A 113,899-nucleotide genomic window follows, 5' to 3' on the forward strand; every position below is an offset into this window, starting at 1 on the left:
CCGGCAACATCTGGGTCGCCGCCGCCAAGCGCTACTTCACCGGCAAGATCGGCATCGACGCCGAGGCCGGCCCGACCGAGATCGCGATCCTCGCGGATGCCACGGCCGACCCGGTGCACGTCGCCGCCGACCTGATCAGCCAGGCCGAACACGACCCGCTGGCCGCCGCCGTCCTGGTCACCGACTCCCTGGAGCTCGCGGAGGCGGTGGAGCGGGAGCTGGAGCCGCAGGTCGCCGCGACCAAGCACATCGACGACCGGATCGTCCCGGCCCTGAAGGGCAGGCAGTCCGCGATCGTCCTGGTGGACGGCGTCGAGGAGGGTCTCAGGGTCGTCGACGCCTACGGCGCCGAGCACCTGGAGATCCAGACCGCCGACGCCGCCGCCGTGGCCGACCGGGTCCGCAACGCGGGCGCGATCTTCATCGGCCCCTGGGCGCCCGTCTCCCTCGGCGACTACGCCGCCGGCTCCAACCACGTCCTGCCCACCGGCGGCTGCGCCTGCCACTCCTCGGGCCTGTCCGTCCAGTCCTTCCTGCGCGGCATCCACATCGTCGACTACACCGAGGACGCGCTGGCCGAGGTCGCGCACCACGTGGTGACGCTGGCGGAGGCGGAGGATCTGCCGGCGCACGGCGCGGCGATCAAGGCACGGTTCGGCTGGAAGGTTCCTGAAGGCAAGTGACTGGCATCGACGATCTCCCCGTACGGGACGAGCTGCGCGGCAAGTCCCCCTACGGCGCGCCCCAGCTGGACGTGCCGGTACGGCTGAACACCAACGAGAACCCCTACCCGCTGCCCGAGCCGCTGGTCGAGCGGATCGCCGAGCGGGTGCGTGAGGCGGCCCGTCACCTCAACCGCTACCCGGACCGGGACGCGGTCGAGCTGCGCACCCGGCTCGCCGAGTACCTGACGAAGACCTCCGGTCACCCGGTGGGCCTGGCCAACGTGTGGGCGGCCAACGGCTCCAACGAGGTCATCCAGCAGCTGCTGCAGACCTTCGGCGGCCCCGGCCGCACCGCCATCGGCTTCGAGCCGTCGTACTCGATGCACGCGCTCATCGCCCGCGGCACCGGCACGGGCTGGATCTCCGGGCCGCGCAACGAGGACTTCACGATCGACCTCGCCGCCGCCGAGAAGGCCATCGCCGAGAACCGGCCGGACGTCGTCTTCATCACCACCCCCAACAACCCGACGGGCAACGCGGTCCCGCCCGGGACGGTCCTCGCGCTGTACGAGGCCGCGCAGGCCGCGAAGCCGTCGATGGTGGTGGTGGACGAGGCGTACATCGAGTTCAGCCACGGCGACTCGCTGCTGCCGCTGCTCGACGGACGACCCAACCTGGTCATCTCCCGCACCATGTCGAAGGCGTTCGGCGCCGCGGGCCTGCGCCTGGGCTACCTCGCCGCCGACCCGGCCGTGGTCGACGCCGTCCAGCTGGTCCGGCTGCCGTACCACCTCTCCGCCGTCACCCAGGCGACCGCGCTGGCCGCCCTGGAACACACCGACACCCTGCTCGGCTACGTGGAGCAGCTGAAGGCGGAACGGGACCGGCTGGTCACCGAACTGCGGGCGCTGGGCTACGAGGTCACCGCCTCGGACGCCAACTTCGTGCAGTTCGGGCGGTTCGCCGACGCCCACGCCGTCTGGCAGCAGATCCTCGACCGGGGCGTCCTGGTCCGGGACAACGGCGTCCCCGGCTGGCTGCGGGTGACCGCCGGGACCCCCGAAGAGAACGACGCGTTCCTCGACGCGGTCCGTGAGTTGAAGAAGGAGCAGAGCGCATGAACCGCGTAGGACGCATAGAGCGGGTGACCAAGGAGACCTCGGTCCTCGTCGAGATCGACCTCGACGGGTCCGGCAAGGTCGACGTGTCGACCGGGGTCGGCTTCTACGACCACATGCTCGACCAGCTCGGCCGGCACGGCCTGTTCGACCTCACCGTCAAGACCGAGGGCGACCTGCACATCGACTCCCACCACACCATCGAGGACACCGCCCTCGCGCTGGGCGCCGCCTTCAAGCAGGCCCTCGGCGACAAGGTGGGCATCTACCGCTTCGGCAACTGCACGGTCCCCCTCGACGAGTCCCTCGCCCAGGTGACGGTGGACCTCAGCGGCCGGCCGTACCTCGTGCACACCGAGCCCGAGAACATGGCGCCGATGATCGGCGAGTACGACACCACCATGACCCGGCACATCCTGGAGTCCTTCGTGGCCCAGGCGCAGATCGCGCTCCACGTCCACGTGCCGTACGGCCGCAACGCCCACCACATCGTGGAGTGCCAGTTCAAGGCCCTCGCCCGCGCCCTGCGCTACGCCTCCGAGCGCGACCCCCGCGCGGCCGGCATCCTCCCGTCCACGAAGGGTGCCCTGTGAGCGACGCACGCGCGGCCGCCGGGCCGCAGACGGCGACGATGGCCGCACCTCTGCGCCGCGCGGGCGGAGAAGCGAACGGAGGGACACAGTGAACGGCCTGTCGACCGTCTTCATCGTGGTCGGCCTGTTCCTGGTCGGCGGCATCATCTCCTTCGTCAAGCAGGGAATGCCCAGGAGCCTGGTCGTGCTGCTCTCCATCGGCGCCGCGATGTGCCTGGCCGCCGGTGTCCTCAGGCTGGAGGTGTGGAATTGAGCGCGTCGTCCGCGTCTTCCAAGAAGGTCGTCGTCTTCGACTACGGCTTCGGCAATGTCCGGTCCGCCGAGCGCGCCCTCGCCCGTACGGGCGCCCAGGTCGAGATAACGCGTGACTTCGACAAGGCGATGAACGCCGACGGACTCCTCGTCCCCGGCGTCGGCGCCTTCGCCGCCTGTATGACCGGGCTGCGCGAGGCCCGCGGCGACTGGATCATCGACCGCCGGCTCTCCGGCGGCCGCCCCGTGATGGGCATCTGCGTCGGGATGCAGATCCTGTTCGCGCGCGGCATCGAGCACGGCGTGGAGACCGAGGGCATGGCCGAATGGCCCGGCTCCGTCGAACCGCTCCAGGCCGACATCGTGCCCCACATGGGCTGGAACACCGTCGACGCCCCGGCCGACAGCCAGCTGTTCGCCGGTCTCGACGCCGACGCCCGCTTCTACTTCGTGCACTCCTACGCCGTCCACGACTGGACCCTGGAGACGCACAACGCCGCGATGACCGCGCCGAAGGTCACCTGGGCGACCCACGGCAAGCCCTTCGTGGCCGCCGTGGAGAACGGCGCCCTGTGGGCCACCCAGTTCCACCCCGAGAAGTCCGGCGACGCCGGAGCCCAGCTGCTGAACAACTGGATCGGAACCCTCTGATGGCTTCGAAGCTCGAACTCCTCCCGGCCGTTGACGTCCGCGACGGCCAGGCGGTCCGCCTGGTGCACGGCGAGTCCGGCACGGAGACCTCCTACGGCTCACCCCTGGAGGCCGCCCTCGCCTGGCAGCGGTCCGGCGCCGAGTGGCTGCACCTGGTCGACCTCGACGCCGCCTTCGGCACCGGCGACAACCGGGACCTGATCGCCGAGGTGACCCGGGCCATGGACATCAAGGTCGAGCTGTCCGGCGGCATCCGCGACGACGACACCCTCGCCGCCGCCCTCGCCACCGGCTGCACCCGGGTGAACCTGGGCACCGCCGCCCTGGAGACCCCGGAGTGGGTCGCCAAGGTCATCGCCGAGCACGGCGACAAGATCGCCGTCGGCCTCGACGTACGCGGCACCACGCTGCGCGGGCGCGGCTGGACCCGCGACGGCGGCGACCTCTACGAGACGCTGGAGCGCCTCAACAAGGAAGGCTGCGCCCGCTACGTGGTCACCGACATCGCCAAGGACGGCACCCTCCAGGGCCCCAACCTGGAGCTGCTGAAGAACGTCTGCGCCGCCACCGACCGCCCGGTCGTGGCCTCCGGCGGCGTGTCCTCCCTGGACGACCTGCGCGCCATCGCCGAGCTGGTACCCCTCGGTGTCGAGGGCTCCATCGTCGGGAAGGCCCTGTACGCGAAGGCGTTCACCCTGGAAGAGGCCCTGGAGGCTGTGTCGTCATGACGTCCGAAGCCGTGCGGCGCGTGCAGAGCGGAAGCCCCTGGGAAGAGAGTTTCGGTTTCGCACGCGCCGTCGCGGCGGGCGACCGCGTCCTGGTGGCGGGCACCACGTCCTTCCGGGGCGAGGTGCTGTACGGCGAGGGCGACCCGTACGAACAGGCCAAGGTGGCCTTCACCAGCGCGATCGAGGCGCTCGGCGAGTTCGGGCTCGGCGTGGAGTCCGTGATCCGCACCCGGATGTTCCTCACCCATCTGCGGGACGTGGACGAGGCGGGCCGGGCCCACAAGGAGATCTTCGACGCGGTGCGCCCGGTCTCGACCCTCCTGGTCGTGGAGGGCTTCGTCGACCCGCGCATCCTGGTCGAAGTAGAAGTAGAAGCATTCAGAGGAGCCGAGCAGTCATGACCCTGGCGGTCCGAGTCATCCCCTGCCTGGACGTGGACAACGGCCGGGTCGTCAAGGGCGTCAACTTCCAGAACCTGCGCGACGCGGGCGACCCCGTCGAGATGGCGAAGGTCTACGACGCCGAGGGCGCCGACGAACTGACCTTCCTGGACATCACCGCGTCCTCCGGCAACCGCGAGACCACCTACGACGTGGTGCGCCGCACCGCCGAGCAGGTCTTCATCCCGCTCACCGTCGGCGGCGGCGTCCGCACCGCCGAGGACGTCGACAAGCTGCTGCGCGCGGGCGCGGACAAGGTCGGCGTCAACACCGCCGCCATCGCCCGCCCCGACCTCATCCGTGAGATCGCCGAGCGCTTCGGCCGCCAGGTCCTGGTCCTGTCGGTGGACGCCCGCCGCACCGAGTCCGGCGGCTTCGAGGTCACCACCCACGGCGGCCGCAAGGGCACCGGCATCGACGCGGTCGAATGGGCCCACCGGGCCGCGGAGCTGGGCGCGGGCGAGATCCTGCTCAACTCCATGGACGCGGACGGCACCAAGGACGGCTACGACATCGAGATGATCCAGGCGGTCCGCAAGCACGTCACGATCCCGGTCATCGCGAGCGGCGGCGCCGGAAAGCTCGCCGACTTCGCCCCCGCCATCGAAGCGGGCGCCGACGCGGTCCTGGCCGCCTCCGTCTTCCACTTCGGGGACCTGCGCATCGGCGAGGTGAAGCGGGCCCTGAGCGAGGCGGGGCACCCGGTGCGCTGAATGGCCCAGTGAAGCCCCGGTCGCCGTCGGCGGCCGGGGCTTTCGCTCAGATGCCGAGCTGCTTCGCCTCGTGGAGCTTGGTGATGGCCTCCTTGTCGCCGTCCAGCTCCACCTCGGCGGCGCTCTGCCGGCCGTAGAGGAACAGCAGCAGCTCCGAGGGCTCGCCGGTGACCGTGACCACCGGGGTGCCCCGGTGGGCGACCGCCGTCTGGCCGTCCGGGCGGCGCAGGACCAGGCCCGTGGGTGCCGTGCGGCCCATCAGGCGGGCGGTGCGCTCCAGACGGGACCACAGGGCGTCCTGGAAGACCGGGTCGAGCTCGCGGGGCGTCCAGCCGGGCCGGGCGCGGCGGACGTCCTCGGTGTGGACGTAGAACTCCACCGTGTTCGACATCTCCTCCACCTGCTTCAGCGCGAAGGGCGAGAAGCGCGGCGGGCCGGTGCGGATGAGCTGGATCAGTTCCTCGTACGGCTTGTCCGTGAACTCCGCCATCACCCGCTCCAGACGGGCAGCGAGCGGCTTGATCAGGATGCCGCCGGCCGCGTCGGGCCGACGCTCGCGCACCACGACGTGGGCCGCGAGATCACGGGTGGTCCACCCCTCGCACAGGGTGGGGGCGTCGGGGCCCTCGGCCTCAAGGAGGTCGGCCAGCAGAAGTCGTTCACGCTTGGCGAAAGTCGACATGCCGCCAGCCTACGGCCGCCCCCGGGGTCCGCACAGTGGACATACGGCCGGGACGGGTGGGCCGGCGCGGCACAATTGGTCCATGACCAGCACCCCCCGTCAGCCCAGCCAGCTGGACCCGGAGATCGCCGCGCGCCTCAAGCGCAGCGCCGACGGGCTCCTCCCCGCCATCGCCCAGCAGTACGACACCGGAGAGGTGCTCATGCTCGGCTGGATGGACGACGAGGCCCTGCACCGCACCCTGACCACCGGCCGCTGCACCTACTGGTCGCGCAGCCGCCAGGAGTACTGGGTCAAGGGCGACACCTCCGGCCACTTCCAGTGGGTCAAGTCCGTCGCCCTCGACTGCGACGCCGACACCGTCCTCGTCCAGGTCGACCAGGTCGGCGCCGCCTGCCACACCGGCGCGCGCACCTGCTTCGACAACGACGTCCTCCTCAAGGATTCCGGCGCGCCCGCCGGAGATCAGTAAGGTCACCGGCCATGGACCTTGAGACCTTCCGCAAGCTGGCCACCGACCGGCGCGTCATCCCGGTCACGCGCAAGCTCCTCGCCGACGGCGACACCCCGGTCGCGCTCTACCGCAAGCTCGCCGCCGAGCGGCCCGGCACCTTCCTGCTGGAGTCAGCGGAGAACGGCCGCTCCTGGTCCCGCTACTCCTTCGTCGGCGTGCGCTCCGCGGCCACCCTCACCGCACGCGACGGCCAGGCGCACTGGCTCGGCGCGCCGCCCGTGGGCGTGCCCACCGACGGCGACCCGCTCGCCGCCCTGCGCGCCACCATCGAGGCCCTGCACACCCCCCACCAGGACGGCCTGCCCCCGTTCACCGGCGGCATGGTCGGCTACCTCGGCTACGACATCGTCCGCCGCCTGGAGAAGATCGGCCCCGGTGAGCGCGACGACCTGGGACTGCCCGAGCTGACCATGCTCCTGACCAGCGACCTCGCCGTCATGGACCACTGGGAGGGCTCGGTCCTGCTGATCGCCAACGCGATCAACCACAACGACCTCGACACCGGCGTCGACGAGGCCTACGCCGACGCGGTCGCCCGACTCGACGCCATGGAGGCCGACCTCTCCCGCGCCGTCGCCCAGCCCCCGGCCGTCCTGCCGCCCTCCGAACTGCCCGAGTACACCGCCCTGTGGGGCGGCGAGGACTTCCAGCGGGCCGTCGAGGACATCAAGGAGCGCATCCGGGCCGGCGAGGCCTTCCAGGTCGTCCCCTCCCAGCGCTTCGAAACGCCGTGCACGGCCAGCGCGTTGGACGTCTACCGGGTACTGCGGGCGACCAACCCCTCGCCGTACATGTACCTCTTCCGCTTCGACGGCTTCGACGTCGTCGGCTCCTCCCCGGAGGCCCTGGTCAAGGTCGAGGACGGCCGCGCCATGGTCCACCCCATCGCCGGCACCCGCTGGCGCGGCGCCACCCCGCAGGAGGACCAGGCGCTCGCCGATGACCTGCTCGCCGACCCCAAGGAGCGCGCCGAGCACCTGATGCTCGTCGACCTCGGGCGCAACGACCTCGGCCGGGTCTGCGAGCCCGGCTCCGTCGAGGTCGTCGACTTCATGTCCATCGAGCGCTACTCGCACGTGATGCACATCGTCTCCACGGTCACCGGCAAGGTCGCCGAGGGCCGTACCGCCTTCGACGTGCTCACCGCCTGCTTCCCGGCCGGCACCCTCTCCGGCGCGCCCAAGCCCCGCGCGATGCAGATCATCGACGAACTGGAGCCCTCCCGGCGTGGGTTGTACGGCGGCTGCGTCGGCTACCTCGACTTCGCCGGCGACTCCGACACCGCCATCGCCATCCGCACCGCCCTGCTGCGCGACGGCACCGCCTACGTCCAGGCGGGCGCCGGAATCGTCGCCGACTCCGACCCGGTCGCCGAGGACACCGAGTGCCGCAACAAGGCCGCCGCCGTCCTGCGCGCCGTGCACACCGCGAACCGCCTGAAGAAATCCTGAAGAAACAGGGCCGCGCGGAAAATGGGGCGCTTCTCATACGAACCCCGGGTGCCGGTTCGCCCGGGGTTCAGGCGATAGTGGAGTACGTGACTGCTGTACCTCACCCCCGTTCCGAAGCCGCAGGACCCGCCCGGGCCGGCCGCGTCAGCCTCGCCGCGGCCCTGCTGTCCGGCGCGCTCGGCGCGGCCGTGGCGCTGCTGGCCACCCGCCAGCAGTGGTCGGAGGGCACCGCCACCGTGGCCGGCGGCGACTTCCCGCTGACCGCCAACGGCAGCGACGTCACGGGCGTGCCCGCGGCGCTCGCCATAGTGGGCCTCGCCGCGCTGGTCGCCGTCTTCGCCGTACGCCGCCTCGGCCGCACCTTCGTCGCCGGGCTGCTCGCCCTCTCCGGCGCCGGCACCATCGCCGCCTCCCTGATCGGCGCGAGCGACAGCGGCGCCCTCGACGAGAAGGCGGCCCGCGCCACGGGTGACACCGGCGCCACCGTCGCCGCGCTCAGCCACACCGCGTGGCCGTACGTCACCGCCGTCGGCGGACTGCTGATACTGCTCGCCGGGCTGCTCGCCCTGCGCTACGCCTCCGCCTGGCCCGCGATGTCCAGCCGCTACGAGCGCTCCGGTGCCCCCCGCCCGCGCCGCGCCCCCGCCGTCGACCCGGACCGCCCCGAGGACCTCTGGAAGGCCCTCGACCGCGGCGAGGACCCGACGGGCGCGTAGCGGCACGGTTCCTCCGCAGACGGATCGGTTCGTCCGACGCGCGAGGGTGACCCCCGATCACCTCGCGTGTGCGCATGCGCGACAATGTCGTTGAGCGTCCGGCTCGGAGACTTACACACAGCAACGAGGAGCAAGTCATGGCGGGCAGCAGCCACGGTCACACCCCGGCCGCCTGGACCGGTGTCATCATCGCCTTCATCGGTTTCTGCGCCGCGGGCGCCTTCATGGTGCTGGCCAACCCGGCGGGTTTCTGGGCCGGCATGGGCGTCGTACTGCTCGGCGGTGTCGTCGGCTGGGTCATGAAGGGCATGGGCCTCGGCCAGTCCAAGGACGCCGGCAAGCCCCTGCGTACCGCTGACACAGCGCGCGCCGAGAGCTGACGCGCACGCGCGAACTACCCCGAGGGGCGGCCCCACAGCCGCCCCTCGGGCGTTTGAGGGGGAGAATGCCAGGCGTGAACACCGACAGCCGCAGCGTGACCCGGCGCGGGGCCACGGCCGCCCTCGGACGGCTCGCCGTACCCGCCGGGGTGCTCGCGGCCGTGGCCGGCGCCTTCACGTACGTCGCCCGCGTGGACCCCAACGAGCCCGGCCACTACCCGGCCTGCCCCCTGCTCCAGGTGACCGGCCTGTACTGCCCCGGCTGCGGGGGACTGCGCAGCGCGCACGCCTTCGTCCACGGCGACCTCGCCGCCGCGCTGCAGAACAACGCGGCGGCCGTACTGGGCTATCTGGCCTTCGCCGTGCTGTGGACCGTCTGGGTGGTACGCGCGGCCCGCGGACGGCCCCTGCGGCTGGAACTCGGCCCGGTGCACCTGTGGACGCTGGGCACGTTGCTGCTGGTCTTCACCGTTGTCCGGAACCTGCCGTTCGGTGGCTGGCTCCATCCTTGATCATCAGGTGAATGTCCAGGTAGTGGGACCGCCGTCAACCGGATGCGAGGCCTACGCCCTCCTGCGGATACCATCGCAGTGACCACCCGTTTTCGTATTCGCACCGGGAAGGGGGCCGCTCGCGTGAGTGTGCTCGACGAGATCATCGACGGTGTCCGTGCCGACCTCGCGGAGCGGCAGGCGCGCGTCAGCCTCGACGAGCTCAAGGAACGCGCGGCCAAGGCTCCCGCCGCCAAGGACGGCGTCGCCGCCCTGAAGGGCGAGGGCGTCAAGGTGATCTGCGAGGTCAAGCGCTCCAGCCCGTCCAAGGGCGCGCTGGCCGCCATCGCCGACCCGGCCGGGCTCGCCGCCGACTACGAGGCGGGCGGCGCGGCCGTCATCTCCGTCCTCACCGAGCAGCGCCGCTTCGGCGGCTCGCTGGCCGACCTGGAGGCCGTCCGCGCCCGCGTGGACATCCCCGTCCTGCGCAAGGACTTCATCGTCACCTCGTACCAGCTGTGGGAGGCCCGCGCGTACGGCGCCGACCTCGCGCTGCTGATCGTCGCCGCCCTCGACCAGCCGGCCCTGGAGTCGCTGATCGAGCGCGCCGTCTCCATCGGCCTCACCCCGCTGGTCGAGGTGCACGACGAGGACGAGGTCGAGCGCGCGGTGGACGCGGGCGCCAAGATCATCGGCGTCAACGCCCGCAACCTCAAGACCCTCGAAGTCGACCGGGGCACCTTCGAGCGGGTCGCCCCCGAGATCCCGGACCACCTGGTCAAGGTCGCCGAGTCCGGCGTCCGCGGCCCGCACGACCTCATCGCCTACGCCAACGCCGGCGCCGACGCGGTCCTGGTCGGCGAGTCCCTGGTCACCGGCCGCGACCCGAAGTCCGCGGTGGCGGACCTGGTGGCGGCGGGCGAGCACCCGGCACTGCGGCATGGGCGCGGCTGAACTTCGCTAGGCTGACCCCCGATGACTCTCACCATGACGACCGTGGACCGCCACGCCCGCCTCGCGCGCGGCTGCCGCCCCCGGGGCTGCCGCGCCCCGGCGAGGCGTGTCCACGGCCGCCGGGTGCGGTACGTCATCGGGGACGAACCGGGGCAGGTCAACGGCCGTCGATGGCAGCGCGCCCCATAGGGGCGCGGGGCCCTGTTCGACGTGCGGCTACCGCCGCGCGAGCGCGAAGAACCACGGACGGCCCGAAGCCGCCGATCGACCCCGCCCCCACGGCGATTAGTGCACTCAAAACACACTCACCGTGAGGTACACGCATGCCCAGCGACTTCTTCATCCCCGACCCTGAGGGTCAAGTCCCGAGCCCCGAGGGCTACTTCGGCGCCTTCGGCGGCAAGTTCATCCCGGAGGCTCTCGTCGCCGCCGTCGACGAGGTGGCCGTCGAGTACGACAAGGCCAAGCACGACCCCGAGTTCGCCCGCGAACTGGACGACCTGCTGGTCAACTACACCGGCCGCCCCAGCTCCCTCACCGAGGTGCCCCGGTTCGCCGAACACGCCGGTGGCGCACGGGTCTTCCTCAAGCGGGAGGACCTCAACCACACCGGCTCGCACAAGATCAACAACGTGCTCGGGCAGGCCCTGCTCACCAAGCGCATGGGCAAGACCCGGGTCATCGCCGAGACCGGCGCCGGCCAGCACGGCGTCGCCACGGCCACCGCCTGCGCCCTGTTCGGCCTCGACTGCACCATCTACATGGGCGAAATCGACACCCAGCGCCAGGCCCTGAACGTGGCCCGTATGCGCATGCTCGGTGCCGAGGTCATCGCCGTGAAGTCCGGCAGCCGCACGCTGAAGGACGCGATCAACGAGGCGTTCCGCGACTGGGTCGCCAACGTCGACCACACGCACTACCTCTTCGGCACCGTCGCGGGCCCGCACCCCTTCCCGGCGATGGTCCGCGACTTCCACCGGGTCATCGGCGTCGAGGCCCGCCGCCAGATCCTGGAGCGCGCCGGACGCCTCCCCGACGCGGCCGTCGCCTGCGTCGGCGGCGGTTCCAACGCCATCGGCCTCTTCCACGCCTTCATCCCCGACGAGGGCGTCCGCCTCATCGGCTGCGAGCCCGCCGGACACGGCATCGAGACCGGAGAGCACGCGGCCACCCTGACCGCGGGCGAGCCGGGCATCCTGCACGGCTCCCGCTCCTACGTGCTCCAGGACGAGGAGGGCCAGATCACCGAGCCCTACTCGATCTCGGCCGGTCTGGACTACCCCGGCATCGGCCCGGAGCACTCCTACCTCAAGGACTCCGGCCGCGGCGAGTACCGCGCCGTCACCGACGACGCGGCGATGCAGGCCCTCAGGCTGCTCTCGCGCACCGAGGGCATCATCCCGGCGATCGAGAGCGCCCACGCGCTGGCCGGCGCCCTGGAGGTCGGCAAGGAGCTGGGCAAGGACGGGCTGATCGTCGTCAACCTCTCCGGCCGCGGCGACAAGGACATGGACACCGCCGCCCGCTACTTCGGGCTGTACGACCAGGGCACCGACGCCGAGGTCCCGGCCAACGCCGCCGACACCGCCGAGATCGAGGGGGACGCCCAGTGAGCGGGAACATCCAACTGCTGTCCGACACCCTCGCCGCCGCCAAGGCCGAGGGCCGCGCCGCGCTCATCGCCTACCTCCCGGCCGGGTTCCCGACCGTGGACGGCGGCATCGAGGCGATCAAGGCCGTCTTCGACGGCGGCGCGGACGTCGTGGAGGTCGGTCTGCCGCACAGCGACCCCGTCCTCGACGGCCCCGTCATCCAGACCGCCGACGACATCGCCCTGCGCGGCGGCGTGAAGATCGCCGACGTGATGCGCACGGTCCGCGAGGCCCACACCGCCACCGGCAAGCCGGTGCTGGTCATGACGTACTGGAACCCGATCGACCGCTACGGCGTCGAGCGGTTCACCGCCGAGCTGGCCGAGGCCGGTGGCGCCGGGTGCATCCTGCCCGACCTGCCGGTGCAGGAGTCGGCGCTGTGGCGCGAGCACGCCGAGAAGCACGGTCTCGCGACCGTCTTCGTGGTGGCGCCGAGCAGCAAGGACGAGCGGCTCGCCCAGATCACCGCGGCGGGCAGCGGCTTCGTCTACGCCGCCTCGCTGATGGGCGTCACCGGCACCCGCGAGTCGGTCGGCGCACAGGCCCAGGACCTGGTGGAACGGACCCGGGCCACCGGCACCGACCTGCCCGTCTGCGTCGGGCTCGGCGTCTCCAACGCCGCGCAGGCCGCCGAGGTCGCCACCTTCGCCGACGGCGTCATCGTCGGCTCGGCCTTCGTCAAGCGGATGCTGGACGCGCCCGACCACGCCGCCGGGATCGCGGCCGTGCGCACCCTCGCAGGGGAACTCGCCAAGGGTGTGCGAGGCACCGCGTAACTCGAACGGGTGGACCTGGGACCGGGGAGGCGCTGCGCGCCTCCCCGGTTCGTTTCCGGGGTGTGAGCGAGAAGAACCGTGAGGGAAAGCGCACCGCCCGGGAGCGGCTGGCGATCGAGCGTGAGAAGCAGAAGGCCGCGGAGAGGCGACGGCGCGCGCTGATCGTCGGCGCCAGCGTCGTCTGCGTGCTGGGGCTCGCCGCGGTGATCGGCGTGATCGCCGCCAACACCGGCAAGGACGACGGCAGCGACTCCGCCGGACCGGTCGTGGCGCCCTCGGGCGCGCAGGGCGAGGACAGCCTGGCCATCCCGGTCGGCAAGGACGAGGCCCCCTCGACCCTCGTGGTCTGGGAGGACTTCCGCTGCCCGGCCTGCAAGGCCTTCGAGGACGCCTACCGCTCGACCATCCACGAGCTGACGGACGCCGGGCAGCTCCGGGTCGAGTACCGCCTCGCGACGATCATCGACGGCAATCTGGGCGGCACCGGCTCCCGCAACGCCGCGAACGCGGCGGCCTGCGCCCAGGACGTAGGGAAGTTCGTCCCGTACCACGACGTGCTCTACCAGAACCAGCCGCCCGAGACCGACGACGCCTTCTCCCAGAACAGCAAGCTGTTCGAGCTGGCCGCCAAGGTCGACGGCCTGGACACCCCCGCCTTCCGCACGTGCGTCGAGGACGGCACGCACAACTCCTGGGTGGCCAAGTCCAACGACGCCTTCCGCAGCGGCGGCTTCTCCGGCACCCCGACCGTCCTGCTCAACGGCAAGAACATCTACCAGGACCAGTCGATGACGCCCCAGAAGCTGAAGCAGCAGGTGCAGGAGGCCGCCAAGAGCTAGTTTTCGGGGCCGCCTGTTATGGAGCCGTAGCCGGGCTGCCCGTCGCGTGCGGGGCCCGGCAGGGTAGCGTCGACCTTGCCATGGAACTTGCCTACATTCCCAGCCCGTCGCGCGGAGTGATCCACCTCGGACCCGTCCCGCTGCGCGGCTACGCGTTCTGCATCATCATCGGCGTCTTCGTCGCCGTCTGGCTCGGCAACAAGCGGTGGATCGCCCGCGGCGGCCGGGCCGGCACGGTCGCCGACATCGCGGTGTGGGCCGTCCCCTTCGGCCTGATCGGCGGGCGTCTGTACCACGTGATCACGGACTACCAGCTGTACTTCAGCGAGGGCCGTGACTGGGTGGACGCCTTCAAGATCTGGGAGGGCGGTCTCGGCATCTGGGGCGCGATCGCGTTCGGCGCGCTGGGCGCGTGGATCGGCTGCCGCCGCCGTGGCATCCCGCTGCCCGCCTACGCCGACGCCGTCGCCCCCGGTATCGCCTTCGCCCAGGCCATCGGCCGCTGGGGCAACTGGTTCAACCAGGAGCTGTACGGCAAGGCCACCGACCTGCCCTGGGCGCTGGAGATCACCTCCTCCACGGACGGCCGGGAGCCGGGCACCTACCACCCGACGTTTCTGTACGAGTCGCTGTGGTGCGTGGGTGTGGCGCTGCTCGTCATCTGGGCCGACCGGCGCTTCAAGCTGGGCCACGGGCGGGCGTTCGCGCTGTACGTCGCGTCCTACTGCGTGGGCCGGTTCTGGATCGAGTACATGCGCGTCGACGAGGCGCACCACGTCCTGGGTCTGCGGCTGAACAACTGGACCGCGGTGATCGTCTTCCTGCTCGCGGTGGCCTACATCGTGGTCTCCGCCAAGAAGCGGCCCGGCCGGGAAGAGGTCGTGGAGCCGGGCGCGGCCCCGGCGGTGGAGTCCTCGGACTCCGGTGACGCGGAGAAGGACGGGGCCGCCGAGGCGTCGGACCCCGTGGAGCTGACCAAGTCCTCCGAGGACGCCGATTCCTCCGAGGCGGCTGAGTCCGGGGCCAAGAACGAGGCCGGGTCGGCCAACAAGGGCTGACCGACGGTCGTACGACGGCGAAGGGCGCCCGGAGCACTCCGGGCGCCCTTCGCCGCGTTCAGCCGCGGCGGGCGGCGAGGGAGAGCATGCGGTGGGCGGCCGCCACCACCGCCGCGTCGATGAACGTGCCGTCGCGCAGCGCCTGCGCACCCTCGTGCGCCGCGGCCGCCTTCACGATCGCCTCCGCCCGCGCCAGCTCCTCCTCCGTGGGCAGGTAGGCCCGCTCGATGACCGGGAGCTGGCGGGGGTGGACGGCCGCCCGGCCCAGGAAGCCCAGGGCGCGGCCGTGGGCGCAGCTCGCCGCGAGGCCCGCCAGGTCCCGGGTGTCGGGGTACACGGACTGGGGCGGCGGCGGCAGACCCGCCGCTCGGGCGGCGACGATCACCCGGGAGCGCGGCCAGTCCAGGCCCGCGTCGTCCCGTACCCCGAGATCGGCCCTGAGATCCGCCTCGCCCAGGGCGATGCCGTGGACGGCGGGATGGGCCCCGGCGATGGCGAAGGCGTGCTCGACGCCCAGGGCGGACTCCAGCAGGGCGTACAGCGGGTGGGGGGTGCACCGCGCGACCCTGAGGATCTGTTCGGGGGAGGTGACCTTGGGCAGCCGCAGCCCGGCCACGCCGACGAGGTGCGCCAGGGCCTTCAGATCGGCTGCCGCCAGGGGACCGTCCAGGGCGTTCACCCGGACGTGGACCGGCAGGGGCAGGGGCTGGGGGTCGGAGAGGAGTTCGGCCGTGGCGTCGCGGGCGTACTCCTTGCGGTCGGGGGCGACCGCGTCCTCCAGGTCGACCACCACGACATCGGCGCCGGTCCGCAGCGCCTTGGCCACCGTGTCCGGCCGGTCGCCGGGTACGTACAGCCAGGTCAGGGGGATCGTCATACGGCGCCCTCCGCGCGCAGGGCCGTCACCTCGGCCGGGGTCAGGCCGAGTTCGGTGAGCACCTCGTCGGTGTCGGCGCCGTGCGGGCGGCCGGTCCAGCGGATCGCGCCGGGGGTCGCGGAGAGCCGGAAGAGGACGTTCTGCATGCGCAGCGGGCCGAGCTCCGGGTCGTCGACGGTGGTGATGGTGTCGAGCGCCTGGTACTGCGGGTCCGTCATCACGTCGCGCACGTCCTGGATGGGGGCGACGGCCGCCTCCGCCTTCTCGAAGGCCGCGAGCACCTCGTCGCGGGTGCGCTCGGCGATCCAGCCGCCGACCGCTTCGTCGAGTTCGTCGGCGTGCCGGGCCCGCTCCACGCCCGTCGCGAACCAGGGCTCCTCCACCAGATCGGGGCGGCCCACCAGGCGCATCACGCGCTCCGCGACCGACTGCGCCGAGGTGGAGACCGCGACCCAGCTGCCGTCCGCCGTGCGGTAGGTGTTGCGCGGGGAGTTGTTCGCGGAGCGGTTGCCGGTGCGCTGCTGGACGTAGCCGAGCTGGTCGTACCAGGTGGGCTGGGGGCCGAGGACCGAGAGCATCGGCTCGATCAGGGCGAGGTCGACGACCTGCCCCTCGCCGGTGCGGTCGCGGGCGGCGAGCGCGGTGAGAACGGCGTACGCCGTGGCCAGGCCGGCGATCGAGTCCGCGAGGCCGAACGGCGGCAGCGTCGGCGGCGCGTCCGGCTCGCCGGTGAGGGCGGCGAATCCGCTCATCGCCTCGGCGAGGGTGCCGAAGCCGGGGCGGTGGGCGTACGGGCCGAACTGGCCGAAGCCGGTGACGCGGGTGAGCACCAGCCGGGGGTTGACCGCCGACAGCTCGGGCCAGCCGAGGTCCCATTTCTCCAGGGTGCCGGGGCGGAAGTTCTCGATGATCACGTCGGCGGTCGCGGCGAGCCGCAGCAGGGTGTCCCGGCCGCCGGGGGTGGACAGGTTCAGCGTGATGGCGCGCTTGTTGCGGCCCAGGTGCTTCCACCACAGCCCGATGCCGTCCTTGGCCGGGCCGTGGCCGCGGGACGGGTCGGGCCGGTCCGGGTGCTCGACCTTGATGACCTCCGCGCCGAAGTCGCCGAGCGCCGTGGCGGCGAGCGGTCCGGCGAACAGGGTGGCGAGGTCCAGGACGCGCAGTCCGGTCAGCGGGGCTTGGTTCATGGGCGGACCGTCTCCCGGTGGGTGAGCTGGGCCAGGGTGTCGAAGCCGGTGCCGTTGAAGTCGCCGACGGAGGTGGCCAGCCGGTTCTTCAGCGGGGCCGTCCAGTGGTCGGGGAGCGCGCCGGGGTGCCCGGCGAGAAGGGCGGCGACGCTGCCCGCGGTGGCGCCGCCCGAGTCGGTGTCCCAGCCGCCGGACACGGCACGGGAGACGGAGCCGGTGAAGTCGCCGTCCGCGTGGGTGAGGGCGGCGGCGACGAGCGCGGTGTTCGGGATCGCGTGGACCCAGTGGTGGCCGGCTCCGTAGGTGGCGTGGAGGTGGTCCACGACCGTGTCGAAGTCCGCGTGCTCGTGGGCGAGTTCCAGGGCGTGGCGGACCGCCCGGTACAGCCGGGAGGCCGGGGGGATCACCCGCAGGCCGGTGGCGAGGCAGTCGTGGACGTCGTGGGCGCCGGTCGCGGCCCGGGCGATGACGGCGGCGACGAACATGGCCGCGTAGACGCCGTTGGCGGTGTGGGTGAGGGTGGCGTCCCGGTGCGCCTGCTCGGCGGCGGAGCCCGGGTCGCCGGGGTTGGTCCAACCGTGCACGTCGGCGCGGATGAGGGCGCCGATCCACTCCCGGAAGGGGTTGCGGTGGCGGGCCGTGTGCGGGGGTTCCAGGCCGGTGAGCAGGTTGCGGTAGGCGATGCGCTCGGCGGTGAAGGTGCGGCCCGCGGGGAGTTCGTCCAGCCAGAGGCGGGCGACGTCGGCGGTGGTGAAGTCCCGGCCGTGGCGCCGCAGGAGGAGCAGGTTGAGCAGGGGGTAGTTGAGGTCGTCGTCCTCGGGCATGCCGTCGATGTTCTCGGCGAGGGAGGTGCCGGCCGAGCGACGGTTCCAGGGGTGGGCGAGCAGCAGGTCCTCGGGGACGCCCCTGGCGGTGAAGAACGTGGTGGGCGGCCAGTTGCCGGTGGGGCGGGCGAGCCCGCGGATGGCGTCGAGGGGGAGCTTCTCGACGGGTTTGCCGAGCAGGCAGCCGGCGGCGCGGCCGAGCCAGGCCGCCTCGTAGCGGTCCGGGGTGACTTCGGGGGTGGCCCGGGGGGTGCTTTCGGGGGTGGTCTGGGGGGTGGCCTTGGGCGTCGGCCAGTCCCGGCAGGCGGCCCTGATGGCGGCGAGGTCGGTCGGCTCGTGGTCCGCCAGGCTGCTCGGCAGGTCGGCGAGTTCGTCGAGCAGGTCCTCGGCGAGGAGGCGGAGGTAGCGGGAGGAGCGGTCGGGGGACGCGCCCGAGCGCGCGGGTGCGTCGAGGCCGCCCGCCGCCCTCCAGCGGTTGGCGATCCGGGAGGGCTCGCGGCCGTCCAGGGCCGCCTGGCGCAGTTCGTGACCGATCAGGTCCTCGGGCTGGACCCAGGTCAGTCGGAGCATTCGGGACCTCCGAGAGCGGTGAAGGCGCGCTCGTGGGCGCGGCGGCGCTGTACGTCACGGTCGAAGATCTCGCGCGCCACGGCGGCGAGGGTGCGGGCGGGTTCCCACAGGTCGAGGCGGCTGGCGTCGGCCACCTGCTTCGCCCAGTCCTCGGGCACGGGCCGGCCCAGCGCGCCGGACAGGGCGCCGGACATGGTGGCGATGGAGTCGCAGTCCCGGCCGTAGTTCACCGAGCCGAGCACGGTCTGCCGGTAGTCGCCGGATGCCACCAGCAACATGCCGAGCGCGACGGGCAGTTCCTCGATGGCGTGCAGCCGGGAGGGGCGGCGGGCGCCGAGGGAGGGGGAGCGGTAGTCGGGGCCGACCGTGTCGTACGGCGCCACCGCCTGCCGGAGCGGGGTCAGCGCCGACTCGAAGTCGCCGTGCCGGGCGGCGACTTCGCAGACCTTCTCGATGGCCTCGCGGGTGCCGTCCTTGGCGAGGGCGAGGCAGGTGTCGACGACGGACTCCGGGGTCGCGCCCGGCGCGCAGGCCGCCGCGACCGCCGCCGCGAAGACGCCGGCCGCCTCACGGCCGTACGAGGACTGGTGGGCGCCCGCGATGTCGAGGGCCTCGGCGTAGGCGGCGTGCGGGTTGGCCGCGTTGACCAGGCCGACCGGGGCCATGTACATCGCCGCCCCGCAGTTGACGATGTTTCCGGTGCCGGCCTCGCGGGGGTCGACGTGGCCGTAGTGGAGACGGGCCACCAGCCACTTCTCCGCGAGGAAGACGCGGTGCAGGGGGAGTGCCTCCGCCTCCAACTCCGGGATCCAGCGGGGGTTGTCCATCAGGTCCGGGACCAGGTGGTCGGCGATCGCGTACGCGTCGAGGTGGTCGCGGACCTCGGTGTAGACCCGGATCAGGGCGTGGGTCAGCAAAGTGTCGTCGGTGACGTGGCCGTCGCCCTTGTGGTACGGGGCGAGGGGGCGGGCGGTGCGCCAGGCGTCGCCGTTCCAGGGGCCGACGATGCCGTGGATCCGGCCGCCGTGGCGTTCCAGGATCTGGTCGGGGGAGTAGCCCTCCACCGGGCCGCCGAGGGCGTCGCCGACTGCGGCGCCGACGAGGGCGGAGGTGATGCGGTCGTCGAGGGTGGGTGTGGGGGGTAGTGAGTGATTTGGTGGGGTTCTTCCGGTTTTCATGGGGCGCATCATCCTCCTGTCGTGGCCGGTTGTGCGGCTTCCAGGAGTTCGGCGAGTTCCACGAGGTCCGTACCGGTGAGGCGGGGCAGTGCGCAGCCGGACAGGACGCGGCAGGCGTCGCGCCAGGACGCGGGGATCCGCGCGCCGCCGCACAGGGCGCCGGTGAGGGCGCCGACCAGGGCGGGGGCGGAGTCGGCCACGCGGGAGAGGCATGCGGCGGCCGGGACCGCTTCGGCGATACGGCCCCGGGCGGCCGTTGTCAGGGCGAGGGCCACGGGGACGGTTTCCGCGGCCGCGATGCCGTAGCTGTAGACGTGGTCGACGATCTGGTGTTCCAGGTGCGGGATCAGGGCGAAGGTGCTCTCGGCGGCGTCGGCGAGGGCGAGGGCGTGGCGGGCGTTGCGGCCGATCTCCGTCGCCGGTGGGAGTTCCGCCAGGGCCGCGGTGACACAGGCGTCCGGGGCTGCGCCGGTCAGGGCGAGGGAGAGGGCGGCGGCCATGGCGCGGGCGCCGTGGACTCCGTCGCCGTCCTGGGTGTAGCGGGCGTCGAACTCGGCGAGGTCGGCGGCGAGTTCGGGGTCGCCGGGGTGGGCCACGGCGAGGACGCAGGCTCTTACGCAGGCGGCGTCGTCGAAGTAGTGGGGGTTGTCGTGGCCGGTGGCGGGTGGACGCAGGCCGGTGGCGAGGTTGCCGAGTCCTGCTCGGACGGAGATGCGGGCGCGGAGGGGGAGGACGGCGGATTCGATCTCGGGGGCGCGGTTCGCTGCGGCGGCGACCTCGCTGGCGATGGCGTTCCAGGTGAGGTCGATGGCCGCGCGCATGCGGCGGTGTCTGCTGAGGTCGCCCAGGGCGGTGTCGTCGCCGGCGCGGAGTACTGCTTCGGCGGCGAAGGTTGCCCATTCGGCGTCGTCGGAGGGGCCCAGGCGGAGGGGTTCGGGGGGCTGGTTGAGGGCGATGGGGACGGGGAGGGTGGTGGTGGCGTTCTGTTCGGCGAAGGTGTCCAGTTCGCGGGTGAGGCGGCGGGTCCATTCCGGCATGCGGGCGGCGCGGTGGCGGGCTGCCGGCCAGCCGGCGGCGTCGCCTGCGGCGAGGCCGAGGAGGAGGCCTTCGATGCGGCGGGTGCGTGTTCCGGCGGGTTTCGCCCCCGCCGCCCCTACCCGTCCCACCTCCAGGGGCTTCGCCCCTTCGACCCCACCAGGGGGCTCCGCCCCCTGGACCCCCGTCGGCCCTGAACGGGCCTCGTCCTCAAGCGCCGGACGGGCTGGGGGTGCCTGGGGTGGGTGGGTGGTGTTTCTGTGGGTGGGTGGGGGATCGGCCCGGACGGCCTCGTCCTCAAGCGCCGGACGGGCTGGATCGGGCTGGGGGGTGATGTCCAGCGCTGTGAGGTCTTCGAACGGCGGGTCGTCCGGGGCCGTTGCTAGGGGCTCGGGGGGCATTTAGGGGTCTCCCTCGGAGTGGGGGGTGGGGTCAGGAGGTCTGCTACCGAGAGGACGTGGTGGCCGCGCATCGCGGGGAGGCAGGTGCCCCTCGCCGGGCCGATGGGGGCCGACCAGGCCGGGGGGATCCCCGACTCGCCCTGGGTCGCTCCGGCCAGCGCGCCTGCCACCGCCGCCGTCGTGTCGGCGTCCCTGCCCATGTTCACGGCGGTCAGGACCGACTGGACGAAGTCGCCGTCGGCCGCCGCGTACGCGCCGAAGGCCAGGGCCACCGCCTCGGGGGCCAGGTCGGTCCAGGGGTAGCCGCCGATCACCACCGCGGAGCGGACGGCCCGTTCGCCGCGGTGGGCGACCGCTGCCGCTCGGCGCAGGGAGCGGGCTGTCCAGGAGTCCTCGGGGATGACGGCCAGGGCCGAGGCCACCACCGCCACCGTCGGTGCCCCGGCCATCGCCGCCGCCACGCCCGCCGCCACCGCCTGGCCGCCGTAGATGCCCTCCCCGTCGTGGCTCACCGAGCCGTCGATGGCCACCAGGCGGGCCGCTTCGGCGGGGCGGCCGGCCGCGTAGACGCCGAACGGGGCCGCGCGCATGGCCAGGCCGTCGCTCCAGGCGTGCCGGTGCTGGGCCGAGATGGGCGCCGCCAGGCCCCGGCGGAGGTTCTCCAGCGTGCCGCGTTCGCTGAAGCCCGCGCCGCGGAACGGGCCCTCCTCCCGGTCCGCGATCCACTCGTGCCACGCCGCCTCCACGTGCGCCGGGGTGAGCGCGGAGCCGTGGCGGGCCAGCAGCAGGCCGGAGAAGATCGCGTACTCCGTGTCGTCCGTACCCGACGGGCGGTCCGTGACGTAGCCGGTGATGCGGCCCCAGCGGGCCCGGATCTCCGAGGGCTTCATGTTCTCCGCGGGGGCGCCCAGCGCGTCGCCCACCGCAAGTCCCAGGAGCGCGCCGCGCCCCCGGTCGCGGAGCCCGGCGGCGTCCCCCGGCGCCGGGACCGAGGGGATGCAGGCGATCGATGCCATACGCGGCCTCTCCTTGGGGGCTCCCGGGGCAGCGGAGCCCTTTGCGGATCTGTGCCACGGGAGGGGGGGAGGGATGGCCTGGGCGGGGTCAGCGTCACCCGGTCGACATCTGTGCGGCTTATCTATCGGATGAGCGGAATCCTGCAAAACCGCAGGTTAGCCCAGCCTTTCCTTGCTGGCGGAGGGGGAATCGGGAGAGTAGCTTTGGGGTTGTAAAAGGTTGGACTCCGTCCAAAGTTAGCCTTTCCTAAGCTCCATTCCGTAGGGGGAACCGCACCCAATGGCCATCATCGAGACCGAGGCCGCGCTCCACGTGGCCCATCGGGACAACCACACCCACCGCGACGTCAACGGCGGCTGGCTGCGCCCCGCCGTCTTCGGTGCCATGGACGGTCTCGTCTCCAACCTCGCCCTGATGACCGGCGTCGCCGGCGGGCAGGTCAGTCACCAGACCGTCGTGCTGACCGGTCTCGCCGGGCTCGCCGCCGGTGCCTTCTCGATGGCCGCGGGGGAGTACACGTCCGTCGCCTCCCAGCGGGAGCTGGTCGAGGCCGAGCTGGATGTCGAGCGGCGCGAGCTGCGCAAGCACCCGCAGGACGAGCAGGCCGAGTTGGCGGCCCTGTACCGGTCCCGGGGAGTGGATGCCGAGTTGGCGGACGAGGTCGCGCGGCAGCTGTCGCGGGATCCCGAGCAGGCTCTGGAGATACACGCCCGCGAGGAGCTCGGGATCGACCCGGGCGACCTGCCCTCGCCCGCCGTCGCCGCCGTGTCGTCCTTCGGCTCCTTCGCGCTGGGCGCCCTGCTGCCCGTACTGCCCTATCTGTTCGGCGCCACCGTGCTGTGGCCCGCCGTACTGCTCGCCCTCGTCGGGCTCTTCGCCTGCGGTGCCGTCGTGGCCAAGGTGACCGCGCGGAGCTGGTGGTACAGCGGTTTGCGGCAGCTTGCCCTGGGTGGTGCGGCGGCCGGTGTGACGTACGCCCTGGGAAGCTTCTTCGGAACGGCCGTAGGATAGGCAGGCTGGAACTTATGCGATGGGCCGCATAAGTAGCCGTTACTCGCTGGTTTCGAATGCTTAACCACCGGGCATGAGCCGTAAGCGCTGTGGGCAATGGTGCCTGCCGCGCACCTGTGCGAGGTGGGCGACGACGCCCCCCTCGCCACTGCCGACTGGCCACCGATCTGATCGATCTTGTCCTAGTCGGTCCCCATACTTTTCGGCCGCTGCGTGCGGCCTCGCCGCCACCCGCGGTGTCCGCATGTTGGAACGGTATATCCGGTTCCCGAGAATCGCTCCATCATGTAACCTGCACGAAATTTTGATCTCAGCTGATCTCAGCGCAGATCACACGCAGAGGGCCAACGTCGTCCCTCGGCACCAGCTAAATGCCACTGACGACGACGGGAGAGCCGATGCGTACGCCGCGCCAGCCGTCCCAGCATTCCGCGAATGGCCAGAACTGGTCGTTCATGGATGCTCGCCCTGCTGCGCAGGGTATGTACGACCCCCGCAACGAGCACGACGCCTGTGGCGTCGGCTTCGTGGCCACCCTCACCGGCGAGGCGAGCCACGCGCTGGTCGAGCAGGCGCTCACGGTTCTGCGCAACCTGGAGCACCGCGGTGCCACCGGCTCCGAGCCCGACTCGGGTGACGGCGCGGGCATCCTGTCCCAGGTCCCGGACACCTTCTTCCGTGAGGTCGCCGGCTTCGAGCTGCCCGCGGCCGGTGCCTACGCCGTCGGTATCGCCTTCCTGCCGGAGGACGGGGCCGAGGCCGCCGTCTCGCAGATCGAGACCATCGCCGCCGAAGAGGGCCTGACCGTCCTCGGCTGGCGCGAGGTCCCCGTCGCCCCCGAGCTGCTCGGTGCCACCGCCCGCTCGACGATGCCGGTCTTCCGCCAGATCTTCGTCAGCGACGGCGTCTCGACGGGTATCGACCTGGACCGCAGGGCGTTCGTGCTGCGCAAGCGCGCCGAGCGCGAGGCCGGGGTCTACTTCCCCTCGCTGTCGGCCCGCACCATCGTCTACAAGGGCATGCTGACCACCGGCCAGCTGGAGCCCTTCTTCCCGGACCTCTCCGACCGCCGGTTCGCCTCCGCGATCGCGCTCGTGCACTCCCGGTTCTCCACGAACACCTTCCCGTCGTGGCCGCTCGCGCACCCCTACCGCTTCGTCGCGCACAACGGTGAGATCAACACCGTCAAGGGCAACCGCAACTGGATGCGCGCCCGTGAGTCGCAGCTGTTCTCCGACCTGTTCGGCACCGACGGCAAGGCCCTGGAGCGCGTCTTCCCGGTCTGCACCCCGGACGCCTCCGACTCCGCCTCCTTCGACGAGGTCCTGGAGCTGCTGCACCTCGGCGGCCGTTCGCTGCCGCACTCCGTGCTGATGATGATCCCGGAGGCGTGGGAGAACCACGACTCCATGGACCCGGCCCGGCGCGCCTTCTACCAGTACCACTCCACGATGATGGAGCCCTGGGACGGCCCGGCCTGTGTCACCTTCACCGACGGCACCCAGGTCGGCGCCGTGCTCGACCGCAACGGTCTGCGCCCCGGCCGCTACTGGGTCACCGACGACGGCCTCGTCGTCCTCGGCTCCGAGGTCGGCGTCCTGGACATCGACCCCGCCAAGGTCGTCCGCAAGGGCCGCCTGCAGCCCGGCAAGATGTTCCTCGTCGACACCGTCGAGCACCGCATCATCGAGGACGACGAGATCAAGGCCGAGCTCGCCGCCGCGGCCCCCTACCAGGAGTGGCTGGAGGCCGGCGAGATCGAGCTGTCGGACCTGCCCGAGCGTGAGCACATCGTGCACACCCACGCCTCGGTCACCCGCCGCCAGCAGACCTTCGGCTACACCGAGGAAGAGCTGCGGATCATCCTGGCGCCGATGGCCAAGGCCGGCGCCGAGCCGATCGGCTCGATGGGCACCGACTCGCCCATCGCCGCGCTCAGCGAGCGCCCGCGGCTGCTCTTCGACTACTTCACCCAGCTGTTCGCGCAGGTCACCAACCCGCCGCTGGACGCCATCCGCGAGGAGCTCGTCACCTCGCTGCGCTCCTCCCTCGGCCCGCAGGGCAACCTGCTGGAGCCGACGGCCGCGTCCTGCCGCAGCGTCACCCTGCCGTTCCCGGTGATCGACAACGACGAGCTGGCCAAGCTCATCCACATCAACGCCGACGGCGACATGCCCGGCTTCAAGGCCGCGACCCTGTCCGGCCTGTACCGGGTCTCCGGCGGCGGCGACGCCCTCGCCGCCCGCATCGAGGAGATCTGCGCCGAGGCCGACGCCGCCATCGAGAACGGCGCCCGCCTGATCGTCCTGTCGGACCGCCACTCCGACGCCGAGCACGCGCCGATCCCCTCGCTGCTGCTCACCGCGGCCGTCCACCACCACCTCATCCGCACCAAGCAGCGCACGCACGTGGGCCTGCTGGTCGAGGCCGGTGACGTCCGCGAGGTCCACCACGTCGCCCTGCTCATCGGCTACGGCGCCGCCGCGGTCAACCCGTACCTGGCGATGGAGTCCGTCGAGGACCTGGTCCGGGCCGGCACCTTCCTGCCCGGCATCGAGCCCGAGCAGGCCATCCGCAACCTGATCTACGCCCTCGGCAAGGGCGTGCTGAAGGTCATGTCGAAGATGGGCATCTCCACCGTCGCTTCCTACCGCGGCGCCCAGGTCTTCGAGGCCGTCGGTCTCGACGAGTCCTTCGTGGAGAAGTACTTCAACGGCACCGCCACCAAGATCGGCGGCGTCGGCATCGACGTCATCGCCAAGGAGGTCGCCGCCCGCCACGCCAAGGCGTACCCGGCCTCCGGCATCGCCCCGGCGCACCGCGCGCTGGAGATCGGCGGCGAGTACCAGTGGCGCCGCGAGGGCGAGCCGCACCTGTTCGACCCGGAGACGGTCTTCCGCCTCCAGCACTCGACGCGCTCCGGCCGCTACGACATCTTCAAGAAGTACACGGACCGCGTGAACGAGCAGTCCGAGCGCCTGATGACGCTGCGCGGTCTGTTCGGCTTCAAGTCCGACCGCCCCTCGATCCCCATCGAGGAGGTCGAGCCGGTCTCCGAGATCGTCAAGCGCTTCTCCACCGGCGCCATGTCGTACGGCTCCATCTCCAAGGAGGCGCACGAGACCCTCGCCATCGCCATGAACCAGCTGGGCGGCAAGTCCAACACGGGTGAGGGCGGCGAGGACCCGGAGCGCCTGTACGACCCGGCGCGCCGGTCCAGCATCAAGCAGGTCGCCTCCGGCCGCTTCGGTGTGACCTCCGAGTACCTGGTCAACGCGGACGACATCCAGATCAAGATGGCCCAGGGCGCCAAGCCCGGCGAGGGTGGCCAGCTGCCCGGCCACAAGGTCTACCCGTGGGTCGCCAAGACGCGTCACTCGACGCCGGGCGTGGGCCTGATCTCCCCGCCGCCGCACCACGACATCTACTCCATCGAGGACCTGGCCCAGCTGATCCACGACCTGAAGAACGCGAACCCGCAGGCGCGGATTCACGTGAAGCTGGTCTCCGAGGTCGGCGTCGGCACGGTCGCCGCGGGTGTCTCCAAGGCGCACGCGGACGTGGTGCTGATCTCCGGCCACGACGGCGGCACCGGCGCCTCCCCGCTGACCTCACTCAAGCACGCGGGCGGCCCCTGGGAGCTGGGCCTGGCCGAGACCCAGCAGACCCTGCTGCTCAACGGCCTGCGCGACCGCATCGTCGTGCAGACCGACGGCCAGCTCAAGACCGGCCGTGACGTGGTCATCGCCGCGCTGCTGGGTGCCGAGGAGTTCGGTTTCGCGACCGCGCCGCTCGTCGTCTCCGGCTGCGTCATGATGCGCGTCTGTCACCTGGACACCTGCCCGGTCGGCATCGCCACCCAGAACCCGGTGCTGCGCGACCGGTTCGCCGGCAAGGCCGAGTACGTGGTGAACTTCTTCCGGTTCATCGCGCAGGAGGTCCGCGAGATCCTCGCCGAGCTGGGCTTCCGCTCCATCGAGGAGGCCGTCGGTCACGCCGAGGCGCTCGACGTGACCCGCGCGGTCGACCACTGGAAGGCGCAGGGCCTGGACCTGGCCCCGCTGTTCCATGTGCCCGAGCTGCCCGACGGCGCCGTGCGCCACCAGCTCATCGAGCAGGACCACGGCCTGGAGAAGGCGCTCGACAACGAGCTGATCAAGCTCGCCGCCGACGCGCTCGCCGCGGACTCCGCCACCGACGCCCAGCCGGTGCGCGCCCAGGTCGCCATCCGCAACATCAACCGCACGGTCGGCACCATGCTCGGCCACGAGGTGACCAAGAAGTTCGGTGGCGCGGGCCTGCCCGACGACACCATCGACATCACCTTCACCGGCTCCGCCGGCCAGTCCTTCGGCGCCTTCCTCCCGCGCGGTGTCACGCTGCGCCTGGAGGGCGACGCCAACGACTACGTCGGCAAGGGCCTGTCGGGCGGCCGGGTGATCGTCCGCCCGGACCGGGGCGCCGACCACCTCGCCGAGTACTCGACGATCGCGGGCAACACCATCGCCTACGGCGCCACCGGCGGAGAGCTGTTCCTGCGCGGCCGGACCGGTGAGCGGTTCTGCGTGCGCAACTCCGGTGCCCTGGTGGTCTCCGAGGGTGTGGGCGACCACGGCTGCGAGTACATGACCGGCGGTCACGCCGTCGTCCTCGGCGAGACGGGCCGCAACTTCGCGGCCGGCATGTCCGGCGGTATCGCCTACGTCATCGACCTCGACCGGGACAACGTCAACGCCGGCAACCTGGACGCCGTAGAGGCGCTCTCCGAGGACGACAAGCAGTGGCTGCACGACGTGGTGCGCCGCCACGCCGAGGAGACCGGCTCCACGGTCGCCGAGAAGCTGCTCGCCGACTGGGACGCCGCCGCCGAGCGCTTCAGCAAGATCATCCCCAGCACGTACAAGGCAGTGCTCGCCGCCAAGGACGCCGCCGAGCGAGCCGGTCTCTCCGAGACCGAGATCACCGAGAAGATGATGGAGGCGGCGACCAATGGCTGATCCCAAGGGCTTTCTCAACCACGGGCGCGAGGTCGCCAAGTCCCGCCCCGTCGAGGTCCGGCTCAAGGACTGGAACGAGGTCTACGTCCCCGGCTCGCTGCTGCCGATCATCAGCAAGCAGGCCAGCCGGTGCATGGACTGCGGTATCCCGTTCTGCCACAACGGCTGTCCGCTCGGGAACCTGATCCCGGAGTGGAACGACTACGCCTACCGCGAGGACTGGGCCGCCGCCTCCGAGCGGCTGCACGCGACCAACAACTTCCCGGAGTTCACCGGTCGCCTCTGCCCGGCCCCCTGCGAGTCGGCGTGTGTGCTCGGCATCAACCAGCCGCCGGTCACCATCAAGAACGTCGAGGTCTCGATCATCGACAAGGCGTGGGAGACCGGTGACGTCTCCCCGCAGGCGCCCGAGCGGCTGTCCGGCAAGACCGTCGCGGTCGTCGGCTCAGGACCCGCCGGACTCGCCGCCGCCCAGCAGCTGACCCGGGCCGGTCACACCGTCGCCGTCTACGAGCGCGCGGACCGCATCGGAGGTCTCCTCCGCTACGGCATCCCCGAGTTCAAGATGGAGAAGCGGCACATCAACCGCCGTATCGAGCAGATGCGCGCGGAGGGCACCAAGTTCCGCACCGGCGTCGAGATCGGCCGGGACATGCCGGCCACCGCGCTGCGCAAGCGGTACGACGCCGTGGTCCTCGCCGTCGGTGCCACCACCGCCCGTGACCTCCCCGTCCCCGGGCGGGAGCTGAAGGGCATCTACCAGGCGATGGAGTACCTGCCCCTGGCCAACAAGGTCCAGGAGGGCGACTACGTCACCGCCCCGATCTCCGCCGAGGGCAAGCACGTCGTCGTCATCGGCGGCGGCGACACCGGCGCCGACTGCGTGGGCACCGCCCACCGCCAGGGCGCGGCCTCGGTGACGCAGCTGGAGATCATGCCCCGCCCGAACGACGAGCGGAACCCGGTCACCCAGCCGTGGCCGACCTTCCCGATGCTGTACAAGGTCACCTCCGCGCACGAGGAGGGCGGCGAGCGGGTGTACTCCGTCTCCACCACCCACTTCGAGGGCGACGAGGACGGCAACGTCCAGTGGCTGCACCTGACCGAGGTGGAGTTCGTCGACGGCAAGCTGACCCCGAAGCCGGGCACCGAGCGCAAGATCCCCGCCCAGCTGGTCACCCTCGCCATGGGCTTCACCGGCACCGACCGGGAGAACGGCCTGGTCGAGCAGTTCGGCCTGGACCTCGACGAGCGCGGTAACATCGCCCGCGACGCCGACTTCCAGACCAACGTGCCGGGCGTGTTCGTCGCCGGTGACGCGGGCCGCGGCCAGTCGCTGATCGTGTGGGCCATCGCCGAGGGCCGCTCGGCCGCCCGTGGCGTGGACCGCTTCCTGACCGGTGCCAGCGACCTGCCGGCCCCGATCCGCCCGACCGACCGCGCGCTGATGGTCTGACGGCACAACCGAAAACGTCCCGTACAAAGGCGTACGGAACACAGATGGCGTCTGCCCCACTGTCCCCGACCGGACGACTGGGCAGGCGCCGTCGCCTTTACGGACCCACCTCCAGCCCCTCGAACTCCACGGTGGCGTCCTCCGTGTACGCCCCCACCTTCCCGCTCGTATAGGGGCGTTCGGGGTCGGTGAACCGCACCAGCCGCTCCCCGTCCACCGTGACGGTGACCGTCGCCCCGCGCTGCTCCACCAGCACCCCGTACCAGTCGCCCACCGCGTACTCCTGGTGCCCCGTGGCCAGGAACCGCTGCCCGCCCGGGTAGGCGGGGTCCCGTTTGCCCAGCTCCCAGCCGTTGGGCTTGAGCGCGATGTAGTAGAAGTGCTCCGGGTCGGTGTACGCCCACACCAGCCACGGCACCTCCCAGGGGTTCGGGTCGGGCTCGCGCAACTGCTCGACCGTACGCATCCGGGCCGCGAACCGGACGTCCGCGTACGACGCCGTGCTCACCACCAGCCCCGCGTGCGTGGTCCCCGGGTCCTCCGCGGGCATCGGCGACAGCGTCAGCGAGTCGTCGTCGCCCGAGTTGGTGCCGTGCCCGTTGAACACCGACTGCCAGCGGCCGTGCACGGAACCGTCGGCCCACGGCGTCGACGGCGGTGGCGGGTCGTCGGAGCCGCACTGGGTCAGGGCGACGGCCAGGACGCCGACGAGCGCCACCGCCGGGAGCAGACGGCGCAGCAGGGGGCGGGTCATGCCGACGAGTATGGGCTCAGACCGCCGCGTCCAGCGGGACTTCGGCCGCGAAGTCCTCGGCGAGCTGGGCCAGTACGCGCTCCGCCGCCCGCCCGTCGCCGAACGGATTGCCCGCCCCCGCCATCCGTCCGTACGCCACCGGGTCGTCGAGGAGTTCCCCGGCATGCCGTACGAGGGCCTCGGGGTCGGTGCCGATCAGCCGGGCCGCGCCCGCCTCCACCGCCTCCGGGCGCTCGGTGGTGGTGCGCAGCACCAGCGCGGGCTTGCCGAGGCTCGGCGCCTCCTCCTGGATACCGCCGGAGTCGGTGAGGACCAGGTCGCTGTCGGCGAGGGTGGCCGCGAAGTCCAGGTAGTCCAGCGGCTCCACCAGCGCGATCCCGTCGTGGCCGTCGAGTTCGGGCAGCAGCACCTCCCGTACGGCCGGGCTCTTGTGCAGCGGCAGCACGATCTCCACGTCCCCGCGCTCCGCCAGCAGGCGCAGCGCCCGGCCCATGCCGCGCATCCGCTCGCCCTGGTTCTCCCGCCGGTGCAGGGTGACCAGGATCTTCCGGGCCCGGGTGCGGAAGGCGGAGGTGCCGGTGGACCGGTCCAGTACCCACAGCAGGTTGTCGATGACGGTGTTGCCGGTGACGAACACCTGCTCCTTGGGCACGCCCTCGTCGGTGAGGTGGCGGGCGGCGCGCTCGGTCGGGGCGAAGTGCCAGCGGGCGATACGGCCGATCAGGCTGCGGTTGAGCTCCTCCGGGAAGGGGTTGTCGATGACGCCGGTGCGCAGTCCGGCCTCCACATGGGCGACCGGCACCTTCTCGTAGAACGCGGCGAGCGCGCCGGCCAGCGCGGTCGTGGTGTCCCCTTGCACCACGACCAGGTCGGGCCGCCGCTCCCGCATCACCTCGCCGAGTTCGGCGACCAGCCGGGCGGTCAGGTCGGAGAGCTGCTGGCGGCTGCGCATCACGTCGAGCGCGATCCGGCTGGTGACACCGAGCAGTCCGAGCATCTGGTGGAGCATCTCGCGGTGCTGTCCGGTGGTGACGACCACCGGGTCGAAGTCGGCGGAGCCGGCCATGGAGCGGGCGATGGGCGCCAGTTTGATGGCCTCGGGCCGGGTGCCGAGCACCAGCATGGCGCGTACGGGCAGGACGGACTGAGGTGCGGACATGGGTGAGCCCCCCTTGGGCGCGCGCGGTCGCGGGGCCGCGCGTGGATGAGAGAAGAAGTCGGCGGGGTGGGCGGTCAGGTCAGGTGCGCGCGGTCTTCAGCCAGGTCCGTTTGCCGGTGAGCATCCGCCAGAAGCCCCACCAGCCGGCGGCGAACCAGATGTAGCCGTAGAAGACGAAGACATGGGCGAGGAGCACCGAGCGGACCAGCCCGAGGTCGCGCTCACGCCGGGAGTAGACGAAGCCGTAGGCGTAGGCGGCGGTGAAGGACAGCAGGTACGGGCCGAGCAGCCACATCGGCGACACCAGCGGCTCGCCCGCCTGCACCGAGGCCACGGCGGTCGCGCCGAGGGCCACGAGGAAGGACAGCGGGAGCAGCGAGGTGAGCAGGATCAGCACCGGGCTGGACAGGTGGTAGAGGAGATCCAGCGCGGGGCGGGTGGGCACGTCCCGCAGGATGAGCGGGACGAGGTTGGCCGACTGCAGATGGCCCTGGAACCAGCGCGAGCGCTGCCGGATCAGGCGGCGCAGGCTGAGCACGGCCTGCTGGGAGACCGAGGCGGTGGTGCAGTGCTGGTTGGTCCAGCCCTTGGCGATCAGCCGGACCCCGAGGTCGAGGTCCTCGGTGAGGCTGTCGCTCCACGGGCCGTCCCCGTCCAGGGTGTCGAGCGCGGACAGCCGCATGAACTGACCGTTGCCGCCCATGCCGACACTGCCGATGAAGCGACGGGCGCTCTGGAAGACATCGCCGTAGACGACGAACTCCATGTCCTGCATCCGGGCGAGCAGCCCCTGGCCGCGGTTGTACATCCGGACGCAGACCTGCACGGCCCCCGTGTCCGGGTCGTCGAAGTAGGGGTCGACCGACTGCACGATGTGCGGATCGAGGCGCCCGTCGGCGTCCACCACACACAGGACGATGTCGGCGGGGTCGCGGCCGGCCAGCAGCCCCGACTCCCTGAGATGGCGCACTCCGTCGTTGAGCGCGGCGCCCTTGCCCCGGCGCGCGTTCGGGGGAGTGCGCCGGTGCAGCCGGACCCGGTCGGGGTCGGCGGCCAGCGCGATCTCGGCGGTGCGGTCGTCGGAGCCGTCGTCGATGACCAGCGCCATGAAATTCCCGGCGGGCAGCGAGGTGATACGCGCCAGGCTTTCGGAAAGGACTCGCTCCTCGTTCAGACAGGCGAGCAGGAATACATAGAAACGCTCTCTCCGCTCGGTGCGGATCCGGCGAATTCTGCGCCGGGAGAGCAGGAAAAGGCTTGTGTTGTAGCAGCCGGCCAGCACGATCAGGCTGACCGAGGACCACAGCAACAGCTCAGTGATCATGTTTACTCCCGGCGCTGACCTGCGCTTTTGTGGTCTGTCTGCGCAGGTGCGTCCGGGCTGTGAGTATCAGACAGGCGGTCAGGCAGTAGAGCAGGAATCCGGCTCCCGCCGTCGCCTGAAGAGCTTTGGCCAATGGCAGGCCCGGAATCGCCTCCGGCGCGGCCATGGCTCCGGCCAAGGGCAGCAGTGCCCCCAGAGCTGGTCGTCCGTACATTTTCCCCCCACATTTCACAGCGCGTCCCCATCGCGCGAAGAGGAAGGTAGCAGAACCGCGGGGCACCCCAGAAGAGGATTTGACAAACGGACGGTGCCCATTGACACCCTTCTCGATCGCCGAGAACAATCGGTGACTTCCTGCCGGAAAATCTCTTTGCCAAAAGCTTGGCAAAGTGGGGGGAACGAACGTGCAACTACACATCCGGCCTCGGAGACGGAGATTCTCCAGGCTTTCCGTCGTCTTCTTACTCCTCGCCGCACTGTTCAGCGGCACATTCCTGGCCGCCGGAGCCCAGGCGGCCGGCAAACCGGAGCGCGGGCACGGCGAGTCGCCCGGCCCGAGGTCCGGGGTCAACCGGGTCGACCTCAAGGGCTGGGCGAAGCAGCAGCTCAAGGCCGACCGGGCGCGCCACGACCGGGCGCGCGGCAAGGGCAAGGGCAAAGCCGCCGACAGGGCCGGGGCCAGGGGGGTCGTCACCCCGGCGACCGCCACCACCACCGCCTCCGCGCTCGCCACGGCGGTACGGCGCCAGGCGGCACTCGCGGCCCCGGCCGCCGTCGGCCCCGCCGCCGAGCCGTCCACCCTCGTCCTCTACGACACCGCGGGCCCCTACGGCCACCTCGGCGAGCTGTACGCCATGGCCACGGCCAACCTGGCGGGCCACTTCGGCAGCGTGACCGCCAAGCCGGTCTGGCAGTACACCGCCGGGATGGTCGACGCCCACACGGCCACCGTCTACATCGGGTCCACCTACTACTGCTGCGACGTCCCGGACGCGGTCCCGGCCGCCTTCTACCAGGACGCGTTCACCACCACCAAGCCCGTGACCTGGATGGGCGCCAACATCTGGAACATGGCGAACGCCGTGGGTGTGGCCCCGTTCGGCCAGAAGTACGGCTGGGACCCGACGTCGTCCTACTACGAGGACGGCGGCTCCGTCGGCACCGTCACCCAGGTGACGTACAAGGGGCAGACGCTCACCCGGAAGGTGCCGGCCGGGCAGGACGGCGGGGTGCTGCGCCCCAATGTGCTGACCGGCGCCGGGTATCCGCAGGTCACCCGGGTCGCCGAGGGCCTGGACTCGTCCAACGGGCACACCTTCGGCTGGGCGGTCCGCTCGTCCAACCTCACCTACATCGGGGAGATCCCCTTCTCCTACGTCTCCGAGAGCGACCGGGTCATCGTCTTCGAGGACCTGCTCTTCGACGCGCTCGCCCCGGACACCGCCGAACGGCACCGGGCGATCGTGCGGCTGGAGGACATCAGCCCCAACTCCGAACCGTCCGAGCTGCGGGACATCGCGGACTACCTGTACGAGGAGCAGATCCCGTACGGCATCAACGTGATCCCCGTCTACAGCGACCCCAACGGCACCTACAACAACGGCGTTCCGGAGACGGTGAAGCTCACCGACCGGCCCGAGCTGGTCGAGACGCTGGAGTACATGCTGGACCGGGGCGCGGTGCTGATGAACCACGGCTACACGCACCAGTTCGGCAACGCGGCCAACCCCTACAACGGGGTCAGCGGCGACGACTTCGAGTTCTACACCGCCCATGTGGACGCCGCGGACAGCGTGATCTACGACGGGCCGGTGCCCGGCGACTCCGCGGCCTTCGCGCAGGGACGGGTGGACAGCGCGCTCGCCGAGTTCGCGGCGGCGGGGCTGGAGCGGCCGGATCTGTGGACCACTCCGCACTACGCGGGGTCCGCCACGGATTACCAGGTATTCAGTTCGAACTATTCCGCCCGGCTCGAACGGTCGCTTTATTTTGCCGGAACCCTGAGCGGGGCGGCGTCGGATCCGAACCGTTTCATCGGGCAGTTCTTCCCGTACGTGGTGCGTGATGTGTACGGGACGAAGGTGATTCCCGAAAACATCGGGAATTACGAGCCGGAGGCGTACAACAATCATCCCCCGCGGCTGCCGGCCGATCTGATCGCCTCGGCCCGCGCCAACCTGGCGGTACGGGACGGGTTCGCCAGCTTCTTCTACCACCCGTACTTCCCGGTCGAGCCGCTGCGCGAGACGGTCGAGGGCATCAAGGCGCTCGGCTACACCTTCGTCAGCCCCGCGAGTGTGTGAGGAGGCACTGAGCCTGTGAGGAGGCAGTGAGGAGGGGGGCCGTCGCCGTGCTGGCGGCGGCCCTCCTCGCCGTCGGCGGCTGTACGCCGCAGCGCGAGGAGGCGCCAGTGAACCGGGGGATCACCCTGCCCTCGTGGTACCGCACCGACTACGACAGCCCGAGCGCCGACCGCTTCCTGCGGGACATCAGGGCCACGGGCGCGCGCTGGGTCACCTTCACCCCGACCTGGTACCAGCGGCGCCCGGGGGACACGGAGATACGGCGCACGCGGGAGACGGCGAGCGACGCGGGGCTGAGACGGATCGTGCGGCGCGCGCACGCCCACGGGCTGAAAGTGATGATCAAGCCGCATGTGGACCTGCCGGGCGACATCGACCGCGCCCGGATCCGCCCCCGCGACCGGGACGCCTGGTTCGCCTCGTACCGCCGTTTCATCACCCACTACGCGGGCCTGGCCGCGGCGACGGGGGCGGAGCAGTTCGCCGTCGGCACGGAACTCGCGGGGGTCTGCGGGGACCGCGCCGCCTGGACGGAGGTCATCGAGGCGGTCCGCGCCCGCTACGACGGGACCCTCACCTACGCCGCCAACTACGACGAGTACCGGCGCATCGGTTTCTGGCGCGAGCTGGACCTCATCGGCATCGACGCCTACTGGCCGCTGTCCGAGCGCCCCACGCACTCCGCCGAAGCCCTGCGCCGGGCGTGGCAGCCGATCAGCGCCCGCCTGGCCGCGTACTCCCGCGAGCAGGGCCGCCGCATCCTGTTCACCGAGGCCGGTTACGTCAGCCAGCGCGGCACGACGACGGCCCCCTACGACTGGACGGTGAGCCGCCGTCCGGACCCCGCCGAACAGTCCGCCGCCTACCGCGCCCTGCTGACCACCTTCACCGGCCAGGACTGGTGGGCCGGCGTCCACTGGTGGATGTGGGACGACTGGCCGGACAGCGCGGAGACACCGAGCCACCTGGCGTACACCCCGCACGGCAAACCGGCGGAGAAGGTGCTGAGGGAGGAGTGGGGCGCCGACTAGTTCCTCCCGGACGGCAGACCCTAGGGCACGTGGTACTGCTCGCCGTACATGCGCCAGTTCAAGGGGGTCTTCAGGGCGAAGTTGCCGTCGTAGAGCCACTGGCGCTGGGCCGTGGTGATGCGGCTGGTGTCGGCGGTGGACTTCTTGCGTTTCATCGCCTGTTCGCGGATGTCCAGGAAGATGTCGAGGTACAGCTTCTCCGAGCCGCCCCGGGAGGGCAGCTCGGCCTCGTGCAGGGCGCGTTCGCGCAGGCCGTAGAAGCCGTTCGGGCCGAGGTCGGGGCCGTGCAGGATCATCGCGTCGTAGTAGATGAACTGCCCCAGCGTGCCGAGGCCGTCCAGCTTGGCGAGGCGGACCGCGGGGTTGAAGTAGACGCGGTCGCGCTCCTTGTCCTGCGTCTCGCGGAACTCGGGCTTCTCGGCCTCCGCCTTCCAGGCGGCCGGGAAGCCGTCCAGGCCCTCGTGCGAGTCCGTGCCGTTGACCTCCCGCAGCGCGGGCAGGTAGCGGGCCAGGCCGTTGTCCGGGTACTCCTCGGTGTACCGCTCGACCAGGTCGAGCAGATCGTTGGTGGCGGTGCAGAACCCGGCCACGCCGGCCGTGTAGCCGCAGCCGTCGTCGTTGTCCTCGACGCTGGCGTACCCCACCTTCCAGTCGAGGCTGGAGAACTCGGCCGAGGACGTGATCTTGAGGGCCAGGCCCTTCATCCCGGGGTCGGCCAGACCCGGCGGCAGGTTCTTGATCGTCTTCTCGTCCGCGGCCCGCTCCGACTCGGCCCGCTCCTTGGCGTCCTCGCGGGCCTGCTGCGCGGCTGAGACGGGCGGCGCCGCCGGGCTCTGCGCGGAGTCGGACGGGGACATGAAGTACGCCCCGGCCGTGATGACGACCGGCAGCGCGGCGAACGCCAGGATGTTGCGCCTTCTCACTTCAGACCTCCGACCCGAGCCACCGCCAGGACCACCAGCACCGCCAGAACCGCCGCGCACACCGCCGCCTGGATCGCCGTCCGGCGCGGCCCCCGGGGCACGTACGCGTACGCCAGCGCCACCGCGCCGCCGGTCAGCAGCCCGCCCAGGTGCCCCTGCCAGGAGGTCAGCCCCGCGGACAGCAGCAGCCACAGCAGCAGGAACCCCATGAACCGGTTGACGCCCCGCATGTCGGCGCCCACCCGCCGGGCCACGACGTAGTACGCGGCACCCAGGCCGAAGATCGCGCCGGACGCGCCCAGCGTGATGGCGCCGGGGTCGTCCAGCAGCAGCACGAGGACCGAGCCGCCGAGCGCCGCGAGCAGGTACAGGGCGAGGAAGCGGGCCCGCCCGAGCATCGGCTCCACGGCCCGGCCGAGCATCAGCAGCGAGAGCATGTTCATCACGATGTGCGCCAGGCCGAACGTTCCTTCTGTCGGCTCCAGGTGCAGGAACGCGCTCGTGAGCAACCGCTCCCACTCCCCGGCGACCAGCCCCTCCGCCTCGAAGCCGAGCGGTACCGGCGACTGGTACACGTAGTGCAGTCCGTCCGGACCCACCATCCCCGCCGGGACCAGGGCGAACCGGTCCACGATCGACGGCCGTGCGATCTCCGCCAGATACGCCAGCGCGTTCACCGCGATCAGCGCGTACGTCACCACGGGCGTGCGCGAGATCCGGCCGCCCACCACCGTGCGCGCCTGCCGGACGGACTTCGCGCCCTCCCGTACGCACTCCACGCACTGGTGGCCCACGGCCGCCTCGCGCATGCAGTCGGGGCAGATGAACCGCTCGCAGCGCACACAGCTGACGTACGTCTCCACCTTGGGGTGGCGGTAGCAGGTGGTGACGTGGGACTCGGGTTCCACGCGGCTCCTCGAAAACGCTTGCGGACAATCGCTCAGCCGGGTGGGGCGGCGGCGGTCAAAACTATCGAACACCTGTGAGAGTCGGGAGAGGCGGGTCGGGTGTGACGTAATCTCGTCAGCCAGACGAACGAGTCCAGGGGGATCGCGGATGTCGGCCATCAGTCTGCGCAAGGTGGAGGAGACCGCGCCCGCGCTGGTCAGCCTCTACAAGAGCGCCGGGGTGTCACTCACCAAGCACGGTCTGGACGGGCTGCGCGCCGCGGTCTACCTGGTGATCGACTACTCCGGCTCCATGAAGCCGTACTACCAGGACGGCAGTGTGCAGGCGCTCGCCGACCGGGTGCTCGGCCTGTCCGCGCATCTCGACGACGACGGCCGGGTGCCGGTGGTGTTCTTCTCCACCGACGTCGACGCCGAGACCGAGATCGCCCTCGCCGATCACCAGGGACGAATCGAACGGATCGTGGCCGGGCTCGGGCACATGGGCAAGACCAGCTACCACCTGGCCATGGACGCGGTCATCGACCACTACCTCGACAGCGGCTCCCGGGCACCCGCCCTGGTGATCTTCCAGACCGACGGCGGCCCGATCAACAAGCTCGCCGCCGAGCGGTACCTGTGCAAGGCGTCCCGGCTCCCGCTGTTCTGGCAGTTCATCGGCTTCGGGGACCCGCACAGCAAACAGTTCGACTACTTGCGCAAGCTGGACGAGTTGGCGGTGCCGCAGAAGCGGTGCGTGGACAACGCGGGCTTCTTCCACGCGGGGAAGGATCCGCGCAAGGTGTCCGACCGCGACCTGTACGACCGCATGGTCGGGGAGTTCCCGAAGTGGCTGGCGGCGGCGCGGGCGCAGGGCATCATCCCGGCCGGCGCCTAACCCGCTCCTCGCAGCACGGCCTCCCGGCACTCGCGCGGGCTGCCCCACGCGGTGCGCAGGACGCGGGCCTTCGTTAGCAGCGGCGACACCTCGCACTCGGCCGTGTACCCGATCGCGCCGTGCAACTGCAGCGCCGCGCGCCCGGCGCCGTACGCCGCCTCGCAGGCCGTGACCTTGGCGGCGGCGATGTCGGCGGGGGAGAGGGTGAGCGCGGCGCCGAGGACGAGGGGACGGGCGAACTCCAGGGCGGTCTTCGCGTCCGCCAGCCGGTGCTTGACGGCCTGGAACGAGCCGACGGGCACACCGAACTGGGTGCGCCGCCCGACATGGGCGACCGTCCGCTCCAGCAGCGCCAACCCGGTGCCCAGCGCCTGGGCCGCGGTGGTGAGCCGGGCCAGGGCCAGGGCCCGCGCGGCAGGCGGACGGGGGTCGAGCAGCTCGCCCCGCTCCAGCGCGGTCAGCCGGCGCGCCGGGTCCAGCGAGGCCCGTACCGGCCCGTGCCCCGCGGAGCGGAACAGTCCGTCGTCGGCGAGCACGAGCCGTATCTCCGCCGCGTCCCCGTCCAGCGCGTACGGCACCCCGTGCGCGACCGTCGCCATGGCCTCCCCGGACACCAGCCGCTTGACCGTCCCGGACCCGGCGAGCAGCACGGCGGCCGTGACTGTCTCCACCAGCGGGCCGGGGACGGCGTGCCGCCCCAACGCCACGAAGGCGAGGGCGAGTTCGACCGGCCGCAGCCCGAACCCGCCGTCCTCCTCCCGCGCCGCGAGCCCGAACACCCCGCCCGCGGCGATCCGGCCCCACAGCGCACGCCCGCGCGCATGCTCGCCCCGGCTCCACTCCCGTACGGCCGCCGGGGTGTCGGCGGCGGAGAGCATCGCGTCCAGGGAGGAGACGAACGCCCGCTGTTCGGCGTCGGGCAGGAACCGCATCACCGGCGTCCCTTCGGCAGGCCCAGCAGGCGCTCGGCGATGATGTCGCGCTGGATCTCGTTCGTCCCGGCGTAGATCGGTCCCGCGAGCGAGAAGACATACCGCTCGGCCCACTCGGTGTCCGCCAACTCGCCCTCCTCGCCCAGCAGATCGAGCGCCGTCTCGTGCAGCGCGATGTCGTACTCCGACCAGAAGACCTTGTTCAGGCTGGACTCGGGGCCGATCCGCTCGCCGTCGAGGAAGCGGGAGGCGGCGGCGAAGGTGAACAACTGGTAGGCGCGGGCGCCGATCAGGGCGTCCGCCACCCGGTCCTGGGCCCACTGCGGACTGCCGCGCGCCCGCCACAGCGCGGCCAGCCGGTCGGCGGCGGCCAGGAAGCGGCCCGGGGAGCGCAGCATCAGCCCGCGTTCGTTGCCCGCCGTGGACATCGCGATCCGCCAGCCCCGGCCCGGCTCACCGATCACGTCCTCGTCCGGCACGAACACCTCGTCCAGGAACAGCTCCGCGAAGGCCGGACGGCCGTCCATACGCCGGATCGGGCGGACCGTGACACCGGGGGCGCGCAGGTCGAACATCAGGTACGTCAGGCCCTGATGGGGCGCCTCCGCGTCCATGTCGCTGCGGAACAGGCCGAAGGCGCGGTCCGCGAAGGCGGCGCGCGAGGACCACGTCTTCTGCCCGGACAGCAGCCAGCCGCCCTCCGTACGGACCGCCCGCGAGCGCAGCGACGCGAGATCCGAGCCCGCCTCCGGCTCCGACCACGCCTGCGCCCACACCACCTCGCCGCGGGCCATCGGCGGCAGGACCCGGGCCCGCTGTTCGGCCGTGCCGAAGTCGAACAGGGTCGGTGCCAGCAGATGGATGCCGTTCTGGCTCACCCGCCCCGGCGCGCCGGCCGCGTAGTACTCCTCCTCGAACAGCAGCCAGCCGACCAGCGAGGCGTCCCGGCCGCCGTACTCGGCGGGCCAGTTGACCACCGACCAGTCGTCGGCGGCCAGTTCGGCCTCCCACGCGCGGTGCGCGGCGAAGCCCTCCCCGGTCTCCAGGGACGGCAGCGGCTCGGCCGGCACGTGCGCGCGCAGCCAGGCGCGGGCCTCGTCGCGCAGGGCCGACTCGGCGCCGGAGAACGACAGATCCATCGGCCACCGCTCCTTCCCCTCGGCTTCCCTAACAAGTGTTTGGTAGGTTAGCGTGCCCCTATGACAGGCGTCGAGAGCCCGGCCTACGTCCCCGGGCACGGGCTGCTCAAGGGCCGCACCGCCGTCATCACGGCGGCCGCGGGCGCGGGCATCGGCGGGGCCACCGCGCGCCGCTTCCTGGAGGAGGGCGCCCGCGTCCTGATCAGCGACGCCCACACCCGGCGCCTGAAGGAGCACGAGGCCGCACTCGGCCGCGAGTTCCCCGGCGCCGTCACCGCCGTCCCCTGCGACGTCACCGACGAGACCCAGGTCACCGCCCTCTTCGACACCGCCCTGCGCGAGCACGGCCGCCTCGACGTCGTCGTCAACAACGCCGGGCTCGGCGGGACCTCACCCCTCGTCGACATGACCGACGACCAGTGGACCCGCGTCCTCGACGTCACCCTGGGCGGCACCTTCCGCTGCACCCGCGCCGCCCTGCGCCGCATGCGCGAGAGCGGCGGAGTCATCGTCAACAACGCCTCCGTCCTCGGCTGGCGCGCCCAGGCCGGACAGGCCCACTACGCCGCCGCCAAAGCCGGTGTCATGGCCCTCACCCGCTGCGCCGCCCTGGAAGCCGCCGAGTACGGGGTCCGCGTCAACGCCGTCGCCCCCAGCCTCGCCATGCACCCCCACCTCGCCAAGGTCACCTCGCCCGAACTCCTCGCCGAACTCACCGCGCGGGAGGCCTTCGGGCGGTACGCCGAACCCTGGGAGGTGGCCAACGTGATCGTGTTCCTGGCGTCCGGATACTCCTCGTACCTCACCGGCGAGGTCGTCTCCGTCAGCGGCCAGCATCCGTAGGACGAGAATGGGACCGTGCCGACCAAGAAGAAGCCCCAGGTGACCGCCGCGCCCGAGCGCCGCCGTGAACTCCTCGGCACCGCCGCCGAGGTCTTCGCCGAGCAGGGCTACAACGCCACCACCGTACGCACCATCGCGGACCACGCGGGGATGCTCGCGGGCAGCCTCTACTACCACTTCGACTCCAAGGAGTCGATGCTGGAGGAGATCCTGCGCACCTTCCTCGACGAGCTGTGGGACGGCTACGACACCGTCCTCAGCGCCGGTCTCGGCCCGCGCGAAACCCTCGAAGCACTGGTCACCGAGTCGTTCCGGGAGATCGACCGGCACCGCGCCGCCGTCGCGATCTACCAGAAGGAGAGCAAGCAGCTCGTGGCGCAGGAGCGGTTCGCGTTCCTCGCCGAGTCACAGCAGCGGTTCGAGAAGGCGTGGCTGTCCACGCTGGAGCGCGGTGTCGCGGACCGGGTGTTCCGCGCCGACCTCGACGTCCGGCTCACCTACCGGTTCGTGCGGGACACGGTGTGGGTCGCCGCGTCCTGGTACCGGCCCGGCGGACAGCACAGCCCCGAGGAGATCGCCCGGCAGTACCTGTCGATGGTGCTGGACGGGATCGCCGTACGCGAATAACCCAGTCGAGCTTGGGAGTTGTCATGGCCGAGGCCTACATCGTCGAAGCGGTCCGCACGCCCGTGGGGCGGCGCGGGGGAGGGCTCGGCCAGGTGCACCCGGCCGACCTCGGCGCGCGCGTGCTCACCGAACTGGTGGCGCGCACCGGTATCGACCCGGCGGCCGTCGAGGACGTCGTCCTCGGCTGCCTGGACGCGGTCGGACCGCAGGCCGGGGACATCGCGCGGACCTGCTGGCTGGCCGCCGGACTCCCCGAGGAGGTCCCCGGCGTGACCGTCGACCGCCAATGCGGCTCCTCCCAGCAGGCCGTGCACTTCGCGGCACAGGGCGTGCTCTCCGGCACCCAGGACCTGGTCGTGGCCGGCGGCGTGCAGAACATGACGATGATCCCGATCGCCTACGCCACCCGCCAGGCCGCCGAACCCCTCGGCCTCACCCAGGGTCCCTTCGCGGGCAGCGAGGGCTGGCGGGCCCGGTACGGCACCAAGCCGGTGAACCAGTTCGTCGGCGCCGAGATGATCGCCGCCAAGTGGGGCATCAGCAGGCGCGACCAGGAGGAGTTCGCCCTGCGCTCCCACTGGCGGGCGGTACGGGCCATCGACGAGGGCCGCTTCGACCGCGAACTGGTGCCCTACGGCGACGTGACGGCCGACGAGGGCCCGCGCCGGGACACCTCGCTGGAGAAGATGGCCGCGCTCAAGCCGGTCGTGGAGGGCGGCACCATCACCGCCGCCTGCTCCTCCCAGGTCTCCGACGGCGCGGCGGCCATGCTCCTCGCCTCCGAACGTGCGGTGCGCGAGCACCACCTCACCCCCCGCGCGCGCGTGCACCATCTCTCGGTGCGCGGCGAGGACCCCATCCGCATGCTCACCGCGCCCATACCGGCCACCGCGCACGCCCTGAAGAAGACCGGCCTGTCCATCGACGACATCGACCTCGTCGAGATCAACGAGGCCTTCGCCCCGGTCGTCCTGGCCTGGCTGAAGGAGACCGGCGCCGACCCCGACAAGGTCAACGTCAACGGCGGCGCCATCGCCCTGGGCCACCCCCTCGGCGCCACCGGCGTCCGCCTGATGACCACCCTCCTGCACGAACTGGAGCGCACCGGCGGCCGGTACGGGCTCCAGACGATGTGCGAGGGCGGGGGACAGGCCAATGTGACGATCATCGAGCGGGTGTGAGGGCGGCGGCCGGATGACCGGATGACCGGAGGAGCGGCGGCCGGGTGACGGCGGGGAGCGGCGGCTGGGTGACGGCGGGGAGCGGCGGCTGGGTGACGGCGGGGAGCGGCGGCCGGTGACCGGAAGTGCGGCGGCTGGATGACCGGAGGAGCGGTGGCCGGGTGACGGCGGGGAGCGGCGGCTGGGTGACCGGGGGAGCGGCGGCCGGTGACCGGAAGTCGCCGGGGGAGTCAGACCGCCCCGTACACCGGCAGCGGTTCCCCCGCCTCCCCCAGCAGCTTCCGTGCCGTCTCCCCGGCCTCCTCCGGGGTCCGGCGTGCGCCCTTGTCCGCGCTCGGGCCCCGGCGCCAGCCGTCCATCACCGTGATCCGGCCGCCCTCCGTCTCGAAGACCCGCCCCGTCACCCCCGCGCTCTCCGCCGAGCCGAGCCACACCACCAGCGGGGACACGTTCTCCGGGGCCATCGCGTCGAAGCCCGCCTTTGGGGGCGCCATCGTGGCGGCGAAGGTCTGTTCCGTCATGCGGGTACGGGCGGCGGGGGCGATGGCGTTGACCTGGACGCCGTAGCGGGCGAGTTCCGCCGCCGCGACCAGGGTCAGCGCCACGATGCCCGCTTTTGCGGCGCTGTAGTTGCCCTGACCCACCGCGCCCAACAGGCCCGCCCCGCTGCCGGTGTTGACGATCCGCGCCGCCGGGACACGCCCCGCCTTCGCCTCCGCCCGCCAGTGCGCCGCCGCGTGCTTCAGGGGCAGGAAGTGGCCCTTGAGGTGGACGCGCACCACGGCGTCCCACTCCTCCTCGTCCAGGTTGACCAGCATCCGGTCCCGCAGGAACCCGGCGTTGTTGACCAGGGTGTCGAACCGGCCGTACGCCTCCAGCGCCGTACGGATCAAGGACGCCGCGCCCTCGCCCGTCGCGATGTCACCGCCGTGTGCCACGGCCTCGCCGCCCAGCGCACGGATCTCCTCGACCACCTGCGCGGCCGGGCTGTCGGGGGCCGGGGAGCCGTCCAGGCCGACACCCAGGTCGTTCACCACCACCCGCGCGCCCTCCGCCGCGAACGCCAGCGCGTGCGCGCGCCCCAGACCCCGGCCCGCCCCGGTGACGGCGACCACGCGGCCCTCGCAGATTCCGGTCATGCCGAATCCCCTTCCCTGCCACTGCCGTTCACCGTCGCCGCGTCCAGAAAGGCCGGCCGTTCCCCGCCGCCGTGGAGCTGGAGGCTCGCCCCCGTCACGTACGCCGCCGCGTCCGAGGACAGGAACACCGCCGCCGCGCCGACATCGGAGGGTTCCGCCAGGCGGCCGAGCGGCACCGTGCGGGCCACTGCCGACACGCCCTCCGCACCGCCGTAGTGCAGGTGGGACAGTTCCGTGCGGACCATGCCGACGACCAGCGTGTTCACCCGCACCTCCGGCGCCCACTCCACGGCCATCGAGCGGGCCAGGTTCTCCAGGCCCGCCTTGGCGGCGCCGTAGGCGGCGGAGCCCGGGGAGGGTCGGGTGCCGCTGACGCTGCCGATCATCAGGACGCTGCCCCGGGAGCCGCGCAGCAGCCCGTACGCGGCGAGCGAGACCGTCAGCGGTGCGACGAGGTTCAGCTCCAGCACGTGCGCGTGCCGTTCGGCGTCCGCGTCCGCCAGGAGCCGGTACGGGGTGCCGCCCGCGTTGTTCACCAGCACGTCCAGGCGCGGGAGTTCGAGGAACAGTCGGGCCACGGAGGAGGCGTCCCGTACGTCCACCTGTCTGAACTCGGCCCCCTTCAAGGGGACTTCCGGTGGTCGTCGCGCGCACACCACCACTTCCGCCCCGGCGTCGGCCAGCGCGCGGGCGATGCCGGCGCCCACGCCGCGCGTGCCGCCGGTGACGACGGCGAGCTTCCCGGTGAGCTCCATCCGCTGCTACCTTCCACCTAACAAACGTTAGGTGGAAGGTAGCTGATGCGCCCATGAGTGTCTCCACCTCGTCCCCGGAAAAGGGGATCCGCGTGGTCACGGTCGACCACCCGCCCGTCAACGCCCTTCCGGTGAAGGGCTGGTACGCACTGGCCGACGCGGTGCGCGGCGCCGGCGAGGACCCCGGGACGCGGTGCGTGGTGCTGGCCGCCGCGGGCCGGGGGTTCAACGCGGGCGTGGACGTCAAGGAGATCCAGCGCGACGGCCGGGCCGCGCTGCTCGGCGCCAACCGCGGCTGCTTCGCGGCCTTCTCGGCGGTGTACGACTGCGAGGTGCCCGTGGTCGCGGCGGTGCAGGGCTTCTGCCTGGGCGGGGGAGTGGGGCTGGCCGGCAACGCGGACGCGGTCGTGGCGAGCGAGGACGCCGTCTTCGGGCTGCCCGAACTGGACCGGGGCGCCCTGGGCGCGGCCACCCATCTCGCCCGGCTGGTGCCCCAGCACCTCATGCGCACCCTGTACTTCACCTCCCGCACCGTGACCGCCGCCGAACTGCACCGGCACGGCTCGGTGTGGCGGGTGGTGCCGCGCGACGAACTCGCGGAGGCCGCTTTGGAGTTGGCGCGGGAGATCGCCGCGAAGGACGGGGAGCTGTTACGCCTGGCCAAGTCGGCCATCAACGGCATCGACCCGGTGGACGTGCGCCGCTCCTACCGCTTCGAGCAGGGCTTCACCTACGAGGCCGATGTGAGCGGGGTCGGCGACCGGGTGCGGGACACCTTCGGGGCCGGGAGGGCGGGGCGATGACCGGTGCGACGACCGGTGCGGCCGACAAGACGATGACCGCCGAGGACGTGGTGGCGCGGCTGGTGAGCGGTATGACGCTCGGCATCGGCGGCTGGGGTTCGCGCCGCAAGCCCATGGCCCTGGTGAGAGCACTGCTCCGCAGCGAGATCACCGATCTCACCGTCGTCTCCTGCGGCGGCCCCGACGTCGGCATGCTCGCCGCCGCCGGACGCATCAGGCGCCTGATCGCACCCTTCGTCACCCTCGACTCCATCCCCCTGGAACCGCATTACCGCGCCGCACGCGAACAGGGCCGCCTCCAGCTCACCGAGTACGACGAGGCGATGCTCCTGTGGGGCCTGCGCGCCGCCGCCAGCCGCCTCCCCTTCCTCCCGCTCCGCGCCGGACTCGGCTCCGACGTCATGCGCGTCAACCCCCATCTGCGCACCGTCACTTCGCCCTACGACGACGGCGAGACCTTCGTCGCGGTACCCGCCCTGCGCCTGGACGCGGCTTTGGTGCACGTCAACCGCGCCGACCGCCGCGGCAACGGCCAGTACCTGGGCCCCGACCCGTACTTCGACGACCTCTTCTGCGAGGCTGCGGAGACCGCGTACGTCTCCTGCGAGCGGATCGTCGACACCGCCGAACTGACCAAGGACGCCCCGCTCCAGACCCTGCTGATCAAACGGCACTACGTGACCGGCGTGATCGAGGCCCCGCACGGCGCCCACTTCACCTCCTGCGCCCCCGACTACGGCCGGGACGAGGACGTACAGCGCGCGTACGCCACCACGCCCTGGCCGCAGTTCGCCGCGCACTACCTCGCGGACGGGAGGACACCGTGACCGGCATCCGCGACACGACCGTCACCCGCGCTGAGTACTGCGTCATCGCCTGCGCCGAGACCTGGCGCGGCGCCGGGGAGATCCTGGCCAGCCCCATGGGCCTGATCCCCTCCATCGGCGCCCGGCTGGCCCGGCTGACCTTCTCCCCGGACCTGCTGCTCACCGACGGCGAGGCCCTGCTGGTCGGCCCGGACGGCACCGTCGAGGGCTGGCTGCCCTACCGCCAGCACCTCACCCTCGTCACGGGCGGCCGCCGGCACGTGATGATGGGCGCGAGCCAGCTCGACCGCTACGGCAACCAGAACATCGCCTGCGTCGGGGACTGGGCCCAGCCGAAGCGACAGCTGCTCGGCGTGCGCGGCGCCCCGGTCAACACCCTGAACAACCCCACCAGTTACTGGATCCCCCGGCACTCCCGCCGGGTCTTCGTACCCCGAGTCGACATGGTCTGCGGAGTGGGCAACGACCGCGCCGAAGACGCCCCCTTCCACCATCTCGCCCGGGTCGTCTCCGACCTCGGCGTCCTCGACTTCGCCACCCCCGACCGCTCGCTGCGCCTGGCCTGTCTGCACCCGGGGGTGAGCGTCGAGGAGATCCGGGAGGCGACCGGATTCCCCCTGACCGTCCCGGACGAGGTGCCGTACACCCGCGAACCGTCGCCCGAGGAACTGCGCCTGATCCGCGAGGAGATCGACCCGGGCAACACCCGCGCACGGGAGGTGGACCACTGATGCAGACCGCGCTCACCCGGCTCACCGGGGTCCGGTATCCGCTGGTGCAGACCGGCATGGGCTGGGTGGCCGGTCCCCGGCTGGTCTCGGCGACGGCGAACGCGGGCGCCCTCGGCATCCTGGCCTCCGCCACCATGACCGTGGACCAACTGCGCGACGCCGTCCGCGAGGTCGGGTCCCGCACGGACGCGCCGTTCGGGGTCAATCTGCGCGCGGACGCCTCGGACGCCGGGGACAGGGTCCGCGTGATCATCGACGAGGGCGTCCGGGTGGCCTCCTTCGCCCTCGCGCCCTCCCGCGAGCTGATCGCCGAGCTGAAGGCGGCGGGCGTGGTGGTGATCCCCACCGTGGGCGCCCGGCGGCACGCCGAGAAGGTGGCGGGCTGGGGCGCGGACGCGGTGATCGTGCAGGGCGGCGAGGGCGGCGGGCACACCGGCGACGTGGCCACGACGGTCCTGCTGCCGCAGGTCGTGGACGCGGTACGGATCCCCGTCGTGGCCGCGGGCGGCTTCTTCGACGGACGGGGCCTGGTCGCCGCGCTCGCCTACGGGGCGGCCGGCGTCGCCATGGGCACCCGCTTCCTGCTGACCTCCGACTCCACCGTCCCGGACGCGGTCAAGGCCCGCTATCTGGCGGCCACGGTCCAGGACGTCACCGTGACCCGGGCGGTCGACGGCCTCCCGCACCGCATGCTGCGCACGGACCTGGTGGCCGCGCTGGAACACTCGGGCCGCACGACGACCCTACTGCGGGCGGTACGGCACGCGGCAGCCTTCCGACGCCTGTCGGGCCTGACCTGGCACCGCATGCTCCGCGACGGCCGCGCACTGCGCCACGGCAAGGACCTCACCTGGAGCCAGGTCCTGCTCGCCGCGAACACGCCGATGCTGCTCAGGGCGGCGATGGTGGACGGCCGCACCGACCTCGGGGTGATGGCCTGCGGACAGGTCGCCGGGGTGATCGACGATCTGCCGTCGTGCGCGGAACTGGTCGAACGGATCATGGCGGAAGCCGCCGAAACCCTTGGCGCGCTGCGAGCCGGGGCTGCTTCAATGCGCCCATGACAGAGATGATCAAGGGGCCCTGGGGGATCAGCGTCTTCGGCGCGGGCGATGTGCGGGCGGAGCCTCAACTGGTCCGCGTGAAGCTCGGGGTGTCCGTGCTGGAACCCACGCCGGAGAAGGCGTTCCGTGAGGCCGACGCGGCGGTGACCAGGCTGCGTGAGGTACTGCGCGAGCACCGGATACCGGACGCCTCGGTGTCGGGTTCCCGGCTCAGGCTCAACTCGGAGCACGACTTCGAGCGCGGCACCCGCAAGCACCTTGGTTACGGCTGCAGCGCCCAGTACGTCATCGAGACCGAGGCGCTGGACAACCTGCGGCAGCTCATGGTCGACGTCGTGTCCGCCGGTGTGCGCAGCATCGACAGCGTCGAGTTCGACGTGCACGACAAGCCGGCCCTGCGGGACGAGGCGCGCCGCAGGGCGGTGGCCGCGGCCCGCCGCAAGGCCGAGGTCTACGCGGACGCGGCGGGCGTCCACCTGGGCCCCGTCGTGCACATCCAGGACGTGGACGCGGAATCGTACGAGTTCCGCCAGTACCGAGGCCACAGCACAGGCGGCGCCGCCTCCGCCAACGACCTGGCCCCGGGAATGGTCCAGGTGGCCGCAGCGGTACTGCTGGGCTTCTCACTGACCCACTGACAGCGTCCTTCAGCCCGTCCGGCGTTTGAGGACGAGGCCCGCGTTCAGGGCGACCCCACCCACCCGCAGGGGACGGCGCAGGCCCGGCATTTCAGCCCGTCCGGCGGTTCGAGGACGAGGCCGTTCAGGGCCGACCCCACCCACCCGCAGAGGACGGCGCAGGCCCGGCATTTCAGCCCGTCCGGCGTTTGAGGACGAGGCCGTTGAGGCCGACGGGGGTCCAGGGGGCGCAAGCCCCCTGGTGGGGTCGAAGGGGCGAAGCCCCTGGGGACGGGACGGGAAGGGGCGGCGGGGGCGAAATCCCCCTACGTGTCACACTCCAGCACCGTCCGGCACAACCCACACCGCGCCCGCACCCTCCCCTTCACCGGCACCCGAACCCGCTGATGACACGTAGGACAGGGAAACGACACCCGCAACCCCCCACCATCCGGCCCGGCGGCGAACGCGTACGGCACCCCCGCCCCCGCCTCCGCCCCACCCCCATGCCGCCGATCCCGCGCATACCGCCGCCGCCCCGCCCACCCAGCAGCCGTCAGCGGAGGCTGCTGCGCATCCCGCCGAGCCACCGCCAGCCCTTTCCCGTACGCCGTATACGCCTGCGCACTGGTGAACCACACCGACGGATCCTCACCGAACACCAGCGCCCGCTTCCCCAGCACGTACCCGAACTCCTCCGGCGTGAGGTACCCCAGCTTCTGCGACGACGCCCCGTCCTCCCGGTACGCGTCCAGCAGCAGCCACCCCGCCCCCAGATACGTCGTCGCCGTGTCCGTGAGGATCTCGTTCTCCCGCGTCCCCGGGAACGCGAGATCCAGCCGGTGCAGATACACATGCATGATCTCGTGCGCCAGCGCCGCCCCGATGTCCCGCCGATGCGTGCGGAACCGGTCGTTCAGCTCCACGAAGTACTCGGGCCCCGCGGTGAGTTCGACATTCGCCGCATGCGTCATCTCACGGAAGCTGACAATGATCCGCGCGTCCGGAAGCCGGTAGTGCCGGACCAGTTCCCGGGCCACCCGCTGCGCCCCCAGATGCAGGTCGTCGCTGTCGCAGAAGGCGACATCGGCGGGAACCACGCTGGTCGAGAACGTCTGGATCGTGTCGTAGGACAGCCGCCTGTACAGCGCGGTGATCGCCGCCCGCACCGTCTGAAGGTGAGGGTAGCCGTGCTCGACCGGTCCGCCGTTCGCCACGTCCGAACCCCCAAGACGCCTGAACCCGATTCCACTCTACGGGGATGTGAGGGATATTTCCGCGCTCGGGTTCCCTCTCCGGCACGTGAGATCCGTCCTTGTCATGGTCCCCCCTTGATCCTCATACTGCGGGCCGCCCAACGCCCCACGAAAGGACATGTGTTGACCCTTAAACCGACCACCAGAAGCAGCGGCATGACCATGGTCAAGAGAGCCGCCGCCTTCGGTGCGGTCGCCCTCGCCGTCGCCTCGCTCCAGCCCGTGAGTGCCGCGCACGCCGCGGACACCCGCATCGTCGGAGGAACGCCCGCGGCGCAGAGCGAGTTCCCGTTCATGGTCCATCTGTCGATGGGCTGCGGCGGGGCGCTCTACAAGAAGGACATCGTGCTGACGGCCGCGCACTGCATGCCCGGCTCCGGCAACAACAACCGCATCACCGTCACCGCCGGTGTCAATGACCTGAACTCGTCCTCGGCCATCAAGGTCAAGTCGAAGAAGGTCAAGGTGGCCCCCGGCTACGACGGCAACGGCAAGGACTGGGCGCTGATCAAGCTCGCCAAGCCGATCGACAAGCCCACCCTGAAGATCGCGACCAACAACCGCTACAACCGCGGCATGTTCACGATCGCCGGCTGGGGCGACACCCGCGAGGGCGCCGGCACCGGCACCACGAAGATGCGCAAGGCCACCGTGCCGTTCGTCGCCGACCGCGTCTGCAAGCGCCACTACGGCAACCGCCTGATCTCCAAGGAGGAGATCTGCGCCGGCTGGATGCGCGGCAGCATCGACGCCTGCCAGGGCGACTCCGGCGGCCCCATGTTCCGCAAGGACGACAAGGGCAAGTGGATCCAGGTCGGCATCGTCAGCTGGGGCGACGGCTGCGCCCGCGCGGGTGCCCCCGGCATCTACACCGAGGTGAGCACCTTCGCCGACGACATAGCCCGTGCCGCGGCGGCTCTCTGAGCCAGGCGGCCGTATGTGAACGGCCCGGGCCGCACGCCCTCCCCGACGGCGGGGGGCGTGCGGCTCACACGCTTCTGAGCACCGGCGCCCGCCCCGAACCGCCCTCCAGCTCCAGCACCCGGACCTCGTTCTCCCCCTCGACCAGCACCGGCCCCGGCACGAACAGCGCCCGCTGCGGCCCCGCCGACCAGTACCGGCCGAGACTGAAGCCGTTCAGCCACACGAATCCCCGCGTCCAGCCCGGCAGTTCCAGCAGCGCGTCCCCCACGCCCCGCACCATCACCGTGCCCCGGTACAGCCCGCGCGCCCCCGACCCGTCCACCGCCCCGAACGGCACCGCCGACACCTCGTCCAAGTCGTCCAGCCGCAGCCCACGCGCGCGTACGTCGTGCAGAAACTGCCGCTCGTGCAGGATCCCCCCGGTGATCCCCTTGGCCTCCCCGCAGCGCGGCCCGTAGTTGACCCGGCCCAAGGACTCCACCCACAGCTCCACACGCGCGTGCCCCGCGACCGGCTCCCTCAGCCGCGCCTCCTCCTCGGTGAGCACCCCGGCCCGCTCCCCGTCGACGTACACCACCGCCACATCCCGCAGCCCGCGCACGGTCAGCGGATACGGGCGCCGCGGTCCCGGCACGGTCACCTCGTAGCGCACCAGGCCGCGGTCGACGTCCAGCTCCTCGAACGTCGGCGGCACCGGCCCGGCCACCTCCGCGCCACCGCACGCCTCCAGGACGGCGTCCAGGGGCGCCCAGGCGGTCAGCAGAGCCTCGCAGGACCCGGCGAGCGCGGCGGGCGGGGGAGGGGGCTCGGGCAGCGGGCCCTCCGCGTACCGGGCGAGAACCTCACGGAAGGCCCAGAACTTCGCCGTGGGGCGCCCCGCCTCGTCGACCGGCGCGTCGTAGTCGTAGGACGTCACATCGGGCTCCAGCGGCCCGTCGTGCAGCTCGCCGCCCCGGTTGGCGCCCGCCCACCCGGCGAAACTGGTACCGCCGTGCGCCATGTACAGGTTCACCGACGCCCCGCACTCCAGGACCTCCCGCAACGCCTCCGCCGCCTCCGCCGGATCCCGTACCACATGCCCGGCCCCCCAGTGGTCGAACCAGCCGCACCAGAGCTCCATGCACATCAACGGGCCGTCCGGCCGGTACGCGCGCAGCGTCCGGAACGCCTCCCGCGCGTGGGAGCCGAAATTCACCGTCGCCAGCACCCCCGGCACCGAGCCGCCGGACAGCATGTGCTCCTCCGGACCGTCCGACGTGAACAGCGGCACCGTCACCCCCCGCGCCCGCAGCAGCTCCGCCAGCCCGGCCAGGTAACGGGCATCCGAGCCGTAGCTGCCGTACTCGTTCTCCACCTGCACCAGCACCACAGGGCCGCCCCGGTCGACCTGCCGGGCCACCACCTGCGGCAGCAGCCGCCCGAACCACGCCTCCACAGCGGCGAGGAAACGCGCATCACGCGTGCGTGCCCGGCCCGGCACCCAGTACGGCAGCCCACCGTTCTCCCACTCCGCGCAGATGTACGGACCCGGCCGCACGATCGCCCACAGGCCCGCCCCGGCCGCCGCGTCCAGGAACCGGCCGAGCGCCCCCACGTCCCGCAACTCCCCCGCACGGGGCTCATGCCAATTCCACGGCACATACGTCTCCACACAGTTCAGACCCATCGCCCGCAGCATCGCCAGCCGGTGCCCCCACTGCGCCTCATGCACCCGGAAATAGTGCAGCGCCCCCGACAACAACCGCACCGGCCGCCCGTCCAGCAGGAAATCGGTGCCCCCCACCGTGAACTCGCTCATGCCCGCCACCCTCACCCCTGGCGGCAACCGGGTCCATGGACAAAGATCGGCGCTGCTTGGACCGAAATGAGGGCGACGGAAGGGAGCGGGCCGTGTACCGGACCTGGATGCGGTTCCTCACCCCCGCCCCCGCCCACCACCGCCTCGGCCTGGCCTGCCTCGGCGTCGGCCTCCAGCACGGCACCCTGCCCACCGTCGGCCCCCGCACCCTCGACCACCACGTCGCCGTCATCATCAGCACCGGAAGCGGCTGGTACGCCACCCCCGACGGCCACCGCACCCCCGTCACCGCACCCGCCCTGCTCTGGCTCACCCCCGGCACCCCCCACCACTACGCCCCCGACCCGGAAACCGGCTGGGACGAAGCCTTCGTCGACTTCACCGGCCCCGCCACCACCACCTACACCGAACTCGGCTACATCGACCCCGACCACCCCGTCGTACCCCTCACCGACGCCACCACCCCCCGCGCCGTCGTCACCCGCATCGCACGCGCCGCCCACCGCGACAACCCACTGCTGGAAGTCGAGACCGCCGCCGCCGTCCACGAACTGCTCGTCGCCCTGCGCCGCGCCCGCGCCGACCTCACCAAAGGCGGCGACCCCGTCCTCAAAGCCCTCGCCCGCGACGCCTGCACCCCCATGACCGTCGCCGACCACGCCGCCAAACACGGCATGACCACGACCGAACTGCGCACCGCCGTCCGCCGCGGCGCCGGCTGCAGCCCCAAGGACTACCTCCTCGGCATCCGCCTCGACCGCGCCAAAGAACTCCTCGCCACCACCGAACTCCCCGTCGCCGCAGTCGCCCGCCGCGTCGGCTACGACGACCCGGCCTACTTCACCCGCCTGTTCACCCACCGCACCGGCACACCCCCCACCCGCTTCCGCGCCCAGCAGGCCCACACCGTCCCCGGAGACTTCCACGACCGGGTACCGGATCCGGACGATCCCCCGATGATCCACACACCCGGGAGACCGTAGGCTTCTCGCCCATGACCACCAGCAACAACGGAACCGGTGACGTCGACCCCGCCGTCCGCGACGAACTGGCGCGACTGCGCGACAGCATCGACAACATCGACGCCGCCGTCGTCCACATGCTCGCCGAACGCTTCAAATGCACCCAGCAGGTCGGACACCTCAAAGCCGTCCACCAGCTGCCCCCCGCCGACCCGGCCCGCGAGGCCCGCCAGATCGCCCGCCTGCGCACCCTCGCCGAGAACGCCAAACTCGACCCCGCCTTCGCCGAGAAATTCCTCAACTTCATCATCGCCGAGGTGATCAGACACCACGAGCGCATCGCCGAGGACACCGTCGGCGGCGCTGCGCCCACGGCGAACTGACGCCCCCACGCCCTCCCGGGACGTGACACCGGCCCCCCGCACGGGGCATGCTGCGCTGTGCACTCGTTGTCAGCCGACGGGCACAGCCCGTCAGCCCCACGGACATCAGCTGGAAGTCCCATGCGGGAGGGACGTCGGGCCATGCCGCCGGATGCGAAGATCCTCATCGTCGACGACCACCGGGACACGCTGTACGCCCTGGAGAGCGCCCTGGCCCCACTCGGCCACCGCATCAGCCGCGCCACCACCGGCGACGAAGCACTCAAACAAGTCCTGCGCGGCCACATCGGACTCCTCCTGCTGGACGTCCGCATGCCCGGCGTCGACGGCCTCGACGTAGTGCGCTACATGCGCCGCGTGGAACAGACCCAGCACATTCCGGTCATTCTCCTGACCGGGTTCGGCGCCGACCAGGAACTCACCTCCGCCGCCTTCGGCCTCGGCGTCGCCGACCTCGTCATGAAACCCATCGACCCCTGGGCCCTACGCACCAAAGTCCGCTACCTCTACGACGCCCACCGCCGCCAACGCGACCTCGAACACGAGGTCCGCGCCCTGCGCGCCCTGATCAAGGACCAGGACACCCCCGACACCCCCGTCCTGCCCCACCCCGACACACGCGTCCCCCCACAACGCGACACCTCCGGCGCACACCCGGCGCGAGACCGGACATAGGGCGCGTACCGATCCGCCTCTGTGCCATCCCACCGCCATCAGGCAGCATGTCGTGCATGTCCGTACTGACGCGCGACGAAGCGCAGACCCGTGCCCAGCTCATCGACGTCCGCCACTGCACGATCGCCCTCGATCTGACCACCGGCGACGACACCTTCGGCTCCCGCACCGTCATCCGGTTCACCACGCGCTCCGACGCGGACACCTTCGTCGAGATCAAGCCCGCACACCTGCACTCCGTCACCCTCGACGGACAACCCCTCGACCCCGAAACCCTCGACGGCAACCGGCTCCCCCTGAAAAACCTCACCGCCGGCGAACACGAACTCCACATCGACGCCACCATGCGCTACTCGCGCACCGGCGAAGGCATGCACCGCTTCACCGACCCCAGCGACGGCGAGACCTACGTCTACACCCAACTGTTCATGGACGACGTACAACGCGTCTTCGCCGCCTTCGACCAGCCCGACCTCAAAACCGTCTTCGAACTCACCGTCAAGGCCCCCGACGGCTGGAAAGTCCTCGCCAACAGCATCACCGAACACACCGGCGACGGCCTCTGGACCGCCGCCCCCACCCCCCTGATCTCCACCTACCTCGTCGCCGTCGCCGCCGGACCCTGGCACTCGATCACCACCGAACACCGCGGACTGCCCTTCGGCATCCACTGCCGCCGCTCCCTCGCCCCCCACCTCGACGCCGACGCCGACGAACTCTTCGAGATCACCCGGCAGTGCTACGACCGCTACCACGAGAAATTCTCCGAGCCCTACCCCTTCGACTCCTACGACCAGGCCTTCGTCCCCGAATTCAACGCCGGCGCCATGGAGAACCCCGGACTCGTCACCTTCCGCGACGAATTCGTCTACCGCTCCGCCGTCACCGACGCCGAACGCCAGACCCGCGCCATGGTCATCGCCCACGAAATGGCCCACATGTGGTTCGGCGACCTCGTCACCCTGCGCTGGTGGGACGACATCTGGCTCAACGAGTCCTTCGCCGAGTACATGGGCTACCAGACCCTCACCGAAGCCACCCGCTTCACCGACACCTGGACCGACTTCGGAGTCGTCCGCAAGGGCTGGGGCTACGACGCCGACCAACGCCCCTCCACCCACCCCGTCGCACCCGAAGCCGTCCACGACACCGCCTCGGCGCTGCTGAACTTCGACGGCATCTCCTACGCCAAGGGCGCCTCCGCACTACGCCAACTCGTCGCCTGGCTCGGCGAAAAGGACTTCCTCGCCGGCATCAACACCCACTTCGAACGCCACAAGTTCGCCAACGCCACCCTCGCCGACTTCATCGACTCCCTCGCCGCCCACACCGACCGCGACGTCCACGCCTGGGCCGACGCCTGGCTCCGCACCACCGGCGTCGACACCCTCACCCCACACGTCACACCCGGCACCGACGGCACCTGCACCCTCCACGTCGAACACACCGGCAGCCGCCCCCACCACATCGCCGTCGGCCTCTACGACCTCGACATCACCGACGAACACCGCCGACTCGTCCTGCGCGAACGCCTCGCCCTCGACGTGCCGCAGAGCGACCCGCAACCCATCGGCAAGCGCCCCGCCCTGCTCCTCCTCAACGACAGCGACCTCTCCTACGCCAAGGTCCGCTTCGACCCCGAATCCTTCGAAGGTGTACGCACCGCCCTGTCCGGACTGCCCGAGCCGCTGTCCCGCGCCGTGGTCTGGAACGCGCTCCGGGACGCCGTCCGCGACGGCGAACTCCCCGGCACCGCCTACCTGGAGACGGCCCGCACCCACCTCCCCTACGAAACCGACCTGGCCCTCGTACAAGGCGTACTGAGCTTCGCCGCGGCGCAGATCGCCAACCGCTACCTCACCCCCGAACAGCGCCCCGCCGCCCTCACCCTCGTCGCCGCCCTCTGCCGCGACCTCATCCGCCGCACCGAGGACGGCGACCACCCCGGCCTCCGCCTCATCGCCGTACGCCACCTCATCGACGTGTCCGCGCACCCCGAACCCATCGCGTCCTGGCTCGCCGACGGCACCGTCCCCGGCGGACCCGAACTCGACCAGGAACTGCGCTGGCGCATCCTCTCCCGCCTCGCCGTCCTCGGCGCCACCACCGAAGCCACCATCGACGCCGAACTGGAACGCGACCCCAGCGCCACCGGACAGGAAGGCGCGGCACGCTGCCGCGCCGCACTCCCCGACCCGGAGGCCAAAGCACGCGCCTGGGAAGCCATGTTCGCCGGCGACGACCTCTCCAACTACCTCCTCACCGCCACCGCCCAGGGCTTCTGGCAACCCGAACAAGCCGACCTCGTACGCGCATACGTGCCGCGCTTCTACGCCGACGCCGTCACCGTCGCCGCCCGACGCGGCCCCGCCATCGCAGACGTACTGGGCCGCTGGGCATTCCCGGTACACGCCGTGGACGAAGAGACACTGCGGCTCGGCGAGCAGTGCCTGCGCGACGGCGAACCGATCCCGGCACTGCGCCGCAAGCTCGTCGACCAACTCGACGACCTGGCACGGGCGTTGCGCGTGAGGCAGCAGATGACACAGAGCTGACCCGGAGGCCCGTACATACCCTCTTTCGGGTTCCGAACCCCGGGCTTTTCGGACACGACGCCTCATCGGCGTACAAGCTGGAAGCCATGAACACGCCGCCTCCAGCCCTGGGCCCGCTCCTCGCCACGGTCCTCGACGCCCTGACCACCGGCACCCGGGCCAGGGGCGGCCCCCTGCCCGCAGGCGGCCCGGAGGCGGTAGCCGCCCGCCTCCGGGAGGCAGCAGGCACCATCCTCCCGGAAAAGGGCGACGCGAACGCCCTCCACACCCTCACCCGAGCCCTCACCGAGGGCTCCGCCGACCCCACCCACCCCCACTGCACAGCCCACCTCCACTGCCCACCCCTCCCCGAAGCAGTAGCAGCAGACCTCGCCACCAACACCCTCAACCAGTCCCTCGACTCCTGGGACCAATCCCCAGCAGCCTCAGAACTGGAATCCCTGGTCACACGCGCACTAGCAGCACTGACCTACCCCGCCGCCGCCCCCACTGAAGCCGCGGGCGGCACCCCGCAAGCGCGGGCAAGCGAACCCACCCCCACGGCGCCCCCAACCCACAGCACGGCACCAGACGCCCTAGTAACCACCGGCGGCACCGAATCCAACCAACTCGCCCTCCTCCTCGCCCGCGAAAAACACCCCGGCACCCGCCTCATCCACGCCGAAAACGCCCACCACTCCCTCCCCAGAGCCGCCTGGCTACTCGGCATGCCCGACCCCGTAGTCGTCCCCGCCCCCGCCGGCACCCTCGACCCCGCCGCCCTCGACGAAGCCCTCACCTACCTCCCAGGCCCCCACCTCGTCGCCGCCACCGCAGGCACCACCGACGCCGGCCTCATCGACCCACTCCCCGAGATCGCTGAACTCTGCGCGCGGCACAACGCCCGCCTCCACATCGACGCGGCCTACGGCGGCGGCCTCCTCTTCAGCGACCGCCACAAACCCAAACTCGCCGGCCTCGAATCCGCCGCCACCATCACCCTCGACCTGCACAAACTCGGCTGGCAGCCCATCGCCGCCGGCATCCTCGCCGTCCGCGACCCCCACGACCTCGCCGCCCTCCACCACCGCGCCGACTACCTCAACGCCGACGACGACACCGAAGCCGGCCTCCCCGACCTCCTCGGCCGCTCCCTGCGCACCACCCGCCGCGCCGACATCCTCAAAATCGCCGTCACCCTCAAAACCCTCGGCCGCACCGGCATCGCCGGCCTCATCGACCAAGTCTGCGCACGCGCCGAGGAATTCGCCCACATGATCGACCGTCACCCCGGCTTCGACCTCTACGACCAGCCCACCATCAGCACAGTCCTCTTCCGCCCCCGCACCGCCACCGACGACACCGTCGCCGCCGTACGCCGCACCCTGCTCACCGACGGCCGCGCAGTCCTAGGCCGCGCCCATCTCAACGGCCGGCTCTGGCTCAAAGCCACCCTCCTCAACCCCCACACCAGCCCCGGCGACCTCACCGCCCTGCTGCACCTCGTGGAAGGAACCACCCCCCAATGAGCCCCACCCGCCCCACCCCCGACACCCCCCGCGACCTCGTCGGCATCGGCATCGGCCCCTTCAACCTCTCCCTCGCCGCCCTCGCCCACCCCCTCGCCGAACTAGACACCGTCTTCTACGACCAACGCCCCGCCTTCGACTGGCACCCCGGACTCCTCATCGAAGGCGCCACCATCCAAGTCCCCTTCCTCGCCGACCTCGTCACCCTCGTCGACCCCGCCAGCCCCTGGACCTTCCTCAACCACCTCAAAAACCGCGACCGACTCTTCCCCTTCTACTTCGCCGAGCGCTTCCACATCCAACGCGCCGAATACGACGCCTACTGCCGCTGGGTCGCCGAAAACCTCCCCGCCCTCCACTTCGGCCACCAAGTCGACGCCGTCCGCTTCAACCCCGAACGCGACGTGTTCGAAGTCGACTTCACCCAACTCGACACCGACGGCGAAGCCGAAGCCCTCGGCCGCACATACACCCGCAACATCGCCCTCGGCATCGGCACCGAACCCTACGTACCCGACCCCCTCAGACCCCTCGTCGAAACCCCCGGCGTCCCCGTCATCCACGCCGCCGACTACCTCACCCACCGCGCCGAACTACTCAAAGCCGAACACATCACCGTCGTCGGCTCCGGCCAATCCGGCGCCGAAGTCTTCCTCGACCTCCTCCGCGCCCGCCCCCACGGCCACGAACGCCTCCACTGGATCGGCCGCACCGAAGCCTTCGCCCCCATGGAGTACTCAAAACTCGGCCTCGAACACTTCACCCCCGACTACACCCGCTACTTCCACGCCCTCACCGAATCCGTACGCGACCGCCTCATCACCACCCAATGGCAACTCCACAAAGGCATCGACGCCGACACCCTCGCCGCCATCCACGACGAGCTCTACCGCCGCACCCTGAACGGCGACTGGCCCGACACCGTACTCACACCGGGCGTGCGGGTGCGCACCGCCGGACGGATCGCCACCACCAAACTCGAACTGCACCTGGAACACATCGAGCAGAACACCCGCTCCCGGCTCACCACCGACGCCGTCGTCCTCGCCACCGGCTACCGCGAACGCCCCCTCGACCGCCTCCTCGCCGGACTCGACCCCTACCTTCGCCGCGACAGCCGCGACCGCCCCCGCATCGACGAGCACTACCGGCTCATCCTCGACCCCACCGTCACCGCCACCGGCTGCAACATCTACGTCCAAAACGCCGAACGCCACACCCACGGCGTCGGCACCCCCGACCTCGGCCTCGCCGCCTGGCGCAGCGCCACCATCCTCAACACCCTCACCGGCAAAGAGACCTACCCCCTCCCCACCCGCACCGCCTTCACCACCTTCGGCCTGGAAACGCCAAGGCCCCAGATCCCGCCCGCGCGACGCGCCAGCACGCTGACGCCACTCAGGGACGGGATCTGAGGCCAAGTCAGACCACTAGAAGACCGGAACACCGTCCCGCGTCAGCCTCCAGTCCACCGACGCAAACTCCTTCGGGTCCAGCACACCCTTCGCCGTGACCCACTCCGCGATCCGCGTACGGATCTCCGTCGACTCCGACCACAGCTCCGGCGCCGACGCCACATGCGGGAACGCCCCACCACCATTGGCACGGTAGTTGTTCACCGCGAACACAAACCTCTGCGCGTCATCCAGCGCCGCACCGCCAAAGTTGAGGTTCTTGATCCGCGACCCCACCGGCTGCGCGATGTCGATGTCGTACGACAGACCCGAGACATAGTCGTAGTTGTAGTCCGGGCGGCCGTTCGCGTTGGTCAGCTTCTCCACGTCCACCGGCGCCCCGGCCGCCGTCTGCACGAAGTACTCCGCCGAGTACTCCAGGTACGCCCGCACCTGCGCACCCGTCATCAACTTCGCCACCAGCGTGTTGTCGTACACATACAGACTCGACAGATCCCGGATGGTCACCTCGCCCGCCGGGATCTCCGACGTCCGCGAGAACGGCGACGCCTGCGAAATCACCGGCAGATCCACATACTCCGTACCCACCAACGCCGCCTTGACCACGTCCTCCTGCACCTTGGTGATCAGGTCGATGATCGGGGCGTCCTTGTACCGGGCGTCCACCGTGGTCAGCGTCGCCGTCGCGGTGCCGACCACCTGGTTGACGTACTCCACCACCAGGTCGTGCTCGTCCTTCAGCAGCTTGGTGATCTTCGGGTCGTCCGGCACGCTCTTCGAGTCCAGCACGCTTGCCGCGACCGACTCCACCGACCAGCGGCCCTTGCTGAAGGTCAGGTCGATGTCGAACAGCGACAGCCGCTGCGCGAAGCACAACGGCTCCGACAACACGACCGTCTTCCCCGTCTTCTCGTTCGTCACCTTCAACTCGGCGATCTCCGTGTGCGCATGACCCACCAGAATCGCGTCGATGCCGGGCACCTGCTGCGCGACCAACGCCGCCGAGTTCTCCACGTACGGCAGCTGGTCGCCGTAGGAGGAGGTGCCAGAGGAGCCGGAGTGCGCCGACACGATCACCACGTCGGCGCCCATCGACCGCAGCTTGGGCACCCACTTCGCGGCCTGCTCCTCAAGACCCGGGAAAGTCATCTTCCCCTGCACATACGCCTTGTCCCAGATCGCGATACCCGGGTTGGTGAGCCCGAGCACGGCCACCTTGACCGGCGGGGCACCCTTCGGCCGGAACGTCTTCATGAAGTACGGCGGAAAGGCGGGCCGAAGCGTCTTCGCGTCCAGCGCGTTCGCCCCGAGCAGCGGGAAGTCGCACTGCTCCTCGAACTTGCGCAGCGTCTCGATGCCGTAGTTGAACTCGTGGTTGCCCAGCGCCACCGCGTCGTACCCGATGGCGTTCATCGCCTGTGCCATCGGGTGCACCGGACCACCCGGAGCGGTGATCGGGTCGACCTTCGCGTAGTAGTACGTCAGCGGGGTGCCCTGAATCGTGTCACCCGCGTCGATCAGCAGCGTGTTGCCACGGCCCCGCTCCTTGCGGATCCGCGAGACGAGGGTGGCGACCCGGGCGAGGCCCTTCGCGTTGCCCTTGGCGTCGGTGTACTCCGCGTCCTTGAAGTAGTCCCAGTTGAAGATGTTGCCGTGCAGGTCCGTGGTGCCCATGACCGTCAGGGAGTACCGCTTGGCCGGCTTCGGACGCTTGCCCTTGGCGGCCTCGGCCGCCTCGGCGGAGGGCGCCGCCACCGCGCCGGCCAGCGCGACCCCCGCTCCGGTCACGGCCGACTTCTTCAGGAACTTCCGACGGTTCAGGGGCATGCGGATCTCCTCCGGATGGTTCGTGACGCGCGTAGATCACGGGCCGAGACCCGCGCCGACGCGCGTAGATTCTGACCCGTACACGGCGACCCGCAACAGGCTCCGGAGGTTTCGATCTGGTGTCCAAACCTATGAGTTGACGCGTTTACAACCCGCCAAGCAGTGACGGAGCGGGACGTATCACCACGCCCACCACCCCTCCCGCGCCGCCACCGCGGCAGTAGACCGCGATTCCGCACCCATTCCGCTCATCGGAGCGACCCGGCGCACAATTCACCACCGGCCAACAACCCTTCATTCAAAGGTTGTTGCCCCGTCACCCGGACCCAATTCCCTACCCATCGGTAAGCCCTAGGGTCGAAACATGCGCCGAGCAAAAATCGTCTGCACCCTGGGCCCAGCCACCGACTCCTACGACCGGATCAAAGAACTGGTCGACGCCGGAATGGACATCGCCCGCTTCAACCTCAGCCACGGCACACACGCCGAACACGAGGAGCGCTACCGGCGTGTACGCAAGGCGTCCGACGAGACCGGCCGCAGCGTCGGACTCCTCGCCGACCTTCAAGGCCCGAAGATCCGCCTCGGCCGCTTCACCGAAGGACCCGTACTCCTCGAACGCGGCGACACCTTCACCATCACCGTGGAAGAGGGCACCGAGGGCGACCGCGAAAGCTGCGGCACAACCTACAAGGGCCTCGCCACCGACGTCACCCCCGGCGAACGCGTCCTCGTCGACGACGGCAAAGTCTGCCTCGAAGTCACCGCCATCGACGGACCCCGCGTCCGCACCACGGTCGTCGAAGGCGGCATGGTCTCCGACCACAAGGGCCTCAACCTCCCCGGCGTCGCAGTCTCCGTCCCCGCCCTCTCCGAGAAGGACGAGGAAGACCTGCGCTGGGCCCTCCACACCGGCTTCGACATCATCGCCCTCTCCTTCGTCCGCAGCGGCAAGGACATCGAAGACGTCCACCGGATCATGGACGAGGAGGGCCGCCGCCTGCCCGTCATCGCCAAGGTCGAGAAACCGCAAGCCGTCGAGAACATCGACGACATCGTCGCCGCCTTCGACGGCATCATGGTCGCCCGCGGCGACCTCGGCGTCGAAATGCCCCTGGAACAGGTACCCATCGTCCAAAAACGCGCCATCAAACTCGCCAAGCGCAACGCCAAGCCCGTCATCGTCGCCACCCAAATGCTCGACTCGATGATCGACAACTCCCGCCCCACCCGAGCCGAAGCCAGCGACGTCGCCAACGCCGTCATCGACGGCACCGACGCCGTGATGCTCTCCGGCGAGACCAGCGTCGGCAAATACGCCATCGAAACCGTACGCACCATGGCCAAGATCGTCGAAGCCGCCGAGGAAGACCTCCTTGCCCAAGGCCTGCCGCCCCTCACCGAGCGCAACAAACCCCGCACCCAGGGCGGCGCCGTCGCCCGCGCCGCAGCCGAAATCGGCGACTTCCTCGGCGCCACCTACCTGGTCGCGTTCACCGAGTCCGGAGACACCGCCCGCCGCCTCTCCCGCTACCGCTCACCGATCCCACTGCTCGCCTTCACCCCGGAAGCCTCCACCCGCTCCCAGCTCAGCCTCACCTGGGGAACGGAAACCTTCCTCGGCCCCCACGTCGACTCCACCGACGCCATGGTCGCCCAGGTCGACGACCTGCTCCTCAAACACGGCCGCTGCCGCAAGGGCGACACGGTGATCATCACCGCCGGCTCACCCCCGGGCGTCCCCGGCGCCACGAACATGGTCCGCGTCCACCACATCGGGGAGGACGACAGCCCGAGGTAGGGGTCAGTACTTAGGGCCTACGTGTTCGTCCATGAGGGCCACGGAGGCTTTGCGGGCGACGGAGACATTGAACGGCTCACCGTTCCGCGCGAGGCAAGTCCACTCGACCCCGACCTGGTCGAGCGCGGCGGTGTAGAGCTGCCGGATGTCGGCGGACTTGTTGGCGAACAGGTACCGCGGGTACTCGTATCGCTTGCGCTCCCCGTTGACCGTGCGGACCGTCCAATTGGTGATACGGCACCCGTCGGAGTGGATCAGGCCGCGGATGAAATACCAGGGGCGGGCGCTGACGATGTCCTGTTGCCAGGGTTCGAGTGCGATGCGGCGCTCATGTTTCTTGCCCGGACCATGCTGAGGGAAGAGGCAAGGCAGGTGCTTCGAGTAGACCTTCACGTTGTGGCAGCCCTTCCGGCGAACTCGGCAGACGGAGTTGCCGGGAAACACGGCGAGCATGCTCCTTTCGCATGCCTCCATGAGACCGGGCCAAGAATCCGTGCACGCGATCATCAGGTTGGGTGCTCGATGCTCGGAGTAGTGGCTGATATGTCCATCACCGAGGTAGAGACCGAGCAGATAGCTGTACGCGGCCTCATCGAGTGGTCGGCCGTCGCACCGCGGACACGGTGCGGCCTTGCGGCCCGGACACTCTCCGCGTTTCGCCCGGTCCACGTGCTTCCAGTAGCTGATTGTTCCCTTCGGGACGTTGAGACTCCGGGCTACGTCCGCGTTACGGGCGCCAGCCCTGAGCAGGGTCACGGCTTGCTGTCGCACCTGTGTGCCATGGAAGTGCATGCGACTAACGGTGCGTGACTGTTCGTGACGACACACAGCGAAAAGCGGATGTTCACTAGAAGGTGAGCATCCGCTTCAGAGGTGCCGGGTGCGGGATTCGAACCCGCAAGCCCTTTCAGGCAGAGGTGTTTGAGACCTCCGTGTATACCGTTCCACCAACCCGGCCGGTATTTGGCTGCCCGGGAAGTGTACCGGGTCATCATGTGCGGCCGCAGCTAGGTAGGCTCTAGGGGCAGCCCCCAGCCTGCCTGAACGAGGAGCCCTTCGTGACCGCCCCCGAGTCGCCCCAGCCCGTTGAAGCGCCCGACGACGACAAGGCTCATGTGCCTCCGTTGACGACCCGTGTCGTCATTGCCGAGGACGAGGCGCTGATTCGGCTGGATCTCAAAGAGATGCTGGAGGAGGAGGGGTACTCGGTCGTCGGGGAGGCGGGTGATGGTGAGCAGGCCATCGAGCTGGCCCGTGAGCACCGGCCCGATCTCGTGATCCTGGATGTGAAGATGCCGAAGCTGGATGGTATCTCCGCGGCGGAGAAGATCGCCGAGGAGCGTATCGCTCCGGTGTTGATGCTGACGGCTTTCTCGCAGCGTGATCTGGTGGAGCGGGCCCGGGATGCGGGTGCCATGGCGTATCTGGTGAAGCCGTTCAGCAAGAGTGATGTGGTGCCGGCGATTGAGATGGCCGTGTCCCGGTTCACGGAGCTGAAGGAGTTGGAGAACGAGGTCGCGGACCTCACTCAGCGTCTGGAGACTCGCAAGCTGGTTGACCGGGCGAAGTCGATTCTGCAGACGGAGTACGGTCTGACGGAGCCGGCGGCGTTCCGGTGGATTCAGAAGACGTCGATGGATCGTCGTATGTCGATGCAGCAGGTCGCGGAGGCCGTGATTCAGGATGCCGAGGAGAAGAAGGCGGCCAAGGGCTGATCTTCCCTGATCGTACGGCCGAGGCCCGCACTCCCTTCCGGGGGTGCGGGCCTTGGTCGTTGTGCGGTGGGTGTCAGTCCTCGCCGAGGTAGGCCTTGCGGACGGACTCGTCGTGGAGGAGGTCCTGGCCGGTGCCGGACAGGACGATGTTGCCGACTTCCATGACGTGGCCCTGGTCGGCGAGGGAGAGCGCCGCTTGGGCGTTCTGCTCGACGAGCAGGATGGTGGTGCCTTGTGACTTCAGCTCGGCGATGGTCGCCATGATCTTCTGCATCATGATCGGCGAGAGGCCCATGGAGGGTTCGTCGAGCATGAGCAGCTTGGGCTGGGACATCAGGGCGCGGCCCATGGCGAGCATTTGCTGTTCACCGCCGGAGAGGGTGCCTGCCGCTTGGTTGCGGCGTTCTCCGAGGATGGGGAACAGGTCGTATGCCTTTTGGATGTCCTTTTCGATGCCTTCTTTGTCTTTGCGGAGGAAGGCGCCGAGCTGGAGGTTTTCGAAGATGGTCAGCCGGGGGAAGATGTGGCGTCCCTCGGGGGAGTGGGCCAGTCCCAGCGAGACGATCTTGTGGGCGGGTACTCCGGTGAGTGGCTTGCCGTCGAAGGTGATCTTTCCTGCGGTGGGCTTGAGCAGACCCGACAGGGTGCGCAGGGTTGTCGTCTTGCCGGCGCCGTTGGTGCCGATGAGGGTGACGACCTGGCCTGCTTCCACGCTGAAGGAGATGCCCTTGACGGCTTCGATCTTGCCGTAGGAGACCCGGAGGTCTTCGACCTCAAGGAGTGCGGTCACTGGGCTTCTCCTTTGGTGCTGGTGGTGCTGTCCTCCTCGGCCGGGGCGTCGGCCGGAGCCTCGTCCTCGGTCTTGGTCACCGAGGTTTTGGTCGGCCCGGTCTCGGCCTTGGCGGCCTCGGCTTCGGCGACCTCGGCGGCTTCCTCCTCGCCGGGCGCGCCTTCGAAGGGTTCGCCGAGGTAGGCGGCGACGACGCGTTCGTCGGCCTGGACGATTTCGGCGGTGCCTTCGACGAGCTTTTCGCCTTGGACGAGGACGGCGACGCGGTCGCTGAGGTTGAAGACGAAGCGCATGTCGTGCTCGATGAGGAGGACGGCGATGCCTTGGTCCCGGATGGCGAAGACCAGTTCCTCTGTGGCCCGTGTTTCCTGCGGGTTCATTCCGGCCGTCGGCTCGTCCAGCAGGAGCAGGCCGGGGTCGGAGGCGAGGGCGCGTGCGATTTCGAGCTTGCGCTGTTCACCGTAGGGGAGGTTGCGGGCGAGGTGGTCGCGCTTGTGGGCGAGGCCGACGAACTCCAGGAGTTCCATGGCCCGTTCTTCGCTGGCTTTTTCCGCCTTCTTGAAGCCGGGGCCGCGCAGCAGTGCCGACCACAGGCCTTCCTTGGTCCGCGTGTGGCGGCCGACGAGGACGTTCTCCAGGACGGTCATGTTGGCGAACAGGCGGATGTTCTGGAAGGTGCGGGCGATGCCTGCCTTCGTCACGAGGTGCGGCTTGGGCGGCAGCACCGTGCCCTTGTAGGAGACTGTGCCCTCGGTGGGGACGTACAGGCCGGTGAGGCAGTTGAAGAAGGTGGTTTTGCCGGCGCCGTTGGGGCCGATGAGGCCGACGATTTCGCCGGAGTTCACCGTGAAGTCCACCGAGCGGACGGCGGTCAGGCCGCCGAAGCGCATGGTGACGCCACGGGCTTCGAGTACAGGTGTCGTCATGGTTCGTTACGCCCCTGCCTTGGTGACGGCCGGTTCGTCGGTCAGCGTCGCTTGTTCTGGTACGTCGAGTTGCCCGGTCTCGTGGAATTCGAGCTGCTGGCGGCGGTTGGCGATGATGCCTTCCGGGCGGAAGCGCATCAGCAGGACCAGCGCGATGCCGAAGGCGAGCAGGGACTTGTCCTGGAGGAAGTTGAGCTTTTCCGGGAGCAGGTAGAGCAGTGCTGCGCCGAGCAGGGGGCCGGCGACGGTGCCCATGCCGCCGAGGACGACGGCCGCGAGGAGGAACGCGGAGTTGGGCGGTGTGGATCCGGCGAACTGGTAGGGCGTCGGGACCACGGAGTAGGTGACGTGGGCGCTGACGGTGCCGGCGAGGCCGGCGAGGGCGGCGCCGAGTGCGAAGGCGATGAGCTTGACTCGGAAGCCGTTGATGCCCATGGCGGTGGCGGCGGTCTCGTCTTCGCGGATGGCGATCCAGGAGCGGCCGATGCGGGAGTCCGCGGCGCGTGTGTAGACGAGGACGACGATGGCCATGATGAGGACCATCAGCAGGTAGTAGTTGGCGAATCGGCCGAGGGTGAAGCCGGCGATGTCGTGGGATTCGCCGAGGTTGAACCCGAAGAAGCTGAGGTCCGGGATGGACGGGATGCCGTTGGGGCCGTTGGTGATGTCCGGGCCGGAGTCGCCGTCCATGTTGTTGACGGCGATGCGGAAGATTTCACCGAAGCCGAGGGTGACGATGGCGAGGTAGTCGCCGCGCAGTCGCAGGGTCGGGGCGCCGATGAGCACGCCGAACACTAGGGAGGCGGCGGCGCCGGTGAGTGCGGCGGCCCAGAAGGGGAACTGTACGCCGGAGAACCGGGAGAACTCGGAGCCGGAGACGAGGGCGGCGGTGTAGGCGCCGACGCCGAGGAAGGCGACGTATCCGAGGTCGAGGAGGCCGGCAAGGCCGACGACGATGTTCAGGCCGAGGGCGACGGTGCCGAAGATCAGGATGTTGACGCCGATGTTGGCGTAGTGGTCGTCGGTCTGGGTGAAGGGGAAGGCGATGGCGGCGGCGAAGCCCATGGCGAGGGTGAAGCTGCGGTTGTGGGCGACGATCCGGGAGAAGGTGTCGAGCAGGCCTGCGGTGTGCAGGGCCCACAGCGAGAAGGTGACCAGGATCAGGTAGCCGACGAAGAGCTCGCCGTATTCGGTGTCGATGCCGTAGGTGAAGACGGCGAGGCCGATGATGGTGACGACCGTGATGATGGCCCGCTCGATCCAGGGTGCGATGGCCTTGGGGGCGGGGAATCGGTCGGGCTTGGCGACGTACTTCTTGAGGTTGTCCTTGAGGTCGTCGCCGAGGGGCTCGGGCAGTGCGAGGGCGCCGAGCAGGGGGAGCAGGGAGGCGATGGCTGCGATCCAGCCGCCTGGTTCGAGGTTGACGACGCCGCCGAGTTCGACGGTGATGGCGATGACGGTGTACCAGGTGGTGGCGAAGCCGCCGATGGCGACGAGGGCCAGGGGGGCGTTGTTCTTCGCGGGCAGGAGCCAGCCGAGGCCGCGTATGCCGTACGAGGACAGCGTGAACAGGATGGTGAGGATGCCGGCGACGAAGGTCAGCCACTGGAGGCCGCCGGGGTAGCCGTTGACGGTGAGGTCGCCGGGGAATTCGTCGGTCCAGGTCCAGGCCATGTAGGCGGAGGCGCTGGTGGCGATGCCGCCGGCGAGCAGGAGTGCGCGGGCCGTGGCCAGCGGCAGCGGGAGCAGTCCGCGGGCGGATGGGGCGGCCGCGGTGGCGGTGGTGTCCGTGGTGGTCTTCTGGGTTTCGGTCACGTCGATCACGCCCTGTCCGCGACGCGCTCGCCGAGCAGACCCTGCGGCCTGACGAGGAGCACGAGGATGAGGAGGCAGAAGGCCCAGACGTTGGCCCAGCTCTGACCGCCGAGCTGCTGCATGCCGGGGATCTCGTCGATGTAGGCGGAGGCGAGGGTCTCGGCGACGCCGAGGACCAGACCGCCGAGCATGGCGCCGTAGATGTTGCCGATGCCGCCGAGGACGGCTGCGGTGAAGGCCTTGAGGCCCATCAGGAAGCCCATGCGGTAGTCGATGTTGCCGTACTTCAGGCCGTAGGCGAGGGCGGCGACTGCGGCGAAGAAGCCGCCGATCGCGAAGGCGATCACGATGATGCGGTTGGTGTCGATGCCCATGAGCTGGGCGGTGTCCGGGTCCTGTGCGGTGGCTTGCATGGCGCGGCCGGTGCGGGACTTGCGGACGAAGAAGGCGAGGGCGGCCATGCAGATGATGGCGGCCAGGATGAGGAAGATGTCGGCGTCCTTGATGGTGATGGAGCCGATGTCGTGGGTGGCGTCGAGGCCGGGGAAGGCGATGGCTCGGTCGGCACCGGGGTAGAAGTTACGGACGACTTCCTGGAGTGCCAGGGAGAGGCCGATGGCGGTGATGAGCGGTGCCAGGCGTGGTGCTCCGCGCAGTGGCCGGTAGGCGAAACGTTCCGCGCCGACGGCGATCAGTACGGCCACCAGGCCGCCGCCGATGAGCATGAGCGGGATGGCCACGGACATCGCCGTGCCGTCGGGGAGGATGTAGAAGTAGACCGTGAATGCGCCGAAGGCGCCGGTCATGAAGATCTCGCCGTGCGCGAAGTTGATGAGCTGGACGATGCCGTACACCATCGTGTAGCCGATGGCGATCAGCCCGTACATCGAGCCTAGAAGCAGCCCGTTGGCCAGCTGCTGCGGCAGGGTGTTCACCGCATGGCCTCCATGTCGCTGGATGTCGTGTGCACTATTCGCGTGCAGGGGTCTCTAAGCACTGAGCGTGTGCAGGGTCTGGGTGTGGAAACGGGCCGCGCGGTCGGGGTCCCCTCCCGCGCGGCCCGCGTGTTGCTTGACTGGGCTGCCTGGGTCAGCCGAGGTCGGCGGTGCCGGTCTTCACAGCCTTCCACTCACCCTTGGTGACCTGGTAGACGGTCAGCTGCTTGTTGGTGGTGTCGCCGTACTCGTCGAAGGCGACCTTGCCGGTCAGACCCTCGAAGTCCGACTTCTGGACCTCGTCGACGACCTTGGAGCGCAGGTCGTTGATGTCGCTGGGGACCTTGCCGTCGTTGGCGTCGACGACCGCCTTCACGGCCTTGATGATGGCGGTGGTGGCGTCGTAGGCGTAGGTGCCGTAGGCGCCGTAGTCACCCTTGTAGCCCTTGGACTTGTAGGTCTCGATGAAGGTCTTCGCGGCGGGCAGGGTGTCGGCGGGGACACCGATCGCGGTGGCGAGGTCGCCTTCGGTGGCGGCGCCGCCGGCCTCGATGTAGGTGGTGGCGAACATGCCGTCACCGCCGAACAGCGGGATCTTCACCCCGGCGTCCTTCATCTGCTTGGTGAGCAGCGCGGACTCGTCGTACTGGCCGCCGTAGTAGAGGATGTCGGCGCCGGAGTTCTTGATCTTGGTGACGAGGGACCCGAAGTCCTTGTCGCCGGTGTTCACGTGGTCGGTCTCGACGACCTTGCCACCGAACTTCTTGAACTGCTCGTTGAAGATCTTCGCCAGACCGGCGCCGTAGGTCTGCTTGTCGTCGACGACGAAGGCCTTCTTCTTCTTCAGACCGTTGAAGGCGTAGTCGGCGGCGAAGCTGCCCTGCAGCTCGTCCGTGGTGGACGTACGGAAGTACGTCTTGAACGGACGCTTCTTGTCGGTCTGCCAGTCCTTGCCCTGGGTGAGCTCAGGGGCGGTGTTGGCGGGGGAGATCTGGACCATGTTGGCGGAGGCGAAGACCTGCTGCATGGTCTGGGCAACGCCCGAGTTGAGCGGGCCAACGGCGCCGACGGCGGTCTTGTCGCCGGTGATGGCGGTGGCGTTGCTCTGGCCGGTGGCGGGCTGGGCCTTGTCGTCGTATGCCTTCAGTTTGAAGGTGACGCCCGGCACGAGCTTCTTCTCGTTCGCCTCGTCGACAGCGATCTGGGAGCCGTACTGCAGGCCCAGGCCGGTGGTGGAGTTCTCGCCGGAGAGCGGGGCGTCCACACCGATGGTGAGGGTGGTGGTCTTGCCGTTGTCGCTGTCGCCGCCGCCGTTGTCGTCTCGGGAGCCGCAGGCGGTGAGGGACAGAGCTCCGGTCGCGAGGACGGAGGTAAGTATCACCAAGGAACGTCGCACAATCAGTCCTTTCCGCAGTCACGCCCGCCCCGGTAGGGGCGGCGGGTGCCGCGCTGGTACCGAACTCCCGATGGAGCGGTGACTGGCGGTGACTCTAAGCCCGGTATGTGCGGATGGGCATCGGCGTGGGCTTCCTTGTGACTTTCTTGTTATGACGTGCTCGGGGGCGGGCAGGGGCGTGGGGGGCTCTCAGCCGTTTTGGCGGAATTTCCACTCAGTCCGCATTGTGAGAACCTGCACTTCCGGTTGGCCTTGTGCCCGGTCGAGGGGGTATGGGCGCGCAGGCGGCGTGGAGGAGATCGGAAAGGTCCCGCGAGAATGCGCCACCGAAGATGAAGCTGTGGCGCTGTATTGCGTGAGTGTTACGCAGCGTTACGTCCAGATAGTGAAATCCCGCATTCAAGGGCAGTTCCGAACAGTCGGATACGGAAATCTGCACCGTGATACGGCGAGTTGCTCCGCCGGGGACGGTGAACTCGTTCTTGGGCACGCTGTGGGCGGTGAGTCCGTCGAAGGGGGTGCCGGTGACCCGCAGGGTGACGTCCGGGCCGCGCAGTACGGACACCTTGAACCGGTAACTTGCCCTGATGTCGGTGGAGTTGATGGTGTCGGCGAGTCCGAGGTAATCCCACCGGGTGACATTGACGGGCCAGGCGGAGAGATCGAGCACCGGCTCGGGTCGGGGGTCCTGGCGGGGTGCGAGGAGCACCGCGCCGACAGCGCCGACGGTCAGCAGCGCCAGCGCCGCGGCCCCTCTGCGTACCCAGCGCGGGCCGCGGCCCCACCATCCCAGGATCCGGTCCCCGAGGCGCGGCCCATCCACCCCGATGACCTCAAAACCCTCGTCGTCATCAGGCCCGTTGACGGGTTCGACGGGACCTATGCCGGCCATGACAGCACGGTAACGCGGGGGAGCGGTGAGTGGGGGTGGTCGTGCCCGCGTAGCTGCGGGCAGCCGACCCACCCCCGCCGAGCCGGTCAGCCGGAAACGCCCACCGGCTCCCCGTCTCCCGGGCGCACGTCACGCAGCAGACACGTCAGCCGCGCCGTGCACACCCGCTTGTCGGACTCGTCCGTGATCACGATCTCGTACGTCGCCGTGGACCGCCCCCGGTGCACCGGCGTGGCCACACCCGTCACCAGCCCCGACCGCACCCCCCGGTGGTGCGTGCAGTTCAGGTCCACACCCACCGCGATCTTCGAGGACCCCCCGTGCAGCATCGACCCCACGGACCCCAGCGTCTCCGCCAGCACCGCGGACGCGCCCCCGTGCAGCAGCCCGTACGGCTGGGTGTTCCCCTCCACCGGCATCGTCCCGACGACCCGCTCCGCCGACGCCTCCAGGATCTGCACGCCCATCCGCGTCCCCAGGTGCCCGGCCGAGAACAGTGCCGGAAGATCCACCCCGAGCGCGGCGTACTCGTCGATGACCTCTTGCGGGAACTTCACCTGCTGCTGCTCGCCCATGGGGTGGACTCCGTTCGTCGTCGATCGCTCCAGCGCGCCGCTGGTACCTGAGCAAACGCTCAGTCGGTCGCCGATTGTTCCAGACGTACTACTACGGACTTGCTGGCCGGGGTGTTACTGGTGTCCGCGGTGGCGTCCAGCGGCACCAGCACATTGGTCTCCGGGTAGTACGCCGCCGCGCACCCCCGCGCCGTCGGGTAGGCCACGACCCGGAACCCGGGGGCCCGCCGCTCCACGCCGTCCTTCCATTCGCTGACCAGGTCCACGTACGACCCGTCCGCCACTCCGAGCGCCCGCGCGTCCTCGGGGTTCACCAGGACGACCCGCCGCCCGTTCCTGATCCCCCGGTACCGGTCGTCCAGCCCGTAGATCGTGGTGTTGTACTGGTCGTGCGACCGCAGCGTCTGCAGCAGCAGCCGTCCCTCGGGCAGTTCGGGGTACTCCACCGGCGCCGCCGTGAAGTTGGCCTTGCCGGTGGGGGTGGGGAAGCGCCGTTCGTCGCGCGGGGCGTGCGGCAGGGCGAACCCGCCGGGCTCGGCCACGCGCGCGTTGAAGTCCTCGAACCCGGGCACGACCCGCGCGATACGGTCGCGGATCGCCGCGTAGTCCTTCTCGAACTCCTCCCACGGCACTCGGCTCTTCTCTCCGAGCACCCGGCGCGCCAGCCGGCACACGATGGCCGGCTCGGACAGCAGGTGCGGGCTCGCGGGCTGAAGCCGCCCGCGTGAGGCGTGCACCATGCCCATGGAGTCCTCGACGGTCACGAACTGCTCGCCGCTCGCCTGAAGGTCCCGTTCGGTGCGCCCGAGTGTCGGCAGGATCAGCGCCCGCGCCCCCGTCACCGCGTGCGAGCGGTTCAGCTTGGTCGACACGTGCACGGTCAGCCGGGCCCGCCGCATCGCGGCCTCGGTCACCTCCGTGTCGGGCGAGGCGGAGACGAAGTTGCCGCCCATCGCGAAGAACACCTTGGCCTTGTCGTCGCGCATCGCGCGGATGGCCCGTACGACGTCCAGGCCGTGTTCGCGTGGCGGCGCGAACCCGAACTCCTTCTCCAGCGCGTCCAGGAACGCGGGCGCGGGCCGTTCGAAGATGCCCATGGTCCGGTCGCCCTGCACGTTGGAGTGGCCGCGCACCGGGCACACGCCCGCCCCCGGGCGTCCGATGTTGCCGCGCAGCAGAAGGAAGTTGACGATCTCGCGGATGGTCGGCACCGCGTGCTTGTGCTGGGTCAGGCCCATCGCCCAGCAGACGATGGTCCGCTCGGAGTCGAGGACCATGCGCAGCGCCCGCTCGATCTGTTCCCGGTCCAGGCCGGTCGCGGTGAGCGTCTCGTCCCAGTCGGCGTCCCGCGCGGTGGCCGCGAACTCCTCGTAGCCGTGGGTGTGTTCGCGGACGAAGTCCTCGTCGACCGCGCCCTCGGTGTCCAGGATCAGCTTGTTCAGCAGCCGGAACAGCGCCTGGTCGCCGCCGATGCGGATCTGCAGGAACAGATCGGTGAGCGCGGCGCCCTTGAGCATGCCCTGCGGGGTCTGCGGGTTCTTGAACCGCTCCATGCCCGCCTCGGGCAGCGGGTTGACGGTGATCACCTTGGCGCCGCCCGCCTTGGCCTTCTCCAGCGCGGACAGCATCCGGGGATGGTTCGTCCCCGGGTTCTGCCCGGCCACGATGATCAGATCGGCCTTGTAGAGGTCTTCCAGGAGCACGCTGCCCTTGCCGACGCCGATCGTCTCGTTCAGTGCCGAGCCCGACGACTCGTGGCACATGTTCGAGCAGTCGGGCAGGTTGTTGGTGCCGAACTCGCGGGCGAACAGCTGGTAGAGGAAGGCGGCCTCGTTGCTGGTGCGGCCGGAGGTGTAGAAGAGGGCCTGGTCCGGCGAGTCGAGCGCCGTCAGTTCCTCGGCGACGATGTCGAAGGCCCGCTCCCAGGTGACCGGCTCGTAGTGCTCGCCGCCCTCGGGCAGGTACATGGGGTGCGTCAGCCGTCCCTGCTGGCCGAGCCAGTAGCCGCTGCGGGTGGCGAGGTCGGCGACGGAGTGCGCGGCGAAGAACTCCGGCGTCACCCGGCGCAGCGTGGCCTCCTCGGCGACCGCCTTCGCGCCGTTCTCGCAGAACTCCGCGGTGTGCCGGTGCTCCGGCTCCGGCCAGGCGCAGCCCGGGCAGTCGAAGCCGTCCTTCTGGTTGACGCGCAGCAGGGTCAGCGCGGTCCGTTTCACGCCCATCTGCCGCTGCGCGACGCGCAGGGTGTGGCCGATGGCGGGCAGTCCGGCGGCCGCGTGCTTCGGCTCCGCGACCTGCGGCGCGTCCTGGACGGGGTCACCCTTGGGCGGCTTCGACGCCATCGCACGCTCTCCTTACGACTGCGTATGTGAGGTACGTCTCCGATCCTCGCACGTGTCACCGACACCGTCCGCCGCCGGGCTCCGGGCGGGAGCCGCCGCAGTCCGCCGCCGGGCTCCGGGCGGGAGCCGCCGCAGTCCGCCGCCGGGCTCCGGGCGGGAGCCGCCCCTGCCGGTGGGCCCGCGGTGTCAGTGGGGCGTGGCAGGATCGGGGGCGTGGCAGAGACAGCATCGAAGAAGACCGAAACGAATCCCGGCGGCGGCCGTCCGCGCCTGATGCTCATGGACGGGCATTCCCTGGCCTACCGCGCGTTCTTCGCGCTGCCCGCGGAGAACTTCACGACCGCGACCGGCCAGCCGACGAACGCGATCTACGGTTTCGCGTCGATGCTGGCGAACACCCTGCGCGACGAGGCGCCCACGCATTTCGCGGTCGCCTTCGACGTGTCCCGCAAGACCTGGCGGTCGGAGGAGTTCACCGAGTACAAGGCGAACCGTTCCAAGACCCCGGACGAGTTCAAGGGGCAGGTCGAGCTGATCGGTGAGCTGCTGGACGCGATGCATGTCTCCCGCTTCGCGGTGGACGGCTTCGAGGCCGACGACGTGATCGCCACGCTGGCCACGCAGGCCGAGGCCGAGGGCTTCGAGGTGCTGATCGTCACCGGCGACCGGGACTCCTTCCAGCTCGTCAGTGAGCACACCACTGTGCTCTACCCGACGAAGGGTGTCTCGGAGCTGACCCGGTTCACCCCGGAGAAGGTCGTGGAGAAGTACGGGTTGACGCCCGCGCAGTACCCCGACTTCGCTGCTCTGCGCGGCGACCCGTCCGACAACCTGCCCGGTATTCCGGGTGTGGGTGAGAAGACGGCCGCGAAGTGGATCAACCAGTTCGGTTCGTTCGCGGAGCTGGTCGAGCGGGTGGACGAGGTCAAGGGCAAGGCCGGCCAGAACCTCCGCGACCACCTGGAGGCGGTCAAGCTCAACCGTCGTCTCACCGAGATGGTGCGCGATGTGGAGCTGCCCAAGACGGTCGCCGACCTGGAGCGGGCCCCGTACGACCGCAAGGCCGTCGCGCTGGTTCTGGACACCCTGGAGATCCGCAACCCGTCCCTGCGGGAGCGGCTGCTCGCGGTCGACCCCGGCGGCCAGGAGGCCGAGGAGGCACCGGTCGCCGCGGAGGGCGTGGAGCTGGACGGCCAGGTGCTCGGCACCGGCGAGCTGGCCCCCTGGCTGGCCGAGCACACGGGCGCCCCTCTCGGGGTGGCCACCGTCGACACCTGGGCGCTCGGCACCGGCTCGGTGGCCGAGGTGGCGCTGGCCGCCGCCGACGGTCCCGCAGCCTGGTTCGATCCCTCCCAGCTCGACGAGGCCGACGAGACCGCGTTCGCGGCCTGGCTGGCCGACGCCGAGCGCCCGAAGGTCTTCCACAACGCCAAGGGCGCGATGCGGGTCTTCGCCGAGCACGGCTGGTCGATCGACGGCGTCACCATGGACACCGCGCTCGCCGCCTACCTGGTCAAGCCGGGCCGCCGCTCCTTCGACCTGGACGCGCTGTCCCTTGAATACCTGCACCGTGAGCTGGCGCCCGCCGCCACCGCCGACGGCCAGCTCGCCTTCGGCGCGGACGACGCCGCCGAGGCCGAGGCGCTGATGGTGCAGGCCCGTGCCGTCCTCGACCTGGGCGCCGCCTTCGAGGCCCGGCTGGAGGAGGTCGGCGCCGCCGACCTGCTGCGCGACATGGAGCTGCCCACCTCCGCGCTGCTGGCCCGGATGGAGCGGCACGGCATCGCCGCCGACCGCGCCCACCTGGAGGCCATGGAGCAGATGTTCGCCGGGGCCGTGCAGCAGGCGGTGAAGGAGGCGCACGCGGCGGCCGGGCACGAGTTCAACCTCGGTTCGCCCAAGCAGCTGCAGGAGGTTCTCTTCGGTGAGCTGGGCCTGCCCAAGACGAAGAAGACCAAGACCGGCTACACCACCGACGCCGACGCCCTGGCCTGGCTCGCGGGCCAGACGGAGAACGAACTGCCGGTGATCATGCTGCGCCACCGTGAGCAGGCGAAGCTGCGGGTCACCGTCGAGGGTCTGATCAAGACGATCGCGGCGGACGGCCGAATCCACACCACGTTCAACCAGACCGTCGCCGCCACCGGCCGCCTGTCCTCCACGGACCCGAACCTGCAGAACATCCCGGTCCGCACCGACGAGGGCCGCGCGATCCGCCGCGGCTTCGTGGTCGGTGAGGGCTTCGAGTCCCTGATGACGGCCGACTACAGCCAGATCGAGCTGCGCGTGATGGCGCACCTGTCCGCCGACGAGGGCCTCATCCAGGCCTTCACCTCCGGGGAGGACCTGCACACCACGGCCGCCTCCCAGGTCTTCGGTGTCGAGCCCGGCGCGGTCGACGCGGAGATGCGCCGCAAGATCAAGGCCATGTCCTACGGCCTGGCGTACGGTCTGTCCGCGTTCGGCCTGTCCCAGCAGCTGAACATCGAGGCGGGGGAGGCCCGCGCCCTGATGGACGCCTACTTCGAGCGGTTCGGCGGGGTACGGGACTACCTGCGCCGGGCTGTCGACGAGGCCCGCGCCACCGGGTACACGGCGACCCTCTTCGGGCGCCGCCGCTACCTGCCCGACCTCAACAGCGACAACCGCCAGCGCCGCGAGGCGGCCGAGCGCATGGCCCTGAACGCCCCGATCCAGGGCACCGCGGCCGACATCGTCAAGATCGCCATGCTCAAGGTCGACGAGGCCCTGCGCGAGGCCGGTCTGAAGACCCGGATGCTGCTCCAGGTCCACGACGAAATCGTGCTGGAGGTCGCCCCCGGCGAGCGCGAGCGGGCCGAGGCGCTGGTCCGCGAGCAGATGTCCCAGGCGGTCCGCCTGGACGTTCCGCTTGGCGTCTCGGTGGGCGTCGGCCCGGACTGGGAGTCGGCGGCGCACTGAGCGCACACCTGGAGGCATGAACAGAGGGGCGCGGGGGGCCGGTGACGGTTCACCCGCGCCCCGCCCGTCTCACCGCAGGACGAGCGGCGCCTCCTCGCGCACCGGCGCCGGCCGCCACACCCGGACGGCCACCGCGTACGCGAGTACGCCCACGAACAGCCCGGCGCCCGCCCCGAAGCACAGCGTCGGAATCAGCTCCCACGGCTTGGCGCGCGACCCCCAGTAGTCCCACCAGCGCACCGCCCGCACCACCGCGCACACCGCCGGAAGCCCGACGAGCGGCACCGCGGCCAGCCACCGGTCCCGCGCCGACAGCACCGGCACCCCGGCCGCGCCGCGCCCGCCCCCGGCCCGCCGCAGCGCCACCGCCACGAACACCGCGATGACGACCGCGGCGACCGCGGAACCCCCGTACTGCAAGTACCAGTACAACGGCGACCCCGCGATCTCCTCGCCGAGGACCGGGAACAGCCGCATGCCCCAGCGGTCGAGATGCGTGAACGCGTCCCACACCACGTGCGTCAGCGAGCCGAGCACCGCGGAGACGTAGCCCCACAGGGCGAGTTCCGGCCGGATCCGCGCCCGGGGCGCACCGCAGCGCAGCAGGGCCGCGGGCCGGTCCTGGCGGGCCCTGGGCAGCAGCGCCACCAGGGGCTCGCGCACCAGCAGCCAGAGCCCCACCAGCGCCCAGGCGAGCACGACATCGACGGTGAGCACACCGGCGAAGGAGTGCGTGACGTCCCCGAACACCATCGCGTCGGGCACGGCGCTGGCCGCGTAGTAGGTGAGATCGGGGCTGAAGGACCCGGCCACGAGGACGGCCGGGAGCAGTCGGCCCCGGCCGGTTCCGTCGGTTCGTACGGCGGGCAGCACCGCCGCCGCGTGGCTCAGGGTGAACGGCACCGGGTCTCCTCGCTGACAGGGTGGTCGACCCGCTCAGTATCACGTATGGCCAAGCGGTGAATATCGGAGGTGAACGGGTGCCCGTGGCGCGGAAGTTGTCGTAGGGTCACTTGGTCGGTGTGCGGGGCGCGCGGCCGACACGACGGACAAAGACGGACGGATGGGTCGTGGCGCACCACCGAACGGCCGTATGAACGCAACCCCCGCGGCACATCGTTCGTCACAACAGGGCGACGGGACAGACAGAGACGGGCGCTCGGGCGTCCACGGGAGGGGTTCACTCTATGTCGGCGCAATTCGGCAGGCGGCTGTACAAGGGTGCGGCCACCGCCGCCGTCGCCGCACTCGCGGTCGCGGCGCTCTCCGGCTCCCAGGCTCCCGGAGTGACAGTCGACGACCAGGGCAGACGGACCACCTCCGACGCCACCCCGTCTCCGGACGAGGCCGCCGGCGACAGCGCCACCGGCAACTCGCCCTACTACACGGACCTGCCGCCCCTGGACAGCCCCAAGCCCTCGCCGAGCGCGGGCGGTACGGGCGGCGGCGGCACGGACTCCGACTCCGGGATACCCGCGACCGTCCTGGACGCCTACCAGCAGGCCGCCGCCAAGCTCCAGGAGTCCAAGCCGGGCTGCAACATCCCCTGGGAGCTGCTCGCCGCCATCGGCCACGTCGAGTCGGGCCACGCCCGCGGCGGCCGGGTCGACGCCGACGGCACCACCACCTCGCCGATCCTCGGCCCGCAGCTCAACGGCAACGGCTTCGCCAACATCAGTGACACCGACAACGGCGCCTACGACGGGGACAGCTCTTACGACCGTGCCGTGGGGCCGATGCAGTTCATCCCGTCCACCTGGGAGTGGGCGGGCCGCGACGGCAACGGCGACGGCAAGAAGGACCCCAACAACGTCTACGACGCCGCCCTCGCCGCCGGGCACTACCTGTGCCGCTTCGGCTGGGACCTGTCCGACGCGCGCGACCTGCGCAGCGCGATCCTCAGCTACAACAACTCCACGGACTACCTGAACACGGTCCTGGCGTGGCTGGAGCACTACCGCAAGGGCGTCGACGAGATCCCCGACGGCACCGGTACGGTCCCGGAGGACCGCAGCGACGAGGGGACCTCCACGAACCCGTCGCCGAGCACCCCGGCGCAGCCCGCCACGCCCTCCACGCCCCCGAGGTCGACGCCGCCCGGGACCAAGCCGCCGGCCACCGAGCCCCCGACGACGCCTCCCACGACGCCTCCGCCGACCGAGCCGCAGACGCCCACCGAATCGGTCCACCACCTGGAGGACGCCGGTACCGAGGAGCTGAGCGCGCGGGCGGGCGACGCGTTCGCGGAGCGCATCAGCACCCGCGCGGAGACCAAGTCCGGCAAGGGCGTCGGCAAGGTGCGCATCCGCTTCACCATCACCGGCGACACGGATGCCGTCTTCGCCGGCGGCGAGAAGGTCGCCACCGCCCTCACCGACGGCAGCGGCACCGCGGTGGCGCCCGTGCTCCAGGCGGGCGACAGGACCGGCGACTTCAAGGTCCGGGCCACCCTCATCGGCCGCTCGGTCACCGCCGTCGAGTACCGGGCGAAGGTCACCGAGCGCACCGCCGACGCCGTCGCCCGGACGACCGAGACGGAGCTGACCTGCGTCCCGGGCGGCGAGTTCGCCGAGAAGGTGAAGGTGAAGGCCACCTACAAGGGCGCCGCCGCCGACGGTGTCGCGGCCACCGCCACCCTCGTCAAGTCCGCCGAGGACCCGACCGAGAACGACAAGGGCCCCTACTTCAAGGACGCCGACGACAAGCCGGTACGCACCCTCACCGGCCTGAAGACGGACAAGGACGGCCTGATCGAGCTGCCGAAGCTGCACGCGGACGACAACCCCGGCACGTACGAGCTCGTCATCACGCTGGCGGGCGGCGCGAAGGTCACGGTCAAGCTGACCGTGAAGGAGGCCGAGGAGGGGACCGGCGAGGAGACCGAGACCCCCACACCCTCCGCGAGCCCCAGCGCATAACCCCCGCACAGACCCGGACGGCGCCCCTCCGTGCGGAGGGGCGCCGTCGTCGTGCGTGACCTGTTCTCATCTCGTCCGCCCGTTGCTACGGTGCCCAAAACTGACGACCTATCAGTTTCGGCCTGGGAGGCACCGTGCGCGCCCTGATCGCCGCCGCGACCGGTCTCGCCGTCGCGCTCGCCCTGGTGTTCACCCTCACCGCGCTCGGCACCCCGAGCGGCGAGACCTCCCCGAAGCCGCTGCTGACCACGGTCCCCGCACACCCGTAACCGCCCGGGAGGGAGGCCGAGATGCGCCGCAAGGTCAGTCTGATCCTGCTCGCCCTCGCCGTGTTCTTCGCCGCGCTGTCCCCGATGCTGCGCTGGTACGCCTTCCCGCGCCTGGCCAAGGTCCCCGCCGACCAGTACCAGGACATGGTCCTGGAGGCGAAGGACGCCACCCTCCTCGACTACAGCACCATGAAGGCCCGCAAGGTCCCCAAGGTCACCATCGTGCAGACCCTCAAGGGCAACGTGGAGGAGTCGGAGCGGATCGAACGCACGGCGGGCCGCGACGTGGTCGTCTGGGACGGCCTCTCCTACGTCGAGGGCCCCGACGGCGAGATGGTCTCCCAGATCCCCGAGCGCTACATCTTCGACGCCCACACCCAGGAACCCGTCCACGCCACCGGGGAGATGGTCGACGGCGACCCGGTGCGCCGGGAGGGCATCGAGTTCAAGTGGCCGTTCCTGACCGAGAAACGGGACTACGAGTACTTCGACGCCCAGACCCGCACCTCCGCCCCCATCCACTACAAGGGCACCGAGAACTTCCGCGGCGTCGAGGTCTACTACTTCGAGCAGACCGTCCCGTGGACGAAGGTCCCGTACCCCAAGAAGCTGCCCGTCGAGGGCATCACCCCCGAGGCCCTCGCCGACACCGGCACCACCCGCTGGTACACCACGGTCCGCAAGTTCTGGGTCGAACCCGTCACCGGCGCCCCCGTCTACGGCGAGGAGATCCACCGCGAGGAACTGCGCGGCGGCACGCTCCTGGGCGACCGCGACAAGGTCACGGCGTTCGCCGGGCACGTCAAGATGCGCGAGGACTACATCGACCACACGGTCGACCTGGTCAAGTCCAACCGCACCCTGGTCCTGCTGATGACGACCTACCTCCCCTGGGGCTTTCTGACCCTCGGCATCCTCCTGCTCGCCCTCTCCCTCTACCTGGAGGCCCGCAGCCGCCGCCCCGGGAACCGGGCGCCGAAGGAGGCGACCGAACCGGAGCCGCTCAACGCCTGAGCCGCGCCCGCTCTCAGCCCCCTTGACGCCGGGCGCGGGCCGCGGTGTGCCGCGTGGGCTCGGCCGTCGCCGGGTCCTCCGGCCACGGGTGCTTCGGGTACCGGCCCCGCAATTCGGCGCGTACGCCCTTGTAGCCGTCCTTCCAGAAGGACGCGAGGTCCGCCGTGACCGCCGCGGGACGCCCGGCGGGGGACAGCAGATGGACCAGCACCGGCACCCCCGCCACCGTCGGCGACTCGTGCAGCCCGAACATCTCCTGCAACTTCACGGCGAGGACGGGCTGCTCGGGGTCGGAGTAGTCGAGGCGGATCCGGGACCCGCTCGGGACGGCCAGCCGCTCCGGCGCCAGCTCGTCCAGGCGGGCCGCCTCGCCCGACGCCCACGGCAACAGGCGTCCCAGGCCCGCCCCGGCGTCGATCCGGCCCAGATCCGCCCGCCTGCGCGCCCGGCCCAGCTCCGGTTCCAGCCACTCGTCCACGCGCGCGTGCAGCGCGTCGTCGGACACGTCCGGCCAAGGGGAGCCCACGTGCTGTTGCAGGAACGCCAGCCGCTGCCGCAGTACGACCGCGTCCGGCGACCACCGCAGCAGGCCCAGCCCCTCCTGCCGCAACCCCTCCAGCACGGCGGCCCGTACGAGACCGGGGTCCGGGTCCCGCAGCGGCCGGACCGTCAGTTCGATCGCGCCCAGCCGCTCCACCCGCCGGGCGACCACGTCACCGTCGGCCCAGTGGACCTCCTCGCCCTCCGAGTACAGGGGAGCGGCAGCCGTACGGGCCGTTTCCTCGTCCACCACGGCCGCGAGCTGCACGCGCGCGTGCCCCTTGCCGACCGGGCGGTCCGCCACCGCCACCGCCAGCCAGGAGGCGCCCCGCAGCGACGAGCCCTCCCGCAGCTCCGCCCGCGTCCCGGACGCCATCAGCACCGACCCGCCCTCGACCTTGCCGACGCGTTCGGGGAACGCCAGCGCGGCCACCCTTCCGGCCAGCGCGTCATCCGCCTCCACCGCGCCCGAGGTCCCGCGCAGCCGCCGCACCTCCGACCGCCAGCGCCCCGCATACGCGTCGCCCCCGCGCCGGGCCGCCCTGAGCGCCGCCGCCAGATCATCCCCGTAGTCCCGGGGAGCCTCCTCCGACAGCAGGGCCACCACCTCCGCGCCCGCGCCGTCCGTGTCCAGCAGTGCCCGTCCGAGGCGCGGGTGCAGGCCGAGGCCGGCCAGCCGCACGCCCCGCTCGGTCGCCCGACCCGACTCGTCCACCGCGCCGATCGCCGACAGCACCGCGCGCGCCGCCGCCATCGCGCCCGCCGGAGGCGGGTCCAGCAGGGCCAGACCGGACGCCGACGGGTCTCCCCAGCACGCCGTCTGCAACGCGAACGCCGTCAGGTCCGCCACCTTGATCTCAGGGGAGGGGAAACGGGGGAGACGGATGTCCTCCGCCTCCGCCCAGCACCGGTACACGGCCCCCGGCGCCTCACGCCCGGCCCGGCCCGCCCGCTGGCGTCCGGCAGCCTGGGACGCCCGTACCGTCGTCAGTGCGCTCAGCCCGCGCGCGTGGTCGACGCGGGGCTCCCGCGCGAGGCCGGAGTCGACGACCACCCGGACCCCCGGGACGGTGAGAGAGGACTCGGCCACCGAGGTGGCCAGTACGACCCGGCGCCGGTCGCCGCCGGACAGCACCGCGTCCTGCACCGCCGCCGGGGCCCTGCCGTGCACCTGGAGGATCTCCACACCGCCGAGGTCGGCGAGCTGCCCGGCCACGCGCGCGATCTCACCGACGCCGGGCAGGAAGCACAGCACGTCCCCCGTCCGCTCGGCCAGCGCCCGCCGCACCACCGACGCCACATGCGTCAGCAGCGCCGGATCGACCCGCATACCGTGCGGCGGCCGCACCGCACGGGCCGGCGGCGCCCACACGACCTCCACCGGGTACGAGACGCCCTCCGCCTCGACCACCGGCGCCCCGCCCAGCAGCCGGGCCCAGCCCTCCGCGTCCGTCGTCGCCGACGCGGCCACCAGCCGCAGCTCCGGGCGCAGCGCCTGCCGTACGTCCCACAGGAAGGCCGCCGTCGTGTCCGCGTCCAGATGCCGCTCGTGGACCTCGTCCAGGACCACCACGTCCACACCGGACAGCTCCTGGTCGCGCTGGAGCCGCTGGAGCAGCACACCCGTGGTGACGACCTCCACGCGCGCGTGCCGCCCGACGACCCGCTCCCCGCGCACCGTGTATCCGACACTCCCGCCGACCTTCTCGCCCAGCAGCCACGCCATCCGCCGGGCGGCGGCGCGGGCCGCGATCCGGCGCGGCTCGGCCACGACCACGCGCCGGGCGGGCGCGGCCTCGTCCAGCAGGCCCGCCAGAGCCAGCGGGACGAGGGTGGTCTTGCCGGTGCCCGGCGGGGCCACGAGGACCGCCGTGCCGGCACCGTCCAGGGCGTCGGTCAGAGCGGGAAGGGCACTGCGGACGGGAAGGGCGTCCAGGGCGTCGTAGCGGATCACACGCCCAGTCTCGGACACCTCGGATGCGCGGACGGACCCGGTTCCATACGCAGGCGAGGGTCGCGCGGACGGAATCGGCCTCGTACGCGGGCGACGGCGGACCCGGTCCCGTTCGCGGACGAGGACCGGCTCAGTCCCGTACGCAGACGAAGATCGCCGTGCCCGGGATCAGGTTGCCGCGCAGCGGGGACCAGCCGCCCCACTCCGCGCTGTTCCAGGCCGGCCACTCCGGCTCCACCAGGTCGACCAGGCGCAGGCCCGCCGCCACGACATCGCGGACCCGGTCGCCGATCGTGCGGTGGTGCTCCACGTAGACCGCGCGGCCCTGCTCGTCCTGCTCGACATAAGGGGTGCGGTCGAAGTAGGACGCGGACACCGACAGGCCCTCGGGGCCGGGCTCGTCCGGGAACGCCCAGCGGATCGGGTGGGTGACGGAGAAGACGAACCGGCCGCCGGGGCGCAGCACCCGCCGCACCTCGCGCAGCACCAGCACCGGGTCCGCGACGAACGGCAGCGCGCCGTACGCCGAGCACGCCAGGTCGAAGGAGCCGTCCGCGAAGGGGAGCGCGCCCGCGTCGGCGCAGACCAGCGGGAAGGAGCCGCCGATGCGCAGCGCGTGCTGGAGCTGGCGGTGGGAGAGGTCCAGGGCGACCGGGCGGGCGCCCTGCGCGGCCAGCCAGCGCGAGCACTGCGCGGCGCCGGCGCCGATCTCCAGGACGTCCTTGTTCTTCAGCTCCTCCGGCGGGCCGAGCAGCTCCGCCTCCACCTCGTCCAGGCCCTCGGGGCCCCAGACGAAGCGGTCGTCGCCGAGGAAGGTGCCGTGCTCGATCTGGTACTCGTCCGCGTTGCGGTCCCACCAGCCCCGGTTGGCCCGGGAACTCTCCGCGACCCCGGCGGCACGCCGCGTGGCCTCCGGCTCCGGCTCGGAAGCGGACGCGGCCTCGTTGGATACGGACTCTTGGATGATCGGCTCCCTCGTCGTACTCTTCCGTCACCTGAACGGCGCGGCCTCCCGGCGGCGTCACGAAAGGGGCGGCTTGGGCCCTGCGTGGCCTTGGGAGACAGGTTGTGTGCCGGGAATGCGGCGATCCGCCCCGGGTGTGCGCCTTCGCGCATTGACCCTGCCCGGCTGCCCCCGTATGCTACAAGTTGCGCTGCGGGCCTGCGCACCTCAGACGTAGCAGGCTGCGCTCGCATCTGTTGTAGTCCCCTCGGTTGTCGAGGCGCCGTCGCCAGTTGGCTGGTGGGGCGCTTCCTTGGCTGTCCGGCTTCTTCAGAGCGATACGGGCTCCCGGCGTAGCAGTACCTACGACTTCAATGTCCGTACCGGAGCCCTTTCCCACATGACGAGCAGCACCGAGACCACCGCCACCACCCCGCAGGTAGCGGTCAACGACATCGGTAACGAGGAAGCTTTCCTCGCCGCGATCGACGAGACGATCAAGTACTTCAACGACGGCGACATCGTCGACGGCGTCATCGTGAAGGTCGACCGGGACGAGGTCCTGCTCGACATCGGTTACAAGACCGAAGGTGTCATCCCGAGCCGCGAGCTTTCGATCAAGCACGACGTCGACCCGAACGAGGTCGTCGCCGTCGGCGACGAGATCGAGGCCCTGGTCCTCCAGAAGGAGGACAAGGAAGGCCGCCTGATCCTCTCGAAGAAGCGCGCCCAGTACGAGCGTGCCTGGGGCACCATCGAGAAGATCAAGGAAGAGGACGGCATCGTTACCGGTACCGTCATCGAGGTCGTCAAGGGTGGTCTCATCCTCGACATCGGCCTCCGCGGCTTCCTCCCGGCCTCCCTGGTCGAGATGCGCCGTGTCCGCGACCTCCAGCCCTACGTGGGCAAGGAGCTCGAAGCCAAGATCATCGAGCTGGACAAGAACCGCAACAACGTGGTCCTGTCCCGCCGTGCCTGGCTGGAGCAGACCCAGTCCGAGGTCCGCCAGACGTTCCTCACCACCCTGCAGAAGGGTCAGGTCCGTTCCGGCGTCGTCTCCTCGATCGTCAACTTCGGTGCCTTCGTGGACCTGGGTGGCGTCGACGGTCTGGTCCACGTCTCCGAGCTGTCCTGGAAGCACATCGACCACCCGTCCGAGGTTGTCGAGGTCGGCCAGGAGGTCACCGTCGAGGTTCTCGACGTCGACATGGACCGCGAGCGTGTCTCCCTGTCGCTGAAGGCGACCCAGGAAGACCCGTGGCAGCAGTTCGCCCGCACCCACCAGATCGGCCAGGTCGTGCCCGGCAAGGTCACGAAGCTGGTTCCGTTCGGTGCGTTCGTCCGCGTGGACGAGGGCATCGAGGGTCTGGTCCACATCTCCGAGCTGGCCGAGCGCCACGTGGAGATCCCGGAGCAGGTCGTCCAGGTCAACGACGAGATCTTCGTCAAGGTCATCGACATCGACCTGGAGCGTCGCCGGATCTCGCTGTCCCTCAAGCAGGCCAACGAGTCCTTCGGTGCCGACCCGGCCGCGGTCGAGTTCGACCCGACCCTGTACGGCATGGCCGCGTCCTACGACGACCAGGGCAACTACATCTACCCCGAGGGCTTCGACCCCGAGACCAACGACTGGCTCGAGGGCTACGAGAAGCAGCGCGAGGAGTGGGAGCGCCAGTACGCCGAGGCGCAGCAGCGCTTCGAGCAGCACCAGCAGCAGGTCATCAAGTCCCGCGAGGCCGACGCCGCTGCCGCGGCCGAGGGCGGCGAGGCTGCGGCTCCGGCCGCGACCGGTGGCTCGTACTCCTCCGAGGGCGCCGACAACTCCGGCGCGCTGGCCTCGGACGAGGCGCTTGCCGCGCTGCGTGAGAAGCTGGCCGGCGGCCAGAGCTGACGCTCGCTGAGCAGCACTAGCTCCTGACTGAGGGGCCGTACCTCCCGGGGTACGGCCCCTCAGTGCTGTCCGCGGAGATCATTTCCGCCGCCTCCTTGGGGAATGCCCACGCCCGCAAGGGCGTTGTGCAGAGGGAACACAAGGAGGAGCGGTCACTGTGCTTGATCCGCAAGGTTTGTACGCATGGGAGCCGAAGGGCCTGGCCGTCGTCGACATGGCCTTGGCACAGGAGTCGGCGGGCCTTGTCATGCTCTACCACTTCGACGGATACATCGACGCGGGTGAGACCGGCGACCAGATCGTCGACCGGCTGCTCGACTCACTGCCCCACCAGGTCGTCGCCCGATTCGACCACGACCGGCTGGTGGACTACCGAGCCCGCCGCCCGCTGCTGACGTTCAAGCGCGACCGCTGGACCGCCTACGAGGTCCCGGCCATCGAGGTACGGCTCGTCCAGGACGCCACCGGCGCCCCGTTCCTGCTGCTGTCCGGACCCGAGCCGGACGTGGAGTGGGAGCGCTTCGCCGCCGCGGTCCAGCAGATCGTGGAGCGGCTCGGCGTACGGCTCTCGGTGAACTTCCACGGCATCCCCATGGGCGTCCCGCACACCCGACCCGTGGGCCTCACCCCCCACGGCAACCGCACCGACCTCGTCCCCGGCCACCGCAGCCCCTTCGAGGAGGCCCAGGTGCCCGGCAGCGCGGCCTCGCTGCTGGAGTACCGGCTGATGGAGGCCGGCCACGAGGTCCTCGGCGTCGCCGCGCACGTCCCGCACTACGTGGCGCGTTCCCCGTACCCGGACGCGGCCCTGACCGTCCTGGAGGCCATCACGGCCGCCACCGGTCTGGTCCTGCCGGGTGTCGCCCACGCGCTGCGCACCGAGGCCCACCGCACCCAGACCGAGATCGACCGGCAGATCCAGGAGGGCGACGAGGAGCTGGTGGCGCTGGTCCAGGGCCTTGAGCACCAGTACGACGCGGCGGCCGGCGCGGAGACCAGGGGCAATATGCTCGCCGAGCCCGTGGACATCCCGTCGGCGGACGAGATCGGCCGCGAGTTCGAGCGGTTCCTGGCCGAGCGGGAAGGCGACAACTGACGCCCGAGCGGCACGCTCTAAGCTCTGCTCCATGCTGAAAGTGGGGTTGACCGGCGGTATCGGGGCCGGGAAGAGCGAGGTGTCACGGCTCCTCGTGGAGTGCGGTGCCGTGCTGATCGACGCGGACCGCATCGCGCGGGAGGTCGTGGCACCGGGCACGCCCGGCCTCGCGGCCGTCGTGGACGCGTTCGGCGAGGACGTGCTCGCGCCGGACGGCAGCCTGGACCGGCCCAGGCTGGGTTCCATCGTGTTCGCCGACCCCGAGAAACTGGCGGTCCTCAACGCGATCGTGCACCCCCTAGTCGGTGAGCGCTCCCGCGAGCTGGAGCAGGCCGCGGCCGAGGACGCCGTGGTCGTGCACGACGTACCGCTGCTCACCGAGAACGGGCTGGCGCCGCTGTACGACCTCGTGGTCGTCGTCGACGCGGACGAGGGGACCCAGCTCGACCGGCTGGTGCGGCTGCGCGGGATGACCGAGGAGGACGCCCGTGCCCGGATGGCCGCCCAGGCCACCCGCGAGAAGCGCCGGGAGATCGCGGACATCGTCATCGACAACGACGTCCCCCTCGAACAGCTCCGGCAGCGGGTGCGCGAGGTGTGGGAGGAGCTGCGGCGCCGGGCCGCCGAGGAATAGCGGCCCCGCGTGCGGGCGTTGATCCCGGCAGTGAGGGAAGGATTCTGCCGTGCCCGAGATCAGCGGTTCCACCGGACGTACTCCGGAGACGCATGTCATCGACTTCCGTGCCGCCGAGCAGCTGCTCGCCGCACGGGACCCGCGGGGCGCGGTGAAGCTGCTGGACGGTGTCATCGCCGCGCACCCCGAGAACACCGCCGCGCGACTGCTGCGCGCGCGTGCCTTCTTCGCGGCCGCCCAACTGCGGCCCGCCGAACTGGAGTTCACCATCGTCCTGGAGCGCGAGCCGGACAACGCCTTCGCGCACTTCGCGCTCGCCCGCACCTATGAGCGGCAGGGCCGCGACGAGCAGGCCGTACGGCACTTCCGGCTGGCGGCGGCGCTCGACCCGAACCCGCAGTACCGTCGGGCGGCCCGCTTCGACGCCTGACCGGCCGACGGGGTCAGCGGTCCTCGGGCGGGTTGTACGGGGGGATGTCGGGGCCCGGCTGCCAGTGCGGGCCCTGGCGGATGTGCCGCACGATGAAGCCCATGTCCACGGCCACGACCAGCACGAGGACCCCGCAGGCCACGGCCCAGCCAATACGGTCGGCGAGCGCGAAGGCGACGGTGCCGAAGAGCGCCCAGACCAGTCCCCACACGCTCAGCCAGAACCGCGTCCGCAGGGGACTGCGCGCGGTCGTGGGTTCACTGCCCGTACGCATCGCACACACCACTCCTTCCTTCGGACCGTACTCCGCGCCGAGGCGTTCACCAAAAGAGGCGTTCACCGCGAGACGTCTGCATCAAAAGAGGGGCCGGGCGGCGATGAGTTCCGCCGCGACCGGCTGTCTATCCCTGTGACCGCGACACAAACGCCGCACACAGGAGACCCGATGTCCGAGACCACCGCTCCCGTCCCCGCCGCCACCCCTGTCGTCGCCGAGTCCGCCACCGCGCGCGGGCGCCGCGCCCGGATCGCGCTGCGCGCCCTGCAGATCGTGCTCGCGCTGTTCTACGGCATCGCCAGCGCCCTGCCGAAGCTGATCGGGCACTCCTCGGCGGTGGAGGTCTTCGACGAACTCGGCTGGGGCAGCGCCGGTATGTACACCATCGGCGCCCTCGAACTCGCCGGAGCGGTGGCCCTGTTGATCCCGGTGCTCCAGTCGGTGGCGGCGATCGCGCTGAGCGGGCTGATGGTCGGCGCGTTCATCGTCTCGCTGACCGCCTTCGACGGCGAGAACGCGGCCACCCCACTGATCCTGATCGTCCCGCTCGCCCTGATCGCCTGGGCGCGGCGCGGTTCCAACGCCGACCTGCTGCGGCTGGTGACGCGCCGCTCGTGAGGCGGGTGCGCGTACGGCGACGGCCGTGCCCGGGGTGTTCCGGACACGGCCGTCGCCGTACGCGTCGCGGCGGCCGTCAGCGCGGGCCGGGGCGGCTGCTGCCCTTCTCCAGGGCGCGCAGGCGGTCCAGTTCGCGGCGGTCGCGCTTGGTGGGGCGGCCCGCGCCTCGGTCGCGGACACCGGCCGGGGCGACGGCCTCGCGGGGCGGGGGCGGCGGGGAGTTGTCGAGGTAGCACTGGACGGCGACCGGGGCGCCGACCCGCTTGCGGATCAGGCGCTTGACCACCACGATCCGCTCCCGGTTCTCGTGCCGCAGTCGCACCTCGTCGCCGACGCGCAGGGAGTGGGCGGGCTTGACCCGCTCGCCGTTCACCCGGACATGGCCGCCCTTGCAGGCGGCGGCGCCGAGCGAACGGGTCTTGATCAGCCGTACCGCCCAGATCCAGCTGTCCACGCGCACGCTCTCACCGGCCTGCGGGGCCGCGGCCTCGGCGGCGGCCACCGCGGCCGCGGTCCTGTCCTGGTCACCTTCGGAAGCCATGCCCCGACCCTATCCGCTGGGCGGTTTCGTCCCCCCGGCCATTTACGGCCGCCGACCTGGCCGGTCCGGGCCTGGCCGGGCCGGTGAGTGGCGGATCCGGTTCAGGGGCGAGCCCGAGCACGGGCGCGTCAGCGGCCCGAAACCGCCGAAAGCCGCCGGCTACCGGGTGTGGGGCAGTTCGCTTCGCGTCTGGTGCTGGGCTTGCGCTTGAAAGCGTCGGAGGCTGCCGCCTGCCGCCTGCCGCCTGCCGCCTGCCGCCTGCCGGGCGCGGGGCGCCCCCTTCCGCGTCCGACGCGTCCGACCCCGGGGCTTACGCCCGAAACCGCCGGAAGGTGCCGCCTTGCCGGGTGCGCGGCAGCCCCTTCCGCGCCCGCCCCCCGGGCTTACGGTGGAGCCATGGACACCCTCGCCGCCCTCGACCGGCGGATCGCCGACTGCCGGGCCTGCCCGCGGCTGGTGGCCTGGCGGGAAGAGGTGGCCACGACCAAGCGGGCTGCTTTCGCGGGGGAGACGTACTGGGGGCGCCCGGTCCCGGGCTTCGGCCCCGCCGACGCCCGGCTGCTGATCATCGGCCTCGCCCCGGCCGCGCACGGCGGCAACCGCACGGGCCGGATGTTCACCGGGGACCGCTCCGGCGATGTGCTGTACCGGGCGCTGTACGACGTGGGCCTCGCCTCGCAGCCGGGTTCCGCCGCCGTGGGCGACGGCCTGGAGCTGTACGGCACCCGCGTGACCGCCCCGGTCCACTGCGCCCCGCCCGCCAACAAGCCCACCCCGGCCGAACGCGACACCTGCCGGCCCTGGCTGGTACGGGAGCTGCGTCTGCTGCGGCCCACCCTGAGGTCGGTCGTGGTGCTCGGCGCCTTCGGCTGGCAGGCGACGCTGCCCGTGCTGGCGGAGGTGGGCTGGGCGGTGCCGAGACCCCGCCCGGCCTTCGCCCACGGCACGCGCGTGCCGCTGGACGGCCTGACCCTGTACGGCTGCTTCCACGTCAGCCAGCGCAACACGTTCACGGGCCGGTTGACGCCGGAGATGCTCAGGGGAGTGCTGCGGGCGGCGGCGCGGGAGGCCGGGTCTTAGGTCCATCCGGCTCCAGCTCCAGCCCTTGGCCGTCGGGCGTCGGCCGTGAGATCGTCACGCGCGTGACCGAGACCGCAGGGGAATCGATTCAGCCGCGACCCGACGACCGCACCGCGTCCGCTCTGCGCTTCGCGGTGGAACTCGTCGCCTGGGTGACGACTCCCTGGGCGCTGGCCGGCTACTCGTGGCTGCTCGCCGTGGTGTCGGTGGTGCTCCTGATCGGCCTGCCCACGTGCTTCTCCACCCCGGGCGACAAGGCGCACGTGATCATCGCGGTACCGGGCTGGGGCACGATCCTGCTGGTGCTGCTCCAGCTCGTCGCGGCCGTGGTCTCCTCGTGGGCGGTGTGGCCCGCGTGGGCGGCGGGACTGGTGACCTTCACGGCCGTCGTCTCCCTGTGCACGGAGCGCCGGCGCTGGCGGTGGCTGCTCTCCGGCGCCGTATGAGCGGCCGGGGAGCAGGTACTCAGCCCTCTTCGCCGAACAGGTGCCGGACCGTCGACTCGTAGTTGGCGCGGACGTGGTCCAGAGCGTGGGCGCGGGCCCGGTCGGGGTCGCCGGAGGCGATGGCCTCGTACAGCTCGCGGTGTTCGGTGAGGAGTTGGGGCCACTCCTCGTTGCGGCGGGTCAGCCAGCGCAGACGGCCGTCGACCGGTTCCATGACCGAGATCAGCAGGCTGTTGCCCGCCATGGCGAGGATGCGGTCGTGGAAGCGGGTGTTGATGTCGGTGATCGTCTCGGCGTCGCCGGCCCTGGTGGCGGCGGCCGCGCTGTCCAGCAGTTCGCGCAGCTCCGCCAGGGCCTCGGGGGTGGCCCGGTCGGCGGCCAGACCGGCCGCGTAGACCTCCAGCGCCTCGCGCAGTTCGAAGAGTTCCTTGACGTCGGTCGGGGTGAGCCGGCGGACCACCGTGCGGCGGGCGGACTCGAAGAGGACGAAACCCTCCGCGACCAGCGCGCGGATCGCCTCGCGCACCGGCACCCGGGAGACCCCGAACCGCTCGGCCAGTTCCCGCTCCACCAGTCGGTCGCCGGGGCGGAGGCGGCCGGCGATGATCTCCTGCCGCAGCGTGGCCAGGACGCGTTCGCGTACCGCGCCGAGGGGTTCGATCTTCGTCATGGGGCCATCTTCGCCGACTCCGGGGGGCTTTTACGGAGCGTTAACGGCAGCGATATCTGTCCGAACTGTTGACGGCGGGACGATGTCGGCTGTTTGGTATACCAAACGCGGTTGCCAAGCGTCCTCCTCCGTCCCCTTTCCTGGAGGCCCCGTGTCCCTCGCCGACCGTGCCGAAGCCACCGGCACCCCCGTGTTCGTCCCCGATCCCCGGCTCACCAACGAAGACCTCGCCCCCGCCGGCAAGCGGAACTGGAAGGTCTTCGACCTCTTCGCCCTGTGGATGTCCGACGTCCACAACCTCGGCAACTACACCTTCGCCGCAGGACTGCTGGTCCTCGGCATGAACGTGTGGCAGGTCTTCACCTCCCTGCTCGTCGGCTTCGTGCTGATCTACATCGGCATGAACTGGATGGGGAAGATCGGCCAGCGCCACGGCGTGCCCTTCCCCGTCGTCAGCCGCATCAGCTTCGGCGTCTGGGGCGCCAACATCCCCGCCCTGATCAGGGCCGTCATCGCCATCATGTGGTACGGCATCCAGACCTACCTGGCCTCCGTCGCCGTCAACGTGATGCTGCTCGCCGCCTGGCCGGGCCTGGAGTCCTGGACCCACAGCTCCTTCCTCGGCCTGGACACCCTCGGCTGGATCTCCTTCGTCTCCCTCTGGCTGATCCAGGCGCTGATCATCAGCCAGGGCATGGAGTCCGTACGGAAGTTCCAGGACTTCTGCGGTCCCGCGATCTGGCTGGTGATGATCGCGCTGGCGGTGTGGATCCTCGCCAAGGCGGACTGGACGATCTCGCTGACCTCCACCCCGAACCCGGTCTCCGTGGGCGAGCAGTGGCGGCAGTGGTTCGGCGCGATCGGCCTGGTGCTCGCCACCTACGGCACGCTGATGCTCAACTTCTGCGACTTCTCCCGCTTCTCGCCCGACTACCGGACGGTCAAGCGCGGCAACTTCTGGGGCCTGCCCATCAACTCCACCGCCTTCGTGGTGGTCTCGGTGATCGTCACCGCCGGTTCGCTGGAGGTGTTCGGCGAGGCCATCACCGACCCGGCGGAGCTGGTCGCCAAGGTCGGCAACACCTGGGTGCTGGTGGTCGCGGCGCTGACCTTCGCCATCGCCACCATGGGCGTCAACATCGTCGCCAACTTCGTCTCCCCGGCGTACGACCTGGCCAACGTCTGGCCGCAGAAGATCACCTTCAAGGTCGGCGGACTCATCAGCACCGTGGCGGCGCTGGCCGTGACCCCCTGGAACCTCTTCTCCAACCCGACCGTCGTCAACTACTTCCTGGGCGGCCTCGGCGCCTTCCTGGGCCCGCTGTTCGGCGTGATCATGGTCGACTACTACCTGGTCAAGAAGGGCCGGGTCGATGTGGACGCGCTCTTCTCCGCGGAGCCCGGCTCCCGCTACTACTACCGCAAGGGCGTCAACCCCAAGGCGCTGTGGGCCTTCCTGCCCGCCGCCGGGGTGGCCGCGGTGCTGGCGCTGGTGAAGACCTTCAGCGATGTCGCGCCGTACTCCTGGTTCATCGGCACCGCGCTCGCCGCCGGCCTGTATCTGGCGCTGTGCCGCGATGAGCGCGCCGGGGCGGAGGGCTGAGCGGGTGCGCATCCTCGTCACCAACTGCAACACCACGCAGTCGATGACCGCGGAGATCGTACGAGGTGCCCGGGCCGCCGCAGGCCCGGGCACCACCGTGACCGGACTGACCCCGCACTGGGGACCGGAGTCCGCGGAGGGCTGGCTGGACAGCTACCTCTCGGCGGCGGCGGTGATCGACGCGCTGCGGACGTACGCGGGCGAGCCCTACGACGCCGTCGTCATGGCCGGGTTCGGGGAGCACGGGCGGGAGGGCGTACGGGAGTTGGTGGACGTGCCCGTCGTGGACATCACCGAGGCCGCCGCCCACCTGGCCTGTCTGCTGGGCCGCCGCTACGGCGTGGTCACCACCCTGGAGCGGTCCTGCGGGCAGATCGAGGACAGCCTGGAGCTGGCCGGGGTCGGCCGCAACTGCGCCGGCGTGGTCGGCACCGGCCTCGGCGTACTGGAACTGGAGGACGCCGAGCGCACCGAGGCCGCCTTCCTCGCGGCGGCCGAGCGGGTGCGCGCAGCCGGGGCCGAGGTGCTGGTGCTGGGGTGCGCTGGGATGACCGGGCTGCAGCGGGCGGTGGGGGAGAAGCTGGGGATGCCCGTGGTCGACGGGGTCGGCGCGGCCGTACGGCTGGCCGAGTCGCTGGTGGCGCTGGGGCTGACGACGAGCAGGGCGGGCACGTACGCGCGTCCGCTGCCGAAGCGGCGGCAGTGGGGCCGCCGCCCGTGAGCCAGGGCCCGCGACGCCGGGATGATCCCAACGACAGGCCCTAAGGCCGCCAGACGTACCGCACGTCCGGCTCCCGCTCCTCGTTGCCGCTGCCGTCGGTGCGTTCGACGGCGACGAAGCCGTGGCGTTCGTAGAAGCGGTGGGCGGGCTTGTTGACCTGGAAGGTCCACAGATTCAGGCCGCGCGGACTGCGCTCCTTGGCGAGCCGTACGAACCGGTCGCCCAGCCCCCGGCCGCGCCAGTCGGGGGCGAGGTAGAGCTGGGAGAGCAGTTCGCCGTGCAGCACCATGACCCCGACGAGCGTGCCGTCGCCCGTGTCCGCGACCCAGGTCTCCTGCCGGGGCACGACGAACTCCCGGAAGTAGTCGCGGACTTCGTCGTCCGAGTGCGGGCGGACGACCGTGGGCAGCGCGGCGTCGAAGGAGCGCAGCCAGACGTCGGCGACGGCGAGCGCGTCCTCGGCGGTGGCCCGGCGCAGGGTGATCACCGGCCGGACTCCGGTACGACCGCGGTGGCCGTGATCTCCACCAGTTGCCCGGTGTAGCCGAGGCAGGCGACGCCGAGGAGTGTGGAGGAGTGCGGCCCCGTACTGAGCCCCGACGCCTCGACGACCTCCCAGACCTGGGACAGCACGGCGGGTTCACTGCTCACGACGTACACATCGGTGGAGACGACATGCTCCAGACCGCTGCCCACAGCGGCGAGCTGCTCCCGCAGATTCCGGATGACCTGTTCGGCCTGGACCGCCGGATCCCCCTCCCCGACGATCTTCCCCTCCGCGTCCAACGGCACGGCCCCCGCCAGGAACGCCAGCCTGGTCCCGGCCTCGACGACCGACGCGTGCGCGTACGTGGGCGGCGGGAACAGGGCAGGACTGACAACACGCTTGATCACGGCGGCTCCCGGGGTACGGCGGATGGCGGGCAACCTACAGATCTTCGACCGGAGGAAGACCCCACGCACCCGAATTTCCGACCCGCCGTTTAACCATTCGACACCACCACCCCGCCCCCGGGACCCTGGGCACCAGCCATGTCCAGAACCACCCACCACACCCCGCCCCGCCGCCGCGCGGTACCGCCCTATTGGCCGGACGGCACGGCGGGCCCGTGCACGGCGCACTGGCTCACCGACCTCCGCTACTCCCGCCGGGAGTCGGCCCGGGCCGCACGCGAGGGGCGCCGCCCCCGCCCCCTGCGGGTGCGGCGGGCCTTCGCTGCGTATGTCTACCCCCGGACCCTGGGCGTCCGGGAGGACAGCCCGTACGAGAGGCGCGCGCGGGCCGCCCTCCGGGCGTTCCGCCGGGCGGTGGTGAAGGACCTGCGAGCAGCCGGGCCGGGCGCCCTTCGGGAAGCGGCCGCCGCGCTCGACCTGCCGCCCGTCCGCCATCGGCACCGCGACCTGTGGGAAACCTGACCCCCGGAGACCCCGTGACCGACTTTCTCGATTCCGTCGCCGACCGGCTGGCAGGGCTGCCCGGTGTGCGGGCCGTGGCGCTCGGGGGATCCCGGGCTCAGGGGACCGCGCGGCCGGACAGTGACTGGGATCTGGCCGTCTACTACCGGGGGGACTTCGATCCGGACGATCTGCGGGCCCTGGGGTGGGAGGGGGAGGTCTCCGAGATCGGCGGGTGGGGCGGCGGGGTGTTCAACGGCGGGGCCTGGCTGACCGTCGAGGGGCGCCGGGTGGACGTGCACTACCGGGATCTCGACGTCGTCGGGCACGAGTTGGCGGAGGCGGAGCAGGGGCGGTTCCGGGTGGAGCCGCTGCTGTTCCATCTCGCCGGGATTCCCACCTATCTGATCGTGGCCGAGCTGGCGATCAACCAGGTGCTGAGGGGGGGAGTTGCCGCGCCCCGAGGGATATCCGGAGAGGCTGCGGCGCACCGCCTTCGCGCGCTGGCGCGACACCGCCCGGCTGACTTTGGCGTACGCCGCCGCCCACCACGCCCCCGCCGGGCGCCGCACCGAGCTCGCCGGGGCCGTCGCCACCGCCGCCGTGCAGACGGGGCACGCCGTGCTGGCGGCGCGCGGGGAGTGGGTGACGAACGAGAAGCGGCTGCTGGAGCGGGCCGGGCTGCGCGGCACGGACGACATCGTCGGTGCCATGGGGGCCACGTCGCTGGAGACGGTGGTCGAGGACGCCCGGCGGCTGTTCGAGAGCGCGCTGGCGACGGCGTTGCGGTCATAAAGAACGTGGCTGCTGCACGCATTGTCACGCGGCGGTAATACAGCCGTACCGGAACACACCACTTCATGATCTACCGTCGTACCCGTACCCGTACCCGTACCCGTCGCCCCGGCCACCGTCGCCCGAAGGCACCCGCCCTCGTCCGACAGGAGCCCTGTGCACCGCCCCGCAGCCGCCCTGCCCCCCTGGATCGCCCACGCCCTGCGCACTCAGCGGGGGCCGATTCCCTGGAGCGCGGTCGTACGGGGCGCGCTGGGCGCCGGACCCCTGCTCGCGGCGGCCGTTGTCGCCGGTCACGCCTCCGTGGGTGTCGTCGCCGCCGTCGCCGCGATGCTCGCCGGGGTCGCCGACCGCCCCGGCAGCAGGCGGGCCGCCGTGCGCCGGCTGGGAGTGCCCGCCGTCGCGGGCGCCGGCGGCCTGGTGCTCGGCACCTACGGCGGGGAACTGCTCGGCGCCGTGGGGCTCAGCGTGCTGTTCGCCGTCGTCGGGCTCGCCGCCGGAAGCGTCAGCGCCGTCGGGCCCGTCGCCTCCACCGCCGGAACACAGTTGCTCGTCGCATCCGCGATCGGCGCCGGCATGCCGCTGCCGGAACCGGGCTGGCAGCGCGGCCTCGCCTACCTCGCCGGCGCCGGATGGCTGATCCTGCTGCGGCTGGCCCTGCCCAGCCCGGGGGCCATCGCCGGGGACTTCCGGTTCGACGGGGAACGGGAGGCCGTGGGCGCCGTCTACGACGCGGTCGCCGCGCTCCTCGACGCCGCGGGCACCGACCTCGCCACCGCACGCCGGGCCGCGCTCACCGCCGCACTCGACCACGCGCAGGACGCCCTCGCCGGACCCCGCCTGCGCCGCTACGCCTCCTCCGCCGCCGAACGCCGCCTGCACGCCCAGTACGCCGCAGCGCTGCCCCTCGCCGAGGCCGCCACCGCCCTCGCCTGGGCCGGTGAGCCCGTACCGGCGCGGGCCGCCGAAGGCCCCCGGCGCCTCGCCACCGCCGTACGCACCAACACGCCCACCGGACCCCTGCCCGCGCCCGCCCGGAGCGCACCCGCGCTGCGCGCCCTCGACGACGCCCTGCTGCACGCAGCCGAGGCCTTCGACCGGGCCGACGGCGGGAACCTGCACACCCGGCGGCGCTCGCCGAAGGCGCTGGCGCGCACGGTTCTCGGCGCGGGCGGCCGGGAGTACGGACTGCGCGTCGGCCTGTGCTTCGGGGCCTCCGCCGCTGCCGCCCAGGCGCTCCACCACGCCCGCTGGTACGGCGAGCACCCGCACTGGTACTGGCTGCCCGCCACCGCCGTCTTCCTCGTCAAGCCCGACCTCGGGCCGCTGCTGTCACGGGTGCTGTGCCGGGCCGCCGGGACCGTGCTCGGGGCGGCCGTGTTCGCCGCCTTCGCCGCCGTACTGCCCCGGCCGGAGGGGCTGATCGCGCTGGTCGCCGTCAGCGGGGCGCTCATCCCCGTCGCCACCCGGCACTTCGCCGCCCAGACCGGAGTGGTGACCGTGCTCGTGCTCGCACTGGTGATGGTCGGCGGTGAACCGCAGGCCGCCGCGGGCCGGATCGGCGAGACCCTGCTGGCCTGCGTGATCGTCCTGGTGGTGGGGCATCTGTCGATGCCCGGCCAACGTGGCGGGGCGGTACGCGCCCGGCTCGGCGCCGCCGAGGAGGCGACGCACGCCTACCTCACCCATGTGCTCGGCGAGTCCCACGACCGCACCGGCCGCTGGCTCCTGCGCCGCGAGGCCTACCGCACCCTCGCCGAGGCCCGCAGCGCCATCGCGCTGGCCTCCGCCGAACTGCCCCCGCTCGCCCGGCACTCGGCGGGCACCGAGAAGGTGGCCGGTGCCCTCGAACGGCTCGTTGACGCCACCACCGCCTGCGCCGTCCACCTGGACGACGCCGGAGGACTCACCCCGCGCGACACCCGGCAACTCACCGGCCTGCTGGACGAATTGGCGGCGCTGCGGGCGCGCCGGGCGGGCTGAACAGCGCCACTGCGTTCGCCGGGCGTCGTACGTTGGCCGTATGACGCCGACCGCCGCTGACATCGTCATCACCGGGTGCACCGTTCTCGTCCACGACGAGGAGGAGCGGGTCGGGTTCCGGGAGGACGCCGCGATCGTCGTGCGCGACGGGGCCGTCGAGGCGGTCACCGACGCCGCCGAGGCCGCGGACACACCCGCGGCGCAGCGGATCGACGCGCGCGGGCAGGTGGCGATGCCGGGGCTGGTGAACTGCCACACCCACGCCCCGATGGTCGCCCTGCGCGGCATCGCCGAGGACCTGCCCCTGGAGGAGTGGTTCAACGACTACGTCTGGCCCGTTGAGTCCAACCTCACCGAACGGGACGTGGAGTTGGGGGCGCGGCTCGCCTGCGCCGAGATGATCCGGGCCGGGGTCACCTGCTTCGCCGACCACTACTTCGCCATGGACGCCGTCGCCGCCGTGGTCGCCGAGTGCGGGCTGCGCGCCCACCTCGGCGAGGCGTACTTCTCCTCGCAGGGGCCCGAAGGGCGGGAGCGGTCAGTGGAGTTCGCGCTGCGGTACCGGGGTGCCGCGGGCGGCCGTATCACCACCGCCCTCGCCCCGCACGCCCCCTACACCGTCACCGACGCCGACCTTGCCGCCACCGCGGACCTCGCCCGCGAGCACGGGCTGCCGGTCCATCTGCACGCCGCCGAGACCCGCGACCAGACCCGCACCTCCCTCGACCGGCACGGCGTCACCCCCATCGGCGTCCTGGACCGCACCGGCATCCTCGCCACCGACGTCCTCATCGCCCACGGCACCGGCATCGTCGACGACGACCTGCCCCTGCTCCGGGACGCCCCCGGACGGGTCGCCGTCGCCACCGCGCCCCGCGGCTACCTGAAGTTCGCCTGGCCCGACACCACCCCGGTGCGCGCCCTGCGCGGGATCGGCGTCCACGTGGGCCTCGCCACGGACGGCGCCGCCTCCAACAACTCCCTCGACGTGTGGGAGTCCATGGCGCTCACCGCGCTGGTGCAGAAGTCGACCACCGGCGACCCCACCTGGCTGACCTCCCGTCAGGCCCTGCACCACGCCACGCTCCAGAGCGCCGCCGCCGTCGGCCTCGGCGACCGCCTGGGCACCCTCGCCCCGGGCCGCCGCGCCGACATCGTCCTCGTCGACCTCACCGGCCCGCACACCCAGCCCGTCCACGACCTCGCCGCGACCCTCGTGCACAGCGCCCGCTCCTTCGACGTCCGCACCACCATCGTCGACGGCCGTGTCCTGATGCGGGACCGCGAACTCCTCACCCTCGATGTCGCCCCGGTACTGGCGGAGTTGGGCGAGCGGCTGCCCGGCCTGGTCGACCGGAGCCACGGCAGGCGGATCCAGGAGTACGACACGTGAGGGTGTGAGGAAGAAGGCACCGGAAAAATCTTGGTCCCCGGCGATGAGTTCCGTACTTCCCTTCGGTCAGCACCTTCAACGGACCGTCGCACAGGAGGGGCCCATGTCGCTTCCGGAGATCGTCTCGCGCGCCCAGTGGCGCGCGGCGCGCGAGGAGTTACTGGTCAAGGAGGAGGCCGTCGCCCGCGCACGGGAGGCGCTGAACGCCGAGCGGCGGCGGCTGCCGATGGTGGAGGTGGAGACGGAGTACGTCTTCGAGGGCGGTGACGGCAAGGCAAGTCTGCTCGACCTCTTCGAGGGGCGGCGCCAGCTCGTCGTGCACCACTTCGTGTTCGCGCCCGAGTGGGAGACGGGCTGCCGCACCTGCTCCGCCTTCCTCGACCAGGTCGGCCACCTCGCCCACCTGTGGGCCCGCGACACCTCCTTCGCCGCCGTCTCCCGGGCGCCGTACACCAGGATCCTGCCCTTCAAGGCGCGGATGGGCTGGACGGTGCCCTGGCTCTCCTCGTACGGGAACGACTTCGACCGTGACTTCGAGGTGACCCGGGAGCACGACGGGGAACTGGTGGAGCGGTCCGGGGTGAGCTGCTTCCTGCGGGACCGCGACCGGGTGTTCCACACCTACTCCGCCTTCGGGCGCGAACTCGACGGGCTGGGTTCCACGACCAGCCTCCTGGACCTGACCGTGCTGGGGCGGCAGGAGGACCGGGCCCGCGTGCGCTATCACGACGAGTACGAGGACTGACGCGGAAAGTAGTCGAAAAGCGGGCGGAATCGAGACCCGGCTCACACTCGGCGGTGGACCGGTGTCAACTATGTCTCAGTACCGTCACTCCACGAGGCGTTCACCCCACCCCCGGCGTTTAACTCTTCGAGGTACAACGCTCAAGGGAGGTGCCAAGTGAACGGGCGAACGGTGCTCGAACGCTTTCCCGCAGGTGGGCCGCGGGGCTCGTGGCCGGCGGAGGAGTTCGCGCAGGCGCGGCGCAGCGAGGGCATGCCCGCCGAGGTCGTGATGGACCTGGCGTCGGACGCCTTCCTCGTCATCGTGCGCGGCGACGCCTGCGTCGACGCGGCGGCCTGAGCTCAGCCCGCCTTCGGGGCGGGTACCTGGGCGGCGAACTGTTCCGCCTGGAGCGCGTACAGCTCCGCGTACAGTCCGCCCCCGGCCAGCAGTTCCTCGGGGCTCCCGGACTCCACCAGCCGCCCCTGGTCCAGTACATGCACCAGATCGGCGTGGCGCACGGACGCCAGCCGGTGGGTGATCAGCACGACCGTCTGCCCGGCCGCGGCCAGGGCCCGGATCCTGTCGAAGACCTCCAGCTCGGCCCGGGCGTCCAGGGCGGCCGTCGGCTCGTCCACGATCAGGATCCGGCCGCGCCGGTAGGCGGCCCGCGCGATGCCGAGCCGCTGCCACTGCCCGCCGGACAGCTCGTGCCCGCCGTTGAACTGCCGGGCCAGCAGGGTGTCCAGGCCGCGCGGCAGATCGGCCACCACCTCCTCGGCCCCGGCCGCGGCCACCGCCTCGGCGAGCCGTTCCTCGGTCAGCGGCGTGGAGGAGCGGCCCACGGCGACATTGGCCCGTGCGGTGAACGGCCACCGCTTGAAGTCCTGGGCCACCATCGCGATGCGCTCGGCGAGTTGGCGCCGGTCGGCCCCGGCCGCGTCCACGTCGTCCCACAGGATCCGGCCCCGGTCCGGGACGTACAGGCCCGCGAGCAGTTTGACCAGGGTGGTCTTGCCGGAGCCGTTCTCGCCGACCAGTGCCACGATCCGGCCCATGGGCAGGGTGAGGCTGATGTCGTCCAGGGCGGGGCGGGCGGACTCGCCGGGATAGCTGAAGCTGACGTGCTCGAAGCGGATCTCCCGGGGCTCCTCGGGCAGCGGGGTGCCGCCGCTGGGGATGGCCCGCTCGGCGGCCTCCTCGTACAGCCGTTGCAGGTCGCCCACGAACAGGGCCTCCTCGTGCAACTGGTTGATCTCCAGCACCAGGCTGTCCAGGCTGGCCGAGCCGGTCCGGATGGCGATCACCGCGGTTCCGGCCACCGCCAGCGCCATCGCCCCGGTGAGCAGCAGCGCGCCGAGCGTGGCGTACGTCGCGACCGTGGCGAGGCCGGTCCAGGCGGCGGCGGCCAGACCGGTGCGGGCGGCGAGCCGGGCCAGGCGGGCCTGCTCGGCCTCCGCCGTCTCGGCCATGGCGCGGTAGTGGCGCAGCAGGAACGGGCCGACGCCGTGCACCCGGATCTCCGGGGCGGCGGCCGGTTCGGTGAGCAGCCCGCTGAGCAGATGGCCGGCGCGGGCGTGCTGCACCCAGGTGTGGAAGGACTCGTAGCGGCGCCGGGCGATGGTCAGCGCCGACCAGGCGCTCGGCAGGGTCATGGTGACGAGCAGCGGGAGCAGGGCGGGGTGCAGCACGGTGAGTACACCGGCGGCGGCGATCAGCGAGATGATCGCGTTCACCACCCGGGCGCTGTAGGTGATCATGCGCCGGGCCGAGGAGGCGCCGTACTGGGCGGTGTCCAACAGTTTGTGGAAGGCGTGGTCCTCGATCGCGGCCAGCTCCACGGCCGCCGCCCGCTCCAGGTACTGCTCGGTGGCGACCCGCTCCACCTTCGGCTCCAGGCGCCCGGTGGCGTAGGTGGAGGCCGCCCGCAGCAGGGCGCCGACCAGCAGGACGGCGGCCATCGTGACCAGCGCGGGCACGGACTGCCGCAACCGGTCCGCGATGTCCCCGTCGCCGAGCAGCCGCCCGAGCACACTGTTGACCGCGAGCAGGCCCACGGCCTGGGAGAGCCCCCGTCCGACCTCCGCCGCGAGCACGGTCCGCGCGGCTGTACGGTCGGCCTGCCAGGCGAGCCGGAAACTGACGGTCAGCAGGCCGGGCAGCCGCTTGACCATGGACCGGAAGTTCAGCTCCAGGAAGGCGTCATGGTGCTGGTTCCAGCCCATGTCGTACCGCAACGGCCCCCCGAACAGCAGCTGTTCGGACTCGGACACCTCAGCCACGTGGTCACCCCCGGTTGGCCACTATCGCGGCAGGGGGGACATCCGGCCAGGGCGCACACAGGGGGACGTGAGGCGTACGCGAAGGGCGCGGGGTACCGGGCGACCGGTCACGGCTGACCCGCCCGTGGACACGCGCCCCCTGTGCAGCGCTACGCGCTCACGTGCCGGGACCAGGACGGTGTGGTGCCCATCAGCCGGCACAGCGCCAGATACAGCGGAATCGGCGGGGTGTACGGCACGGTCCCCTCCGGTCGGTGGATCAGCCGTACCTCGTCCGGAACCACTGCCCCGGCCACGTACCGCGTAGCCGTCGGCCACTCCAGGGCGTAGTCGGAGTCCGCCGGAACGATCCACCACCAGTACGCCTCATCGGCGTAGACGCACCCCGCGTGCGGCAGCCGGGGCAGCACCAGCGGGCCGAAGCGGGCCGGTACGGCCACCGCGTCGCAGCCCAGAGGGGCCGTCATCCCGTCCGGCACCGCCAGCCTCGACGGCTCGGCCCGCGGTACGAAGCCGCGGTGCAGCCGGACCAGCGTGTCCAGGCTCAGTACCGGCCCGATCCCCGACATGACGCTCACGCCGGCCCCCCGTCCTCGTCTTCGCCCTCGGAGCCCTCGGCCTCGGAGCCGGGTTTGGGCCGGGCACCCCAGCCCAGGTCGTTGCGCGGGCCGGTGTCCTCGCGGGGCGTGTCCGCCTTGCGCGGCAGCTCCGCCCAGACCAGCAGCCCGGGACCGTGCTCATGGGCGCCCCAGGCGTGGCAGAGGGCGTCGACCAGGAGCAATCCCCTCCCGTGCTCCTCGTCCGCGCGCTGCGCCGCTGGGTGGGGCTCACTCGGTGCGCAGCCCTGATCGCGCACGGCTATTCGCAGCAGGTCGTCGCCGTCGTGCAGCTCGCAGACGATGTGCCGGCTCGCGGTGTGCACGATGGCGTTGGTGACCAGCTCGGAGACCACCAGGGCGGCGGTGTCGCAGGTGTCCTCGCAGACGGACCAGCCGGTGAGCCGGGCCCTGGTCAGGCGTCTGGCCTGCGCGGGGGAACCCGGGTGTGCGGCCAGCTCGAACCGGAACCGGCGCTCGGCGGGGCCCCGTTGAGGGCCAACGGCCGTGGCGGCGCCGTGGCCCAACAGGCCGACGGCGTCTGTTCCTAAGGGCGCGGACGGAATCACGCTTGCCACTATCGCCCCGCCGTGAACACTTGGCAAGTGTCACTCTGAAAATTGCAGAGTGCTGTGTGACGGTGTGCAAGGCCGTGGCACACTGCATCGCAACAGCATGTTGAGCGGCGCCAAAAGGGATCGGCGAGAATCCGAACGGATTTTCGAATAGGTCTTCGAATGGCGCCGCAGGGCTGTCAGCATTCATTGGGTGGAGGTGGGAGCGTGAGCGAGCCGCGGTCCGCGCCGACGGTCGGCCAGGTCGTCCTCGGCCGACGCCTGCTGGACCTGCGGGAACGCGCCGGTCTCAAGCGTGAGGAAGCCGCCCGCGTCCTGCGCGTCGCCCCCGCCACCGTCCGCCGTATGGAGATGGCCGAGGTCTCCCTCAAGATCCCGTACCTCCAGCTCCTGCTGAAGGCGTACGGGGTCAGCGACGAGGAGGCCGACGCCTTCGTGCGGCTGGCCGAGGACGCCAACAAACCCGGCTGGTGGCAGCGGTTCCACGACATCCTGCCGGGCTGGTTCTCGATGTACGTCAGCCTGGAGGGGGCCGCGAGCCTCATCCGGTCCTACGAGCCGCACTTCGTGCCCGGTCTGCTCCAGACCGAGGACTACGCACGAGGGGTGCTGCGCTCCGGTGCCATCGGCCAGACCAAGCCCGACGACATCGAGCGACATGTGGCGCTGCGCATGCAGCGCCAGGGGCTGCTCACCCGCCCGGACGCGCCCCGGTTCTGGGTGATCATGGACGAGACCGTGCTGCGCCGCCAGGTCGGCGGCCCGGAGGTGATGCGTGCCCAGATCGACCGGCTGCTTGAGGTGACGAAGCTGCCCAACGTGACGCTGCAGGTCGCGCCCTTCGACAGTGGGCCGCACCCCGGCACGTACGGGCCCTTCGTGCTGTTCCGATTTGCCATGCCGGAACTCCCGGACATGGTCTACAGCGAGTACCTGACCGGCGCCGTCTACCTCGACGCGCGCCCCGAGGTGGCCACCCACCTGGAGGTCATGGACCGCATGGCGGCGCAGGCCGCTACGGCACATCGCACGAAGGAGATCCTGCGGGATCTCCGCAAGGAGCTGTGAATGGATCGCATCAAACCGCGCATACCCGTCTACAACGGCATGCCCGCGCGGGAGTTGGGCAGCGAGGGCTGGCACAAGCCGTGGAGCGGTGGCAACGGAGGCAACTGTCTGGAGGCGATGAAGCTCGCCGACGGCCGGATCGCCGTGCGTCAGTCGACCGACCCGGACGGGCCGGCGCTGATCTACACCAACGACGAGATGACGGCCTTCATCGAGGGCGCCAAGGCGGGGGTGGCCGACTTCCTGCTCTCCTGAGGCCCGTGCCACCTTGCTATGCCCTTGAGTTGATGAACAACCGCTGGCGGAGGCCGACTTGAGCAGGTCTCAGAACCAGGACATGATCCGGCGCGGGGCGTCGACCACACGGCTGACGACCACGACCGGCAGCGGCGGCTGCTCGGCCTTGCTCGGGCTGAGGTTCAGGCCGTAGTAGATCTGCTCGATCGAGGGCGGTCCGACCGCGAGATTGCGTCGGACCGCCTCGGCGGAGGATGCCTCGCCCGTCCGCACCAGATAGGCCGCGGCCATCGTGCCCGTACGGCCGACTCCCGCACCGCAGTGCACGAACACCGGACCGTCGGAGTTCTTCACCGTCTCCATCAGCTTCTCCACCTGCCCGGAGGTCGGCGTCTGGCCGTCCCGGATGGGCACGCGCACGAGATTCAGACCGGCCTTGCCGGGCTCGGCGAGCTGTTTGGCGCTCAGGTCCTCGGCCCGCAGGTCCACGACGGTCACGAAGCCCATGCTCGCCAGTTCGCGGTAGCCGGCGGGCGACGGAGCGGCGCCGCGCCACAGCCTGCCGTCGGAGCTGACCGGCTGGAAGTTGTGCACACCCTGGACGGAGCGGGTCCCGGCGGGTGCCGGGGTCTCTGCCTTCGCCCAGTACGAGAGACCGAGAATGCCTCCCGCGCCGACCGCCCACAGGACGAGATATCCGATGAGGAGGCCGGTGAGGGCCCGCACCGCGCGCTGCGGCAGCGGGCGCTTCTGGAGGGCAGGGCGAGGCAGGGTAGCGGAGAGAACAGCCATGAGCGACCCGGGGGACTAGGGGACGTGGGCGCACATGGCAGAGTACCCCGGTTTGATGATCATCTATTGGTTACGTGTGATTTGTGCCCTATGTCTCATTTGGCATGTTCAGATGGCGTGCTCAGATGGCGTGCGTCACTCACTCCTCATCCGTCTCGGCGTCCCCAATGCCCACCACCGTGAGGCTCACCCGCTCCAGCGTGGCGTCCTCCAGACAGCCGCGCAGCCGCAGCCGGTCGTGATCGGTCAGGGCGGGCCGCACCACCCCCGCGTACAGTCCGTCCCCGAGATCGCCGAGCGCCGCGTGGTTCAGCGGCACCGACGTGGAGTCCCGGCAGCGCTCCCACACCTGCCGCGCGGCCAGTGACCGGCGCGCCTCGTCCATGCTCTTGTCGCGCAGATCGACCTGGACCACGACCGAGGTCGCCGCGCTCTCGTCCGCCTCCTCCTCACGGGTCTGCGTGAGGTCCGCCAGCCCCACGACCAGCGCCGCCAGCAGCGCGGCGCCCACGACGCCGACGGCCGCGAGGCGCGCGGTACGGCCCGGGGACGGCGGGGCGCCGACCGGGGGCAGGTCCTCCAGATCGCCGGGGGCGGCCGGATCGGGTGCGGTGAGCACGGCCAGCCGGCCGGCCAGGCGGCGCTCGGCGGGCCTCGCGGTGGCCGCCGCCACCTTCTGCACCACCCAGGCGATCCCGGACAGGGCGACACCGGCGACCATCAGCACCGGCACGAAGACGTACGTCCGCTCGGCGGGCTCGTCCAGCCAGCGGAACCGGCCCTCGCGGGTGCCGCTCGCCGCCGGTTCCGGGCCCGGGGCCGCGCGCAGCCGGGCCAGGGCGTCGTCCTGCCGTGCCGCGGTCTCCCGCTGGCGACGGTCGCTGTCGCGCAGCCGCTCCTCGATCCGGGACAGCCGGGCCAGCACCACCAGGCCGAACAGCATCACCTCGACCACCAGGAGCAGCACGCCGCAGATCATGGCCCGCTGCCACTGCCACCGGTACAGGTAGATCACGAGGTAGGTGCCCGCCCCGGCGGCGGCGAGCCCTCCGAAGACGTACGCGATCCTCCTCATGATCCGTCCCCCAGTCGCACGTCACCCGCCGTCCCGTCGACGGTGAGGCGGGTACCGGCCGGGAAGCGCTCGACCGCGTCCGCCACGCCGACGACCGCGGGCAGGCGGAACTCACGCGCCAGTACGGCCAGGTGGGACAGCGGGCTGCCGGTCTGCGCGACCAGCCCGGTCAGCCCGGGCAGCAGCGGCGCGAGGCCCGGGTCGAGGGAGCGCACCACCAGCACCGGGTCCGGCGGGCGCGGCGCCAGACCGTCCCACGCCGTCCCGACCGCGCGGCCCGCCGAGACACCGCGCATCCCGTTGCCCCGGCCACCGAAGCCCTCGGCGACGACGACTCCGCCGCCCGCGAGCCGGAAGGAGTCCGGCAGCGGGGGAGTGGCGGCCGGAGCCGTACGGTCCGCGAGATCGGCGGGCAGCCCGTGGCCGTGCAGGGCATCGGCCAGCTCGGGCCACCGCATGAGCCCCACGCGCGCGGGATTGGTGCCCACGCGACGGGCGGCTTCCCGCACCAGACGGACCTGGAGCTCCTGCGCCCAGCGGATGCGGAGCCGCAGGGCTTCTCGCGGCGGGAGGGAGGCGGGGGAGGCGCGGTCCGGGGTGGGCCGGGAGCCGGCGGGCGGGACCGTGCCTTCCCGGGCGGGCCGCTGCGCGAGGCCCTCGGCGGGGGCGGCGCCCGTCGGGGGTGCGCCGAACGGGAGGTTCCGGGTGTCGTCGGGGGGCCGTACGGCGTTGCGCCCGGGTTGCTGTGCCGGGGGCTCGGTCGGGGTGTGCGGCAGGTTGGGGTTTGCCGTGTCTTCGGCGGGGAGGTTCGGGGCGTTGGCGGGGGGCCGTACGGCGTTGCGCCCGGGTTGCTGTGCCGGGGGCTCGGTCGGGGCGTGCGGCGGGCGGGGCGGGTTCGCGGTGACCTCGGCGGGGAGGTTCGGGGCGTTGGCGGGGTGGCGTGTGCCGTGCGTGTCGGGTGTCTGGGCCGGGGGCTCGGTTGGGGTGTGCGGCGGGTTGGGGTTCGTGGTGCCTTCGGCGGTGAGGTTCGTAGCGTCGGCGGGGAGCCGTGTGCCGTGTCTGTCGGGTGTCTGGGCCGGCGTGTCCGGCGGGTGGGGCCGGTTTGTCGTGTCCTCGGCCGGGAAGCGCGGGCCGTCGACGGGGGAGCGCACGGCGTCCCGGGCGGGCTCCTGTGCCGTGGCGCCGCCCGAGGCGCTGGGCAGGCGTACCGGGTTGCGCAGGCTCGGGGCCGTGAGGGCCAGGACCACCGGGTCGGTGGCGACGATCCGTTCGTCGGGGATCCCGCGGGCGCGGGCCGCCGTGAGGGCGGCCAGGGCCGTGCCCGCGGCGGTGCGGCCGGAGGGGGGCTGGGGCAGGAGCGCGCCCGCCAGGGCCTCCTGGGCGTGCAGGGAGACCAGGGCGCGGCGGGTCCAGCGCAGCTCGTCGGCGAGCGCGGCCGGGGACAGGTCGCCCGGCGCCGGAACCTCGGCCAGCAGCCGGTCCACGTCCGCCACCAGGTCCGTCGTCAGACCCGGCAGCGCCGCCGCGAGGCGCCCCACCCGCCAGGCCGCCGCCAGCCGCCGCGCCCCCGGCGCCGGGTTGAGCAGCGCCAGCCACCGGTGCCGCGGCGGTACCGCGCCCAGCAGCCGGAGATCGGCGGCCGCGCGCCCGCCGACGGTGGTGACCACGGGCGCCGACCGCAGCAGCCGCCGCGGCGCGGTCCCGCCGATGTCCAGCGCGGCGGCGAGACCGCGGGCCATCGGCGCCACCCACAGGTCCTCCTCCAGCGGCAGGAGCTGGTCCGGCAGCGTCTCCGCGACCGGCCCCGGCCCCAGCAGCCGCGCCCCACGGGCGGGCCGCGCCGCCATCGCCGTGATCGGGCGGCTCTGGAACAGCCACAGCCGGCCGTCCTCGTCGAACCCGAACTCGATGTCCTGCGGCCCGCCGAACACCTGCCGCGCCCGGCGCGCCAGACGGGCCAGCCGGAACAGTTCACGCCGGGTGAGCGGCGGCTCCGCCTCCGCGGACTCGGTGCGCAGCAGCCGCCCCCGCCCGCTGAGCCAGTAGTTGGTGCCCTGCTGCGCCCCGCTGACCAGGCTGTCCGGGCCGCCGCGCACCGCGCTGACCAGCATCCGGTCGGTCCGCCCCTCCACGGGGTCGGCACCGAACATCACCCCGCCGACCCGCGCGGTGAGCATCGGCTGCACCAGCACCGCCATCGGCGCGGCGGAGCCGTCCGCCCGGCGCGCCGAGTCCAGCACGGTCCGCACGGCCGTACGGAAGTCCTGCCAGCCGCGCACATCGAGCACCGAGGCGAACTGACCTGCCAGCGAGGACTCCTCGGTGTCCTCCTGCGGTGACGAGGAGCGCACGACCAGGGGGCGGCTGCCGCCGTCGGACAGCGCCTGCCAGGCCCGGCGCAGGGAGTGCGGATCGCCTTGAGGTTGGTAGGGAATCACGAAGCCAGGGAGCACGGGGAGCCCGGCACCGGCCGCGCGGGCGAGATTCGCGGCCTTGGAACCGGCCTTCGCCACCACGGCGGCGAGGGGTTCCCGCAAGGGGACGGTGGCCGGACCGTACGCAGGTGCCAGGCCGAGGGCCACCTCGCCCCGGGGCTCGTCCCCGTCGCGCGCACCTTCTCCGTGACGTTCATCGAGCGTCGTCATAGAACACCCTCCAGGACCGGCCGCCAACAGGGGGGACGCGCGGGGTGGGCCCTGCGCCTGACGGCGGAACGAAGGATGGGACGAATCACGACCGCCCACGGGTGAACGGCAGCGAAACGCCTCCTTGCTCCGATGATCCCACTGCCGCCCTGATCCATGCAGCCCGTTAAGCCGCTTTTCGGACAGACCGGAGAACCTTTACGGATTCGGGAAAGTCGTGCAGAGCGCGTCCAGCGCCGCCGCATAGGAGTGCTCGGACGGCGTCGCGTATCCCACGACCAGGCCGTCGTACGCGGGGGCGGTCTCCGGGGCCCGCGGGTGCCGGAACCCGGACAGTCCGTCCAGCGCCACCCCGAGCCGCCCGGCCCGGGCCACGGTCGCCGCCTCGGTGCCGGGCGGCAGCCGCAGCACCGCGTGCAGCCCGGCCGCCACCCCGGTCACCTCGATGTGCGGCGCCCGCTCGGCGAGCGCCGCGACCAGCCGGTCCCGGCGGTGGCGGTACCGCTGCCGCATGCGGCGCACATGACGGTCGTAGGACCCGCGGGCGAGGAAGTCGGCGAGGCTCAGCTGGTCGAGGACGCTCGCCCAGCCCTCCCGTTCCCCCTTGACCGCGAGCACCTCCCCGACATGGCGTTCGGGCAGCACCATCCAGCCCAGCCGCACCGCCGGGGACAGGCTCTTGCTCACCGAGCCCACGAAGACCACCCGCTCCGGGTCCAGGCCCTGCAGCGCGCCGACGGGCTTGCGGTCGTAGCGGAACTCGCCGTCGTAGTCGTCCTCCACGATCAGCCCGCCACGCGTGCGTGCCCAGTCGACGACGGCGGCGCGGCGCCCGGCGTGCAGCGGCCCGCCGGTCGGGAACTGGTGCGCGGGTGTGAGCAGCACGCCCCGCTCGCGCTCCAGCAGGTCCACCCGCGCGCCGCGCTCGTCCAGGGGCAGCGGCACCGTCCGCACGCCCGCGCGGGAGAGCAGGTTGCGGTGGTAGGGGAGGCCGTACGCCTCCACGGCCAGCGGACCGCGCAGCACCCGCGCCTCGGACAGCAGCCGCAGCGCGTGCGCGAAACCGGAGCAGATCACGATCCGCTCCGGCGCGCAGCGCACACCACGCGCGCGTGCCAGGTACTCCGCCAGCGCCTCCCGCAGTTCCACGCGCCCGGCGGGATCGCCAGGACCGAACACCTCGTTCGGCGCCTGCTGAACGGCCCTGCGGTAGGAGGCGAGCCAGGCCGCGCGCGGGAAGCCCGACACGTCCGGGGTGCCCTGGCGCAGGTCGTGCCGCGGGCCACGCGCGCGTGGAGGTGCCGTACCGGGCGCTTTCCCGGCGTGTCGCGACGGCGCCGCCCGCTCGGCGACCCGGGTCCCCGAACCCTGCCGCGCGGTCAGCCAGCCCTCGGCGACCAGCTCCGCGTACGCGTCGGCGACCGTGTTCCGGGCGATCCCCAGATCGGCGGCGAGCGAACGGTACGGCGGCAGCCGGGTGCCCGGGGCGAGCCTGCCGCTGCGCACGGCCTCGCGCAGGGCGCGGATCAGCGCGGCCCGCCGTCCGCCGGGCCCGGACAGCTCCAAATGCAGATCCGCCCCGATCCGCTCCGCCGAATTGACCCACGATTCAGCCACAGAAATGCACCCTACAGGCGGTCTATTGACCCCATAGGTTGGGGGACATGACGACGAACACGCTGATCGACACCAAGGCCCCCCGGATGAACTTCGCCAAGGCCGCGCCCAGGATCAACCGCGCCATCGTGGCCTTCGACGCCGCCGCCCGGGAGGGCCTGGACCCCGCGCTCGTCGAGCTGGTCCAGATCCGCGCCTCGCTCCTCAACAACTGCGCGTACTGCCTGCACATGCACACCAACGACGCCCGCAAGGCCGGTGAGAGCGAGGACCGGCTGCACCTGGTCGCGGTCTGGCGCGAGGCCCGCCACTTCTTCACCGAGAAGGAGCAGGCGGCCCTGGCCCTGACCGAGGCGGTCACCCTGGTCTCCGAGCGCGGCGTCCCGGACGACGTCTACGCCGAGGCCGCCGCCCACTTCGACGCGGACGAACTGCCCCACCTCATCGCCCTGATCCTCACCATCAACACCTGGAACCGCCTGGCGCT

106 protein-coding genes, 1 tRNA gene and 1 pseudogene (2 of these 108 running past the window's edge) are annotated in these 113,899 nt (G+C 71.3%); 64 read left to right on the forward strand and 44 right to left on the reverse strand.

Annotated elements, in window-relative coordinates:
• The 8 genes from hisD to hisF all read left to right on the forward strand — a co-directional run.
• Positions 1–683 carry the 3' portion of a histidinol dehydrogenase gene (gene hisD, locus ACZ7L7_RS11590; RefSeq protein WP_285513156.1) on the forward strand. The gene continues 643 nt to the left of window position 1, outside the view, so 683 of the gene's 1,326 nt are visible here — the last part of the coding sequence; the start codon falls outside the window, past its left edge; its stop codon occupies positions 681–683.
• The gene (locus ACZ7L7_RS11595) at positions 680–1,786 is read left to right on the forward strand and encodes a histidinol-phosphate transaminase (protein ID WP_472075667.1); all 1,107 of its coding nucleotides are present in this window, start codon (positions 680–682) and stop codon (positions 1,784–1,786) included. Before hisD ends, ACZ7L7_RS11595 begins: the two co-directional genes overlap by 4 nt.
• Positions 1,783–2,376, forward strand: a complete 594-nt coding sequence (hisB, locus tag ACZ7L7_RS11600; protein WP_062719038.1) for an imidazoleglycerol-phosphate dehydratase HisB — start codon at positions 1,783–1,785, stop codon at positions 2,374–2,376. The genes ACZ7L7_RS11595 and hisB overlap by 4 nt, the downstream gene beginning before the upstream one ends.
• Positions 2,377–2,464: 88 nt before the next feature.
• Entirely contained in the window at positions 2,465–2,629 is a 165-nt protein-coding gene (locus ACZ7L7_RS11605) for a hypothetical protein (protein ID WP_176711626.1), read from the forward strand.
• Positions 2,620–3,279, forward strand: a complete 660-nt coding sequence (hisH, locus tag ACZ7L7_RS11610; protein ID WP_285513158.1) for an imidazole glycerol phosphate synthase subunit HisH — start codon at positions 2,620–2,622, stop codon at positions 3,277–3,279. The genes ACZ7L7_RS11605 and hisH overlap by 10 nt, the downstream gene beginning before the upstream one ends.
• Positions 3,279–4,007: a bifunctional 1-(5-phosphoribosyl)-5-((5-phosphoribosylamino)methylideneamino)imidazole-4-carboxamide isomerase/phosphoribosylanthranilate isomerase PriA gene (gene priA / locus ACZ7L7_RS11615; protein WP_093718491.1), complete on the forward strand. Its 729-nt coding sequence runs from the start codon at positions 3,279–3,281 to the stop codon at positions 4,005–4,007. Before hisH ends, priA begins: the two co-directional genes overlap by 1 nt.
• On the forward strand, positions 4,004–4,408 hold the full coding sequence (locus ACZ7L7_RS11620; RefSeq protein ID WP_285513160.1) for a RidA family protein: 405 nt from the start codon (positions 4,004–4,006) through the stop codon (positions 4,406–4,408). The genes priA and ACZ7L7_RS11620 overlap by 4 nt, the downstream gene beginning before the upstream one ends.
• A complete protein-coding gene (hisF, locus tag ACZ7L7_RS11625) occupies positions 4,405–5,160 on the forward strand; it encodes an imidazole glycerol phosphate synthase subunit HisF (RefSeq protein ID WP_453603393.1) in 756 nt (251 codons plus the stop codon). Before ACZ7L7_RS11620 ends, hisF begins: the two co-directional genes overlap by 4 nt.
• Positions 5,161–5,206: 46 nt before the next feature.
• On the opposite strand, the gene ACZ7L7_RS11630 is transcribed toward hisF, so the two are convergent.
• Complete coding sequence (locus ACZ7L7_RS11630; RefSeq protein WP_453603395.1) at positions 5,207–5,842, reverse strand: TIGR03085 family metal-binding protein; 636 nt, start codon at positions 5,840–5,842, stop codon at positions 5,207–5,209.
• Between the two features lie 82 nt (positions 5,843–5,924).
• On the opposite strand from ACZ7L7_RS11630, the gene hisI reads away from it, so the two are divergent.
• The 11 genes from hisI (at position 5,925) to lgt (ending at position 14,673) form a co-directional block, all read left to right on the forward strand.
• Positions 5,925–6,314, forward strand: a complete 390-nt coding sequence (gene hisI, locus ACZ7L7_RS11635) for a phosphoribosyl-AMP cyclohydrolase (protein WP_285513163.1) — start codon at positions 5,925–5,927, stop codon at positions 6,312–6,314.
• Positions 6,315–6,325: 11 nt separating this feature from the next.
• The gene (locus tag ACZ7L7_RS11640; protein ID WP_285513164.1) at positions 6,326–7,807 is read left to right on the forward strand and encodes an anthranilate synthase component I; all 1,482 of its coding nucleotides are present in this window, start codon (positions 6,326–6,328) and stop codon (positions 7,805–7,807) included.
• Between the two features lie 77 nt (positions 7,808–7,884).
• Positions 7,885–8,523 carry a TIGR02234 family membrane protein gene (locus ACZ7L7_RS11645; RefSeq protein WP_285513165.1) on the forward strand — a complete coding sequence of 213 codons (639 nt, stop codon included), beginning with the start codon at positions 7,885–7,887 and terminating at the stop codon, positions 8,521–8,523.
• Positions 8,524–8,660: 137 nt separating this feature from the next.
• Positions 8,661–8,903 carry an HGxxPAAW family protein gene (locus ACZ7L7_RS11650; RefSeq protein ID WP_285513166.1) on the forward strand — a complete coding sequence of 81 codons (243 nt, stop codon included), beginning with the start codon at positions 8,661–8,663 and terminating at the stop codon, positions 8,901–8,903.
• A gap of 65 nt (positions 8,904–8,968) precedes the next feature.
• Entirely contained in the window at positions 8,969–9,415 is a 447-nt protein-coding gene (locus ACZ7L7_RS11655) for a DUF2752 domain-containing protein (protein ID WP_285513167.1), read from the forward strand.
• A gap of 123 nt (positions 9,416–9,538) precedes the next feature.
• Positions 9,539–10,348, forward strand: a complete 810-nt coding sequence (gene trpC, locus ACZ7L7_RS11660; protein WP_285513168.1) for an indole-3-glycerol phosphate synthase TrpC — start codon at positions 9,539–9,541, stop codon at positions 10,346–10,348.
• Positions 10,349–10,369: 21 nt separating this feature from the next.
• A complete protein-coding gene (gene trpM / locus ACZ7L7_RS11665; RefSeq protein WP_285513169.1) occupies positions 10,370–10,537 on the forward strand; it encodes a tryptophan biosynthesis modulator TrpM in 168 nt (55 codons plus the stop codon).
• Between the two features lie 134 nt (positions 10,538–10,671).
• Positions 10,672–11,961: a tryptophan synthase subunit beta gene (gene trpB, locus ACZ7L7_RS11670; RefSeq protein ID WP_453603399.1), complete on the forward strand. Its 1,290-nt coding sequence runs from the start codon at positions 10,672–10,674 to the stop codon at positions 11,959–11,961.
• Positions 11,958–12,776, forward strand: a complete 819-nt coding sequence (trpA, locus tag ACZ7L7_RS11675; protein ID WP_285513171.1) for a tryptophan synthase subunit alpha — start codon at positions 11,958–11,960, stop codon at positions 12,774–12,776. The genes trpB and trpA overlap by 4 nt, the downstream gene beginning before the upstream one ends.
• Positions 12,777–12,838: 62 nt before the next feature.
• Positions 12,839–13,615 (forward strand): DsbA family protein, encoded by a 777-nt coding sequence (locus tag ACZ7L7_RS11680; RefSeq protein WP_471428218.1) that lies wholly within the window; start codon positions 12,839–12,841, stop codon positions 13,613–13,615.
• A gap of 80 nt (positions 13,616–13,695) precedes the next feature.
• Entirely contained in the window at positions 13,696–14,673 is a 978-nt protein-coding gene (lgt, locus tag ACZ7L7_RS11685; protein ID WP_285513173.1) for a prolipoprotein diacylglyceryl transferase, read from the forward strand.
• 58 nt (positions 14,674–14,731) lie between these two features.
• Here lgt and ACZ7L7_RS11690 read toward each other — a convergent pair whose 3' ends face one another.
• The 6 genes from ACZ7L7_RS11690 to ACZ7L7_RS11715 are packed head-to-tail and all read right to left on the reverse strand — an operon-like array spanning position 14,732 to position 21,761.
• Positions 14,732–15,550, reverse strand: a complete 819-nt coding sequence (locus ACZ7L7_RS11690) for an HpcH/HpaI aldolase/citrate lyase family protein (protein WP_472075672.1) — start codon at positions 15,548–15,550, stop codon at positions 14,732–14,734.
• Positions 15,547–16,737, reverse strand: coding sequence for a CaiB/BaiF CoA transferase family protein (locus ACZ7L7_RS11695; RefSeq protein WP_285513175.1), 1,191 nt, complete (start codon positions 16,735–16,737; stop codon positions 15,547–15,549). The genes ACZ7L7_RS11690 and ACZ7L7_RS11695 overlap by 4 nt, the downstream gene beginning before the upstream one ends.
• The gene (locus tag ACZ7L7_RS11700) at positions 16,734–18,131 is read right to left on the reverse strand and encodes an ADP-ribosylglycohydrolase family protein (protein WP_472075674.1); all 1,398 of its coding nucleotides are present in this window, start codon (positions 18,129–18,131) and stop codon (positions 16,734–16,736) included. The genes ACZ7L7_RS11695 and ACZ7L7_RS11700 overlap by 4 nt, the downstream gene beginning before the upstream one ends.
• A complete protein-coding gene (locus ACZ7L7_RS11705; RefSeq protein WP_472075676.1) occupies positions 18,119–19,309 on the reverse strand; it encodes an ADP-ribosylglycohydrolase family protein in 1,191 nt (396 codons plus the stop codon). Before ACZ7L7_RS11705 ends, ACZ7L7_RS11700 begins: the two co-directional genes overlap by 13 nt.
• Before the next feature lie 8 nt (positions 19,310–19,317).
• The gene (locus ACZ7L7_RS11710; protein WP_471428223.1) at positions 19,318–20,745 is read right to left on the reverse strand and encodes an ADP-ribosylglycohydrolase family protein; all 1,428 of its coding nucleotides are present in this window, start codon (positions 20,743–20,745) and stop codon (positions 19,318–19,320) included.
• Positions 20,727–21,761: an ADP-ribosylglycohydrolase family protein gene (locus tag ACZ7L7_RS11715; protein WP_285513178.1), complete on the reverse strand. Its 1,035-nt coding sequence runs from the start codon at positions 21,759–21,761 to the stop codon at positions 20,727–20,729. Before ACZ7L7_RS11715 ends, ACZ7L7_RS11710 begins: the two co-directional genes overlap by 19 nt.
• A 280-nt stretch (positions 21,762–22,041) precedes the next feature.
• Between ACZ7L7_RS11715 and ACZ7L7_RS11720 the strand changes: the two genes are divergently transcribed.
• The 3 genes from ACZ7L7_RS11720 to ACZ7L7_RS11730 all read left to right on the forward strand — a co-directional run bounded on the left by ACZ7L7_RS11720 (position 22,042) and on the right by ACZ7L7_RS11730 (position 29,226).
• Positions 22,042–22,773, forward strand: a complete 732-nt coding sequence (locus tag ACZ7L7_RS11720; protein ID WP_453605307.1) for a VIT1/CCC1 transporter family protein — start codon at positions 22,042–22,044, stop codon at positions 22,771–22,773.
• A 398-nt stretch (positions 22,774–23,171) separates the two neighbouring features.
• Complete coding sequence (gltB, locus tag ACZ7L7_RS11725) at positions 23,172–27,770, forward strand: glutamate synthase large subunit (RefSeq protein ID WP_471592319.1); 4,599 nt, start codon at positions 23,172–23,174, stop codon at positions 27,768–27,770.
• The gene (locus ACZ7L7_RS11730) at positions 27,763–29,226 is read left to right on the forward strand and encodes a glutamate synthase subunit beta (RefSeq protein ID WP_285513181.1); all 1,464 of its coding nucleotides are present in this window, start codon (positions 27,763–27,765) and stop codon (positions 29,224–29,226) included. Before gltB ends, ACZ7L7_RS11730 begins: the two co-directional genes overlap by 8 nt.
• Positions 29,227–29,323: 97 nt before the next feature.
• Here the strand turns inward: ACZ7L7_RS11730 and ACZ7L7_RS11735 are convergent, their stop codons facing one another.
• The 3 genes from ACZ7L7_RS11735 to ACZ7L7_RS11745 form a co-directional block, all read right to left on the reverse strand.
• On the reverse strand, positions 29,324–29,980 hold the full coding sequence (locus ACZ7L7_RS11735; RefSeq protein ID WP_471592320.1) for a 3-keto-alpha-glucoside-1,2-lyase-like domain-containing protein: 657 nt from the start codon (positions 29,978–29,980) through the stop codon (positions 29,324–29,326).
• 16 nt (positions 29,981–29,996) lie between these two features.
• Positions 29,997–31,139, reverse strand: a complete 1,143-nt coding sequence (wecB, locus tag ACZ7L7_RS11740; protein ID WP_285513183.1) for a non-hydrolyzing UDP-N-acetylglucosamine 2-epimerase — start codon at positions 31,137–31,139, stop codon at positions 29,997–29,999.
• Positions 31,140–31,218: 79 nt separating this feature from the next.
• Complete coding sequence (locus tag ACZ7L7_RS11745; RefSeq protein ID WP_471592321.1) at positions 31,219–32,463, reverse strand: glycosyltransferase family 2 protein; 1,245 nt, start codon at positions 32,461–32,463, stop codon at positions 31,219–31,221.
• Positions 32,464–32,867: 404 nt separating this feature from the next.
• On the opposite strand from ACZ7L7_RS11745, the gene ACZ7L7_RS11750 reads away from it, so the two are divergent.
• Both ACZ7L7_RS11750 and ACZ7L7_RS11755 read left to right on the forward strand, forming a co-directional pair.
• Positions 32,868–34,766 carry a DUF2334 domain-containing protein gene (locus ACZ7L7_RS11750; protein WP_471592322.1) on the forward strand — a complete coding sequence of 633 codons (1,899 nt, stop codon included), beginning with the start codon at positions 32,868–32,870 and terminating at the stop codon, positions 34,764–34,766.
• 26 nt (positions 34,767–34,792) lie between these two features.
• Positions 34,793–35,797 (forward strand): glycoside hydrolase family 113, encoded by a 1,005-nt coding sequence (locus tag ACZ7L7_RS11755; RefSeq protein WP_285513186.1) that lies wholly within the window; start codon positions 34,793–34,795, stop codon positions 35,795–35,797.
• Positions 35,798–35,817: 20 nt separating this feature from the next.
• On the opposite strand, the gene ACZ7L7_RS11760 is transcribed toward ACZ7L7_RS11755, so the two are convergent.
• Entirely contained in the window at positions 35,818–36,720 is a 903-nt protein-coding gene (locus ACZ7L7_RS11760; RefSeq protein WP_471428234.1) for a chitosanase, read from the reverse strand.
• Positions 36,717–37,628 (reverse strand): rhomboid family intramembrane serine protease, encoded by a 912-nt coding sequence (locus tag ACZ7L7_RS11765; RefSeq protein WP_285513188.1) that lies wholly within the window; start codon positions 37,626–37,628, stop codon positions 36,717–36,719. Before ACZ7L7_RS11765 ends, ACZ7L7_RS11760 begins: the two co-directional genes overlap by 4 nt.
• 148 nt (positions 37,629–37,776) lie before the next feature.
• On the opposite strand from ACZ7L7_RS11765, the gene ACZ7L7_RS11770 reads away from it, so the two are divergent.
• Entirely contained in the window at positions 37,777–38,505 is a 729-nt protein-coding gene (locus ACZ7L7_RS11770; RefSeq protein WP_285513189.1) for a vWA domain-containing protein, read from the forward strand.
• On the opposite strand, the gene ACZ7L7_RS11775 is transcribed toward ACZ7L7_RS11770, so the two are convergent.
• Positions 38,502–39,437 (reverse strand): acyl-CoA dehydrogenase family protein, encoded by a 936-nt coding sequence (locus ACZ7L7_RS11775; protein WP_471592324.1) that lies wholly within the window; start codon positions 39,435–39,437, stop codon positions 38,502–38,504. The genes ACZ7L7_RS11770 and ACZ7L7_RS11775 overlap by 4 nt on opposite strands.
• Entirely contained in the window at positions 39,437–40,576 is a 1,140-nt protein-coding gene (locus tag ACZ7L7_RS11780; protein ID WP_285513191.1) for an acyl-CoA dehydrogenase family protein, read from the reverse strand. The genes ACZ7L7_RS11775 and ACZ7L7_RS11780 overlap by 1 nt, the downstream gene beginning before the upstream one ends.
• Positions 40,577–40,636: 60 nt before the next feature.
• Here ACZ7L7_RS11780 and ACZ7L7_RS11785 point away from each other — a divergent pair, with 60 nt between their 5' ends.
• From ACZ7L7_RS11785 to ACZ7L7_RS11795, 3 genes are read left to right on the forward strand one after another with little or no spacing between them, the layout of a single operon-like run.
• Positions 40,637–41,419: an SDR family oxidoreductase gene (locus tag ACZ7L7_RS11785; RefSeq protein WP_285513192.1), complete on the forward strand. Its 783-nt coding sequence runs from the start codon at positions 40,637–40,639 to the stop codon at positions 41,417–41,419.
• 15 nt (positions 41,420–41,434) lie between these two features.
• Positions 41,435–42,046, forward strand: a complete 612-nt coding sequence (locus tag ACZ7L7_RS11790) for a TetR/AcrR family transcriptional regulator (protein ID WP_471428239.1) — start codon at positions 41,435–41,437, stop codon at positions 42,044–42,046.
• A gap of 23 nt (positions 42,047–42,069) precedes the next feature.
• Entirely contained in the window at positions 42,070–43,227 is a 1,158-nt protein-coding gene (locus ACZ7L7_RS11795; RefSeq protein ID WP_472075682.1) for an acetyl-CoA C-acetyltransferase, read from the forward strand.
• Between the two features lie 230 nt (positions 43,228–43,457).
• On the opposite strand, the gene ACZ7L7_RS11800 is transcribed toward ACZ7L7_RS11795, so the two are convergent.
• Both ACZ7L7_RS11800 and ACZ7L7_RS11805 read right to left on the reverse strand, forming a co-directional pair.
• Entirely contained in the window at positions 43,458–44,366 is a 909-nt protein-coding gene (locus ACZ7L7_RS11800) for an SDR family oxidoreductase (RefSeq protein WP_285513195.1), read from the reverse strand.
• A complete protein-coding gene (locus tag ACZ7L7_RS11805; RefSeq protein WP_453605283.1) occupies positions 44,363–45,121 on the reverse strand; it encodes an SDR family oxidoreductase in 759 nt (252 codons plus the stop codon). Before ACZ7L7_RS11805 ends, ACZ7L7_RS11800 begins: the two co-directional genes overlap by 4 nt.
• A 53-nt stretch (positions 45,122–45,174) precedes the next feature.
• Here ACZ7L7_RS11805 and ACZ7L7_RS11810 point away from each other — a divergent pair, with 53 nt between their 5' ends.
• From ACZ7L7_RS11810 to ACZ7L7_RS11830, 5 genes are read left to right on the forward strand one after another with little or no spacing between them, the layout of a single operon-like run.
• The gene (locus tag ACZ7L7_RS11810; RefSeq protein WP_472075684.1) at positions 45,175–45,924 is read left to right on the forward strand and encodes an enoyl-CoA hydratase family protein; all 750 of its coding nucleotides are present in this window, start codon (positions 45,175–45,177) and stop codon (positions 45,922–45,924) included.
• Positions 45,921–46,751, forward strand: a complete 831-nt coding sequence (locus ACZ7L7_RS11815) for a CoA transferase subunit A (RefSeq protein ID WP_471592329.1) — start codon at positions 45,921–45,923, stop codon at positions 46,749–46,751. The genes ACZ7L7_RS11810 and ACZ7L7_RS11815 overlap by 4 nt, the downstream gene beginning before the upstream one ends.
• Complete coding sequence (locus tag ACZ7L7_RS11820) at positions 46,748–47,482, forward strand: CoA-transferase subunit beta (protein WP_285513199.1); 735 nt, start codon at positions 46,748–46,750, stop codon at positions 47,480–47,482. Before ACZ7L7_RS11815 ends, ACZ7L7_RS11820 begins: the two co-directional genes overlap by 4 nt.
• Positions 47,482–48,546: an NAD(P)H-dependent flavin oxidoreductase gene (locus tag ACZ7L7_RS11825; protein WP_471428247.1), complete on the forward strand. Its 1,065-nt coding sequence runs from the start codon at positions 47,482–47,484 to the stop codon at positions 48,544–48,546. The genes ACZ7L7_RS11820 and ACZ7L7_RS11825 overlap by 1 nt, the downstream gene beginning before the upstream one ends.
• The gene (locus ACZ7L7_RS11830) at positions 48,543–49,184 is read left to right on the forward strand and encodes an SIMPL domain-containing protein (protein ID WP_285513201.1); all 642 of its coding nucleotides are present in this window, start codon (positions 48,543–48,545) and stop codon (positions 49,182–49,184) included. The genes ACZ7L7_RS11825 and ACZ7L7_RS11830 overlap by 4 nt, the downstream gene beginning before the upstream one ends.
• Positions 49,185–49,489: 305 nt before the next feature.
• Here the strand turns inward: ACZ7L7_RS11830 and ACZ7L7_RS11835 are convergent, their stop codons facing one another.
• On the reverse strand, positions 49,490–50,380 hold the full coding sequence (locus ACZ7L7_RS11835; RefSeq protein ID WP_472075687.1) for a hypothetical protein: 891 nt from the start codon (positions 50,378–50,380) through the stop codon (positions 49,490–49,492).
• A 195-nt stretch (positions 50,381–50,575) separates the two neighbouring features.
• Here ACZ7L7_RS11835 and ACZ7L7_RS11840 point away from each other — a divergent pair, with 195 nt between their 5' ends.
• Positions 50,576–51,343 (forward strand): S1 family peptidase, encoded by a 768-nt coding sequence (locus tag ACZ7L7_RS11840; protein ID WP_285513203.1) that lies wholly within the window; start codon positions 50,576–50,578, stop codon positions 51,341–51,343.
• Positions 51,344–51,407: 64 nt separating this feature from the next.
• Here the strand turns inward: ACZ7L7_RS11840 and ACZ7L7_RS11845 are convergent, their stop codons facing one another.
• Positions 51,408–53,141 (reverse strand): glycoside hydrolase family 35 protein, encoded by a 1,734-nt coding sequence (locus ACZ7L7_RS11845; protein ID WP_472075689.1) that lies wholly within the window; start codon positions 53,139–53,141, stop codon positions 51,408–51,410.
• A 92-nt stretch (positions 53,142–53,233) separates the two neighbouring features.
• On the opposite strand from ACZ7L7_RS11845, the gene ACZ7L7_RS11850 reads away from it, so the two are divergent.
• From ACZ7L7_RS11850 to ACZ7L7_RS11875, 6 genes are all read left to right on the forward strand, one after another.
• Positions 53,234–54,124, forward strand: a complete 891-nt coding sequence (locus tag ACZ7L7_RS11850; RefSeq protein ID WP_453606153.1) for a helix-turn-helix domain-containing protein — start codon at positions 53,234–53,236, stop codon at positions 54,122–54,124.
• A gap of 11 nt (positions 54,125–54,135) precedes the next feature.
• Positions 54,136–54,486, forward strand: a complete 351-nt coding sequence (locus ACZ7L7_RS11855) for a chorismate mutase (protein WP_285513206.1) — start codon at positions 54,136–54,138, stop codon at positions 54,484–54,486.
• Positions 54,487–54,627: 141 nt separating this feature from the next.
• Positions 54,628–55,161 (forward strand): response regulator, encoded by a 534-nt coding sequence (locus ACZ7L7_RS11860; RefSeq protein WP_285513339.1) that lies wholly within the window; start codon positions 54,628–54,630, stop codon positions 55,159–55,161.
• Between the two features lie 56 nt (positions 55,162–55,217).
• Complete coding sequence (gene pepN, locus ACZ7L7_RS11865) at positions 55,218–57,716, forward strand: aminopeptidase N (protein ID WP_472075691.1); 2,499 nt, start codon at positions 55,218–55,220, stop codon at positions 57,714–57,716.
• Positions 57,717–57,802: 86 nt separating this feature from the next.
• Complete coding sequence (locus ACZ7L7_RS11870) at positions 57,803–59,224, forward strand: pyridoxal phosphate-dependent decarboxylase family protein (protein WP_472075693.1); 1,422 nt, start codon at positions 57,803–57,805, stop codon at positions 59,222–59,224.
• The gene (locus ACZ7L7_RS11875; RefSeq protein WP_285513209.1) at positions 59,221–60,639 is read left to right on the forward strand and encodes a lysine N(6)-hydroxylase/L-ornithine N(5)-oxygenase family protein; all 1,419 of its coding nucleotides are present in this window, start codon (positions 59,221–59,223) and stop codon (positions 60,637–60,639) included. The genes ACZ7L7_RS11870 and ACZ7L7_RS11875 overlap by 4 nt, the downstream gene beginning before the upstream one ends.
• Before the next feature lie 15 nt (positions 60,640–60,654).
• On the opposite strand, the gene ACZ7L7_RS11880 is transcribed toward ACZ7L7_RS11875, so the two are convergent.
• On the reverse strand, positions 60,655–62,466 hold the full coding sequence (locus tag ACZ7L7_RS11880) for a bifunctional metallophosphatase/5'-nucleotidase (protein ID WP_472075695.1): 1,812 nt from the start codon (positions 62,464–62,466) through the stop codon (positions 60,655–60,657).
• A 364-nt stretch (positions 62,467–62,830) separates the two neighbouring features.
• Here ACZ7L7_RS11880 and pyk point away from each other — a divergent pair, with 364 nt between their 5' ends.
• On the forward strand, positions 62,831–64,267 hold the full coding sequence (gene pyk / locus ACZ7L7_RS11885) for a pyruvate kinase (protein ID WP_471592334.1): 1,437 nt from the start codon (positions 62,831–62,833) through the stop codon (positions 64,265–64,267).
• 3 nt (positions 64,268–64,270) lie between these two features.
• Here the strand turns inward: pyk and ACZ7L7_RS11890 are convergent, their stop codons facing one another.
• Together ACZ7L7_RS11890 and ACZ7L7_RS11895 are read right to left on the reverse strand one after the other, a co-directional pair.
• The gene (locus ACZ7L7_RS11890) at positions 64,271–65,059 is read right to left on the reverse strand and encodes a helix-turn-helix domain-containing protein (protein WP_471592335.1); all 789 of its coding nucleotides are present in this window, start codon (positions 65,057–65,059) and stop codon (positions 64,271–64,273) included.
• A gap of 82 nt (positions 65,060–65,141) precedes the next feature.
• A tRNA-Leu gene (locus ACZ7L7_RS11895) sits at positions 65,142–65,224 on the reverse strand.
• 101 nt (positions 65,225–65,325) lie between these two features.
• On the opposite strand from ACZ7L7_RS11895, the gene ACZ7L7_RS11900 reads away from it, so the two are divergent.
• The gene (locus ACZ7L7_RS11900) at positions 65,326–65,982 is read left to right on the forward strand and encodes an ANTAR domain-containing response regulator (RefSeq protein WP_093722534.1); all 657 of its coding nucleotides are present in this window, start codon (positions 65,326–65,328) and stop codon (positions 65,980–65,982) included.
• A 73-nt stretch (positions 65,983–66,055) separates the two neighbouring features.
• On the opposite strand, the gene ACZ7L7_RS11905 is transcribed toward ACZ7L7_RS11900, so the two are convergent.
• The 8 genes from ACZ7L7_RS11905 to ACZ7L7_RS11940 form a co-directional block, all read right to left on the reverse strand.
• Positions 66,056–66,772 carry an ABC transporter ATP-binding protein gene (locus ACZ7L7_RS11905; protein WP_093722533.1) on the reverse strand — a complete coding sequence of 239 codons (717 nt, stop codon included), beginning with the start codon at positions 66,770–66,772 and terminating at the stop codon, positions 66,056–66,058.
• Positions 66,769–67,698, reverse strand: coding sequence for an ABC transporter ATP-binding protein (locus tag ACZ7L7_RS11910; RefSeq protein WP_472075698.1), 930 nt, complete (start codon positions 67,696–67,698; stop codon positions 66,769–66,771). Before ACZ7L7_RS11910 ends, ACZ7L7_RS11905 begins: the two co-directional genes overlap by 4 nt.
• Positions 67,699–67,704: 6 nt before the next feature.
• Positions 67,705–69,513, reverse strand: a complete 1,809-nt coding sequence (locus tag ACZ7L7_RS11915; RefSeq protein ID WP_472075700.1) for a branched-chain amino acid ABC transporter permease — start codon at positions 69,511–69,513, stop codon at positions 67,705–67,707.
• Between the two features lie 5 nt (positions 69,514–69,518).
• The gene (locus ACZ7L7_RS11920; protein WP_285437192.1) at positions 69,519–70,448 is read right to left on the reverse strand and encodes a branched-chain amino acid ABC transporter permease; all 930 of its coding nucleotides are present in this window, start codon (positions 70,446–70,448) and stop codon (positions 69,519–69,521) included.
• A 154-nt stretch (positions 70,449–70,602) separates the two neighbouring features.
• Complete coding sequence (locus ACZ7L7_RS11925) at positions 70,603–71,832, reverse strand: branched-chain amino acid ABC transporter substrate-binding protein (RefSeq protein ID WP_472075702.1); 1,230 nt, start codon at positions 71,830–71,832, stop codon at positions 70,603–70,605.
• Positions 71,833–72,058: 226 nt separating this feature from the next.
• A complete protein-coding gene (locus ACZ7L7_RS11930) occupies positions 72,059–72,736 on the reverse strand; it encodes a hypothetical protein (protein ID WP_472075704.1) in 678 nt (225 codons plus the stop codon).
• Positions 72,737–72,822: 86 nt separating this feature from the next.
• Positions 72,823–73,311, reverse strand: coding sequence for a PaaI family thioesterase (locus ACZ7L7_RS11935; RefSeq protein ID WP_093722528.1), 489 nt, complete (start codon positions 73,309–73,311; stop codon positions 72,823–72,825).
• A gap of 59 nt (positions 73,312–73,370) precedes the next feature.
• Entirely contained in the window at positions 73,371–75,650 is a 2,280-nt protein-coding gene (locus ACZ7L7_RS11940) for an FdhF/YdeP family oxidoreductase (RefSeq protein WP_472075706.1), read from the reverse strand.
• A 213-nt stretch (positions 75,651–75,863) separates the two neighbouring features.
• Between ACZ7L7_RS11940 and polA the strand changes: the two genes are divergently transcribed.
• Positions 75,864–78,590, forward strand: coding sequence for a DNA polymerase I (gene polA, locus ACZ7L7_RS11945; protein ID WP_472075708.1), 2,727 nt, complete (start codon positions 75,864–75,866; stop codon positions 78,588–78,590).
• 69 nt (positions 78,591–78,659) lie between these two features.
• On the opposite strand, the gene ACZ7L7_RS11950 is transcribed toward polA, so the two are convergent.
• Positions 78,660–79,493, reverse strand: coding sequence for a DUF4184 family protein (locus tag ACZ7L7_RS11950; protein ID WP_472075710.1), 834 nt, complete (start codon positions 79,491–79,493; stop codon positions 78,660–78,662).
• A 284-nt stretch (positions 79,494–79,777) separates the two neighbouring features.
• Between ACZ7L7_RS11950 and ACZ7L7_RS11955 the strand changes: the two genes are divergently transcribed.
• The 3 genes from ACZ7L7_RS11955 (at position 79,778) to pgfA (ending at position 82,791) form a co-directional block, all read left to right on the forward strand.
• Positions 79,778–81,508 (forward strand): lytic transglycosylase domain-containing protein, encoded by a 1,731-nt coding sequence (locus ACZ7L7_RS11955; protein ID WP_471592340.1) that lies wholly within the window; start codon positions 79,778–79,780, stop codon positions 81,506–81,508.
• A 134-nt stretch (positions 81,509–81,642) separates the two neighbouring features.
• Positions 81,643–81,777, forward strand: a complete 135-nt coding sequence (locus ACZ7L7_RS11960; protein ID WP_285513221.1) for an SPW_0924 family protein — start codon at positions 81,643–81,645, stop codon at positions 81,775–81,777.
• Between the two features lie 21 nt (positions 81,778–81,798).
• Entirely contained in the window at positions 81,799–82,791 is a 993-nt protein-coding gene (pgfA, locus tag ACZ7L7_RS11965; protein ID WP_285513222.1) for a cell envelope lipid trafficking protein PgfA, read from the forward strand.
• A 13-nt stretch (positions 82,792–82,804) separates the two neighbouring features.
• Here pgfA and hrpB read toward each other — a convergent pair whose 3' ends face one another.
• Both hrpB and ACZ7L7_RS11975 read right to left on the reverse strand, forming a co-directional pair.
• Positions 82,805–85,285, reverse strand: a complete 2,481-nt coding sequence (gene hrpB / locus ACZ7L7_RS11970) for an ATP-dependent helicase HrpB (protein ID WP_285513223.1) — start codon at positions 85,283–85,285, stop codon at positions 82,805–82,807.
• Positions 85,286–85,415: 130 nt separating this feature from the next.
• Positions 85,416–86,252: a class I SAM-dependent methyltransferase gene (locus ACZ7L7_RS11975; protein ID WP_471592355.1), complete on the reverse strand. Its 837-nt coding sequence runs from the start codon at positions 86,250–86,252 to the stop codon at positions 85,416–85,418.
• Between the two features lie 376 nt (positions 86,253–86,628).
• On the opposite strand from ACZ7L7_RS11975, the gene rpsA reads away from it, so the two are divergent.
• From rpsA to ACZ7L7_RS11995, 4 genes are all read left to right on the forward strand, one after another.
• Complete coding sequence (rpsA, locus tag ACZ7L7_RS11980; RefSeq protein ID WP_093723799.1) at positions 86,629–88,119, forward strand: 30S ribosomal protein S1; 1,491 nt, start codon at positions 86,629–86,631, stop codon at positions 88,117–88,119.
• 157 nt (positions 88,120–88,276) lie between these two features.
• A complete protein-coding gene (locus ACZ7L7_RS11985; protein WP_453606131.1) occupies positions 88,277–89,215 on the forward strand; it encodes a PAC2 family protein in 939 nt (312 codons plus the stop codon).
• 31 nt (positions 89,216–89,246) lie between these two features.
• A complete protein-coding gene (gene coaE / locus ACZ7L7_RS11990) occupies positions 89,247–89,849 on the forward strand; it encodes a dephospho-CoA kinase (RefSeq protein WP_471592341.1) in 603 nt (200 codons plus the stop codon).
• Between the two features lie 49 nt (positions 89,850–89,898).
• Positions 89,899–90,279, forward strand: a complete 381-nt coding sequence (locus ACZ7L7_RS11995; RefSeq protein WP_250750236.1) for a tetratricopeptide repeat protein — start codon at positions 89,899–89,901, stop codon at positions 90,277–90,279.
• A gap of 13 nt (positions 90,280–90,292) precedes the next feature.
• Here ACZ7L7_RS11995 and ACZ7L7_RS12000 read toward each other — a convergent pair whose 3' ends face one another.
• Entirely contained in the window at positions 90,293–90,553 is a 261-nt protein-coding gene (locus ACZ7L7_RS12000) for a DUF6343 family protein (protein ID WP_472075714.1), read from the reverse strand.
• 171 nt (positions 90,554–90,724) lie between these two features.
• Here ACZ7L7_RS12000 and ACZ7L7_RS12005 point away from each other — a divergent pair, with 171 nt between their 5' ends.
• A complete protein-coding gene (locus ACZ7L7_RS12005) occupies positions 90,725–91,174 on the forward strand; it encodes a DoxX family protein (protein WP_285513228.1) in 450 nt (149 codons plus the stop codon).
• Positions 91,175–91,250: 76 nt separating this feature from the next.
• Here ACZ7L7_RS12005 and ACZ7L7_RS12010 read toward each other — a convergent pair whose 3' ends face one another.
• Complete coding sequence (locus ACZ7L7_RS12010) at positions 91,251–91,715, reverse strand: RNA-binding S4 domain-containing protein (protein ID WP_285513229.1); 465 nt, start codon at positions 91,713–91,715, stop codon at positions 91,251–91,253.
• A 396-nt stretch (positions 91,716–92,111) separates the two neighbouring features.
• On the opposite strand from ACZ7L7_RS12010, the gene ACZ7L7_RS12015 reads away from it, so the two are divergent.
• Both ACZ7L7_RS12015 and ACZ7L7_RS12020 read left to right on the forward strand, forming a co-directional pair.
• A complete protein-coding gene (locus tag ACZ7L7_RS12015) occupies positions 92,112–92,795 on the forward strand; it encodes a uracil-DNA glycosylase (protein WP_285513230.1) in 684 nt (227 codons plus the stop codon).
• Between the two features lie 62 nt (positions 92,796–92,857).
• Positions 92,858–93,241, forward strand: coding sequence for a hypothetical protein (locus ACZ7L7_RS12020; protein ID WP_472075716.1), 384 nt, complete (start codon positions 92,858–92,860; stop codon positions 93,239–93,241).
• A gap of 19 nt (positions 93,242–93,260) precedes the next feature.
• On the opposite strand, the gene ACZ7L7_RS12025 is transcribed toward ACZ7L7_RS12020, so the two are convergent.
• A complete protein-coding gene (locus tag ACZ7L7_RS12025) occupies positions 93,261–93,911 on the reverse strand; it encodes a GntR family transcriptional regulator (RefSeq protein WP_285513232.1) in 651 nt (216 codons plus the stop codon).
• A gap of 151 nt (positions 93,912–94,062) precedes the next feature.
• Here ACZ7L7_RS12025 and ACZ7L7_RS12030 point away from each other — a divergent pair, with 151 nt between their 5' ends.
• Together ACZ7L7_RS12030 and ACZ7L7_RS12035 are read left to right on the forward strand one after the other, a co-directional pair.
• Positions 94,063–95,514: an NCS1 family nucleobase:cation symporter-1 gene (locus tag ACZ7L7_RS12030; RefSeq protein WP_285513233.1), complete on the forward strand. Its 1,452-nt coding sequence runs from the start codon at positions 94,063–94,065 to the stop codon at positions 95,512–95,514.
• A gap of 4 nt (positions 95,515–95,518) precedes the next feature.
• Positions 95,519–96,235, forward strand: coding sequence for an aspartate/glutamate racemase family protein (locus tag ACZ7L7_RS12035; protein WP_285513234.1), 717 nt, complete (start codon positions 95,519–95,521; stop codon positions 96,233–96,235).
• Positions 96,236–96,275: 40 nt separating this feature from the next.
• Here the strand turns inward: ACZ7L7_RS12035 and ACZ7L7_RS12040 are convergent, their stop codons facing one another.
• Both ACZ7L7_RS12040 and ACZ7L7_RS12045 read right to left on the reverse strand, forming a co-directional pair.
• Positions 96,276–96,722 (reverse strand): GNAT family N-acetyltransferase, encoded by a 447-nt coding sequence (locus ACZ7L7_RS12040; RefSeq protein ID WP_285513235.1) that lies wholly within the window; start codon positions 96,720–96,722, stop codon positions 96,276–96,278.
• The gene (locus ACZ7L7_RS12045) at positions 96,719–97,129 is read right to left on the reverse strand and encodes a RidA family protein (protein ID WP_285513236.1); all 411 of its coding nucleotides are present in this window, start codon (positions 97,127–97,129) and stop codon (positions 96,719–96,721) included. Before ACZ7L7_RS12045 ends, ACZ7L7_RS12040 begins: the two co-directional genes overlap by 4 nt.
• A 138-nt stretch (positions 97,130–97,267) precedes the next feature.
• Here ACZ7L7_RS12045 and ACZ7L7_RS12050 point away from each other — a divergent pair, with 138 nt between their 5' ends.
• The 6 genes and pseudogenes from ACZ7L7_RS12050 to ACZ7L7_RS12075 all read left to right on the forward strand — a co-directional run bounded on the left by ACZ7L7_RS12050 (position 97,268) and on the right by ACZ7L7_RS12075 (position 102,885).
• Positions 97,268–97,651, forward strand: coding sequence for a hypothetical protein (locus ACZ7L7_RS12050; protein WP_472075719.1), 384 nt, complete (start codon positions 97,268–97,270; stop codon positions 97,649–97,651).
• Between the two features lie 14 nt (positions 97,652–97,665).
• Positions 97,666–98,425, forward strand: a pseudogene (locus ACZ7L7_RS12055) (nucleotidyltransferase domain-containing protein).
• Positions 98,426–98,581: 156 nt separating this feature from the next.
• Entirely contained in the window at positions 98,582–100,408 is a 1,827-nt protein-coding gene (locus ACZ7L7_RS12060; RefSeq protein ID WP_472075721.1) for an FUSC family protein, read from the forward strand.
• Between the two features lie 40 nt (positions 100,409–100,448).
• Entirely contained in the window at positions 100,449–101,801 is a 1,353-nt protein-coding gene (locus tag ACZ7L7_RS12065) for an amidohydrolase (protein ID WP_453606684.1), read from the forward strand.
• Positions 101,802–101,904: 103 nt separating this feature from the next.
• Entirely contained in the window at positions 101,905–102,546 is a 642-nt protein-coding gene (locus tag ACZ7L7_RS12070; protein WP_472075723.1) for a DUF899 domain-containing protein, read from the forward strand.
• A gap of 156 nt (positions 102,547–102,702) precedes the next feature.
• A complete protein-coding gene (locus ACZ7L7_RS12075; protein WP_285513242.1) occupies positions 102,703–102,885 on the forward strand; it encodes a hypothetical protein in 183 nt (60 codons plus the stop codon).
• A gap of 2 nt (positions 102,886–102,887) precedes the next feature.
• Here ACZ7L7_RS12075 and ACZ7L7_RS12080 read toward each other — a convergent pair whose 3' ends face one another.
• From ACZ7L7_RS12080 to ACZ7L7_RS12090, 3 genes are all read right to left on the reverse strand, one after another.
• Complete coding sequence (locus ACZ7L7_RS12080; protein WP_453606705.1) at positions 102,888–104,750, reverse strand: ABC transporter ATP-binding protein; 1,863 nt, start codon at positions 104,748–104,750, stop codon at positions 102,888–102,890.
• A 206-nt stretch (positions 104,751–104,956) separates the two neighbouring features.
• Positions 104,957–105,376: a hypothetical protein gene (locus ACZ7L7_RS12085; RefSeq protein ID WP_285513343.1), complete on the reverse strand. Its 420-nt coding sequence runs from the start codon at positions 105,374–105,376 to the stop codon at positions 104,957–104,959.
• Between the two features lie 5 nt (positions 105,377–105,381).
• Complete coding sequence (locus ACZ7L7_RS12090) at positions 105,382–105,981, reverse strand: ATP-binding protein (protein ID WP_285513243.1); 600 nt, start codon at positions 105,979–105,981, stop codon at positions 105,382–105,384.
• A gap of 204 nt (positions 105,982–106,185) precedes the next feature.
• On the opposite strand from ACZ7L7_RS12090, the gene ACZ7L7_RS12095 reads away from it, so the two are divergent.
• Together ACZ7L7_RS12095 and ACZ7L7_RS12100 are read left to right on the forward strand one after the other, a co-directional pair.
• On the forward strand, positions 106,186–107,046 hold the full coding sequence (locus ACZ7L7_RS12095; RefSeq protein ID WP_285513244.1) for a helix-turn-helix domain-containing protein: 861 nt from the start codon (positions 106,186–106,188) through the stop codon (positions 107,044–107,046).
• Entirely contained in the window at positions 107,047–107,301 is a 255-nt protein-coding gene (locus ACZ7L7_RS12100) for a DUF397 domain-containing protein (protein ID WP_093723776.1), read from the forward strand.
• A gap of 69 nt (positions 107,302–107,370) precedes the next feature.
• Here ACZ7L7_RS12100 and ACZ7L7_RS12105 read toward each other — a convergent pair whose 3' ends face one another.
• The 4 genes from ACZ7L7_RS12105 to pdxR form a co-directional block, all read right to left on the reverse strand.
• Entirely contained in the window at positions 107,371–108,075 is a 705-nt protein-coding gene (locus ACZ7L7_RS12105; RefSeq protein WP_285513245.1) for a protein-tyrosine phosphatase family protein, read from the reverse strand.
• 139 nt (positions 108,076–108,214) lie between these two features.
• Positions 108,215–109,150 (reverse strand): hypothetical protein, encoded by a 936-nt coding sequence (locus ACZ7L7_RS12110; RefSeq protein ID WP_285513246.1) that lies wholly within the window; start codon positions 109,148–109,150, stop codon positions 108,215–108,217.
• Entirely contained in the window at positions 109,147–111,795 is a 2,649-nt protein-coding gene (locus tag ACZ7L7_RS12115; protein WP_472075726.1) for a PEP/pyruvate-binding domain-containing protein, read from the reverse strand. Before ACZ7L7_RS12115 ends, ACZ7L7_RS12110 begins: the two co-directional genes overlap by 4 nt.
• 198 nt (positions 111,796–111,993) lie before the next feature.
• Entirely contained in the window at positions 111,994–113,412 is a 1,419-nt protein-coding gene (gene pdxR, locus ACZ7L7_RS12120; RefSeq protein WP_472075728.1) for a MocR-like pyridoxine biosynthesis transcription factor PdxR, read from the reverse strand.
• 47 nt (positions 113,413–113,459) lie between these two features.
• On the opposite strand from pdxR, the gene ACZ7L7_RS12125 reads away from it, so the two are divergent.
• Positions 113,460–113,899, forward strand: partial view of a carboxymuconolactone decarboxylase family protein gene (locus ACZ7L7_RS12125; RefSeq protein ID WP_285513249.1) — the 5' portion only. 43 nt of this gene lie beyond the right edge of the window; the window shows 440 of its 483 coding nt (coding positions 1–440); it begins with the start codon at positions 113,460–113,462; its stop codon lies off the right edge, out of view.

The organism is Streptomyces sp. NPDC110618, from assembly GCF_055657065.1.

Coding starts and splice junctions, on each gene's coding strand:
- rpsA (WP_093723799.1), top strand. CDS start 86,629: ATGACGAGCAGCACCGAGACCACCGCCACCACCCCGCAGGTAGCGGTC.
- ACZ7L7_RS11690 (WP_472075672.1), bottom strand. CDS start 15,550: ATGACGATCCCCCTGACCTGGCTGTACGTACCCGGCGACCGGCCGGAC.
- ACZ7L7_RS11730 (WP_285513181.1), top strand. CDS start 27,763: ATGGCTGATCCCAAGGGCTTTCTCAACCACGGGCGCGAGGTCGCCAAG.
- ACZ7L7_RS11860 (WP_285513339.1), top strand. CDS start 54,628: ATGCCGCCGGATGCGAAGATCCTCATCGTCGACGACCACCGGGACACG.
- wecB (WP_285513183.1), bottom strand. CDS start 31,139: ATGTCCGCACCTCAGTCCGTCCTGCCCGTACGCGCCATGCTGGTGCTC.
- trpB (WP_453603399.1), top strand. CDS start 10,672: ATGCCCAGCGACTTCTTCATCCCCGACCCTGAGGGTCAAGTCCCGAGC.
- ACZ7L7_RS11735 (WP_471592320.1), bottom strand. CDS start 29,980: ATGACCCGCCCCCTGCTGCGCCGTCTGCTCCCGGCGGTGGCGCTCGTC.
- ACZ7L7_RS12080 (WP_453606705.1), bottom strand. CDS start 104,750: ATGGGCTGGAACCAGCACCATGACGCCTTCCTGGAGCTGAACTTCCGG.
- pyk (WP_471592334.1), top strand. CDS start 62,831: ATGCGCCGAGCAAAAATCGTCTGCACCCTGGGCCCAGCCACCGACTCC.
- pgfA (WP_285513222.1), top strand. CDS start 81,799: ATGCGCCGCAAGGTCAGTCTGATCCTGCTCGCCCTCGCCGTGTTCTTC.
- ACZ7L7_RS11630 (WP_453603395.1), bottom strand. CDS start 5,842: ATGTCGACTTTCGCCAAGCGTGAACGACTTCTGCTGGCCGACCTCCTT.
- ACZ7L7_RS12015 (WP_285513230.1), top strand. CDS start 92,112: ATGGACACCCTCGCCGCCCTCGACCGGCGGATCGCCGACTGCCGGGCC.
- ACZ7L7_RS11870 (WP_472075693.1), top strand. CDS start 57,803: ATGAACACGCCGCCTCCAGCCCTGGGCCCGCTCCTCGCCACGGTCCTC.
- ACZ7L7_RS11810 (WP_472075684.1), top strand. CDS start 45,175: ATGAGTGTCTCCACCTCGTCCCCGGAAAAGGGGATCCGCGTGGTCACG.
- ACZ7L7_RS11825 (WP_471428247.1), top strand. CDS start 47,482: ATGCAGACCGCGCTCACCCGGCTCACCGGGGTCCGGTATCCGCTGGTG.
- ACZ7L7_RS11785 (WP_285513192.1), top strand. CDS start 40,637: ATGACAGGCGTCGAGAGCCCGGCCTACGTCCCCGGGCACGGGCTGCTC.
- ACZ7L7_RS11745 (WP_471592321.1), bottom strand. CDS start 32,463: ATGATCACTGAGCTGTTGCTGTGGTCCTCGGTCAGCCTGATCGTGCTG.
- ACZ7L7_RS11620 (WP_285513160.1), top strand. CDS start 4,004: ATGACGTCCGAAGCCGTGCGGCGCGTGCAGAGCGGAAGCCCCTGGGAA.
- ACZ7L7_RS12010 (WP_285513229.1), bottom strand. CDS start 91,715: ATGGCTTCCGAAGGTGACCAGGACAGGACCGCGGCCGCGGTGGCCGCC.
- ACZ7L7_RS12100 (WP_093723776.1), top strand. CDS start 107,047: ATGGATCGCATCAAACCGCGCATACCCGTCTACAACGGCATGCCCGCG.
- pepN (WP_472075691.1), top strand. CDS start 55,218: ATGTCCGTACTGACGCGCGACGAAGCGCAGACCCGTGCCCAGCTCATC.
- gltB (WP_471592319.1), top strand. CDS start 23,172: ATGCGTACGCCGCGCCAGCCGTCCCAGCATTCCGCGAATGGCCAGAAC.
- hisI (WP_285513163.1), top strand. CDS start 5,925: ATGACCAGCACCCCCCGTCAGCCCAGCCAGCTGGACCCGGAGATCGCC.
- ACZ7L7_RS12065 (WP_453606684.1), top strand. CDS start 100,449: ATGACGCCGACCGCCGCTGACATCGTCATCACCGGGTGCACCGTTCTC.
- ACZ7L7_RS11770 (WP_285513189.1), top strand. CDS start 37,777: ATGTCGGCCATCAGTCTGCGCAAGGTGGAGGAGACCGCGCCCGCGCTG.
- ACZ7L7_RS11650 (WP_285513166.1), top strand. CDS start 8,661: ATGGCGGGCAGCAGCCACGGTCACACCCCGGCCGCCTGGACCGGTGTC.
- ACZ7L7_RS11805 (WP_453605283.1), bottom strand. CDS start 45,121: ATGGAGCTCACCGGGAAGCTCGCCGTCGTCACCGGCGGCACGCGCGGC.
- ACZ7L7_RS11780 (WP_285513191.1), bottom strand. CDS start 40,576: ATGGATCTGTCGTTCTCCGGCGCCGAGTCGGCCCTGCGCGACGAGGCC.
- ACZ7L7_RS11845 (WP_472075689.1), bottom strand. CDS start 53,141: ATGAGCGAGTTCACGGTGGGGGGCACCGATTTCCTGCTGGACGGGCGG.
- hisB (WP_062719038.1), top strand. CDS start 1,783: ATGAACCGCGTAGGACGCATAGAGCGGGTGACCAAGGAGACCTCGGTC.
- ACZ7L7_RS12070 (WP_472075723.1), top strand. CDS start 101,905: ATGTCGCTTCCGGAGATCGTCTCGCGCGCCCAGTGGCGCGCGGCGCGC.
- ACZ7L7_RS11955 (WP_471592340.1), top strand. CDS start 79,778: ATGTCGGCGCAATTCGGCAGGCGGCTGTACAAGGGTGCGGCCACCGCC.
- ACZ7L7_RS11710 (WP_471428223.1), bottom strand. CDS start 20,745: ATGCCCCCCGAGCCCCTAGCAACGGCCCCGGACGACCCGCCGTTCGAA.
- ACZ7L7_RS11910 (WP_472075698.1), bottom strand. CDS start 67,698: ATGACGACACCTGTACTCGAAGCCCGTGGCGTCACCATGCGCTTCGGC.
- ACZ7L7_RS12050 (WP_472075719.1), top strand. CDS start 97,268: ATGTCCAGAACCACCCACCACACCCCGCCCCGCCGCCGCGCGGTACCG.
- ACZ7L7_RS11800 (WP_285513195.1), bottom strand. CDS start 44,366: ATGACCGGAATCTGCGAGGGCCGCGTGGTCGCCGTCACCGGGGCGGGC.
- ACZ7L7_RS11940 (WP_472075706.1), bottom strand. CDS start 75,650: ATGGCGTCGAAGCCGCCCAAGGGTGACCCCGTCCAGGACGCGCCGCAG.
- trpM (WP_285513169.1), top strand. CDS start 10,370: ATGACTCTCACCATGACGACCGTGGACCGCCACGCCCGCCTCGCGCGC.
- ACZ7L7_RS11700 (WP_472075674.1), bottom strand. CDS start 18,131: ATGCTCCGACTGACCTGGGTCCAGCCCGAGGACCTGATCGGTCACGAA.
- ACZ7L7_RS11715 (WP_285513178.1), bottom strand. CDS start 21,761: ATGGCATCGATCGCCTGCATCCCCTCGGTCCCGGCGCCGGGGGACGCC.
- ACZ7L7_RS11775 (WP_471592324.1), bottom strand. CDS start 39,437: ATGCGGTTCCTGCCCGACGCCGAACAGCGGGCGTTCGTCTCCTCCCTG.
- ACZ7L7_RS11930 (WP_472075704.1), bottom strand. CDS start 72,736: ATGGCCGGCATAGGTCCCGTCGAACCCGTCAACGGGCCTGATGACGAC.
- ACZ7L7_RS11840 (WP_285513203.1), top strand. CDS start 50,576: ATGACCATGGTCAAGAGAGCCGCCGCCTTCGGTGCGGTCGCCCTCGCC.
- priA (WP_093718491.1), top strand. CDS start 3,279: ATGGCTTCGAAGCTCGAACTCCTCCCGGCCGTTGACGTCCGCGACGGC.
- ACZ7L7_RS12115 (WP_472075726.1), bottom strand. CDS start 111,795: ATGACGACGCTCGATGAACGTCACGGAGAAGGTGCGCGCGACGGGGAC.
- ACZ7L7_RS11705 (WP_472075676.1), bottom strand. CDS start 19,309: ATGAAAACCGGAAGAACCCCACCAAATCACTCACTACCCCCCACACCC.
- ACZ7L7_RS11640 (WP_285513164.1), top strand. CDS start 6,326: ATGGACCTTGAGACCTTCCGCAAGCTGGCCACCGACCGGCGCGTCATC.
- ACZ7L7_RS12085 (WP_285513343.1), bottom strand. CDS start 105,376: ATGTCGGGGATCGGGCCGGTACTGAGCCTGGACACGCTGGTCCGGCTG.
- ACZ7L7_RS11720 (WP_453605307.1), top strand. CDS start 22,042: ATGGCCATCATCGAGACCGAGGCCGCGCTCCACGTGGCCCATCGGGAC.
- ACZ7L7_RS11655 (WP_285513167.1), top strand. CDS start 8,969: ATGCCAGGCGTGAACACCGACAGCCGCAGCGTGACCCGGCGCGGGGCC.
- ACZ7L7_RS12025 (WP_285513232.1), bottom strand. CDS start 93,911: ATGACGAAGATCGAACCCCTCGGCGCGGTACGCGAACGCGTCCTGGCC.
- ACZ7L7_RS12000 (WP_472075714.1), bottom strand. CDS start 90,553: ATGCGTACGGGCAGTGAACCCACGACCGCGCGCAGTCCCCTGCGGACG.
- ACZ7L7_RS11890 (WP_471592335.1), bottom strand. CDS start 65,059: ATGCACTTCCATGGCACACAGGTGCGACAGCAAGCCGTGACCCTGCTC.
- coaE (WP_471592341.1), top strand. CDS start 89,247: ATGCTGAAAGTGGGGTTGACCGGCGGTATCGGGGCCGGGAAGAGCGAG.
- lgt (WP_285513173.1), top strand. CDS start 13,696: ATGGAACTTGCCTACATTCCCAGCCCGTCGCGCGGAGTGATCCACCTC.
- ACZ7L7_RS12110 (WP_285513246.1), bottom strand. CDS start 109,150: ATGAGGAGGATCGCGTACGTCTTCGGAGGGCTCGCCGCCGCCGGGGCG.
- ACZ7L7_RS11855 (WP_285513206.1), top strand. CDS start 54,136: ATGACCACCAGCAACAACGGAACCGGTGACGTCGACCCCGCCGTCCGC.
- ACZ7L7_RS12005 (WP_285513228.1), top strand. CDS start 90,725: ATGTCCGAGACCACCGCTCCCGTCCCCGCCGCCACCCCTGTCGTCGCC.
- ACZ7L7_RS11795 (WP_472075682.1), top strand. CDS start 42,070: ATGGCCGAGGCCTACATCGTCGAAGCGGTCCGCACGCCCGTGGGGCGG.
- ACZ7L7_RS12105 (WP_285513245.1), bottom strand. CDS start 108,075: ATGGCTGTTCTCTCCGCTACCCTGCCTCGCCCTGCCCTCCAGAAGCGC.
- ACZ7L7_RS11815 (WP_471592329.1), top strand. CDS start 45,921: ATGACCGGTGCGACGACCGGTGCGGCCGACAAGACGATGACCGCCGAG.
- ACZ7L7_RS11830 (WP_285513201.1), top strand. CDS start 48,543: ATGACAGAGATGATCAAGGGGCCCTGGGGGATCAGCGTCTTCGGCGCG.
- hisF (WP_453603393.1), top strand. CDS start 4,405: ATGACCCTGGCGGTCCGAGTCATCCCCTGCCTGGACGTGGACAACGGC.
- ACZ7L7_RS11875 (WP_285513209.1), top strand. CDS start 59,221: ATGAGCCCCACCCGCCCCACCCCCGACACCCCCCGCGACCTCGTCGGC.
- ACZ7L7_RS11695 (WP_285513175.1), bottom strand. CDS start 16,737: ATGAACCAAGCCCCGCTGACCGGACTGCGCGTCCTGGACCTCGCCACC.
- ACZ7L7_RS11880 (WP_472075695.1), bottom strand. CDS start 62,466: ATGCCCCTGAACCGTCGGAAGTTCCTGAAGAAGTCGGCCGTGACCGGA.
- ACZ7L7_RS11935 (WP_093722528.1), bottom strand. CDS start 73,311: ATGGGCGAGCAGCAGCAGGTGAAGTTCCCGCAAGAGGTCATCGACGAG.